Origin of the sequence: Polyangium jinanense (assembly GCF_028435265.1) — a bacterium.
GTDB classification, from domain to species: Bacteria; Myxococcota_A; Polyangia; order Polyangiales; family Polyangiaceae; genus Polyangium; species Polyangium jinanense.
On record NZ_JAGTJK010000042.1, the window covers coordinates 1 to 96,838 of the forward strand.

The 96,838-nt window shown below is 68.3% G+C and carries 75 protein-coding genes; 31 read left to right on the forward strand and 44 right to left on the reverse strand.

What is annotated here, in order from left to right; genetic code table 11:
- Nucleotides 1-257: 257 nt before the first annotated feature.
- Nucleotides 258-1,724 (reverse strand): ATP-binding response regulator, encoded by a 1,467-nt coding sequence (locus KEG38_RS41315; protein WP_272426058.1) that lies wholly within the window; start codon nt 1,722-1,724, stop codon nt 258-260.
- A 189-nt stretch (nt 1,725-1,913) separates the two neighbouring features.
- On the opposite strand from KEG38_RS41315, the gene KEG38_RS41320 reads away from it, so the two are divergent.
- The 7 genes from KEG38_RS41320 to cheB are packed head-to-tail and all read left to right on the forward strand — an operon-like array spanning nt 1,914 to nt 11,516.
- Nucleotides 1,914-2,303: a response regulator gene (locus KEG38_RS41320; protein WP_272426059.1), complete on the forward strand. Its 390-nt coding sequence runs from the start codon at nt 1,914-1,916 to the stop codon at nt 2,301-2,303.
- On the forward strand, nt 2,296-4,317 hold the full coding sequence (locus tag KEG38_RS41325) for a chemotaxis protein CheA (RefSeq protein WP_272426061.1): 2,022 nt from the start codon (nt 2,296-2,298) through the stop codon (nt 4,315-4,317). The genes KEG38_RS41320 and KEG38_RS41325 overlap by 8 nt, the downstream gene beginning before the upstream one ends.
- Nucleotides 4,314-4,778: a chemotaxis protein CheW gene (locus tag KEG38_RS41330; protein ID WP_272426063.1), complete on the forward strand. Its 465-nt coding sequence runs from the start codon at nt 4,314-4,316 to the stop codon at nt 4,776-4,778. The genes KEG38_RS41325 and KEG38_RS41330 overlap by 4 nt, the downstream gene beginning before the upstream one ends.
- The gene (locus tag KEG38_RS41335) at nt 4,762-7,296 is read left to right on the forward strand and encodes a methyl-accepting chemotaxis protein (protein ID WP_272426065.1); all 2,535 of its coding nucleotides are present in this window, start codon (nt 4,762-4,764) and stop codon (nt 7,294-7,296) included. The genes KEG38_RS41330 and KEG38_RS41335 overlap by 17 nt, the downstream gene beginning before the upstream one ends.
- The gene (locus KEG38_RS41340) at nt 7,293-9,653 is read left to right on the forward strand and encodes a HEAT repeat domain-containing protein (protein ID WP_272426067.1); all 2,361 of its coding nucleotides are present in this window, start codon (nt 7,293-7,295) and stop codon (nt 9,651-9,653) included. The genes KEG38_RS41335 and KEG38_RS41340 overlap by 4 nt, the downstream gene beginning before the upstream one ends.
- Nucleotides 9,650-10,480 (forward strand): CheR family methyltransferase, encoded by an 831-nt coding sequence (locus tag KEG38_RS41345; protein ID WP_272426069.1) that lies wholly within the window; start codon nt 9,650-9,652, stop codon nt 10,478-10,480. The genes KEG38_RS41340 and KEG38_RS41345 overlap by 4 nt, the downstream gene beginning before the upstream one ends.
- Before the next feature lie 10 nt (nt 10,481-10,490).
- The gene (gene cheB / locus KEG38_RS41350) at nt 10,491-11,516 is read left to right on the forward strand and encodes a chemotaxis-specific protein-glutamate methyltransferase CheB (protein WP_276074407.1); all 1,026 of its coding nucleotides are present in this window, start codon (nt 10,491-10,493) and stop codon (nt 11,514-11,516) included.
- Here cheB and KEG38_RS41355 read toward each other — a convergent pair.
- The 3 genes from KEG38_RS41355 to KEG38_RS41365 form a co-directional block, all read right to left on the reverse strand.
- Complete coding sequence (locus KEG38_RS41355) at nt 11,513-12,307, reverse strand: polysaccharide deacetylase family protein (protein WP_272426071.1); 795 nt, start codon at nt 12,305-12,307, stop codon at nt 11,513-11,515. The two genes, cheB and KEG38_RS41355, sit on opposite strands and share 4 nt — an antisense overlap.
- Nucleotides 12,304-13,428 carry a glycosyltransferase family 2 protein gene (locus KEG38_RS41360; RefSeq protein WP_272426072.1) on the reverse strand — a complete coding sequence of 375 codons (1,125 nt, stop codon included), beginning with the start codon at nt 13,426-13,428 and terminating at the stop codon, nt 12,304-12,306. Before KEG38_RS41360 ends, KEG38_RS41355 begins: the two co-directional genes overlap by 4 nt.
- A gap of 79 nt (nt 13,429-13,507) precedes the next feature.
- Nucleotides 13,508-15,007 (reverse strand): hypothetical protein, encoded by a 1,500-nt coding sequence (locus tag KEG38_RS41365; RefSeq protein ID WP_272426073.1) that lies wholly within the window; start codon nt 15,005-15,007, stop codon nt 13,508-13,510.
- Between the two features lie 79 nt (nt 15,008-15,086).
- On the opposite strand from KEG38_RS41365, the gene KEG38_RS41370 reads away from it, so the two are divergent.
- Nucleotides 15,087-15,839 (forward strand): hypothetical protein, encoded by a 753-nt coding sequence (locus KEG38_RS41370; RefSeq protein ID WP_272426075.1) that lies wholly within the window; start codon nt 15,087-15,089, stop codon nt 15,837-15,839.
- A 5-nt stretch (nt 15,840-15,844) separates the two neighbouring features.
- A complete protein-coding gene (locus KEG38_RS41375; protein ID WP_272426076.1) occupies nt 15,845-16,669 on the forward strand; it encodes a hypothetical protein in 825 nt (274 codons plus the stop codon).
- A 3-nt stretch (nt 16,670-16,672) separates the two neighbouring features.
- Here KEG38_RS41375 and KEG38_RS41380 read toward each other — a convergent pair whose 3' ends face one another.
- On the reverse strand, nt 16,673-18,349 hold the full coding sequence (locus tag KEG38_RS41380; RefSeq protein WP_272426078.1) for an FAD-dependent monooxygenase: 1,677 nt from the start codon (nt 18,347-18,349) through the stop codon (nt 16,673-16,675).
- An 89-nt stretch (nt 18,350-18,438) separates the two neighbouring features.
- Here KEG38_RS41380 and KEG38_RS41385 point away from each other — a divergent pair, with 89 nt between their 5' ends.
- The 3 genes from KEG38_RS41385 to KEG38_RS41395 all read left to right on the forward strand — a co-directional run bounded on the left by KEG38_RS41385 (nt 18,439) and on the right by KEG38_RS41395 (nt 25,088).
- Nucleotides 18,439-19,680 carry a hypothetical protein gene (locus tag KEG38_RS41385; protein WP_272426080.1) on the forward strand — a complete coding sequence of 414 codons (1,242 nt, stop codon included), beginning with the start codon at nt 18,439-18,441 and terminating at the stop codon, nt 19,678-19,680.
- Nucleotides 19,681-19,694: 14 nt separating this feature from the next.
- The gene (locus tag KEG38_RS41390; protein WP_272426081.1) at nt 19,695-21,371 is read left to right on the forward strand and encodes a hypothetical protein; all 1,677 of its coding nucleotides are present in this window, start codon (nt 19,695-19,697) and stop codon (nt 21,369-21,371) included.
- A 90-nt stretch (nt 21,372-21,461) separates the two neighbouring features.
- Entirely contained in the window at nt 21,462-25,088 is a 3,627-nt protein-coding gene (locus KEG38_RS41395; protein ID WP_272426083.1) for a hypothetical protein, read from the forward strand.
- Here KEG38_RS41395 and KEG38_RS41400 read toward each other — a convergent pair.
- Nucleotides 25,085-25,330 carry a hypothetical protein gene (locus tag KEG38_RS41400; RefSeq protein ID WP_272426085.1) on the reverse strand — a complete coding sequence of 82 codons (246 nt, stop codon included), beginning with the start codon at nt 25,328-25,330 and terminating at the stop codon, nt 25,085-25,087. The two genes, KEG38_RS41395 and KEG38_RS41400, sit on opposite strands and share 4 nt — an antisense overlap.
- Nucleotides 25,331-25,513: 183 nt before the next feature.
- Complete coding sequence (locus tag KEG38_RS41405) at nt 25,514-27,823, reverse strand: S46 family peptidase (protein ID WP_272426087.1); 2,310 nt, start codon at nt 27,821-27,823, stop codon at nt 25,514-25,516.
- Nucleotides 27,824-27,888: 65 nt separating this feature from the next.
- Here KEG38_RS41405 and KEG38_RS41410 point away from each other — a divergent pair, with 65 nt between their 5' ends.
- From KEG38_RS41410 to KEG38_RS41425, 4 genes are all read left to right on the forward strand, one after another.
- Nucleotides 27,889-28,572, forward strand: a complete 684-nt coding sequence (locus KEG38_RS41410) for a hypothetical protein (protein WP_272426088.1) — start codon at nt 27,889-27,891, stop codon at nt 28,570-28,572.
- Between the two features lie 294 nt (nt 28,573-28,866).
- Nucleotides 28,867-31,200: a DUF1588 domain-containing protein gene (locus tag KEG38_RS41415; RefSeq protein WP_272426090.1), complete on the forward strand. Its 2,334-nt coding sequence runs from the start codon at nt 28,867-28,869 to the stop codon at nt 31,198-31,200.
- Nucleotides 31,201-31,213: 13 nt separating this feature from the next.
- On the forward strand, nt 31,214-32,503 hold the full coding sequence (locus KEG38_RS41420) for a DUF1501 domain-containing protein (protein ID WP_272426093.1): 1,290 nt from the start codon (nt 31,214-31,216) through the stop codon (nt 32,501-32,503).
- Nucleotides 32,504-32,770: 267 nt separating this feature from the next.
- Entirely contained in the window at nt 32,771-34,777 is a 2,007-nt protein-coding gene (locus KEG38_RS41425; protein WP_272426095.1) for an FG-GAP-like repeat-containing protein, read from the forward strand.
- A gap of 348 nt (nt 34,778-35,125) precedes the next feature.
- Here the strand turns inward: KEG38_RS41425 and KEG38_RS41430 are convergent, their stop codons facing one another.
- The 8 genes from KEG38_RS41430 to KEG38_RS41465 form a co-directional block, all read right to left on the reverse strand.
- Complete coding sequence (locus tag KEG38_RS41430; protein ID WP_272426096.1) at nt 35,126-36,397, reverse strand: hypothetical protein; 1,272 nt, start codon at nt 36,395-36,397, stop codon at nt 35,126-35,128.
- A gap of 161 nt (nt 36,398-36,558) precedes the next feature.
- Nucleotides 36,559-36,945, reverse strand: a complete 387-nt coding sequence (locus KEG38_RS41435; protein WP_272426098.1) for a hypothetical protein — start codon at nt 36,943-36,945, stop codon at nt 36,559-36,561.
- Between the two features lie 550 nt (nt 36,946-37,495).
- Complete coding sequence (locus KEG38_RS41440; RefSeq protein WP_272426099.1) at nt 37,496-38,356, reverse strand: hypothetical protein; 861 nt, start codon at nt 38,354-38,356, stop codon at nt 37,496-37,498.
- A gap of 60 nt (nt 38,357-38,416) precedes the next feature.
- Nucleotides 38,417-39,295 carry a hypothetical protein gene (locus KEG38_RS41445; protein WP_272426101.1) on the reverse strand — a complete coding sequence of 293 codons (879 nt, stop codon included), beginning with the start codon at nt 39,293-39,295 and terminating at the stop codon, nt 38,417-38,419.
- 135 nt (nt 39,296-39,430) lie between these two features.
- Nucleotides 39,431-40,120: an RNA polymerase sigma factor gene (locus KEG38_RS41450; RefSeq protein ID WP_272426179.1), complete on the reverse strand. Its 690-nt coding sequence runs from the start codon at nt 40,118-40,120 to the stop codon at nt 39,431-39,433.
- 1,088 nt (nt 40,121-41,208) lie between these two features.
- The gene (locus KEG38_RS41455; RefSeq protein ID WP_272426103.1) at nt 41,209-42,765 is read right to left on the reverse strand and encodes a peptide MFS transporter; all 1,557 of its coding nucleotides are present in this window, start codon (nt 42,763-42,765) and stop codon (nt 41,209-41,211) included.
- A 48-nt stretch (nt 42,766-42,813) separates the two neighbouring features.
- Entirely contained in the window at nt 42,814-43,230 is a 417-nt protein-coding gene (locus KEG38_RS41460; protein WP_272426105.1) for an S-adenosylmethionine decarboxylase family protein, read from the reverse strand.
- 66 nt (nt 43,231-43,296) lie between these two features.
- A complete protein-coding gene (locus KEG38_RS41465) occupies nt 43,297-44,007 on the reverse strand; it encodes a hypothetical protein (protein WP_272426107.1) in 711 nt (236 codons plus the stop codon).
- A 235-nt stretch (nt 44,008-44,242) separates the two neighbouring features.
- On the opposite strand from KEG38_RS41465, the gene KEG38_RS41470 reads away from it, so the two are divergent.
- Nucleotides 44,243-45,010 (forward strand): glucose 1-dehydrogenase, encoded by a 768-nt coding sequence (locus KEG38_RS41470; protein WP_272426108.1) that lies wholly within the window; start codon nt 44,243-44,245, stop codon nt 45,008-45,010.
- 10 nt (nt 45,011-45,020) lie between these two features.
- A complete protein-coding gene (locus KEG38_RS41475; RefSeq protein ID WP_272426110.1) occupies nt 45,021-45,482 on the forward strand; it encodes a PaaI family thioesterase in 462 nt (153 codons plus the stop codon).
- On the opposite strand, the gene KEG38_RS41480 is transcribed toward KEG38_RS41475, so the two are convergent.
- A complete protein-coding gene (locus KEG38_RS41480; protein WP_272426112.1) occupies nt 45,415-47,931 on the reverse strand; it encodes a hybrid sensor histidine kinase/response regulator in 2,517 nt (838 codons plus the stop codon). The two genes, KEG38_RS41475 and KEG38_RS41480, sit on opposite strands and share 68 nt — an antisense overlap.
- A 167-nt stretch (nt 47,932-48,098) precedes the next feature.
- Between KEG38_RS41480 and KEG38_RS41485 the strand changes: the two genes are divergently transcribed.
- Both KEG38_RS41485 and KEG38_RS41490 read left to right on the forward strand, forming a co-directional pair.
- Nucleotides 48,099-48,407, forward strand: a complete 309-nt coding sequence (locus tag KEG38_RS41485; protein WP_272426114.1) for a MoaD/ThiS family protein — start codon at nt 48,099-48,101, stop codon at nt 48,405-48,407.
- A 6-nt stretch (nt 48,408-48,413) separates the two neighbouring features.
- Nucleotides 48,414-49,520, forward strand: a complete 1,107-nt coding sequence (locus tag KEG38_RS41490) for a WD40/YVTN/BNR-like repeat-containing protein (protein WP_272426116.1) — start codon at nt 48,414-48,416, stop codon at nt 49,518-49,520.
- 12 nt (nt 49,521-49,532) lie between these two features.
- Here the strand turns inward: KEG38_RS41490 and KEG38_RS41495 are convergent, their stop codons facing one another.
- Nucleotides 49,533-50,051, reverse strand: coding sequence for a hypothetical protein (locus KEG38_RS41495; RefSeq protein WP_272426117.1), 519 nt, complete (start codon nt 50,049-50,051; stop codon nt 49,533-49,535).
- Between the two features lie 66 nt (nt 50,052-50,117).
- Entirely contained in the window at nt 50,118-53,054 is a 2,937-nt protein-coding gene (locus KEG38_RS41500) for a 2-oxoglutarate dehydrogenase E1 component (RefSeq protein ID WP_272426119.1), read from the reverse strand.
- 205 nt (nt 53,055-53,259) lie between these two features.
- Between KEG38_RS41500 and KEG38_RS41505 the strand changes: the two genes are divergently transcribed.
- Nucleotides 53,260-54,876: a glucose-6-phosphate isomerase gene (locus KEG38_RS41505; protein WP_272426121.1), complete on the forward strand. Its 1,617-nt coding sequence runs from the start codon at nt 53,260-53,262 to the stop codon at nt 54,874-54,876.
- Nucleotides 54,877-54,940: 64 nt separating this feature from the next.
- Here the strand turns inward: KEG38_RS41505 and KEG38_RS41510 are convergent, their stop codons facing one another.
- From KEG38_RS41510 to KEG38_RS41540, 7 genes are all read right to left on the reverse strand, one after another.
- The gene (locus KEG38_RS41510; RefSeq protein ID WP_272426122.1) at nt 54,941-55,750 is read right to left on the reverse strand and encodes a hypothetical protein; all 810 of its coding nucleotides are present in this window, start codon (nt 55,748-55,750) and stop codon (nt 54,941-54,943) included.
- A gap of 32 nt (nt 55,751-55,782) precedes the next feature.
- Nucleotides 55,783-56,442 carry a hypothetical protein gene (locus KEG38_RS41515; RefSeq protein ID WP_272426123.1) on the reverse strand — a complete coding sequence of 220 codons (660 nt, stop codon included), beginning with the start codon at nt 56,440-56,442 and terminating at the stop codon, nt 55,783-55,785.
- Nucleotides 56,439-57,257: a hypothetical protein gene (locus KEG38_RS41520; protein ID WP_272426124.1), complete on the reverse strand. Its 819-nt coding sequence runs from the start codon at nt 57,255-57,257 to the stop codon at nt 56,439-56,441. The genes KEG38_RS41515 and KEG38_RS41520 overlap by 4 nt, the downstream gene beginning before the upstream one ends.
- 73 nt (nt 57,258-57,330) lie before the next feature.
- Nucleotides 57,331-58,635, reverse strand: a complete 1,305-nt coding sequence (locus tag KEG38_RS41525; RefSeq protein WP_272426125.1) for a S41 family peptidase — start codon at nt 58,633-58,635, stop codon at nt 57,331-57,333.
- Nucleotides 58,636-58,848: 213 nt separating this feature from the next.
- On the reverse strand, nt 58,849-59,001 hold the full coding sequence (locus tag KEG38_RS41530; RefSeq protein WP_272426127.1) for a hypothetical protein: 153 nt from the start codon (nt 58,999-59,001) through the stop codon (nt 58,849-58,851).
- 88 nt (nt 59,002-59,089) lie between these two features.
- Entirely contained in the window at nt 59,090-59,356 is a 267-nt protein-coding gene (locus KEG38_RS41535; protein ID WP_272426129.1) for a hypothetical protein, read from the reverse strand.
- A complete protein-coding gene (locus tag KEG38_RS41540) occupies nt 59,353-59,862 on the reverse strand; it encodes a hypothetical protein (protein ID WP_272426130.1) in 510 nt (169 codons plus the stop codon). The genes KEG38_RS41535 and KEG38_RS41540 overlap by 4 nt, the downstream gene beginning before the upstream one ends.
- A gap of 50 nt (nt 59,863-59,912) precedes the next feature.
- Between KEG38_RS41540 and KEG38_RS41545 the strand changes: the two genes are divergently transcribed.
- Nucleotides 59,913-61,544 carry a Ppx/GppA phosphatase family protein gene (locus KEG38_RS41545; protein WP_272426133.1) on the forward strand — a complete coding sequence of 544 codons (1,632 nt, stop codon included), beginning with the start codon at nt 59,913-59,915 and terminating at the stop codon, nt 61,542-61,544.
- A 149-nt stretch (nt 61,545-61,693) separates the two neighbouring features.
- On the opposite strand, the gene KEG38_RS41550 is transcribed toward KEG38_RS41545, so the two are convergent.
- The 11 genes from KEG38_RS41550 to KEG38_RS41600 all read right to left on the reverse strand — a co-directional run bounded on the left by KEG38_RS41550 (nt 61,694) and on the right by KEG38_RS41600 (nt 70,968).
- Nucleotides 61,694-62,197, reverse strand: coding sequence for a helix-turn-helix domain-containing protein (locus KEG38_RS41550; protein ID WP_272426134.1), 504 nt, complete (start codon nt 62,195-62,197; stop codon nt 61,694-61,696).
- A gap of 179 nt (nt 62,198-62,376) precedes the next feature.
- The gene (locus KEG38_RS41555; protein ID WP_272426181.1) at nt 62,377-62,709 is read right to left on the reverse strand and encodes a helix-turn-helix domain-containing protein; all 333 of its coding nucleotides are present in this window, start codon (nt 62,707-62,709) and stop codon (nt 62,377-62,379) included.
- A 453-nt stretch (nt 62,710-63,162) separates the two neighbouring features.
- The gene (locus KEG38_RS41560; protein ID WP_272426135.1) at nt 63,163-63,609 is read right to left on the reverse strand and encodes a helix-turn-helix domain-containing protein; all 447 of its coding nucleotides are present in this window, start codon (nt 63,607-63,609) and stop codon (nt 63,163-63,165) included.
- A 181-nt stretch (nt 63,610-63,790) separates the two neighbouring features.
- Entirely contained in the window at nt 63,791-64,840 is a 1,050-nt protein-coding gene (locus KEG38_RS41565; protein ID WP_272426137.1) for an alpha/beta fold hydrolase, read from the reverse strand.
- 39 nt (nt 64,841-64,879) lie between these two features.
- Nucleotides 64,880-66,655, reverse strand: coding sequence for a phosphoenolpyruvate--protein phosphotransferase (gene ptsP / locus KEG38_RS41570; RefSeq protein WP_272426138.1), 1,776 nt, complete (start codon nt 66,653-66,655; stop codon nt 64,880-64,882).
- Nucleotides 66,652-66,936 carry an HPr family phosphocarrier protein gene (locus KEG38_RS41575; protein ID WP_272426140.1) on the reverse strand — a complete coding sequence of 95 codons (285 nt, stop codon included), beginning with the start codon at nt 66,934-66,936 and terminating at the stop codon, nt 66,652-66,654. The genes ptsP and KEG38_RS41575 overlap by 4 nt, the downstream gene beginning before the upstream one ends.
- Complete coding sequence (rapZ, locus tag KEG38_RS41580; RefSeq protein ID WP_272426141.1) at nt 66,933-67,934, reverse strand: RNase adapter RapZ; 1,002 nt, start codon at nt 67,932-67,934, stop codon at nt 66,933-66,935. The genes KEG38_RS41575 and rapZ overlap by 4 nt, the downstream gene beginning before the upstream one ends.
- Entirely contained in the window at nt 67,931-68,950 is a 1,020-nt protein-coding gene (gene hprK / locus KEG38_RS41585; RefSeq protein WP_272426142.1) for an HPr(Ser) kinase/phosphatase, read from the reverse strand. Before hprK ends, rapZ begins: the two co-directional genes overlap by 4 nt.
- Nucleotides 68,947-69,426, reverse strand: coding sequence for a PTS sugar transporter subunit IIA (locus KEG38_RS41590; RefSeq protein WP_272426143.1), 480 nt, complete (start codon nt 69,424-69,426; stop codon nt 68,947-68,949). The genes hprK and KEG38_RS41590 overlap by 4 nt, the downstream gene beginning before the upstream one ends.
- A 199-nt stretch (nt 69,427-69,625) precedes the next feature.
- The gene (hpf, locus tag KEG38_RS41595) at nt 69,626-69,985 is read right to left on the reverse strand and encodes a ribosome hibernation-promoting factor, HPF/YfiA family (RefSeq protein WP_272426144.1); all 360 of its coding nucleotides are present in this window, start codon (nt 69,983-69,985) and stop codon (nt 69,626-69,628) included.
- 275 nt (nt 69,986-70,260) lie between these two features.
- Nucleotides 70,261-70,968 (reverse strand): ATP-binding cassette domain-containing protein, encoded by a 708-nt coding sequence (locus KEG38_RS41600; RefSeq protein WP_272426145.1) that lies wholly within the window; start codon nt 70,966-70,968, stop codon nt 70,261-70,263.
- A 48-nt stretch (nt 70,969-71,016) separates the two neighbouring features.
- On the opposite strand from KEG38_RS41600, the gene KEG38_RS41605 reads away from it, so the two are divergent.
- Complete coding sequence (locus tag KEG38_RS41605) at nt 71,017-72,549, forward strand: mechanosensitive ion channel family protein (protein WP_272426147.1); 1,533 nt, start codon at nt 71,017-71,019, stop codon at nt 72,547-72,549.
- An 18-nt stretch (nt 72,550-72,567) separates the two neighbouring features.
- Here KEG38_RS41605 and KEG38_RS41610 read toward each other — a convergent pair whose 3' ends face one another.
- Both KEG38_RS41610 and KEG38_RS41615 read right to left on the reverse strand, forming a co-directional pair.
- Nucleotides 72,568-74,217, reverse strand: a complete 1,650-nt coding sequence (locus tag KEG38_RS41610; RefSeq protein WP_272426149.1) for a CocE/NonD family hydrolase — start codon at nt 74,215-74,217, stop codon at nt 72,568-72,570.
- A 64-nt stretch (nt 74,218-74,281) separates the two neighbouring features.
- Entirely contained in the window at nt 74,282-76,291 is a 2,010-nt protein-coding gene (locus tag KEG38_RS41615; RefSeq protein ID WP_272426151.1) for a M23 family metallopeptidase, read from the reverse strand.
- 320 nt (nt 76,292-76,611) lie between these two features.
- On the opposite strand from KEG38_RS41615, the gene KEG38_RS41620 reads away from it, so the two are divergent.
- The 5 genes from KEG38_RS41620 (at nt 76,612) to KEG38_RS41640 (ending at nt 83,162) form a co-directional block, all read left to right on the forward strand.
- Nucleotides 76,612-76,755: a hypothetical protein gene (locus KEG38_RS41620; RefSeq protein WP_272426152.1), complete on the forward strand. Its 144-nt coding sequence runs from the start codon at nt 76,612-76,614 to the stop codon at nt 76,753-76,755.
- Between the two features lie 172 nt (nt 76,756-76,927).
- A complete protein-coding gene (locus KEG38_RS41625) occupies nt 76,928-78,355 on the forward strand; it encodes a DUF1254 domain-containing protein (RefSeq protein ID WP_272426154.1) in 1,428 nt (475 codons plus the stop codon).
- Between the two features lie 106 nt (nt 78,356-78,461).
- Entirely contained in the window at nt 78,462-80,801 is a 2,340-nt protein-coding gene (locus KEG38_RS41630; RefSeq protein WP_272426156.1) for a PAS domain S-box protein, read from the forward strand.
- A complete protein-coding gene (locus KEG38_RS41635; protein ID WP_272426157.1) occupies nt 80,798-81,250 on the forward strand; it encodes a response regulator in 453 nt (150 codons plus the stop codon). Before KEG38_RS41630 ends, KEG38_RS41635 begins: the two co-directional genes overlap by 4 nt.
- Nucleotides 81,251-81,254: 4 nt before the next feature.
- A complete protein-coding gene (locus tag KEG38_RS41640; RefSeq protein WP_272426159.1) occupies nt 81,255-83,162 on the forward strand; it encodes a hybrid sensor histidine kinase/response regulator in 1,908 nt (635 codons plus the stop codon).
- Here KEG38_RS41640 and KEG38_RS41645 read toward each other — a convergent pair whose 3' ends face one another.
- The 4 genes from KEG38_RS41645 to KEG38_RS41660 all read right to left on the reverse strand — a co-directional run bounded on the left by KEG38_RS41645 (nt 83,163) and on the right by KEG38_RS41660 (nt 91,802).
- Complete coding sequence (locus KEG38_RS41645; RefSeq protein ID WP_272426161.1) at nt 83,163-84,014, reverse strand: hypothetical protein; 852 nt, start codon at nt 84,012-84,014, stop codon at nt 83,163-83,165.
- Nucleotides 84,015-84,137: 123 nt separating this feature from the next.
- Nucleotides 84,138-86,063 (reverse strand): redoxin domain-containing protein, encoded by a 1,926-nt coding sequence (locus tag KEG38_RS41650; protein ID WP_272426163.1) that lies wholly within the window; start codon nt 86,061-86,063, stop codon nt 84,138-84,140.
- A 21-nt stretch (nt 86,064-86,084) separates the two neighbouring features.
- The gene (locus KEG38_RS41655; protein ID WP_272426165.1) at nt 86,085-86,882 is read right to left on the reverse strand and encodes a hypothetical protein; all 798 of its coding nucleotides are present in this window, start codon (nt 86,880-86,882) and stop codon (nt 86,085-86,087) included.
- Nucleotides 86,883-86,993: 111 nt separating this feature from the next.
- Nucleotides 86,994-91,802 carry an nSTAND1 domain-containing NTPase gene (locus tag KEG38_RS41660; RefSeq protein ID WP_272426167.1) on the reverse strand — a complete coding sequence of 1,603 codons (4,809 nt, stop codon included), beginning with the start codon at nt 91,800-91,802 and terminating at the stop codon, nt 86,994-86,996.
- Between KEG38_RS41660 and KEG38_RS41665 the strand changes: the two genes are divergently transcribed.
- Nucleotides 91,774-93,048, forward strand: coding sequence for a S41 family peptidase (locus KEG38_RS41665; RefSeq protein WP_272426169.1), 1,275 nt, complete (start codon nt 91,774-91,776; stop codon nt 93,046-93,048). The two genes, KEG38_RS41660 and KEG38_RS41665, sit on opposite strands and share 29 nt — an antisense overlap.
- Here KEG38_RS41665 and KEG38_RS41670 read toward each other — a convergent pair.
- On the reverse strand, nt 93,032-93,442 hold the full coding sequence (locus tag KEG38_RS41670; RefSeq protein ID WP_272426171.1) for a protease inhibitor I42 family protein: 411 nt from the start codon (nt 93,440-93,442) through the stop codon (nt 93,032-93,034). The genes KEG38_RS41665 and KEG38_RS41670 overlap by 17 nt on opposite strands.
- A gap of 527 nt (nt 93,443-93,969) precedes the next feature.
- On the opposite strand from KEG38_RS41670, the gene KEG38_RS41675 reads away from it, so the two are divergent.
- Nucleotides 93,970-94,674 carry a hypothetical protein gene (locus tag KEG38_RS41675; RefSeq protein ID WP_272426172.1) on the forward strand — a complete coding sequence of 235 codons (705 nt, stop codon included), beginning with the start codon at nt 93,970-93,972 and terminating at the stop codon, nt 94,672-94,674.
- Nucleotides 94,675-94,680: 6 nt separating this feature from the next.
- Here KEG38_RS41675 and KEG38_RS41680 read toward each other — a convergent pair whose 3' ends face one another.
- The gene (locus KEG38_RS41680) at nt 94,681-95,676 is read right to left on the reverse strand and encodes an alpha/beta fold hydrolase (protein ID WP_272426174.1); all 996 of its coding nucleotides are present in this window, start codon (nt 95,674-95,676) and stop codon (nt 94,681-94,683) included.
- A gap of 76 nt (nt 95,677-95,752) precedes the next feature.
- Here KEG38_RS41680 and KEG38_RS41685 point away from each other — a divergent pair, with 76 nt between their 5' ends.
- Entirely contained in the window at nt 95,753-96,679 is a 927-nt protein-coding gene (locus KEG38_RS41685; RefSeq protein WP_272426175.1) for a LysR family transcriptional regulator, read from the forward strand.
- The last annotated feature ends 159 nt before the right edge of the window (nt 96,680-96,838 follow it).

The following is a 96,838-nucleotide window of genomic DNA, read 5'->3' on the forward strand; positions in this document are numbered from 1 at the left end:
CCCTGGACTCGGGTAGGAAGAACTGCGCGATGCGCAGTTCTTCCACGAGCCGGTGGCAAGACCACAGGCAGCGTTGCCAGTTGAAATGGCAGCGCGGCGGTCTCGGTTGACAGGGGTCGTTCCTCGGCCTGTTCGATGAACTGCGCATCGCGCAGTTCATCGACCCTGGGTCCAGCGCTTGCGCTGGTCCGGGTCCAGGGGCGGATAGCCCCGGTGGGGCCTGGGGCGAAGCCCCAGCGCGGCGGCTCCCGATGCGATCACCCGGCGCGCGCGACGCGTGGAGCATGCGCGCCGTGCCCGCTGGCCTTCGGCAGGCGGAACCAGAACCGGCTCCCGCGGCCGAGGACGCTGTCGACGCCCACGGTGCCGCCGTGGGCCTCCACCACCTCGCGCACGATCATGAGCCCGAGGCCCGTGCCTGCCATGCCGGAGTTTGCCCGCCTGTAACGCTGGAACAGCTTTGAGATCTCGTTCGATGGGATGCCGCTGCCGGTGTCTTCCACGGCTGCTTCGACGTACGTATCCGTCTCTTCGAGCGTGGCTGTGATCGTGCCGCCGCGCGGGGTGAATTTGATGGCATTCGAGAGCAGGTTGGCGACGACCTGCCCGAGGCGCCGGCGATCGGCCAGCACTGCGGGCCTTTGCGCGCGGTGCATCTCGAAGGAGAGCTCGCCCGAGACGAGCAGCGGGCGCAGAACGTCGGCCACGGTGTCGACGAGCGACACGAGATCGACCTCTTCCTTGACGAGCTTGACGTGCCCGCCCTCGAGGCTTGCGAGGTCGAGGAAGTCGTTGATCATTCCCACGAGCGCGCGGATCGAGCCCTGCATCTTGTGCAGATCGACCACGGTCTCGCGCGGGAGGGGCCCGTGTTTGCCCATCAGGATGAGCTCGGAGCGCATCAGCATCGCGCTGAGTGGCGAGCGCAGGTCGTGCGCGATGATCGAATAAAAATCCAGCCGCCGCACCTCGGCCATCCGCCGGGTGGTCACGTTGCGCAGTGCGAGGATGGTCGAGCCTCCGCCGAGGTCGACGGGAAACACGCGGACCGTCGGCGCGTACACTTCGCCATCGATCGTGATGTCCGGCAGCGCGAATGCCTCCTCGCTCGTGGCGGCCGCGAAAAGCTCGGCGGAGAGCTCTGGCAAGAGATCGCAGATCGACTGGCCGACGAGCATCGAAGGCGACCAGCGATGGAGTGCCTTTTGCGCCTCCGGGTTCGCATACGTGATGCGCTGCTCTTCCCCCAGGACCAAAAGAGCGTCCGGAACGTTTGCCAATACCTGGCGCACCGTCGCCTCTGCCTTCTCGGCGCGCTCGAGCAACGTTATCGAGCGCACGAGCGCGTCCACCCGTGCCTCGAGTTCGCTCGTCGCATACGGCTTCGATAAGTAATCGTTGGCGCCGGCCGATAGCCCCTCGACCACCTGCTCGGTTTGCTGCCGGGCGGTGAGCAGCAGAATGCCCATGCGGGCGTGCGTACTGATCGCACGAACGAATCGACAAACTTCGATACCGGAAACACCTGGCATCACCCAATCGAGCACGAGCACGTCAGGCCGTGCCTGATGGCTCCCCAGCGCTTCCAGGACGGCCGTGCCGTCGGGAAAAACCTGAACGTCGTAATGATTTGCCAGGGCGCGGCGAGCGCGCTCGGCGTCGAGTGCGGAGTCATCGACGATCCAGACGATCCGCCTCTGGGGAACGCGGCTTGCAGCAGGCATGGTGATACAGCTTCGCTACACTGCGGCCGCCCCCCTGTCAATGTGCCGAGGCCGGATCCTGGCTTCTGGCGAACGCACGCACGCTGCAATGCGTCGCTATCATTGGACATCCAAAGATCACGCTCATTCTACGTGGGCGTGCTTGACGGGCTCGGGGAAGGGGGTTAATGGACGGACTTCGGGGGTCGCGTGACGGAAATACTTGTCGTAGACGACAGCAAAGTGATGCGTGAAATGATCGTCGCCTGCCTGCGCGCGGTCGAGGACTTCACTTTCACCCACGCCGCGAGTGGTCTCGAGGCCATCGAAAAGCTGGCGCTCAAGAGCTTCGATCTCGTCGTGCTCGACCTCAACATGCCCGACATCGGCGGTTTCGAGGTCATCGAGTTTGTCCGTGGCCAGGACAAACTAAAACGCCTGCCCATCCTCGTCGTGACCACCCGAGGCGACGAGGGATCCCGCTCGCGCGCCCTCGGCGCGGGCGCTTCGCAGTTCATGACGAAGCCTTTCACACCCGATGCAATCCTGGCGAACGTGCAATCCGTGCTCCGCCAGGATGCGGCGGGATTCCATGAGTAGCGCGTTCGACGCGAGCGAATTTTTGGCCGGGTATCTGGTCGAGGCCGAGGAGCACCTCTCCGCCTCGACGATGAACCTGCTCGCTGTCGAGGCCTCGCTGCGCAAAGGCGAGAACAATCCGCGGGCCGTGCGCGAGCTCTTTCGCTCGCTCCACACCGTCAAGGGCCTCTCCGCAATGGTGGGGGTCGAGCCCATCGTGGACATCGCCCACGCCATGGAGACAGTGCTGCGCCATGCCGATCGCGTGGCCGGGGCGCTGTCGGCGAAAGCGGTCGAGGCCCTGCTCGCGGGGCTACGCGCCATTGGCGAGCGGGTGCGGGCGCTGTCGGCGAACGCGCCCGTCGCGCCCGCGCCGCCGCAGTTGCTCGACGCGCTCGCGGCGCTGGAGATCGCGAAAAACGAGGCGCCCCTCGCGGTCGAGCTCGACCTCGAGCCCGGCGTGCTCGGCAAGCTCTCCGCCGCGGAAAAGGCCCAGCTCATTCAAGGCGTGGAGGGCGGGCGGCGCGCGCTGCGGGTCGATTTCGTGCCCTCGCCCGCCCGCGCGGCCGAGGGGATGACCATCACGACCGTCCGTGAGCGGATCGGCACGTTCGCAGAAATCGTGAAAGTCGTGCCGCTCTCGATTCCGACGAGTGACGCGGCGCCCGGCGGGCTCGCCTTCGCCTTGCTCGTACTCACGGACGTACGCGACGAGGAGCTCGCGGCGGCTGCAGGAACCACGCCGGAGCAAGTGCGGAAGGTGCTCCACCCCCGACCCGAAGGCGGGGCGGATCCGCTCGGCGAGCCGGAGGCGGCCGAGGAAGACGTCGGCGAGACCGAGGGGCGAAAGCGTGGGATCGTGCGTGTCGACGTGGCGCGCCTCGACGACGCGCTCGAGCGGCTCTCCGCGCTCGTGATCACCCGGTTTCGCCTGGCGCGCGCCGTGGAAGCGCTCGCCGCGCAGGGCGCGGCCGTGGGCGAGCTCGGCGACATCGTGAAGAGCTACGGCCGGCAGGTGCGTGATCTGCGCGGCGCGATCATGCGCGCCCGGATGGTGCCCGTCGCCGAGCTGCTCGACCGCGTGCCACTCATCGTACGAGGGCTGAGCCGCGCCACGAAGAAGCCGGTCCGCGTCGTGATCGACGCCGGCAAGGCCGAGCTCGACAAGGCGGTGGCGGAACGGATCTTCCCGGCGATCGTGCACCTCATCCGCAACGCGGTCGATCACGCGATCGAGCCGCCGGCCGAACGGCGTCATCTGGGCAAGCCCGAGGAGGGTCTCGTGCGGGTGACGTGCTTCGAGCGCTCCACGAACCAGCTCGAGCTCGCCATCCTCGACGACGGGCGCGGCATCGACCGTGAAACGGTCGCGCGCAAGGCATCCCGCCCCGTTCCCGCGGACGACGCGGGGCTGCTCGATCTCATCACGATGCCAGGGCTGACGACGCTCGAACAAGCGACGAAGACGAGCGGGCGGGGGCTCGGGATGGACATCGTGAAGCGCGCCGTGGTCGATCAGCTCGGCGGCGAGCTGTCGCTGCGCACGACGCCGGGCGCCGGCACGACGTTCACGCTGCGCATCCCGCTCACGATCACCATCGTCGACGCCTTCTCCTTCGTCTGCGGCGATCAGACGTTCGTGGCGCCCGTCGCGGCGATCGAGGAGATCGTCGAGGTCGCGCCGGAGGGGCTCGTGCGCGGGCCTTCGCGGCACACGCGCTTCGGCGAGGTGAGGTTTCTCGAGCGGCGCGGGGAGATCGTGCCCCTCGTGAACCTCGCGTCCGTCTTCGCGCTCGCCGCCGGGGACGAGCCGAAGGCGCTTCTCGTGCGGCGCAATGGTGCCCCGCTGGCGTTCGGGATCCAGCGGATGGTCGGGCAGCAGGAGGTCGTGATCCGGCCGCTCGAGGACCCGCTCGTCAAGGTGTCCGGCGTCTCCGGCTCGACCGATCTCGGCGACGGCCGGCCCACGCTGGTCCTCGACCTCGTGGCGCTCTCCGGGGCGCTTTCCCAGAACCGCACGGAGGTGGCCGTATGAGCGAGCTCTACGTCGTCTTCAAGGTCGAGGACTGCGAATACGTCCTGCAGGCCTCGGACGTCCTGCAGATGGAGTCCTTCGCAGGCGCGACGAAGGTGCCGGGGACGCCGCCGTACGTCGCGGGGCTGATCCACATCCGCGGCCGCGTCGTGCCGGTCGTCGATCTGCGCCTGCGCTTCGGATTGCCGAGGATCGAGCCGACCATGGATTCACGGGTGATCGTGGTCCAGAGCGGCGAACGCACGGTGGGGCTGCTCGTCGATAGCGCGCGCGAGATCATGAAGATCGCGCCGGAGGGGCTGCAAGCGCCGCCGTCGTGGATGGGGGGCGAGAGCTCCGGGTTCGTGAAGAGCGTGGCCCACGTCGAGCGCAGGCCGGGCGAGAAGCGTCTCGTGATGCTGGTCAATTTCCCGAAAATCATCGGTCAGGAAGGCATTTATGTCGATGAACGGAACGGCTGAGATCGACCTCGCACTCTCGAAGGCTGCGGAGGCGGAGCGCGAGCTGCGCCGGACGGCGACACAAGCGAGCGCGCTCGAACAAGCCGCGTCGCGTCTCGTGGCGGGGACCGAAGGGCGGGCGTCGTCGGGCCAGGAGCTCCGCGCCTCGCTGGACGAGCTCGCGGACGAGGTCGAGTCGACCGGCGTCGCCCTGCAGGCGCTCGCGCGCGGGCAGCAGCGCATCCGCGAGGACGCAGTCGAGGCGCTCCGGGGCCTCGAAGCCACGGCGACCGGGCTGCAACAGCTCGCGCCGAGCATCAGCGGCGTCCGGAGCGACACCGAAGCGCTCGCGGCCTCGGCGGAGGGGACGGCGGCAGGCACGGAAGAGATCGCCCGTTCGATCAAGGGCGTCGGCCAGAACGCCGAGGAGCTCGCGACCGCGAGCGAGGAGCTGCTCGCGACCTCGACGACGAACTCGAAGGACCTCGCCGATCTCGCCGAGCGGGGCGAGTCGAACGCGGCCTCGATGGAGGAGGTCGCGACGACCATCGAGCAGATGGCCAAGGGCATCGGGAGGCTCTCCACGGACGCCAAGGGCGTCGGCGAGCGGATTTTCGGGATGGCCACGGCCGTGACGAGCACGGGCGCGGCGCTCGAACGGGTGACGCGGGACGCCGCGGAGATGGCGAGCGCGGTCGAGGAGACGTCGGCCACGGCCGAGCAGATGGCGCGGTCGATCAAGAGCGTCGCCGACCACGCGAAGGGCCTCGAGGAGGCCGCGGCGGGGAACGCCAGCTCGATCACCGAGATCGCGGCGTCCGTGGAGCAGGTCGCGGCGACCGCCGAGAGGAACGCCGCGGCGATCGAGGCGAACGCGGCGGCCGCGGAAGAGCTCGCGCGCTCGGCGCAGTCGATGGCGCAAGGCGCCGAGCAGATCAACCAGCTCGCCGCGACGAGCGCCGCGGCGTCGGCGCAGGTCGAGGCCTCCACGCGGCGCATCGTCGGGATCGTCGAGAACGCGCGCAAAACCGCCGACCAGAGCGTGGCGACCGCGCGCGAAGGGGCGGCCACGGTGGGCAAGTCCATCGCGGGCCTCGGGAACATCCGCCAGGCGATGGTCGAGTCGTCGGGCGTGATGAAGGAGATGGGCCGCCGCGCCGAGGAAATCGGCGACATCGTGCAGACGATCAACATGATCGCGGATCGCACGAATCTCCTCTCGCTCAACGCGAGCATCGAAGCTGCGCGCGCGGGCGAGCACGGGCGGGGCTTCGCGGTCGTCGCCGAGGAAATCCGCGCGCTGTCCGATCGCGCGGCCGCGGCGAGCGCCGACATCGCCAAGATCGTCCGAGGCCTGCAGGTCACCGCGCGGGAAGCCGTGAGCGCGTCCGTGGAGGGCGTGAAGACGGCCGAGGACGCCTCGCGCCTCGCCGTCGACGCCGAGCGCGCGCTCGGGACGATCCTCGAAGGCGTGGAGGGGCTCGGCCGGTCGGTGCGTGAGGTCGAGCGGGCAAACAGCGATCAGGTCCAGGCCGTGACCTCGATGGCCCAGATCGCGGCGCGCGTGAACGAGGAGGGCAAGGTGATCGCGCGCGGGGCCGCCGAGCAGACGAGCGCCATCCAGTCGCTCGCGCAAGGCAGCAGCGAGATGCGCCGCATGGCCCGGCAGACGAAGGAGGCAACGGGCGAGCAGGCCCGCAGCCTGCGTGATGTCGTCCGCGCCAACACGCTCCTCACGCAGAGCGCCGAGAAGGTCTCGCGGGCGATGAGCGAGCAAGCCGCCGGGGCCGTGCAGCTCGCCAAGGCGGCCGTGCAAATGCGCGCGCTGACGCACCAGACGAGCGCGGCGATGGTCGAGCAGACGCGGGCGCTCACGAGCATAGGCGCGCTCGCGCAGGAGGTCACGAGCGCGGCGCAGCGGATGATCACGGGCCTCGGCGAGCAGGCGGCCGGCGCGGCCGAGGTGGCGCGGGCGGTGGACGACGCGCGCAAGCAGGCCGTGCAGGTCGCCCGCGTCGTGACCGAGCGCTCGCGCGCGGCCAAGCAGGTCGACGCGGCGTCGCGGCAGGTCGCCACGCTGGCGGCGGCGGTGAAGGCCGCGGCCGCCGAGCAGACCAAGGCCACCGCGGCCCTCGCGAAGGAGGGCGAGGCCGTGCGGCGCATCGCGAAGCAGGCCGCGCGCGCGGTCGCAGAGCAAGCAGAGACGGTCGCCATGCTGGCCACGACCGCGGCGCGGCAGACGACGTCCATGCAGACGATCACGAGCTCCTCCGCGGAGCAAGCGAGCGCCGCCGAGAAGCTCGCGAAGACGTTCGTCGACATGCGCGGGCGCACACGCGCCGCGGCCGGCGCGCTGCTCGTGCAGGCGCGGGATGCGCTCGCCGCGCGGGACACGCTGGGGCAGGTTGTCGATCAGGTGGCGCGCATCCGGGACGCGAGCGCCGGGCACGCGGACACCGTGGCGAGCCTGTGGTCGGCGCTCTCCAAACTACGGGCGCCCACGAATGGGACCGCCGGAGGAGCGGCATCGGAGTCATGAGCACGGCCCCAGGGAGCTTCACGTTCTCGGACGCGGAGAAGGAGCGCATCGAGGAGATCCGCATGCTCGAGGCGATGGGCGCTTCCGGTGTGCCGGAGCTCGTCGAGATGCTCGTCGACCCGAGCTGGACCGTGCGACGCAAGGTGGTCGCCGCGCTCGCCGCGATGGGCGACGTCGCGGTGGAGCCGCTCTGCGTCGCGCTGCGCGACAGGCGCGACAACGAGGCGCGTATCGCCGCCGCGGTCGACGCTCTCTCGGCCTCGGCCGGGAATGCCGACCCGGCGGTCCTCGCGCTCGCCGATGCCGACGCTCCCGCGGTCCTCGCCGACGCGGCGCAGATCCTCGGCCGTCGCAAGAGCATGCTCGCCCTGCCCAGGCTCGCCGAGCTCGTCTCGCATCCCGACGACAACGTGGCCGTCTCCTCGGTCGAGGCGCTCGGGCGCATCGGGGGCCGGCGCGTGGTGGAGTCGCTCGTGCGGGTCGTGACGGGCGGCAACTTCTTCCGCACGTTCCCGGCCATCGACGTGCTCGGCCGCAGCGGCGATCCACGCGCCGTCGAGCCGCTCGCCGACCTGCTCCTCGACATGCGGTACATGCTCGAGGCCGCGCGTGCGCTCGGCCGCACCGGCAATCGCGCCGCGGTCGCGCCGCTCGTACGCCTGCTCGCGCGTCCCGGCGACGCGATCGTCCGCTCCGTGGCCCTGGCGCTCGCGGAGCTGCGCGAGAGGCACGCCGAGCTCTACGGCGTGGTCGCGCCGATCGACGAGGCGCTGCGCCGCTCGGTGCCCGTGCCCGCGACCGTGCGGCGGTTCGTCCAGGGCCTGCGCGGCGCGAATCAGGCCGAACAGGTTGCGATCTGCGCGGTGCTGGCGGCGCTCGGGAGCGAAGCTGCGATCCCGGACCTGCGGCCGCTGCTCGATGGCCCGTCCGCCGTGGCGGCCGCGGCCGCCGGCGCGCTCCTTCAGCTCGGGCAAAGCTCGGACGCGCGTGTGCTCGACGCCCTGCGCGACGGCGATTCGCCTCGTCGCCTGCTCCTCCTGCCGCTCGTCACGAGCCGCGCTGCGATGGCGGAGGTAGTCCGCTGCCTCGGCGACGAGGACCCCGAGGTCCGGGCCGCGGCGTGCGACGCGCTCGGTCGCATCGGCGATCCCTCCGCGGTCCGCGTGCTCTTTCCTCTCCTCGCGGACCTGAACGGCCGCGTCGTGCATGCGGCGAGCTCGGCGATCCAGTCGCTCGGCAGCACCGACACCGAGGCGCTCGCGCTCGAGGCCGCGCGGAGCGAGCGCCCCGCCGTCCGCCGGGCTGCGCTGCGTATCCTCGGGTATTTCGGCTACGACGCGGCGCTGCCGGTGTTCCTCGATGCCCTCGGCGATCCCGACACGCGCGTCCGCGACGTCGCCATCGCCGGCCTGCCCTACCTCGACGCGCCCTCGGCCCTCGACGCCCTGTTCGCGCTGGCGACCGGTCCCGACCCGCGAACGCGCGCGGCGGCGGTACGTGCCCTCGGACAATCGACCGCGGAGGGCCGCGTCGTTGCCTGCCTCGTGGACGCGCTCGGCGACGCGGACGCGTGGGTCCGCTATTTCGCGTGCAAATCCCTCGGACGGCTGGGGGACGAGGCGTCGGCGCCACGGATCGCCGCGCTGCTCGACGACGAGGCGGGGCACGTGCGTGTGGGGGCGGTCGAGGCGCTCGCGTACCTGCGGGGCGAGGTCGCCGCGGCTGCGCTGCAAAAGGCGGCCGAGGAGCGGGATCCGGACGTCCAGCGCGCGGCTCTCATCGGCCTCGGCCTCATGGGACGGCCCGAGTTGGTTCCGCACCTCGTGGCCGGGATGGCCTCGCCCGACGTCGCGACCCGGATCGTGGCGGTCTCGGCGATCGCGGGCGTGCCTTCGCCCGAGGTCTTGCCTGCGCTCGTGCGGGCGGCGAGCGACGCAGACGAGAGCGTCGCCGCCACGGCCATGGGCATCCTCGCGCAGCGGCCCGGGGTCGAGGCGACGAGGGCGCTCGTCGGGCTCTACGCTGCGAATCCGGCGGCGCAACGCGCATTCGCCGCGCTCTGCGCGCCCTTGCCGGGCCGGATCGAGGGCATCCTGGAGTCGCTCGCGACGGCGGACGACGAGCTCGCCGCGCGGCTCGCTTCGGCCCTGGCGCGGATGCGCCGCGACAGCGCGAACGAGGCGCTCCTGGCGGCGCTTGGCCTGCCAAACCCCGCGGCGCGCAAGGCGGCGGCGACCACGCTCGCGGCGCTCGGCACGCGGCAGGCCCACGCTGCGCTCGAGCAGGCGGCTTCGGTGGATCCGGATCCCGAGGTCCGGCGGGTGTGCTCGCTCGTCGTGGCGCAATGGGGCGCATGAACGGATTGCCGATATCCCCCCAGGTCTTCGCCATCCTCGGCGCCTTGATCGAGGAAAAACTCGGCATCCATTACGGGCCCCTCGACAAGGACCTGCTCGGCGACAAGGTCGCCGTGCGGGCCGTCGAGGCGGGTTTCGATTCATTGCTCGATTATTACTATTATCTGCGTTACGATCCCTCGGGGCCGGTCGAGCTCGACGCGCTGGCCGACGTGCTCGTCGTCGGCGAGACCTATTTTTTTCGCGAGTTCGATCAACTCGAAGCCCTGGTGCGCGAGATCCTCGTCCCCCTCGCCGAGGCTTCCGGATCACGCAATGTCCGGGTCTGGTCGGCGGCTTGCGCGACCGGGGAGGAGCCATACAGCATGGCCATGCTCCTCGCCGAGCGTGGCCTGCTCGATCGGGTGGAGATCGTGGCGAGCGACGTCAGCACGCGCTCCCTCGCGGCGGCACGGGCGGGCGAATACGGCCCCCGCTCACTGCGCAGCCAGGTGAAGGTCCCGCCTTGCGCCTGGCGCTTCTTGCAGAAGAATGGCGAGCGCATCGTGGTGAGCGACCACATCCGCAATGCTGTCGATTTCCGACGCATCAACCTGCTCGACGGGGACGCCATCAAAACGCTCGGTCTCTTCGACGCCATCGTTTGTCGCAACGTACTCATTTATTTCCAGGACTCGACGGCGCGACGCGTGATCGACGCGCTCACCGGGGTCCTCGTGCCGAACGGCGCCCTGCTCGTGGGGGTATCGGAGTCGCTCTTGCGGCTCGGCACGGCGCTCCGGTGCGAGGAGCGAGGCGGAGCCTTCGTCTACCGGAAGGTGGGCTGAGGGCTCCGCCATGATGGAAAAGCCAATTCGGGTCCTCATCGTCGACGATTCGGCCTTCGCCCGCAAAGTCTTGCGGGAGGTCCTGGGCAAGCAGCCGGGCATCGAGGTGGTCGATATCGCGCGGGACGGCCTCGACGCGCTCGAGAAGATCGCCGAGCTTCACCCCGACGTCGTCGTGCTCGATCTGGTGATGCCGCACCTCGACGGCATTGGCGTATTACGTGCGCTCCCGACAACCGGCGCGCCCGCGGTCGTGGCGGTCAGCATTTCGGACGCGCAAAGCGAGCTCGGCAAGAAAGCGCTCGCGTATGGGGCGGTCGACCTCGTCCAGAAGCCCACCTCGCTCGCGACGGATCGGCTGTACGAGTTATCGAACGAACTCGTGGGTCGTGTCCTTGCAGCGGCCAAACACCAGCGATGCGCGGCATCGGACATCGAAACGCCGGCCGTGCAGCCGCGATTGCATCAGACGAGCCTCGTCGTCGTCGGGGCCTCGACGGGCGGCCCGCAAGCGCTCACGCGCCTGTTCACCTCGCTGCCGCGCGATTTTCCGGTGCCCGTCGTCGCGGCCCTGCACATCCCGCCGGGGTATACCGATGCGCTCGCGCGGCGGATGGACCAGGCGAGCGCGGTCTCGGTCAAGGAGGCTGCGGACGACCAGGAGCTTTCCCCCGGCCTCGTGGTTCTCGCGCGTGGAGGCACGCACATTAGGGTCGAGCGACGGGCGGGCCGCTCCTATGCGCGCATCGAGGAAGGCCACGTCGAGGCTTTGCACCGCCCCTCGGTGGATCTCCTGTTCCGGAGCGCGGCCGAGGGATTCGGCGCCGGCGCGCTGGGCGTCGTGCTGACGGGAATGGGCGACGACGGCCTCGCGGGAGCGCGTGCCATCCACGCGGCGGGCGGGAGGCTCCTCGTCGAGTCGGAATCGTCGTGCATCGTGTATGGTATGCCGCGGTGTGTTCGTGAAGCGGGTCTCGCCTGCGGGGAAGCGACGATCGACAAGATGGGCGAGCTCCTCGTGCGGCACGTCGCCTAACCCGCCCCGCCCGCCATTCGCTCGTACAGCGCGTGATAAAGCCCATTCCCCAGGGCCCGCCGCACCGCCGCCTTCGCCCCGCCGAGCACACGAGCCCGGAGGAGCCACGCCGGCGACGCGCTCGCGAGGGCCTCGAATTCGCGCGGTGACGTGCCCTGACGAACCGCGATCCGGCTGAGCACCACGCCCTCGGGCAAACGCCCCGACCTGTGCGCGCCGACGCGCGAAGAATGGAACACCCGGTAGCCCAGCAGAATCCCTGCCTCCACGTCACGCGGCCGAAATCGACCGCCGGGGAACGAGATTTGCTCCACGGCGCGGCCCACGTGATCCTCGATCGTCGCTTTGGAATCGTGAAGCTCCGCGCGCGCCTCCCCCTCCGGCAGATCGTCGAGAAATCGATGCGTCCGCCCGTGAGAGCCGATCGACATGCCGAGATCCGCCATCTCGCGCACATCGAACCAATCGCAAAACCCCGGACGTTTTACGATGAAATCGGACGTGACGAAAAACGCCGCCCGGAGCCCCCGCTGCAAGAGGCGCGGCAACGCGTGCCGGTGGCTGCTCACGTGGCCGTCGTCGAACGTGAGCACGATACGATCACTCGTATGGATCCCCCTCGGCAGTGCGGCAGGATCCGCCACCGGGAGCCCCTTTCGCGCGAGGATGTCGAGCTGCTCCTCGAACGCGTCCACAGAGACGGCATACGGCCGATCCGCCGGGTCGATCGCCAAAAACTCCCGTTCGCCCTCGTAGAGCGCGTGATACATCAGGACGACGAGTCGGCTCATGTCTTCTCCCACCGCGCGTCGATGCGGCCTTCGAGGTAGTTGCGCAGCGCCAGCACCGAGGCCCGGTTCAATTCGACGAACACCTCCGCGAAGCTCACGAGCCGGCTCCGGCGCAGCGTCGGGATGGCCGCGCCCGCGAAGGACAGCATGTAAAACGCGCCCTGCAGCGTCGCCGCCGCCTGGTAAAACGTCCCGGGGGCCAGCACGGACGACACGTACATCACACCGAGCGCATAAGGCACGAGCAGCCGGAACCATTTGTGCGAGACGAACTGTACCCAGAGCGGGTTCTGCCACGGCACGAACAACCAGCGGTGCCGCACGAACGACTGGAAATTGCCGGTGAGCGTGCGAATCTTCCGTTTTCGCTCCCCGGCCACGTCCTCCTGCAGCTCGTCGTACATCACGGCCTGCGGCTCGAAGACCACGCGGCGGCCGCGGCGCGCGAGGTGCATCGGTTGCTCGAAATCGTCGAGCAGCGTGCCCGGTTCCAGGGGCGTGTAGTCCTCGCGCCGGATCGCATACAACGCGCCGGTGACGCCCACCGTCGAGGCGAAGCGGCTCTCCGCCTTGCGGATCCATTTCTCGTATCGCCAGTAAAGCCCGATGTGCGCCGCGGCCCGCGTCCTCGGATCGACATGCACGAGCTCTCCGCTCACGGCCCCGACGCCGGGCTGCAGCAAGCGGGTCACGAGGTGCCGCAAAGCCCGCGGCTCGATCTGCTGGCGAACGTCCGCGAACACGACGATCGGGGTTTCCACGTGGGCCATCGCCACATTCAGCGCGTACGCCTTGCCCCGCCGCTCCGAATACCGCAGGAGCGTCACGTCGGGCTCGCGCCCGAGGATGGCCTCCGTCGCGTCCGTCGACCCATCCGAGACGAAAAGAAAATGCAGACGATCGGGCGGATAATCGAGCGCGCGGAGGTTTGCGAGCTTGGCCTTGATCCGCGCCGCCTCGTCATGGACCGCGATCACCACGGTGACGGCGGGCCATTCGCCCACGACGTCCGGATCGACGAGATCCTCGCGTCGAAATCGGGAAAGCGCCCAGATCCCGAGCGGATATCCGACGTAGGTGTACGCCACGAACGCAAATGCCAGCCAGAATAAGAAATCCATGGCCCGCGCCCCCGATCCGCACGTATCTCTAGCGTCCCGCGTAGGCAGGCGCACCTCGCTTTGAAGTCCAAATATCTGCTCAGCGAAGCTCGACGAGATCGCCGTCCGAAGGAGCGACCTCGACGATCCGCGCGCCCTCGGCGCCGCGTACCTCCACCTTCGTAACGGATTCACAGGCCCCGTCCGTGCACCGGCCGAGCGCGCATTTTCCCTGCTTGCACGGCCCCGCGCCCTTCGATGGGATCGTGATCCACAAAGGCGAGACGCCGAGCTTCTTGCCCCCGACGAATACATCCAATCCCGGCGGATCCGTCCGCAGCTCGATCACTGTTTTTCCGGCCGTGACATTGGGCCTCGGCCCCTTCGCCTTTACGAGCTCCGGCGGGGGCGGAGGTGGCGCGGGGATCGGCGGCGGCTCAGGAAGGACGGGCGGCGCGACGACCTCGATCCGGGACTCCGGGACGGGGGGCGGCGGCGGCGCCGTTTGTCCGAGGAGGTTTGCCCCGACGAGCGCGGCCGGCACCGAGACGCCCCCGAGCACGGCGCCGCCCACCCGCCACGGCGAGACGGGATACCGAGGCGCATGCACCCGCCGGTCCGTCCCGAAAACCCAGAACGTTCGCGTTTCCTTGCCCCAGCGATAACGCGCCTCGTACACAGGCACCGCGCGCACGACGAGCCGCTGACCGTGGAGTTTTTCGTTTTCCGGAAACACGTGCGAGGCAATAAGCGCGTTCGCCGCCACCTCGACGTCCGCGTTCACCCTCGTAAAGGCTCCGCGATACGGACCGGCCCCGCCCTCCCCGCCGCGCCCCGGCTCGATGCGAGCCTCTTCCTCGCTGTGGATCACGTCCCCGCCGGCGAGCCCCACGAGCTCGTCCGGCAGATCCGTCTTCTCGATTTGCCGCGAATTCGTGCGCGTCGACCAGCACACGTGCACACGCCGGAAATGACAGAGCCGTCCGAGCCCCGCGCAGGGGCCGCACGTAACCTTCCCGCTGCCGCCGCACGTCGCGCACGTCACGCGCCCGCTGCCCCAGCACCCCGAGCAGGTCGACGTGTACGTCTCGGTCCGCGTCGACGTATTGCCCTGCGCATCCGTCTCCGTGGTGGTGCGCGTCTCCGTGGTCCGGCCGTCGCCGCCGCAGTGCGAGCAGATCACGCGCCCGCCGCCGCTGCACGTGCTGCACGTGACGCGGCCGGCGCCGGTGCATCGATAGCACGTGCGCACCTCGTCGGTGTGCGGCACGCGCACGATGACGCGGTGCTCCTGCGTGAAAAGCGGCGGCATTTGAAGGAGGATCTCCCAGGGCCCCGGCGCCCGCCCGTTCGCGGGACCGTCGACGGGTCCGCCGGCGTACGGCTCGTGTGTCTCCTCCGGGACGCGCGTCTCCGTGTACGATTGAAACACCACGTCGAATGCGCCGCTGCGCTCGAACGAGGTCACGTCGAGCCGCGCCGCGAGCCCACGCCGCCCCCATGTCGTGGTGCGAACGTGTTGCTCCAGAAAGAGGCGCGCGTCTTCGAGCGTGAGCGCGCCGGGGGACGTGGGCGAGGTCGCGGCGGGAGCGTCGTTCATCGGACTCCGGGAGCCGAGTCTACCCGAGCCGCCTTGGCAACGCACCGACATCGCTGTAACGTCGACGCGCGCGCAAACGATGGCTTTCTGGATCCGGCAAGACCAATTCGACGTGCTGGAACGCGACGTCGGCATCGCGGAGCTCCAGCGGGACGTGATCCGCCGGCTCGGCGAACGCTCGCCCGGCTGCTTCGCCATCGTGCCGGAGCGCGCGATCGCCGCGGTGACGCGGCTCGGCGTGGAGCGCGCCGCGCGCCGTGGGCTCACCCGCGTGGGGCCGGTGCGGCTCTTCGTCGAGACGATGATCCTTTTTGGCTCTGCCTTCGACGACGACCCGCTCTTTCCCTGGGCCGAAGCCGTGCTCGCCGAGGCGCACCCGACGCAAGCCCAGAAGGCCGATCGCCTGCACGACGCCATGATGGAGTACCTCCGCGCCGTGCCCGGAATCGGCCAGGAGCGCACGCTCGCGGCGATGCGACGGTTCGAGCCGATCGCCACGCGCGCGCTCTCCATGGACGTCGCGCCCGAGGCGATGCGCGCGGTGATCCTGCAGGAGACGCGCGCGCTTTTCCCCGAGCGGCTCGACTACCTCGGGCCCGAAGGCGAGGCCAAGGCCGCCGACCAGTGGGCCTCGCTCGCGCAAGCCCACGGATGTCGCGGCGGCGCGGCCGTCGTCTACGCGCTCCTCGCATGCCTGCTCGGGCACGGCTTCGCGACCGATCCGCTCTTTGCCTGGGCGGACACGTTGCTCCGCGGGGGCGACATGCAGGCGATCGTGAGCGAGGCAGGGCTTTATTGCGAGCGGATCCTCCGCTTCATGCACAAGGAGTGATTGCGATGGGATTTCCGGGCGGAGGCACACCGGAGAAGGCCTCGTCGAGCGGAGAAGCGGACTCGAAGCAGGTCTCGTCGCCGGACGAGGGCAGCGCGGTCAAGCCGTGCCCCTGCGATCCGGAAAAGACGATGAGCCCGCAGATGAAGGCCGACATCGCCGCGGTCAACGCGAAGCTCGACACGGCCATCACGAACAACCAGAACAACTACGATTCGAAGGTCGCGTCCTACAAGAAGAAGGGCTGGCCGACCGAGGGCGATCCGAACCTCGAGAACATCAAGCGGCGCGGCGAGGAGCTCAAGCAACGCAAGAAGGAGCTGAACGACAAGATCAACGAGTGCGCCTGCCACGGCGACGGTCTCATGAACCTGGCGAACGTCGTGTACAACGAGGCGGGCTCGCACAGCATGAACGCGAAGACGGCCGTGGCCTACGCGTACATGAACCGCACGAAGGGCGTCCCACGCGCGCCGAACAATGCCGCCGAGATCTCGCATTACAAATCGATCGGGACGCGCGCCCAGGGCATGAACGACAGCAACGCCGGGCTCTTCGCGAAACAGATGACGGAGTCGATCGAGGCCGCCTGCCGCAGGCTCCGCGACAAGGATCCGGCGAAGAACGATCCGACGAACGGCTCGACGCACTGGGTGAGCCCCGACGCGCTGCCGAGCTCGGCCAACGGCTGCAGGAACGGCTACTTCGCGAACGAAGGTCGCTGCTTCCCCACCTGGACGGACAAACGCTGGGAGCCCGGCGTCAAGGAGACACTCGCCGAGGGCGTGCGCCGCGGCGAGTTCGTCTTCTACAACGGCGTCCGGTACTGAAATTCAAACGATGAGGCGGTCAAGCCACGCCGCGAGCTTTTCCTCGTCCGCCGGCTGGCTGCGATAGCCGACGTAACCGTCGGGTCGCACCATGTAAATGCACTCGGAGCGCGCTCCGAAGCGCCGGTGCAATTCGCCGTCCGGATCGAGCAGGACGGGCACGGCCGCGGGCAAGGCCGTGGGGACCTCGGACCCGGGGACGATGACATACGCACGCACGCGCTCGCCGAGCCGCGCACGCGCCGCGTTCACGACGCGCCCGAGCCGCTCGTAGCCCTCGTTCGTCGCGGCCGCGCCGTCGAAGCAAAGCAGCGTGTGCTCCGTGCCGCGAAGGAGGTTGTGCAGCGTGTCGCTTCCGACCGGCATGTCCGGCACACGCGCCCCCGGCGCGGGGCCGTCGCCGAAATGGATCCAGTCCGACAAACCCGGGCGCTCGTCCGCGCCGGTGACGCGGATGTTCCACAAGGACGATTGATCCTGCCCAACGATCGGGCTCTTCGGATAGGCGACCTCGATCTGCGACACGGTCCGCCCCGCGCGCTCTTTCACGAAGCCGAGGCTCGTCACGAAGTTCATGAGGTGGTTCCGGATCCCGATCGTGAGCGGACTCTTCAGCGCCAGCGCCGTCTGAAGCCCGCGCGTGCTCACGTCCGTGAAGCGCAACGTCTCCGCGGCGACGGGGCGCCGCTCGGCCTCGTACGAATCGAGAAGCGCGTCCTTCGCCACGCCGCGCGCCACGAGCGCGAGCTTCCAGGCGAGGTTGTACGCGTCCTGGATCCCCATGTTCATCCCCTGCCCGCCCGCCGGGCTGTGAATATGCGCCGCGTCACCGGCGAGGAACACGCGGCCGACGCGGTAATGCGGGACGATGCGGCAATGAATGCGGAAATCGATCATCCACGCGGGATCCCCGAGGGACGAACCCGCGGGGCCGCGCTCCTTCAGCAGCGCCTGAAACGACGAAAGCTCGACGGGGCGATCATCGTCGGGGTCGACGAACGTGAGCATGCGATACCGCCCCTCGCCCGGCAGCGGGAAGAAGCCGAGCATGCCGTTCGGGCCGAGAAAAATCGCGATCTCGTCCTCGTGCACCGCGACCGGGAGATCGACGCGGACGTCGGCCTGCATGATGCGCACGTCGTACGTCGAGCCCTCGAACGGCAGATCGAGCGTCTTGCGGACCGTGCTGTGCGAGCCGTCGCAGCCGAGCAGATACGGCACGCGCACCTCCTCGACCCACCCGTCCTCCGCGGCGAGCGCGGCCGTCACGCCGCCCTCGTCCTGCGAAAAACCCTGGAGCTTGACCTTGCGCTCGACCTTGATGCCGTGCACGCGTTCGAGGTGCTCGGCGAGCACGAGCTCGGTCTCGCGCTGCGACAGGCTCAGCAAATAGGGATACGGCGAGTCGATTCCGCCGATCTCGACCCGCGCGATACGCTCGAGCGCGGGCGTCATGACGCGCGCGCCCGCGACCTGCCGGCCGCGCTCGAGGATGGGGTCGACCACGCCCATGTCGTGAAAACATTCGAGGGTGCGAGCGTGGATGATTTGCGCTTTCGACCAGATCGAAGGGCCTTCGCCCTGGTCGATGATCCGGCACGCGAGACCGTGCCGCGAGAGCTCCGCCGCCATCACGAGCCCCACCGGGCCCGCCCCCACCACGAGCGCATCCAACGCCATCGCCGCTCCCTCCGTTCGCCGCGCCGAACGCCGCGGCCCTCCGGCATCATACTAGGAAATCGGCCTCTTCGAGGGGTAGGATTCACACGATGCAGGAACGGAAGGACTTCGGGGATGCCCTCGTGAAGGCCGCGCGCGCGCCGATCCAGGCCGCGAACGCGCGCCTCGGCGAGGGGGCGATCGGCGAGGGGATCGCCGCGCTCTCGAAGGCCGATCTGCTCGCCGGCCTGCGGCAGGGCATCGAGAACGCCGCGGCGGTCTTCAAGCTCCGAAACGTCGACGTCGAAGCGCTGCTGCCGTGGGATGCGCTCTTGCCCACGCTCGATCGCCTGGAGGCCGCCCAGATCGCCGCGCTGCGCGCCGTGCAACAGCACATGGCCACGGTGGGCGGGCCGCTCTCGGGCCCCACGCGAGGAGCGCCCTTCGACGCGCGAAAGCAGACCGGCGCCGAGGCGCTCTTCAAGGTCGCGAAGCGGTTCGCGGCCGATCCGAGGGTCTGCGGGCCCATCGAGCTCTTCGGCACGGAGGTCTCCGGGTGGGAGACGCTCGTCTCGCAGTGCGGCGATCGGCTCGAATCGAGCCCGCTGCACACGCGGTATGCGCGGCGGAAAATCCTCGTCCGCTCGGCGCTCGTGATCGTCATCCTCGGATCGTTCTCGGTCGCGGGGCGATCGGCCTACAAGACGAAGCAAATCGAGCACGCGCGCGCCCGCGTCGACGCCGCGCTTCGCGCCGAGGATCCGTGCGCGGTCGAGAAGCTCGCGCCCGAGGACATCACGCTCGCGACGCCGGAGCAGGTCACGGGCGAGAAATCGCGCCTCGAAGCCTGCGCGTCTGGGCGGGCCCGCGCTCGGTACGTCGCGGCTTGCGAGACGCTCGCGAAGAACTTCGATGCGGGCAAGCTCTCGGCGGACGATCTCGCGGTCGCCAAGGAGGCGGCGCCGCGCCTCGAACGCGCGCAGAAGCGCGAGCTCGGCGTCGAGGATCTGCTCGCGACGCCGAAGGACATGCCTTGCCAGGACAGCCCGTCGAAGGACCGGTTCTTCGGGACATACGCGGCGGCGGCGGCGGATTCGAAGAAGGTGTGGACCGAGGCGACACGCGTCTCCGACGACCTGCGCGACGCGCTCCGCGGCAAGGACGTTTCCACGAAGCCGTACCGGGACGAACTCACCCGGCGCGCCGAGCCAGCGGCGGCAAAGGCGATCCTGAGCGGAAAACCCGAGGACATGGAGCTCGGCCAGAAGCTCTGCGACTTCGCGGCGTCGTTCGGGATCGAGCGCGGGAAAAAATGCACGGGGCTCGCGGCGGTCCTGGCGAAGAAGCGGTGAGAGAGAGGCTTGCCTTGAACCTCGAACGATTCTGCCTGGCCCATCCGGGCGCTTTCTTGATTCCGGCCGAACACCTCGACGAGGGCTCCGTCTCGGCCGACGTGCGGACGCTGCTCCGCGAGGGGCGTGGTTTGTCGGAGGAGCAGATCGCTCTGTTCGAGCGCGGCTACCGGCTCTACCGCGAGCGCGCGGCCTCGCTGCACGCCCGCGCGCCGGGATCGTGGCTGCCGCCGCGCAAGGCGAACGTCCTCTTCATCACGGATCCCTCGCGCGTCCGGCCGTACAGCGCGCCTTTCCTCGGCGTCACGTGGACCCTGTACGCGTCGGACCTCGATCCCGCGCGCTCGCACGAGGAGTTCGTCTGTTATCAGATCTTCCACGTCGAGCGCCTCGCCTTCCTCAAGGCCCTGCGCGCGGCCGTCTGCTTCAATCTGAGTTACTTCCTCACGCGGACCGAGGACGAACTGCACGATTTCTCCCGCGCCGCCTCGCGCTCGACGCGGCCCGACGCTCCGGCCTTCGTGGCCCTCGCCCGCGCGCTGCACTGGATCCGGACGCTTTATCACCTCCCGCTGCGCGAGCCGCCCGCCGAAACGAGTGAGCCGCTCGGCCACGTCGACGGCGCGGATCTTTTGATCCCCAAGGGAACACGTCCGGACCTGCTCGCCCTCTTCGGCGCGTTCGACGCCGCGGCGCGCGAGATGGAAACGGCATTCCTCGCGGCGCAGGCACCTCGGGCAGCAGGACAAGAGGCGGTCGATTCCGTGTGCGTTTTCCTTTCGGAGGAGCGCCCGGACGTCCTCGTCGTGGAGCCGCCCGACCGTGTGGTGTATCGGCCGGAGGACGGGACAAACCTCGAGGAAGTCCGCAAAGCGCTCGCGCCCCTCGCCTCCGTGCGCGCGGCCGAGGGCTTGCGCGAGGATCTCCGGCTCGCGAGCGACAAGAGCCGCGCCGTGCTCGCGACGCTCCGGGATCCCGACGTGCTGTTTCGGACGAGCGCGGAGGTGGATCTCGAAGGCGGCGTGTACGTGCGGGCAGATCTGCGCCGCATCGTGTACGAGCTGCGCCAGCCCGGTTTCGATCCACTCCGCGAGGAAGGGCCGCCGTACCATCGGCAGCTCCTCGCGGCCCGCGTGGTCCACGAATGGGGCCACCTCGTGCACGAGGCCGGCCTCGTGCGTATCCCCGAGGCGCGAATGCCCGAATACGCCGAGGCCCTCGCGGCGCTCGAAACGAGCTGGGACGTGCTCGTCGCCGCCATGCCCGCGCGCCTCGAAGACGACGTGAAAAGCGAACTCGACGAGCTCGGCGCCGATCCTTCCCACCCCGGGCGCGCGCTCGCCCGGGTCATGCTCACGCGGATCGCCGATTACGCATCCAACGTGTTTTTCCGGAGCTACCTTCAGAGCGAGGAGCTCGAATCGTACGTCCGGACGAACGTGCGCCACCACCTGAACGAGGACCTCGGCCCGCTCGCGCAGCTCGCCAGGCACGCGGTGGAGGTGCAGTACCTCGGGCTCGCGTCGTTCCGGGACCCGATCCGTTACTTCCTGGATACGTCTTACTTCGAGGCGTACTTCGTCCGGACCGGGGTGTTTTCCGAAGAGCATGTGCGGGCGCTCTTCGCGGCGACGGCGCGGCTCTGCGCCTGCTACGAGCTCGACCACGCGGCGTTCGTCGACATGCCTTGATCCTCGGGCTGGCTGTCGCTCGCGAAAATGCAAATCGCATTCGCAAAGATAGGAGATCCAGACACGCCGTGATTTGGCTAGGGGTCGCGCATGCGCGCGTCCTCCCTTTCATCGATCGGAATCTTGTACCTCCTCGGCGCCACGGCGTGCGGAGAGCGGGGCGGTGCCCCCGAGGAGCGCCCTCGCGACGTGGAGGCGCGCCCGAGCCCCGCGACGGCCGAGATGCCGATCGCGCTCCGTGCAGCGGCCATCGCAGCGCGGCAGGCCGAGGCGGGGGAGGCGTATCGTTTCGCCCGGGCAGAGCCGAGGCGACCGTTCCGCGCGGACAATCCGGCGCAAGGGTTCGTCGCCGAAATGGATGCGGCATCCGTTCGGATCGAGCGCTCGACGGGCGGCGGTGAGGCATTTCAGGTCTCCATGGCCTTCGCGGGTTTCGGCTGCGAAGGCGACCTCCGCGCACCGGCTCCCGCCGAGCCCACGGCCACGGGCAACCGCACGGAATACCGGCGCGGGAACGTGACGGAATGGTACGTGAACGGCCCGCTCGGGATCGAGCAGGGCTTCGACGTCGCGAAGGCGCCGGGCTGCAAGGGCGGACTCTCGTTCGAGATGGCCGTGTCGGGCGGGCTCGCGGCGACGATCGCGAAAGGCGGCGAGGCGATCGATCTCGTCGATGACGAAGGCCTCGCGCGGCTTCGGTACGGCGAGCTGTACGTCGCCGACGCGACGGGCAAACCCGTGCCGTCTTCGCTCGGCGTGCGCGGCGGGCGCATCACGATCCATGTCGACGACGCGGGCGCCGCGTATCCGCTCCACGTCGATCCGCTCGTCGCCATTCCGCGCTTCCGGCTCGTCGCCTCCGATGCGCAGGCGTCGGACTATTTCGGCAGCGGCGTGGCGATCGACGGCGACACCGCCCTCATCGGCGCCGACGGGGACAGTTATGCCGGCGGCACGGACGCCGGATCGGCTTACGTGTTCATCCGCAATGGCCTCACGTGGACCCAGCAGGCGAAGCTCGTCGTGCCGGGCGCGGCCCAGAACGACTTCGTCGGCTCGTCTGTCGCGCTCGACGGCGACACGGCGCTCGTCGGGGCCCGGGGCGACGATACCGCGGCCGGCGCGGACGCGGGCGCGGCCTACGTCTTCGTCCGCAATGGCACGTCATGGTCGCTCCAGGCGCAGCTCGTCGCGTCCGACGCGGCGACGGGCGACGGGTTCGGCCTGTCGGTCGCGCTCGACGGCGACACGGCCGTCGTCGGCGCCGATCTCGACGACACCGCGACCGGCGTGGATTCGGGCTCGGCCTACGTCTTCGTCCGGAGCGGCACCACGTGGACGCAGCAGGCCCAGCTCCTGCCGAGCAGCGGGGTCGCGGGCGGGGTGTTCGGCCGGTCCGTCGCGGTCGAGGCCGACACGGCGCTCGTCGGCTCGCCGCACGGGACCGCGGCGGGCCGGGTGTACGCCTATGTCCGGACCGGCGCCACGTGGACGCAACAAGCCTCGATGGGCCCGTCGGACGGCGCGTCGGACGACCGGTTCGGCAGCGCGGTCGCCTTGAGCGGCGACGCGGCGCTCATCGGCTGCCCCTACGACAACGCGGCGTTCGGGCTCGACGTCGGAGCGGCGTACGTGTTCACGCGAAGCGTGAATACGTGGACCCAGCAAGCCAAGCTCGTGGCGGGCAACGCCGTGGAGAACATGATCTTCGGCAACGCCGTCGCAATCCGCGGCGACCGGGCCGTCGTCGGCGCGTACCGCGCCGCGCCCCTGGGCAACTCGGCCGTCGGCGCCGCGTACGTGTTCGTGCGTAGCGGCAATACCTGGTCGCAGCTCACGCAGATCGACGGGCCGAACGGCCTCGGGTTGTTCGGGTACAGCGTCTCGATGAGCGGCAATCACTTCCTCGTCGGGGCGGTCACCGAGTCCTTCGACGCGAAGGGGGACGCGGGCGCGGCGTATGTGTTCGAGCTCTTCGAAGCGCTCCCGAACGGCGCGGCCTGCAATGTCGCGGAGGAGTGCACGAGCGGCTTCTGCATCGACGGCGTGTGCTGCAACAGCGCCTGCGGATCCGGCGTCTCGACCGATTGCCAGGCGTGCAGCGTGGCCCAGGGCGCCGCGATGAACGGCACGTGTGGCCCTGCGGTGAGCGGAACCGTGTGCCGCGCGGCGAACGGCGGCTGTGACGTCGCGGAGACGTGCAATGGCTCCTCGACGAGCTGCCCGTCCAACAAATACATGGCCGCCGGAACGATCTGCCGCGGCGCGACGGGCGCCTGCGACGTGACGGAGATGTGCCCCGGGAACAGTGCGGCCTGCCCCGCCGACGTGATCGCCCCGGCGGGGACGTCGTGCCGCCCGTCCGAGGGCGCCTGCGACGAGGCCGAGTTCTGCACGGGGTCCGGCGTGGTTTGTCCCGACGACGTCTTCAAGCCGGCCGGCACGAGCTGTCGCGCCCAGGCGGGCGTCTGCGACGTGGCCGAGAGCTGTACCGGCGATGCGGCGGCTTGCCCGACGGACGCGCTCAAGCCGGCCGGCACGAGCTGCCGCGCCGCGGCGGGCGCCTGCGATGTGGCCGAGAGCTGTACTGGGAGCAGCGTCGCCTGCCCTGCCAATACGTACCTCCCGTCGGGCACCACCTGCCGCGCGCCTGTGGGCGCCTGTGACGTGGCCGAGGTTTGTCCCGGCAACGCAGCCGTTTGCCCGGGCGACACGTTCGTCGCCGCCGGGACCACCTGTCGCGCGCCTCTGGGCGCGTGCGACGTGGCCGAGGTTTGCCCCGGCAATACAGCCGCTTGCCCCAGCGACGTCCTCGTACCCGCCGGCACGACGTGCCGTCCGTCGGCGGGGGTCTGCGATATCGCCGAGGCGTGTACGGGCGCGAGCGGCGCGTGTCCCGGCGACGTCCTCCAGGGTCCCATGGTGGTGTGCCGACCCGCGGCCGGCCCTTGTGACGTCGCGGAATCGTGTGACGGCGCGAATGTCGCCTGTCCGCTCGATTTCGTGGCCGACGTCATGACGGTCTGCCGCCCTGCGGCCGGGCCCTGTGACGTGCCAGAGAAATGCGACGGGGTCGGCAAGGGCTGCACGGCGGACGTGATCGCCGACACGACGGTCACGTGCAGGCCGGCGGCGGATGTGTGTGACGTGCCGGAGAAATGCACGGGCGTGTCGACCACGTGCCCGCTCGACATGACGTTCCCTGACGGGACGGCGTGCAACAACGGGGTTTGCCTCGAAGGCGAATGCACGGACGGCACCGGAGGCGCGGGCGGCAATGGTGGCACAGGCGGTAGCGGCGGCGCAGGAGGCAGCGGCGGCGCAGGTGGCGGCGGTGGCGCGGGCGGTATGGGTGGCACAGGCGGCAGTGGCGGCGCTGGCGGTAGCGGCGGCGCTGGCGGTAGCGGCGGCGCTGGCGGTAGCGGCGGCGCTGGCGGCACCGGCGGCGCTGGCGGTAGCGGCGGCGCTGGCGGTAGCGGCGGCGCTGGCGGCACCGGCGGCGCTGGCGGTAGCGGCGGCGCGGGCGGTAGCGGTGGCGCGGGCGGCACCGGCGGCGCGGGCGGCACCGGCGGCTCCGATACCGTCGATCCCGCAGCAGACGACGCCTGCGGCTGCCGCATGGTCGGCGCACCTCCCACGCCCACGCCTCTCGCCCTGCTCTCGCTCCTCCTCACCGCGGCAGCGCGTCCCTTCCGGCGACGCCGCTCCCGGTCCTAACGAATCCGCTCCCGCAGATCCGGCCGCGTCCGCGGATCCTTGAAGGTCACGTTGCTTGTCGAATACGCGGTCGACACGCCGCCGAGAACGCTCGAAACGGGCAAGAGCAGGACGAGCCCGGTGAAACCCACCACCGAGAGCGCGGTCTGCGTGCCCTTCTCCTCGGCGAACGGCGTACCGATGGCGCCCGTCAGCATGAGGGCGCCGCCCGCGATGATTGTCGCGAGAAAAGGCTGTTGCACCGCAGCGAGAGCGGCGCGTCGGACTCGATGTGCACGAAGGCCTCGGCCGTTGGCGTGGGGCGCGGATCGGGCGCGTCTTCCCCGCGAACGATTGGGCTCCCGAGGAGAAACGCGAAGCCGAGGAGGAGGGAGGGCAAACGCATGGAGGCCCGGAGGCCTCCATTCTACATGGCGGCGAAAGAGTCAGTCGATCGAAGGCTTCACGCCGAGCTCTTGCAGGACGTTGTCCGCCCCCTCGACGTCCATCACCCAGAGCACGTACCGCAGGTCGACGTGGATCGTCCGCGTGATTTCCGGCAGGAAGATCACGTCCGAAGCCATCGCCTCGTAATTGCCGTCGAACGCGAGGCCCACGAGCTCGCCCTTTCCATTCAGCGTCGGCGAACCGGAGTTGCCGCCCGTGATGTCGAGGTCGCTCAGGAAATCCACCGGCACCTCGCCGAGCGCCGCGTCCGCGTAGGGCCCGAACTTCTTCGCCTTCGCCGCCGCGAGCAGCTTCGCGGGCGCCTCGAACGGATCCTTGCCCGTGTGCTTCTCGACCATCTGCGACACGGTCGTGAACGGCGTATAGACCGGCGCGTCCTTCGTCGGGCGATAGCCACGCACGCTGCCGTACGTCACGCGCAACGTACCGTTCGCGTCGGGCGCGATCTGCTGGCCCATCATCTTCTGCAGCGCCTCGAAATACTTCGGCCGGAGCAGCGCCATCGCGCCGTCGAACGATTTGCCCCGATCCTCGGAGGCCTTGTACACGGGGCGCAGGGCCACCGCGAGCTTGATGAGCGGGTCCTTGCTCTTCTTCAAATCGTCGAGCTTTGCCGTTTTGAGCAGCTCGAGCCGCGCCTTCTCGTCCTCGAGCTTCGTCCCCTCGTAAAGGCCCTTCACCGCCTTCTCGATCGACGCCGCGTCGAGCTTCTTGCCCGCGATCGTCGCGACGAACGCCGGCCGCTCCTTCTCGGGCAGCTTCGCGATCCGCTCGAGGGCGAGCTTCAACATCGCCTGGTCGATCACCCGGTCATACGAGACCGCGAGGCGCGCCATCTTTTGCTCGTGTCGCTTCCAGGTGCGCTCCTGGTACTCCGGATCGCGATCGGCGTCGGCCTTCGGGCGCTCCTCCGCCATCCGCACGATCGCCGTCGCCGCCTGGAACAGGCTCGCGCTCATCATCACGTCGCCGAGCGCCATGTCCTCCTCGCGCGTCTTCTTCCGCTCCGCGACGAGCGCCTCGATCTTCGCGATCACGTCGCCATAAGCGGCCTTGCGCTCCGCATCCCCGGAAATCCACGACGCGAGCTCGGCGTCCTTCTTCGCGCGCTCCGCGGCCACGCCGCCCTTGCCGAGGCCCTCGGCAAGGCCCTTGATCTTCGTGAGCGCGTTCGAGATGCCGCGCAGGAAGGGGTTCGCCTTGATCGCGATCTCCTCCTTTTGCTTGCTCACGGCCTCGAGCACCTTCACGCCCTCCTCGAAGGCCGCGATGCGGCGCGGATATCCCCATTCGAGCGCCTCTTTGATCTCGAACGAGGTGCGCAGCCGGTTCGTGGTGCCGGGATACCCCGCGACCATCACGAAGTCGTTCGGGGCGAGCGGCTTCTGCGCGAGGCGCAGGTAGTGCGCCGGCTTGTAGGGGACGTTCGTCTCCGCGTGATCCGCGGGCTTCTGATCCTTGCCCACGTAGGCGCGCAGGAACGAGAAGTCGCCGCCGTGGCGGGGCCAGCGCCAGTTGTCGATCTCGCCGCCGAAGTTGCCGACGCCCTCCGGCGGGGCATACACGAGGCGCACGTCGCGGATCTCGAGCTGCTCGACGAGCAGGTACTGCGCGCCACCGAAGTACGCCTTCAGCGAACAACGCACCTCGGGCCGATCCTTCTCACACGCCGCGACGAGGCTCTTCTCGCGCGCCTCGAGCTGATCGCTCCGCGCCCGATCATTCGGCAGCTTGTCGAGGCCGTCGCGGACCTCCTTCGTGACGTCCTTGAACGAGCGGGTCACGAAGATGCGGTTCGTGGGCCCGGCCCACTTCTCGTCGGCGCGCGTCTTCGCGAGGTAACCGTCGTTCGCCACGTTCTGCTTCGGCGTCGCGTTGTACTGCAGGATGCCGGTCACGCAGTGGTGGTTCGTGACGATGAGGCCATCGGGCGACACGAACGAAGCCGAGCAGCCGCCGAGGCTCACGACCGCGGCGAGCGGCGGCTGCATCGGATCGGTGAACGCCTTCGGATCGAGCTCGAGGCCCGCGCCCTTGAGCTTCGCTTCATGCTCGGCGAGCTGCGAGGGCACCCACATGCCACCGGGATTCTCGAAAGGCTTGCGCTCCGGTCCCTTCACCTCCGCCGCCTTCGTGCCCTCCTTCTGCCCTTCCTTTGCGCCGTCGGTCGACGACGAGGACGAGGCCGATTCAGCCGGAGGCGGGGGCTCGGCGCCGCAGCCGAGGCCGAGGCCGAGGGTGGAAACGAGCAGCGCCAGTGCAGAAAAAGAGTTCGTCGGGCGAGGCATGGCGAGCCCTGTAGCACCTTTCTTCTGTTGACGCAGTCCCGCGCAGGCGGCGATCCTCTCGGACCATGCGCACCCTGACAGCGATCCTTGCTTCCTCGTTTCTCCTTGTCGCGCTCCCCTTCGTCGGCTGTTCGGGAGGCGACTCCAATAACAATACTTCCGCGGCGAGCAACTTCTCCGGCGGCGGCGGCGGAGTCCAGAGCAACGGCTGCAACAACAACCAGCCGGATGGTTTCTGCAACTACCACGGCCAGAACCCCGAGACCTGCGCGTGCCCCGACTGCGTCGATCAGGCCGCGTGCGTCGGAACCTGCCAGGACAACGACACCTGCGACAACGGGGAGATGGGGACCGAAGATTGCACGTGCAACGATTGTTACTTCAAGGTCGCCAGTTGTCCCCCGGCAAACGTCGGCTGTGAAGACGACGGCGCGTGCTTGATCAACGAGGACTGCACCTGCGCCGATTGCACGAATACCGACCGGTGCACGACGAACTGCACGAACAACGGCTCGTGCGTCGAGTACCTCGAAGGTTGCTCCTGCAACGATTGCAAGCCGCTCGAGAAGTGCGGCGGCAGCGGCGCCACGTCGAGCACGAGCGCATCGTCGAGCACCGCAGCGAGCACCGCTGCCTCCACGGGCTCGGGCGGCGCCGGCGGGGCCGGCGGCGCGGGTGGAGCCGGTGGGGCCGGTGGAGCCGCGGGCGCCGGTGGGGCCGGCGGCGCGGGCGGCGCCGGCGGGGCCTGATTTCGCCAAAATCGAGAATACGCACGCAACCTTGCGTGATGTATCGAGCGTCGCGGACATGCCTTCGCGTTATGCTGCGAGGGGAAAAGTCCATTCCTTTTCCAAAATGGCCCCGAGGTAGGGAAGTAGGGCCTAGATTCCCACCATTCCAGCGGCGGCGGTCCTCGTGTAGAAGAGAGCTTCCGTTACGTATGACTTTCCAGACTCGTCCCGACGAGGCTGGAACCACCTACGAGGCCGCTCATGCCGCGAACGCGAAGACGACTCGGAAAGCATCTTGGCTCCATTGGTCTGGTGTCCCTGGCCGCGATCGGCGCGCTGGGGTTCACCGGCTGCATCGCTGGGGAGGACGATGGTCCGTGCGTTTCGGACCAGATGTTCTTCGCCGAGCAGGTCTGGGCTCCGATCCTTTCGAACAACTGCATCGCCTGCCATACCTCGAACGGGGTCGCGAAGGACTCGAGCCTCGTGCTTCGAGGCAGCAGCGAAGCAGGCTTTCTCGACACGAACTACGAGATCATGAAGAACGCTGCCGCCCTCCAGCAGGACGGCATGTCGCAACTGCTCGCCATGCCCACCGGCGGCACCGCCTCCCGCAAGCATCCGGGTGGCGTGGTCATCCAGCCGGGCAGCGACGAGTTCAAGGCGCTCGAGGAGCTCGTGAACCGCTTCAACGAGCCCTCGTCCTGCGAGACGAACCTCTCGGCGACGTTCACGGGCGTGCAGCTCGCGACGCCCGCCGAGACGCTGCGCAAGGCGTCGCTCTCCCTGGTCGGCCGACTGCCCACCGTGGAAGAGGAAGATGCCATCGAGGCCGGCGGCATCCGCGCGCTCGATCCGATCCTCGACAACATGATGACCGAGGAGACGTTCTACACGCGCCTGAAGGAGATCTACAACGACCAGTTCCTCACGGATCGCTACCTGGGGAACGAGGACGCGGTGCAGCTCCTCAACGACATCGATTATTACAACCCCTACTGGTACGACCAGTTCTTCGACGGCGCGAACGCCGAGCCGAAGGCGATGGAAGACGCCATCGGCAAATACGGCGCCTGGAACGCCGACGACCTCTACAACAAGCTGCGTTCCTGGACGAACCGCGGCGTGGCGCGCGAGCCGCTCGAGCTCGTGGCCCACGTGGTGCGCGAGAACCGGCCGTTCAGCGAAGTCCTGACGGCGAACTACATCATGGTGAACCCCTTCTCCGCGAAGGCGTTCATGCTCGGCGACGACCTGCCCTTCAAGAACGACGCCGACCCGAACGAGTTCATCGAGGCGCAGATCCCGAGCCTGCCGCACGCCGGCGTGCTCACGTCGCCGATGTTCCTGAACCGTTTCCCGACGACGGAGACGAACCGGAACCGGGCGCGCGCGCGCATGGTCTACCAGTTCTTCCTCGGCACCGACATCCTGAAGACCGGCCAGCAGCCGCTCGATCAGACGCTCATCACCGAGGTCAACCCGACCCTCAACGCGGCCGCTTGCCAGCAATGCCACGTGGAGATCGATCCGGTCGCCGGCGCGTTCCGGCACTGGAACGGGCGCGCGGCGTACGACCCGATGACGCCTCCGCTCGACGACATGCGTCCGCCGGGCTTCAAGGGCGAAAAGACGCCGTACGAGCAACTGCCGCAAGGCCTGCAGTGGCTCGCCCCGCGCGTCGCCGCTGACCCGCGCTTCGCCCTCTCGGCCGTGTACATTGTCTTCGAGGGCCTCACGGGGCAGAAGCCGCTCGTGGCGCCGCAAGATCGCAAGGCGAGCGACTTCTCGACCGAGTTCCAGGCCTACCTCGCCGAGTACACGGAGTTCAGCAAGATCGCGCGCGAGTTCGAGGCTTCGGGCTACGACCTCAAGGTCGTCGTGAAGCAGATCATCCACTCGCCCTACTTCCGCGCGAAGAACAGCGGCTCGCTCGACGCGGCCGGCAAGGCGCGGCTCGGCGAGGTCGGCATGGGCCGCCTCATCACGCCCGAGCAGCTCCACCGGAAGATCCAGGCCGTCCTCGGCTATCCGTGGCGTCCCCGCGCGTACGAGGACAACGGCGGCACGTACGACTACCTGCTCCGCGGCGATGCCTACCGCATGCTTTACGGCGGCATCGACTCGGCCGACGTGGTCAAGCGCGTCATCAGCCCGAACGGCATCATGGCGAACATCGGCGAGCGCATGGGGAACGAGATGTCCTGCATCGCGGTCCCGCGCGACATGTGGAAGCCGACGGAGGAGCGCACGCTCTTCCCGTACGTCGAGACGAGCTTCGAGCCGGAAGACAAGAATGGCTTCGCGGTCGAGCCCGCCGTCGCGGCCATCAAGAAGAACATCCAGTACCTCCACAAGCACATCCTCGGCGAGACGCTGCCCGACGGGCATCCCGAGATCGAGCGCACCTACAAGCTCTTCCTCGATACGTATCGCGAGGGCGTGAAGGGCATGAGCGACGCGTCGCAGCCCGAGGGCAAGTACTCGACGTGGCTGGCCGGGCCGTGCCGCGTGGAGAACGATTACTGGACGCGTACGCCGCTGCCTGAAGAGGATCGCCTGCGCGAGGATCCGAATTACGTCATCCGTTCGTGGATGACGGTCGTGACGTACATGCTGTCCGACTACCACTTCCTTTACGAGTGAGAGGCGAGCCCCCATGGACCGAAGAGATTTCCTCAAGATTGCATCGACGGCGGGGCTCGGCGTTGCCGCGAGCACCATTCCTTTCACCAGCGACGCCGGAGCTGCGCCCTATACGGGCAAGTTCTGGATCATGATCCACGCCGGCGGCGGCTGGGACGTCACGAGCCACTGCGACCCGAAGGGTTCGAAGGGGCCGGATGATGCCGATCCGATGAACCACTACCTCGCGGACGCGATCGGGACGGCGGTCGGGAGCAAGAGCAAGCTCCCGATGCGATACGCCCCGGATCCGGACGGCGCGAACAAGGCGTTCTTCGACAAGTACGTGAATGACCTGATGGTCCTGAACGGCGTCGATACGTCGACGAACAGCCACGACGTCGGCACGCGCGTGACGTGGGCGGGCACCTTGGCCGAAAACAAGGCCTCGTTCGCGGCGCTCACGGCCGCCGTCGCGGGCGGCTCGCTGCCAATGGCGTACATCTCGTACGGCGGTTACGACACGACGGCCGGCACCGTGGCGGTGACCCGGGTGGGCAACATCGACGCGATCCGTCGCATCGCCTACCCGAACATCATCGACCCGATGTACGACGAGAACAAGACGCCGTACTACACGGAGGAAACGGAGGCGCGTATTGCCGAGACGCGCTCTGCTCGCCACATGGCATACGCCGAGAAGCAGAACCTGCCGCGCATCCAGCAGTCGATGGGTATGCTGTTCACGGCGCGCTCGGGGCAAAACGAGCTCAAGAAGCTGACGGAGTACCTGCCCGCGCAGCTCGAGAACTCGAACCTCCGTCGTCAGGCGCAAATCGCGCTCGCCGCCTACCGCGCCGGCATTTGCGTCAGCGCGAACCTGGGCATCGGCGGGTTCGATACGCACGGCAACAACGACGACCAGCAGTTCGGTCGGCTGGCCGAGCTCTGGGACGGCATCGATTACCTCGTCGAAGAGGCGAAGGCGACGGGCGTCTGGGGCAACATGGTGATCGTCGTCGGGTCCGATTTCGGCCGGACGCCGGGGTACAACTCCGGCAATGGCAAGGACCACTGGTCGATCACCAGCATGCTGCTGATGGGCGCGGGTATCCCGGGCAACACGGTCATCGGCAAGACGACCGAGCGTCACAACCCGATGAACATCGACCCGAACACGCTCGAGCCGGTCGAGGGCGGCGGCGTCCGCCTGAAGCCCGGCCACGTGCACCGCGCGTTGCGCAGGCTCGCGGGGATCGATCAGAACGAGGTCGCGGCGCGCTTCCCGATCAAGGAGAAGGAAGAGCTGCCGCTGTTCGGCTGATCGTCGCCAGGGCGAATCGCTGAAATGAAGAAGGCCCCCTCGGTTCGTCCGAGGGGGCTTTTTTTGCGTCGACAGGCCGTTGGTTCGTGCTGCTCGCGCTTGCCGCATGGTTGCGACGACGGGCGCGATGCGCGTCGGGTTCGGCGTGACCACTGCCGTCGGATGCCGACGAAAGCACGAGGGGACGAAGTCGTTCATCGAATGTCGACCGCGCGCGTGCGCTTTCGGCTATAAGCGCGCTCCGATGATGCACTCCTCTTCATTTTCATGAACGTGACGACGTTGCGTGTGGTTGGGCGGGTTGGCTACTGGGCGCTCGTCTTCGGGGCGATGCTCGGCTCGACGGGGTGCGAGATCATCGCCCGAGTCGATCGCAGCCAGATCGACAACGGCCAGGGCGGCGTGAACGCGGTGTGCGGCGACGGTACCCTCGCCGCGCCGGAGACGTGCGACGACGGCAACGAGGCGAGCGGCGATGGCTGCTCCAGCGACTGCGCGGTCGAGAGCGGCTGGACCTGCTCCGAGCAGCCCAGCACGTGCACGAACGTCGACGACTGCACCCCGAACCCCTGCCAGAACGGCGGCACGTGCACCGACGGCGTCGACGGATACACCTGCCAGTGCGCGCCCGGCTTCACCGGGACCAACTGCGAGACCAACGTCGACGGCTGCACCCCGAACCCCTGCCAGAACGGCGGCACGTGCACCGACAGCGTCGACGGCTACACGTGCCAGTGTGCCCCCGGATTCACCGGGACCAACTGCGATATCAACATCGACGACTGCGCCCCCGACCCGTGCCAGAACGGCGGCACGTGCACCGACGGCATCAATGGCTACACGTGCCAATGCGCGCCCGGATTCGGCGGGACGAACTGCGAGACCAACGTCGACGACTGCGCCCCGAACCCCTGCCAGAACGGCGGGACGTGCACCGACGGCATCAATGGCTACACGTGCCAATGCGCGCCGACCTACGAGGGGACCCAATGCGAGGCCTGCGCCGGCACCCTCGCAGACTGCAATGGACTCACGTCCGACGGCTGCGAGACGAACCTCCAGAGCAACGCCGACCACTGCAACGCGTGCAACCTCGCGTGCTCGACGGGCGACATCTGCTCGAACGGCGCCTGCCAGGCTCCGCCCTCCGGCCAGGTCCCCGGCACACCAATCAGCGTCCCGGCCACGCACACCCCGCTGGCTCCGGCGGTCGCCGACGTAAACGGCGACGGCAAGCTCGACATCCTGGTGGCCAACGCCGAATCGGGCTCGACGATGAGCCCCTCCGGCTCGGTCTCCGTTTTCTACGGCAACGGCGACGCAACCGTCCAGGCAGAGGTCAATTATGCGGGCGCCACGCTCTCCAGCAACGCGGTGGTGGCGGCCGACGTGGACGGCGACGGGTGGCTCGACGCCGTCACCGTCGACGGCCAGACCAACCTGCCCGCCACCAACGGGAACATCAGCGTCTACCGCAACCTTGGCGCAAGCGCGCCCGGGACCTTCGGCGCGCTGACGAGCTTCACCACCGGCGCCCCAGGCTCGGTCCACCTCTGCGCGGGCGACTTCGACGGCAATGGGCTGGTCGACATCGCCACCACCAGCGTGGTCACGAACCAGGTGAGCGTGATCTTCGGCACCGGCGCCGGCAGCTTCGGCGCGCCCGTGCTCATCACCATCCCGTCCACCGGCGGCGTGCAGTCGACCATCGCCTGCCGTGACCTGAACGGCGACAACCACCCCGATATCGTGGTGACGAGCCCCAGCTCCGCGCGCCTCTCGATCCTCCTCAACCAGGGCGACGGTTCGTTCGCCGCACCGGTCTCCTACACCAACGCCCTCAACGGCCAGACCGCGGGCATCGCCTTCGGCGACGCCGACGGAGACGGCAAGCTCGACATCCTCGCGAACGGCGCGGCCGGCGCATACCTCTTCTTCTTCAAAGGGAATGGCGACGGCACCGTCGCTAACGGCGTGCAGTCCGCCACGGGAGCCGGCGCAGTCGCCAACTCGGCGCTGGGGGTCGTGGCCAGTGACTTCAACGGCGACGGCAAGCTCGACGCCTACATCCTGGCCACCGCAGCCACGGGCGGCGTCCGCCCAATGACCGGCAATGGCAACGGAGGCTTCACCGCGGGCGCCCTCGTCACGACAGGCACCTCGCCCGGCCTCAACGCCATTGCCGTCGCGGACCTGGATGGCGACGGGTATGACGATCTCATCCTGACCAACAGGGGCTCCGCCACCCTCACCGTGATCCCCAACGGGCTCTGAGAGACAGCCGTCGCCCCCGCTGCCGTCGCCGGCAGAGGGGGCACGGCCCGGCGGATTCGCCCGTCGCAGCGCCGGCCATCGCATTGCAGCATGCCGTCGACGATCGGCCAGCGTCATCCGTGCAGGCCAGGCGGAGGCGGAGGCGCGGGCGCGTGCGTTACCGGGTGGGGCAGAGCGCGAGGCGGATCCGGGCGAGGCGCAGGCGGGCGTAAGACCACCGCCCGAGAACTGGACCGACGCCGAGCGCTGGTTCTGGGAGCCGTGACAGCGGCTCACGCCATGCGCACGCACCCCGGGCTTGGGAGCGAGAAGCAGAACGGAAGGCGCGATCGATGCGCGCGTTCCCGCTCACGCCTCCTCTTCGCCCTTATCGGCTTTGGCACGTCCGGACTTCACTTGATCCCATGTCGTCCGGAAGAGTTCCCCTAGCCTTTCGAGGTCGTTGATTGAATCCATCGTAACGCTCGACCATTCAGCGTACGGCGTCGTTGCCACCGGAAGCGAACCGGCGATCGGGGTCGCCCGCTCGGGCGGCAGCGGCACCCAGATCGCAGGTCGCTTTCGGCCGCCAAAGAAGCGGCAAATGACCCAGCTACGACGATCAGCAATGTGAATCTTGAAATAGGAGGCCGTGTCCTCGTAAAGGATGGGGCGTGTCGGGCCGAGCATCCGCTGGACGATCGCGAATGCATCGAGCTCCTCCTGTGTCGTGTCGATCTTGCCCTTCTCCGCTTTGGCCTCTTCGGACTTCACCTCCGCGGTCCTGCTCTCCGTGATCCTCGGCTCCGTGCTCTTCGGCTCCGTGGTCTTCGGTTCTGTGGTCTTCGGTTCCGTGGTCTTCGGTTCCGTGGTCTTCAGCGCTTCGGCTTTGATGGCGACGCCCTTGGTGGCGGGCTCTTCGCTCGCCTGCGTCGCTGCTCGCTCACGAAGCATATTGGAGAGCACTCGCTGCTTTGCCCATTCGCTGATCGCATTTGTGAGAGCGGGTTTCCAGCCGTCCAAGACCGCAGCCGTGAGGTTTCGTGTCTCGATGTTCAAAACGGCCAGCCGAGTGAACTCCGGCGAGGGCTCAAGTAACCGGGTCAATTCGCCAATGAGCAAATTTCGCTGGCGAGTCCGCTGTGCGAACGTCCTGAGTAGGCTCGAATTGTATTCCGACTTTTCGAGGACCGTCAGGAGATCGAGAGGCGGTTCCTCGCCCAAGACGTCCCACGTCACGAACGGGTCCTTGTCCATGACGTTCTCGTTGACCAGGTCCGTATAAAACTTCCACTGGACGCCGTTGGTCAAAATCCCCAGTTTGACCTCCAGCGCCTTGGCGAAATAATCGGCCAACTGCTCGTCGTAACCGGCTAGCTTCTTTCCTACTTCCTTGGCCTCGACGAAGAAGAGGGGGTGCCCCCCATGCAAGAACGCCCAATCGATCGGCTTCGAGGATCGCTCCTTGCCGAAATCCACCTTGTACTCAGGGACGCATTGACGTGGATCGGTCAGATCGTACCCGAGCAGGGTAAAAAGAGGACCTATCAGGCTTTGCTTCGTCGCCTGCTCGTTGCCTTTCACATGGTCGGCCAGTTCCTTGACGCGGTTCACGTACGCTTCGATGGCTTCCTTCTTCATGCGTAGCCCCCTCACCCGGCATGCTACGCTCGCGCTCGAACGAGCGTCAATGTTCTTGTGATGAAGAGCCCATCCCCGGCGCACGTAGGCGTGTCACCAGCGGGGCCGGTCCAAGAGGCGCGCTCCCGCGCGCGGCGGAGGCGGAGGCGGAGGCGGTAGGGTCAGTTCAGATCGAAGTACACGTCGAAGGTGCGTTTGTCGCGCTGGGTTCGCACATAAAGCTCCTCGAACACCGCGTGCCCGGTTAGGCTCACGTAGGCGCGTGGAGCGGGCGGCGCCGTTACGACCTCGGCAGGAAGCAGGGGGGCGTCACATAGGAGCACCCCCTCGAAGTTGCTTTTCCATCCGATTGACTTCTTGAGGAGGATGCAAGTGCGCCCATCAGCGAGCCGCGCCACGTGCACCTGGGCATCCGTGCTCGCCCCGGCAAGATCGCCCGGGAGGGAAATCTCTTGCGTGGATTTGGGCGCGACGCTCTGCGCATGCACCCAATCGAGTACCCGCGCGTCCTGTGCGCTCCCCCCGCATCCCACACCAAAGAGGCTCATCAGCACCCCCAGGTAGGGCCCCCATTGTCGTTGCCGCCACGTGCGCATGCTCCTCCTGCTCTTGGTTGCTTCAAGCGTACCACTTCTAGACGGGTACGTGCGAAGCGCGCCAACGGGGGCGCTCCGTGGTCAGAGGGGGCGGGATCTTGTGGGTTTTGTAGGGTGCGGGGCCCCGGAATCCGAAGCAGAGGCGGAGGCGGAGGCGGAGGCGCGTGCGCGTGCGTGTGCGTGTGCGCGTGTGCGTGCGCAGGCGGATCAGGCGGGCGCGAGCATTGGCAGGTGCCGTCGGGCGAGGGAGAGGCGGGCGTAGGTAGAAATTGCTTGGGTGGATGTGTTCCTGCACTTTGCGATTCACTCTCAATGCGGCCCAACGCCACGGTCTGCCGCGGGCCGGGGCCGTCCAGCGAAGCGAACATGCCCGGCCCGTCGGCAGCAACGGCTTGTTGGGCAGTGCATGACGGTCCTGATGCTCATTGCGTTTGCGCATTGCCGCTCGATATGGGGAGCGGGCCGGAGCGAGTGGGCCGACGCGTGGGGCGGAGCGCGCACGTCATTGCGACACCCAGGAGCAATACTCGACGGGCGTGGGCGCTGGACCGCATCGGCCACCGAGGTTCGCGCCGAGCTTGAACACGTAGACCCTGCCGTCCTGAGACACCCAGCCCGCCTCCAGGTGATCCCAGACCCCACAGGACCCGCCGACGTCTCGAGTCGGCACAGCCGCTTCGCCCATCGTCCCCGGGAGCCCGTGCGCCACGAGCGGCAGCTTGGCGTCTCCGGAGCGCGTGCGCCGCAAGAGTTCGACCTTGTAGCCCTCGCCCACGAACTGGAACTCGACCGCATTGAAACGCAGCGCGTGCGGATCGACGGCGACACCGGAAGGGCCGCAGTCTTGGCCGCCGATCTCTCCCGGGATCAGCGATTGCCAGCGGCCCTTGTCCAAGGCTCGCTGCGCCTGCGGGCGACGGGTGGCCCGTGCCGAGTGTGCCCAGAGCGTGAACACGACCTGTTTGTTCGTTCGGACGTCGAGGAAGGCGAGGTGCAGGCTGGCTCCTTCCTCGATGGTCCATCGCTCGTCGAGAATGGCGATGGTTCGACCATCGTCGCTCATCGCCGGGAATCGCCTCGCGACCTCGGGTTCGACCATGGTCGTTCCATCCGGGCGCTGATCGAAGCGGAGCGTGACCGGCGTGAACGCCGCATCGGCCTTCGGCGCTCCCGCGTTACACTTTCCGTCGCTCGAGGGCGCCGCATGAGCGTCCCCGTCGGGCGGGCTCGGGGGAACGCTCGCTTTTGGCGAGGGGATGCTCGATGGCGAGGGGATGCTCGATGGCGACGGCGCGGCGCCGCGACACGCCGCGACTACCCCGATCGAGGTCGTGAACGCAGCCTTCATCCATCGAGAGATCATGGTGCAGTATACATAACGCCTCGGGCGATCTGGAATTCGCGACTGTTGCCGCAAAATTCATCAACGCCCCGGCACCGGCACGCACCTCGGCCCGCTGCACGGCACGTGCTCCGGGACGCAGCACGCTGCGCGCGAGGGGCCCAGCTCGACGTCCGTCACCCGCACTGTCAGGTCGGGCAGCGCGATCCTGCCCACCGCGGTCCACGCGCGCGTCTCGGCGCAGGCCGTGTGGCCCTCGGCCGGTGGGGGATCGATCGCGAGCTTGCGCGACAGCACGCCATCGATCGGGAGCGACACGGCGCCGTCGTGCGCCTCGGCCTCGATGCCCCACTCGGTCTCAATCAGCGCCGCGAGTTCCGGCGCTCGCAGATCGCCCCGTGCAATCCGCGCGAGCTCTCCGCGCGCCCACGCGTGCGCCGCGGTGCCGTCGCCCCACGCGCCCGTCGCCGCGGCGTCCACTCGGATCGACGGCGGCGCCGCGGCGAACGGCGTCACGCAGCCCGTGCAGCGCGTTCCATCGAGGCCCACTCCGTCCGTGCGTTCGAACGGGCCGACGATCCCGGTGATCGTCGCGTCGCTCGCCGGCTGCCACAAGAGCAGCGCGCCGCGATCGTCGCCGTCGCGCACCAGACGGATCGCCACCGCCGGACCCAGGACCGACCCCGTGATCGGCTGGCGATCGAGGCGGCCCACCATCGAGCCCGAGACCACCTCGTCCTCATGGTCGGGGAGCGCGCCGAGGTTGTTCCGCGCGTCGATCGTGCCGCGGTAGAGCACGGTGTCGTCCGCGTAGGCCCACCACATCCGGCGCCGCACCTGCTCGACGCCTGCCGCGTGCACCGACGCGAGCGCGGGATCGCTCGCGGGATCGACCGTCTCCCGTGGCACCGCGCGCGCGGTGCCGCACGCGCCGAGGATCACGCCGAGCGTTGCTGTCATCGTTCGCACGCCCGCAGCGTGCCATAGGGCCGAGCCGATCGCCCGCGCTGCGGAGGCGGAGGCGGAGGCGGACGTGTGCTTCGGGGTCGCGCGAGAGCATCGCATCTCCGGCGCGCGGTCGCGCGCGCGATCGTTCTACCTGCGCGTCCGACGGCCCCACGCTCGCGCCTTCAGGCACCTAGATGCCATGATGTAGGACAATCGGCCGGCCGATTGTGTCGATCTTACCGTCCGCGTTGCGGATAGTCGTCGGTGCAAGGGGCCCCGGAATCCGAAGCGGAGGCGGGGGGCGGAGGCGGAGGCGCGTGCGCGTGCGCGTGCGCGTGCGTTAGCGAGGCGGATCCGCGCGAAGCGCAGGCGGGCGTACGCGGTATCCAGGCGGATCCGGAGCGCGCGGGCAATCTGCGGCATCGAGCGGCCTTCGATTTCGTAGGCCCAGAGCACGGCCGCGAGCTTTTTCGTGAGCTTCTGGATGGCCGTCCGGGGCAGCCGCGCCGCGTCCATGGCCTGCGTCACGCGTGGGTGGAACGCAGGCTCCGGCAGCTCGCCCGGGAGCATCTCCCGGCAATGCCGCGCTTGCCTGCGATGGTTCGCCGCGACGTAAAAAGCGACCGTGCAGAGCCAGGAGCGCGCCTGTTCGCCCGATGTGAGGGTCACACGGCGGCGCCACGCGACGAGAAAGACCTCCTGCACGAGGTCCTCCGCCTCGCGCTCCTCGACGCGGCCATGCTTCAGCAGGACCGAACGGACGAAGCCACGGTATTCGCGGTAAAACCACGCGAAGGCGGCCTCCGGGGAGGGTACGGTGTAGGTTTCTTGGCGGATTCAGGGCAGACGTCTACGTTGCTCACAGCTTGTGAACTCCGGTGCTTCGGGGTTTGCAGGTGAGACGCCTGTCGGTGTTACCAGCACCGGCTGGCGTCGCTTGTTTTGCCTCATGAATTGGGGCGCGAGGCAATCGCGAATGAGGGATTGGTTCGTCGTGGTAGAACCCCACGATCCGCCCTGAATGGGGAGTGGGGTGTTGGAATGGGAGCCGCGATCCCGGGCTAAAATTCCCTCGCCCCTCTCCCGTCCCGCTGAGCATTGGTCTCATCTTGGGAGGCGCTGCGCTGGGGCTTTGCCCCAGGCCCCACCGGGGCAGCGCCCCGGCGCGCGACGTTCGTCATTCTGGAGAGAAAGCCTTCGCCCGCGCCTCCTCGGACAAATCCCGCGAGATGTCCGGTCCTGCCGCCGCCTTGCACGTGAGCCTTCTCACCACCTGATCTCGACCCAAAGGTGGCGTGCACGCATCTCCAAGTCGCGTGCACGCGTCTCCAAGTCGCGTGCACGCGTCGCCAAGTCACGCGGGCACGCCTTCCCCTCGTGCCCACGCATCTCCGCGTCGCGGGCACGCGCCTTCATGACATTCCCGAACGATCTCCACGTCATGCGCACGCGTCTCGACCTCACGCGCGCGCGCCTTTGCTCCCCGCCCACGCGTCATTTTCCTGCGCCCACGCGCCTCGGAGACGCGCCCACACGCCTCGCACCTCGCTCGCGCGCGACGCCTCCGCGCGCGGCGGGGACACGGGCGGCGCCTCGCCGGGGCGCCGCCCCGGACCCCGCGGGGGCTGTTCGCCCCTCGACCCGAACCAGGGCAAGCCCTGGACCATTTGGGGAAGAACTGCGCGATGCGCAGTTCTTCCCACAGGCCGGTGGCAAGACCACGGACGGCGTTGCCGATCGAAATGGCAGCGCGACTGTTTTGGTTGGCAGGAGCGTAGCTGCTCTTGCCTCGGCCTGTTCGATGAACTGCGCATCGCGCAGTTCATCGACCCGAGTCCAGCGCTTGCGCAGGCCCCGGGTCCAGGGGCGGATAGCCCCTGGTGGGGCCTGGGGCAACGCCCCAGCAAAGGCGCTACATGCGCGTGTCAGTGATTCCCCATCGCCTTGCGCAGCGGCTTGTTGAACGCCGCGATCGCGAGGCCGGCGGCGACGCCGAGGGCCATGAGCAGCAGGAAGAAGTTCGTCGGCGACCACTTCGTGTACAGGATGCCGATGTAGCCGCTCAGGATGTTGCCGAAGAAGCTCGACATGAACCACATGCCCATCATCATCGACACGAAGCGCACCGGCGACACCTTCGTCACGAGCGACAGCCCGATCGGCGACAGGTAAAGCTCGCCGATCGTGAGCAGCGCCGTGCAGACGAGCGGCCACATCACGCTGCCTTTGCCCCCGCCGATCATCTGCGCGCCCCCGACCATCACGATGAACGACAGGCCGAGGATGATGCAGCCAACGGCCATCTTCGTGACGCTCGACATCTCCTTGCCGCTCTTCGCTTGCGCCGCCCAGATGCGGTCCAGGATCGGCGCGAAGAGGAAGATGAAGAACGGGTTGAACGACTGGAACCAGGTCGAGGGGATCTGGAAGCCGAAGATCACGGGCCAGACGGTCTTCTCGTCGGCCCAGGTCTGCATCGTGTTGCCCTGCTGCTCGTAGACGGCCCAGAAGATGATGTTCAGCGCGCAGAGGATGACGAGCGCGCCCATGCGCTGCCCCTCGTTCTCCTCCTTCACCACGGCCTGGGCTTCGCCCTTGCTGTCCTCGCGCTTCTTCAGCGTGTCCGGCGCGAGCGTGCTCGGCCCGAAGAAGAACTGGATGAGCAGGCCGAGCACCATGCCGATGCCCGCCGCGAGGAAGCCGTACCGCCAGCCGTTGTTCTGGGCGAGGGTGCCGCAGACGAGGTTCGTCAGGAACGCACCCAGGTTGATGCCCATGTAGAAGATCGTGTACGCGCCGTCGCGGCGCTTGTCGTTGGGCGGATAGAGGTTGCCGACCTGGGTCGAGATGTTCGGCTTGAAGAAGCCGTTGCCGATGATGAGGAGCAGGAGGCCGAGGAAGAAGAGGTTCTCGGCGCCGAAGAGGACGAACTGCCCGAGCGCCATGAGCGCGCCGCCGAGATACACGGAGCGCTTCTGGCCGAGGTAACGGTCAGCCATGTAGCCGCCGAAGAGCGGCGTCAGGTAGACGAGGCCGGTGTACCAGCCGTAAATGGCCGAGGCGACTGGCTGCATCGAGCACGTCTGCTGCGCGACGGACTGCGCCATGTCCGCGGCCATCGGCGCGATGTTCCTCGTCGGATCCCCCTGGACGAGCAGCCCCACCTTCTCGTTCACACACTGCGTGAGCGTGGCGGGATCGACGTCGGGCAAGAACCCGCGGATGACGCTCCAGCCGAAGACATCACCCGGGTTGCCGGTCGCGTCGTACGCCTGGCCCTGGAATCGCTGGCGGTACGTGACGAACAGGTAGTTCACCAGGTACAGCTTCAAGAGGCCGCGCATGCCGTAGTAGGAGAACCGCTCCCACATCTCCGTGGTGAAGAGCACGAAGAGGCCGGCCGGATGGCCGAGGATCTCCTTCTTCGACTTGGGTCCCGACCACTGCTGCGCCGCGGGATCTTGCTGGACGTTGCTCGCCATCGGGACGCGGTTTTACGCGGCCTCTATGACGACCGCAAGGCCCGCGTGTCACCGGGCAACGCTGGAGATCACGCCACCATCGAGCACGCGCTCATCGAGCACGGCCAGTTTTCCCTCCGGGAACACGGCGCGGATCGCATCGAGCGCACGCTCGACACTCTCCTTCGTGCTGCACGAGGCGACGTCGACGAAGAGCCTGCCTTCCTCGGGCCACGTGTGCAGCGCGATGTGGCTCTCGCCGACGACGGCGCACGCGGTGACGCCCTGCGGCGAAAACGGAACGACGAGCGTGCCGAGGCCCGTGAAGGGGCCCGCCGCGACGGCGGCGTCGAGCGCGGCGCGAAGCGCGTCCGGGCTGTCGAGGGTGTCGCGGCGGCAATCCGTGAGGATCGCAAGGAGCACGAAGAGCTTCATCGGCGGCTTCGGCACATACCGCCGCCCGAGGCACATGGCCAGGCGCGACACGCGAAATGAAACGAGGGGGCAGGACCCAGGCCCGCCCCCTCACACGCGTGGTGACGCGTGCTGATTTTACCGGCGACCCACGATCGTCACCGGGCGAGCACGCTCTCCACCGGCGTCGAAGCGGCCCGTGACACCCGCGAAGACGAAGGCGTTCAGGCGCGGCGTGTCGACCGTCTGCGTCCCGACGCGGCCCTCGGGGTTGCGCCAGAGGAACATGCTGAGATCGCCGCCGAGCGTCGGGGCGAGCGCGACACTCTCGCTCACGCGGATGTCGACGCCGATCTTGGCCTTCGCGAGCTGGAAGCCGTGGATGAACACGTCGTTGTTCTGGCCCGTGGGTTGCTCCCACATCATGCGATACCCGGCGCCGACCGAGACCCAAGGGTCCAGGCGCGAGTAGGGGCTCATGTGGAAGGCGCCGTCGATGCCCGCGGTCGCGCCGCGCATCTCCGCGCCACGCGGGAGGTTTTGCATGCTGTAACTGCCGTTGATACCGACCGACGAATACGGATTCGCGCGGTAGTGGAGGCCGAGGCCCGCGCCGAGGCCCGCGCCTCCGAGGCCTGTCGCTTGCGTGCCCTGGGTCGCGGGCACGGACGGGCCGAAGCCCTGGTTGTAGCCCGAATCGACCTGGATCTCGACAGCGTTCAGCGGTGCGCCAATCTGGCCCGCGCGCTCCATTTCGGTCTCGCGCATCAACGTTTGCGCCGAGGCCGTGCTGGCGCTCGCCGCGGCGAGCGCGAACGTCGCGACCGCGATTCCCATCGTTCGTGTCATGGCTTCATTCCCCCTGGCTTCGGGCGCCGGAATCGAGCGCCGCCCGCGGCGAGGGGTGGAGCAGCGTACGTGCCAGGCGGGGACGAGCAGCATGTTCCCGTCGAAACGAGCGAGGCCCGCCATGGATGGCCGAACGAGCAGGCGCCTACTGCACACGAGCCGAGCTCGCTCGGGCGTGTGAAGCAAAAACCTTGCTTGGCAAGCCGGCGGGGATTCGCGAGGATGCCGCCGCAAGATGACGAGCTTCATCCACGTCGAAGGCAAGGTCGCGATCGTGACCGGAGGCAGCCGAGGGATCGGCGAGTCGATCGCCAAAGCGCTCGGGCAGAGCGGAGCGAAGGTGGCGATCGCGTCGAGAAAAAAGGAAGGGCTCGACGCCGCGGTCGAGCGGCTGCGCAAGGAGGGCGTGACCGTGGAGGCCTTCACCTGCCACACGGGCAAGGCCGACGATGTGCAGAAGCTCTTCCAGCAGGTGATCGCGACGTTCGGGAAGGTGGACGTCCTCGTCAACAACGCCGCGACGAACCCTCATTTCGGGCCGCTCATGACGGCGGACGACACGGCGTTCGACAAGACGATCGAGGTCAACCTGAAGGGGTACTTCTACACGTCGCGTGAGCTCGTCCGGCATCTCGTCGATCGCAACGCGCCTGGCGCGATCGTGAACGTGACGAGCGTGGCGGGGCTCTCGGCGGCGCCGTTGCAAGGCGTGTACGGGATGACCAAGGCCGCGGTCGTGTCGATGACGCAGACGATGGCGGTCGAGCTCGCGGCCTCTGGGATCCGCGTCAACGCGATCGCGCCGGGGCTCGTGGATACACGGTTCGCCGCGGCGATCGTGCACAACAAGGATCTCGTCGAGCGGGTCGTGGCGCGGACGCCGATCGGAAGGTACGGGCAGCCGGACGAGATCGCCGGGGCGGCGCTGTACCTCGCTTCGGATGCGGCATCGTTCCTCACGGGGCAGACGATCGTGGTCGATGGCGGCATGACCATCGCGTGAGGGAATGAAGATGGATCAGCAAAGCTTGCAGGACCGCTACGCGCCCCAGAGCTGTTGCTTCGGCTGCGGGCCGGCAAACGAGAAGGGGCTCCGGATCAAGAGCCACGTGGAAGGAGACGAGGTCGTCGCCACGTGGGTGCCCGAGCCGTACCACCAGGCGTTCCCGGGCATGCTCAACGGCGGGATCATCGGCGCGCTGCTCGATTGCCATTCGAACTGGACGGCGGCGCATCACCTGATGGAGCGAGGGGGCCTCGACAAACCCCCGTGCACGGTGACGGCCGATTTCCACGTAAAGCTTCGGCGGCCGACGCCGCTCGGGCCCGTGCATCTCAAGGCGCGCGTGGTCGAGGTGGCCGACGATCGATGCGCGATCGAGGCGACGCTCGAGGCCGGCGGGAAGGTCACGGCGACGTGCCGCGGGACGTTCGTCGCGGTGAAAGAGGGCCATCCCGCGTACCACCGCTGGTAGGCGCGACCGTCCCGAGGATCCGGGTGAGCTCGTCGAGCAGGCGATGCGGCTCGATGGGTTTTCCGACGTGGCCGTCGAAGCCCGCGCGCAAAGCTCGGGCGCGATCGGCGTCGCGGGTGAAGGCCGTGACGGCGACGACGGGGAGCGACGCGGCAAGCTCGTCGTTACGCACGGCGCGGACCAGGTGAAACCCGTCCTCCCCCGGCAAACCAAGCTCGCTCAGCACCACGGAGGGCCAGCCGGACTGGATGACGCGCAGCGCCTCCGCCGCGCTCGACGCCGTCCGGGTCTCGGCGCCCTCCTCGCCGAGCAGGCGTGAAAGGACCTCCCGCGCGCCTTGCTCGTCGTCCACGACGAGGACGTGGAGTCCTTCGAGGGAGGGGCCTTCCTCGCGTGTCGTAGGCGGCGTGGCAGGGTCCTCCGCCGCGAGCGGGAGCTCGACGAGGAACGTCGCGCCGCGGCCGATCCCCTCGCTCTCGGCTCGCACCGTGCCGCCGTGGAGCACCACGAGGTCCTTCACGATCGAGAGCCCAAGGCCGAGCCCGCCTTGCCGCCGCACCGACGACGCATCCGCCTGCCGGAATTTTTCGAAGACGTGCGGCAAGAGGTCGGGCCGGATGCCGAGGCCGTCGTCGCGCACGGTGAGCGTCACGGAGGAGCCCGCGCACACGAGCGAGACCTCCGTGGTGCCGCCGGGCGCGCTGAACTTGATGGCGTTGCTGAGGAGGTTGCACACGATCTGCTGCAAGCGCGCCGGGTCACCGAGCACCTGCACGGCCGTGAGCGCGTCTTTGCGCTCGAGCTTGATCTGACGCTCGTTCGCCATGGGGCGCATGGTCTCGAGGGCGACGTCGACCGCGCGAGAGAGGTCGCAGAGGGACGCGTCGAGCTTGAGCTTGCCGACGCGGATGCGCTCCGTGTCGAGCATATCGCCCATCAGGCGGCCGAGCAGGGCAGCGTTGCGCTCGATCACGTCGAGCGCCTTGCTCGTGCTCTGCTGCGAGAGCACGCCCCGGCGGAGCATGTCGGACCAGCCGAGGATGGCGTTGAGCGGCGCGCGGAGCTCGTGGGAGACGATGGCCAGAAAGTCGTCCTTGAGTCGGTTCGCTCGCTCGGCGTCGCGACGCGCGGCCCGCTCGCTGTCGAGCAGCGCGTCGCGCTCCTCTTCGAGCCGCTTGCGCTCGGTCACGTCGATCAGCGCGCCGTAGAGGGCCGCGGGTTTGCCTTCGCCGTCCCTGCGCACGTGCGCCATGAGCTCGATCCAGCGCACCTCCTGGCCGCCGCGCAGGATGCGGAACTGCGAGCGGCACGGCTCCTCGGCTTCGAAGGCGCAGCGCGTGGCGCGGTTGACCTCCGAGCGATCGTCCGGGTGCACGCACGATAAAAGAAGCCTCCGCTGGAAGACCGCGCTTTCGGGCAGGCCGAGCAGCTTGCGGGTCGTCGCCGAGCAGAAGGCCTGGCGTTCGAGGAGGTCGAACGAGAAGGTCCCGACGCCGCCGGCCTCGGTGGCGAGGCGGAGGTGTTCCTCGCTCTCGCGCAGGGCTTGCTGCGCGGCCTTGAAGTCGTGCACGTCGGCCGCGGCGCCGAACCATTTCGTGATGGCGCCCTTCTCGTTGCGGATCGGCCGCGCGCGGCAGCAGAACCATCGGTACGAGCCATCCTTGCCCCGCAAGCGGAACTCCACGGCGACGGGCTCGGCCTCGACGCGCGCCGTCATCACCTCGGTCCAGTGGGCGCGAACGGCGGGGATGTCGTCGGGGTGGATCCATTGCATCCAGGCGACGTCGTCCGGGCCGCACATGCCCGTGTACTCGTGCATGCGCTGGTTCATGTATTCGCCGCGGCCGTCGGCGAGCGCCGTGAAAAGGATCTCGGGCACGGTGTCGGCCATGGCGCGGAAGCGCTCCTCGCTTTCGCAGAGGGCCTGTTCGGCGCGCTTGCGGGCGTCGATGCTGATGACGCAGCCAATCAAGCGGACGGGCGTGCCCATCTCGTCGTGGATCAGCCGGGCGTGGTCCCAGACCCAGACCCAGTGGCCGTCGCGATGGCGGATGCGGTACTCCGCGTCGATGACGGGCTGATTCTTGCTGCGGATCGTGGTGCGGCCGGAGAAGCTCTTCAGGTCGTCGGTGTGGATGCGGCTGCGCCACCATCTGTCGGTGGTCGGGATCTCCTCGGGCCAGAAGCCGAGCATCTCGATGAGGCCGCTGGAGCGCCAGACGCGGTTCGTCGGGAAATCCCAGTCGTAGACCATGCCGCGGATGGCCTCGGTCGCCAGCCGGAAGCGCTCCTCACTCTCGCGCAAGGCGGCCACCCCCTGCCCCGCGTCGACGTCTCCTTCTTCTTCCAGCGCGCGAAATCCCCGTTCGGCCAGGAACAGTCCAGAGTCGTGTTTGCCTGGTTCTCGCCTTTCGCGATCGCCAGCGTGGTCGCGCGGGGGATTTCCCATGGTGCGATGTTCCACCCGCTCGGCGTCAAAAAGCAATCACACGTAAGTAGTATCTCAAGGGACGGATTTCATTCCGCGGAAGACGGAAGAGGCCGCCTCCGGGCAGGCAAGTCGGGCCGTGCCTGATGGAGGCGGCGGGAAATTCCTCCAAGAAGGAAAAGACGGCCTTGACAAACCCGCACCCCGTCCGCGACGCTGCTTGCTGCATGCCGCGCGTCACGTTCACCCAGCATATCGCGAGGCACGTGCCCTGCCCGGCGCGTGACGTCGAAGGGCGCACCGTCCGCGAGGCCCTCGACACGTATTTCGCCGCGGAGCCGGCCGTGCGGGGCTACGTCCTCGACGAGCAAGGCGTCGTGCGGAAGCACGTGGTGATCTTCGTCGACGGCAATCAGGCGACGGATCGGTCGAGCCTCGGGGACGCCGTGGGCGAGGGCTCGGTGATCTACGTAATGCAAGCGCTTTCCGGGGGTTAGAGGTCCATGTCGAGCAAGTTGTTCGTGGCGACACGCAAAGGGCTTTTCCGTCTCGATCGAAAGCCGTCGGGATGGTCGATCGCGGAGGTCTCGTTCCTCGGCGACAACGTTTCGATGCTGCTGCCGGATCGGCGAGACGGGTCGCTGTACGCGGCGCTCGCGCTGGGGCATTTCGGGGTGAAGCTGCGGCGGTCGCGGGACGCAGGCGCGACGTGGGAGGAGATCACGGCGCCGGCCTATCCGCCGCTGCCCGAGGGAGCCGAGCCGGAAAAGACGCCGGACGGACGAGAATGGCCGCAGCGGGCCGAGCTCTTGTGGAGCCTGGAAGCCGGCCGCGAGGATCAGCCGGGACATCTCTGGTGCGGGACGATCCCGGGGGGGCTGTTCCAATCGAAGGACCACGGGCAATCGTGGGAGCTCGTGCGCTCGCTCTGGGATCACCCGACCCGGAAAGGCTGGTTCGGCGGCGGCTACGACTGGCCGGGGATTCACTCGATCTGCGTGGATCGAGGCGGCGTGACGGTGGGCATTTCCTGCGGGGGCGTGTGGCGCTCGACGGACGACGGCGCGACGTGGGAGACGCGGACGAAGGGCATGTACGCCGAATACATGCCGCCCGAGCGCCGAGACGATCCGGGGATCCAGGATCCGCACCGGCTCGTGGCCTGCGCCGCGCAGCCCGACGCGCTCTGGACCCAGCACCACAACGGGCTTTTCCGCTCGACGGACGGAGGAAAGACGTGGCGCGAGGTGACGTCGGTGAAGCCGAGCAAATTCGGCTTCACGATGGCCGTGCACCCGCGGGACCCAGAGACGGCGTGGGTGGTGCCCGCAAAGAAGGACGAGCAGCGAATCCCGGTCGATGGGAAGGTGGTGGTGGCCCGGACGCGCGACGGCGGAGCGAGCTTCACGGTGCTCGACAAGGGTTTGCCGCAGACGAACGCGTTTGATCTGACGTACCGCCACGGGCTGGACGTGGACAGCACGGGGGACGTGCTGGCGTTCGGGACGACGACGGGATCCTTGTGGATCAGCGAGGACGGCGGAGATTCGTGGCAGACGATCTCGAATCACCTGCCGCCGGTGTATGCGGTGCGGTTCGGCGAGGTGTGAGCCCCTCGTCCCTCACGGGACGTAGTTCCAGGTACAGAAACCGTTCTTGCAGGCGAACCCGTTCGCGTTCGGACAATCGCAGGTGCCGACGATGATCTCCTCGCATTCGAGCGTTTGCCACTGCTCGAGCAGCTCGTAGAACCGCGTCGCGTCCGCGTCGAGGCGCGCGACGAGGTTGCGCGTGCAGCCGCAGCTCGTGCCCTTGAGCTCCTGGCCACACTGGACGTCGGCCGTGCAGCTCATGATCGCCTGCCGCTCTTTCGGGAGCTCCACTTCGAGCTCGGCGCACGTCAGCATCGCGGAGCCGCCGCCACCGCTCGTGCTGGAGTTGCCGCCCGTGCCGCCGCTGCCGCTCGTGCCGGCGCTGCCGCCCGTGCCGCCGCTGCCGCCCGTGCCGTCGCTACCGCCCGTGCCACCCGTGCCCGTGCTGGTCATATCGCCAGGCGAGGAGCCTCCGCCGCCCACGCCGGCCGAACAGCCGAGGAGGGAGACGACGAGAAGCGCTGAAACTCCGAAGAAGACGCGAACCATGAAAAAACCTCCGTGCGCACGGGGTGCGTGCACACGGAGGTTACCATGAGCCGCTCGCCCGAGAGGTCAGGCGAATGCTTCGTCCATGAGGCGCTTCTGCTCCAGATTGTGGCTCGCCTTCGAGCCGGTCGCGGGGCTCGCGCTCGGCTGACGACCCACGACGGAGAGCGGGAAGCGTCCGCCGAGGAACTGGGGCAGGACGGCGTTGATGTAATACCAGGAGCCGTAGTTGATCGGCTCTTCCTGGACCCACACGAGCTTCGTGCCGTCCTTGTAGTTCGCGAGCGCGTTCGTGAGCTCCTGGTTCAGCGGGAAGAGCTGCTCGAGCCGCACGATGGCCACGTCCCGAAGGCCGCGCTGCTCCCGCGTCACGGCGAGGTCGTAGTAGACCTTGCCCGAGCAGAGCAGGATCTTCTTCACGTCCGAGGGATCAACCGTGTCGTCGCCGATCACGCGCTGGAACCTGCCGTTCGCGAGGTCGTCGATCGTCGAGACGGGGCGCGGGCCCTTGGCCGTGGTGGCGACGCGGAGCAGGCTCTTCGGCGTGGCGATGACGAGCGGCTTGCGCCACGGGCGAAGGATCTGGCGGCGCAGCGCGTGGAAGAGCTGGGCCGGCGTCGTCAGGTTGCAGACCTGGATGTTGTCCTCGGCGCTGTTCTGCAGGAAGCGCTCGATGCGCGCGCTCGAGTGCTCCGGGCCCTGGCCCTCGTAGCCGTGCGGGAGGAAGAGGACGAGGCCCGTGAGCCTGTGCCACTTGTCCTCGCTCGACGTGATGAACTGGTCGACGATGACCTGCGCGCCGTTGAGGAAGTCGCCGAACTGCGCCTCCCAGATGACGAGCGCGTCGGGGTAGTCGAGCGCGTAGCCGAACTCGAAGCCGAGCACGCCCGCCTCGCTGAGGGGGCTGTTGTGGATGTCGAGGCGCGCCGGGCCCTCCGCGACGCGCGAGAGAGGCGAGAAGCTCGCGCCCGTCTCGATGTCGACGACGACCGCGTGGCGATGGCTGAACGTCCCGCGGCGCACGTCCTGGCCCGAGATGCGCACGGGCGTCTTCTCGGAGAGGAGCGTGGCGTACGCGAGCATCTCGCCCGTGCCCCAGTCGAAGGGCTCGCCCTTCACGAGGCGATCGTGGCGCGCCTTCAGGATGGGCATGACCTTCGGGTGCACCTTGAAGTCACCCGGCAGCTCGAGGAGGCGGCGCGAGATGTCGATGAGCTTGTCGGCGGATACGCCGGTCGGCACCTCGGGCGTGTCGGCGTCGCGGCCGCCGCGGTAGCTCGTCCAGACGCCGGCCATCGCGTACGTGACGGGAGCGAAGCCCTTCTGCTTGACCTCCTGCAGCGCGCCGTTGAGCGCCTCGCGACGGCGGACGAGGATCTCCTCGGCCTTCTCCTCGCTCACCTGGCCCATCTCGACCAGGCGCTTGACGTACATCTGCCGGACCGTCGGCTTCTTGTCGATGACGGCGTACATCCGCGGCTGCGTGTAGCGCGGCTCGTCGCCCTCGTTGTGGCCGTAGCGGCGGTAGCAGTACATGTCGATCACGACATCCATGCCGAAGCGCTGGCGCCACTCGGTCGCGAGGAGCGCGATCTGCGCGACGGCCTCGGGATCCTCGCCGTTCACGTGGAAGACGGGGACCTTCAGCATGCGCGTGATGTCCGACGCGTAACGCGTGGAGCGCGACTCGCTCGGGTTCGTCGTGAAGCCGACCTGGTTGTTCACGATCACGTGGATCGTGCCGCCGGTCCGGTAGCCTTCGAGGCCGCACATGTTGAGCGTCTCGGAGACGACGCCCTGGCCGATGAACGCAGCGTCGCCGTGGATGAGCAAGGGCATGACCTTGCGCGCTGCGTCGGGGGCGCCGAGGCGGTCCTGCTTGGCGCGCGCGCGGCCCTCGACCACGGGGTTCACGAACTCGAGGTGGCTCGGGTTGAACGTAAGCGTGAGGTGGACCTTGTGGCCCGACTCCGTGACGCGATCGGTGGAGTAGCCGAGGTGGTACTTCACGTCGCCCGCGCCGACGTAACGCTCGGGGTCCTTGTCCTCGAAGTGCGCGAAGATCTCGCGCGGGCTCTTTTCGAGGATGTTCGAGAGGACGTTGAGGCGGCCGCGGTGGGCCATGCCGAAGACGATCTCGTCGACGCCCTCGGCGCCGGAGCGCTCGATGATGAGGTCGAGCAGCGGGATCAGCGCCTCGCCGCCTTCGAGCGAGAAGCGCTTCGTGCCAGCCTCGTAGCTCCGGTGGATGAACTGCTCGAAGATCTCCGCGTCGGAGAGCTTCGTCAGGATGCGGAGCTGCTTGTCGCGACTGAGCTCGAGGCGGTTCTTCGTCGCCTCCATGCGCCGCTGCAGCCAGATGCGCTGGACCGGATCCTCGATGTGCGTGAACTCGACGCCGATCGAGCGGCAGTAGGTCTCTTCGAGGCGGTTGATGATCTCGCGCAGCGTCGAGATGGCCGGCAAGCCGGCGAGGTCGACCGTGGGGAACGGCTTGTCGAGGTCCGCTTCGCTGAGGTCGAAGTTGTCGAGATTGAGCTCGGGCGGCGCGGGCGGCGGGAGGCCGAGCGGGTCGATGTGCGCGAATTGGTGACCACGCACGCGGTAGGCGTTGACGAGCTGGTAGACACGGGCGCGGGTCGCCGCGGTCGACATCATCTCCTGCTCGGAGGAGATGAAATCGAAGCCCGGCACGCGCGGAGGCGGCGGGGGCGGCGGCGACGAGCGGCGTTGCCGGCGCGTCGGCTCCTGCGTGAACAGGCTCGCCTGCGCGGGCGCGGGGCCGCCGTTCGTGTAACGAGGCGGCTCGGGCGTCGTCACGGGCGCAGGCGCCGGCGGAGCGACCTGCACGGGCGCTCGAACCACCGGCGCGGCCGTCTGCGACGGGCCACGCTGTTTATCGAAGAAGGCCCTCCAGCTCGGGTCGACCTTCTCGGGATTCTCCTGGTACTGCGCGTAGAGCTCTTCGACGAACCCTGCGTTGACGCCGAAATCAAGCTGCATGGGTGGCATTGGGGCGGCAGGGAAATAACGCGGGATCGGTGTCGCCGCCAGCGCAGTTTTTTCGGATCCCGGGGTCGTGGAATCCCGAGACACCACCGGCAGGGCGGGCGCCCGAGCCCCAGGGTGCGCTACATACGTACGCACGACGAAGTGGGGAGGCCGGGGACGAGCCCGGCCCCGCGCCACGGACGGGGATTGTACGACGATGAACGACGGGCTCGACCGGTTTCGCGCGCACCTGTACTACGACGAGCGCCTCGGCTTCTGGCTGGACACGAGCCGGATCCGGTGGACAGAAGGCTTCCTCGACGCGCTCGAGCCGCGGCTTCAAGCGGCCTACGAGGCGATGGCGACGCTCGAACGCGGCGCTGTCGCAAACCCCGACGAGGGGCGCATGGTGGGGCACTACTGGCTCCGGGCGCCCGAGCTCGCGCCGGATCCCGCGATCCGCGACGCAATCACGTCCACGCTCGGCCGCGTGCTCTCGTTCGCGGAGGACGTGCACGCCGCGCGCATCCGCCCCGAGCGCGCAAGTCGCTTCCGCAACGTGCTGCTCATCGGCATCGGCGGCTCGGCGCTCGGACCCGAGTTCGTCTCCGCGGCGCTCACGTCACCCGCGGATCGCATGCGCGTCTGGTTCTTCGACAACACCGATCCCGATGGATTCGATCGGACCCTCGACGCGATCGGCGACGCGCTCCCCGAGACGCTCACAGTCGTCATCTCGAAGTCGGGCGGCACGAAGGAGACGCGCAACGGGATGCTCGAAGCCGAGGCGGCGTACGCGCGGCTCGGGCTCGATTTCGCGAAACACGCGGTGGTCGTGACGGGCGAGGGCAGCGAGCTCGACAAGCACGCGGTGGCGCGGGGGCTACTCGATCGGTTCCCGATGTGGGACTGGGTCGGCGGTCGGACGAGCGAGCTCAGCGCGGTGGGCCTTCTGCCGGCCGCGCTGCAAGGGCTCGACGTGGCGGACATGCTGCGCGGCGCGCGCGCGATGGACGAGGTGACGCGATCCCGCGTGACGAGGAAGAACCCGGCGGCGCAGCTCGCGGCGGCGTGGCTCTCGGCGACGGGCGGCGCGGGCAAGAAGGACATGGTGCTCTTGCCGTACAAGGACCGGCTCGAGCTCTTCAGCCGGTACGCGCAGCAGCTCGTGATGGAGTCGCTCGGCAAGCGGCTCGATCGGAACGGGCGCGAGGTGTGGCAGGGGATCAGCGTCTACGGCAACAAGGGCTCGACGGATCAACACGCGTACGTGCAGCAGCTCCGCGATGGGGTCGACAACTTCTTCGTGACGTTCATCGAGGTGCTGCTCGATCGCGCGCCGCAGCGAGGGGACCTCGACGTGGAGCCGGGCGTGACGTCGGGCGATTACCTCTCGGGGTTCTTGCAAGGCACGCGGCGCGCGCTCGATGAGCGAGGGCGCGATACGATCACGATCACGCTGGAGGCGCTCGACGCGGCGTCGCTCGGCGCGCTCATCGCGCTCTACGAGCGGACCGTGGGGATCTACGCGGAGCTCGTGGGCATCAACGCGTACCACCAGCCGGGCGTGGAGGCGGGGAAGAAGGCGGCGCAAGCGGTGATCGATCTCGAGCTTCGCGTGCTCGCGGCGCTGCGCGCGAAGGTGGGGACGGCGCTCTCGCTCGCGGAGGTCATGGCGGCAGCGGGCAGCGACGAGCCGGAGACGGTGTTCTGGATCCTGCGGCATCTGTCGGCGAACCCGCGGCGTGGTGTGCTCCGCGTGCGCGGCCAGGGTGCCGAAGCTGAGGCGGGATCGCCGCTCGACTGGATGTGGATGGTCGCCGCCGCCAAGTGAGGCGACGGGCAGTGGCGCTTGGGGGCGACGCTCGGACGACCGAGCGACGCCCCCACACCCCCGCTCAGAAGTGGAAACGCACGGCGGCGGAGCTGCCGCCCACGAGCAGCTCAGGCTTGCCCGGGAGCGCCTGCGCGCGCTCGAGGTACTTCTCGGGCACGAGGATGCCGGCGGCGATCATGGCCGCGCCGGTCATCTGCGTGAAGCCGTTGAGGAGCATGAAGAACGCGTAGAGGTCGTCGTCGGTGCTACGCGCGTTCGGGAATTCCTGCGCGCGCGAGTTCTCGATGCCGAGCGAGATGAACGGGCCGAAGACCGGGACGAGCAGCGGGCCGAACAGCTCGGAGTCGCGTTCGTTGTCGTCGAACGCGTAAGCGCCGCCGACGAGCGCGGACAGGCCGTACGGCACCGCGAAGGTGACGATGCCGCCGATGAGCAGGCTCCGGGTCGGCTGCACCTTCAGCTGGTAGCCCGGCAGGAGGATGTCGCCCTCTTCGTACTCGATGCGGCGAGGCAAGACGGGCAGGCTCGGGTCGTCCATCGGCGCCCACATCGGCGGGGGCTGCTGCGGCGACGGGCTGTCCCACGTCTCGTTACTGAGCCTCGGCTGCTTCTTCCGTTTCTTCGGCTTCGGCTGCTCCTCGGTCGACTCCGCGCCCTCCGTCGTCGGAGCCGGCGGCGGAGGCGGCAAGGGCGCGGCGCTCGTGGTCGAGGGCGGCGCAGGCGGAGGCGGCAGAGGCGCGGCAGCCGTGGACGACGGCGGAGGCGCGGCGGGGGCCGGCTGCGCGCTCGCGGGGAGCGTGGTTGCGAGGCTCAGCGAGAGCGCGGCGAGCGGCGCGAGGCCCGGGATCGACGTGCGCTTGCGATTGTCCATCGACGGAGTCCCTTTCATCGTCGATCCACGGCTCAGAAATGCCACCGGAGCGTCGCGGCCCGCGGGCCGACCATGACCTCGGGGCGCGGATCGAAGGCGGTGGGCGTGCGCGAGACGAACTTCTCGTCGGAGAGCATGCCCGCCACGAAGAGCGCGGCGCCCGTGGCCTGGCCGAGGCCGTCGAGCATGAGCATGAAGACGCCGACGCTCTCGGCGTCCGAGGTGCCGATCGCGACGAAGGGACCGATGACCGGGATGAAGAGCGACGTGTAATAACCGGAGGCGAGGCCCTCGTTGCCCGCGAAGGTGCCCGCGAAGAGGACCGACATCCCGTAGAGCGGCGCGAACGTCGCGATGCCCGCGGTCGCCATCTTGTAACGCGGCCTCGTCTCGATGCCGTAGCCGCGCGGGATCGGATCCCCTTCCTTGTACGGCAAACGCGAGGGCCCGAAGATCGGCGCCGGCGGATAGTACCCGGGCGGCGGATAACCCGGCGGCGCGGCCATCGGCTGTTGCGGCGCCGCGCCCATCGGCGGCGGAGGCTGCTGCGGCAGCGCGCCGGGGGTCGGCTGCTGCTGCTGCAACGCTCCGGGCGGCGGAGGCGGCGGCGCGTCCTGCGCCAGGGAGATATTTGCAGCACCAAGGATCGTCAGCACGGCGCCGACGCAAAGGATCGTTCGTCTCGTCGTCACATCGTCCCCACGAGGCCCAGGCCTGCGCCATGCGGGCCAAACCGGAGAGGCACCACGGTCACGGAGGCTTCGACCTCGGAGCGGACGAGCCGCTTCTCCTGGGCGACGAGGCCGGCGATGAACATCGCGATGCCGCCCGTTTGCGCGAGACCGTCGACCGCGAGCCAGAAGGTGCCCGGGCCCTCGGAGTCGAGCGTGCCCATCGCGACGAAGGGCCCGACGGCCGGGATGTAGAGCGGCCAGAGATCCGAGCTCCGCGAGACGCTGTCGCCGATCGAGGCGATCATCGCGGAGAAGAACCAGGGGACGCCGAACGTCACGGCGCCGCCGATGACGAGGCCCTTGCGAATGCGGCTGTCGACGCGGTAGCCCGGCGGGATCGGATCCCCTTCCTCATACGCGAGCGTCGTCGGGAGCGAAGCGCCAGGCGGGCCGTATCCATAGCTGTTCGGCCCGTACCCCGGCGGCGGCGCATACCCCGGCGGCGGCGCGTACCCCGGCGGCGGATACCCCGGCGGATACCCGGGCGGCGGCGCGTAGCCGGGCGGCGGATACCCAGGCGGATACCCTTGCGGATACCCGGGCGGCGGCGCGTACCCCGGCGGCGGCAGCGGCGCGCCCTGCGGCGTCGCGGGCGCATACCCAGGAGGAGGAGGCGGCGGCGCCGAGGTGTCCGGCGATCCAGCCGGCGGCGGAGGCGGCGGCGCAGGCGCCTGCGCCGCGGCGAGCTGCGAGGAGACGCCTACCGCGACGAAGAGCGCCGCCGCAAGCGCACGAGGAGCTCCCTTCGTTGTGTTCGCCGACGCCTTACGCATGCAGGTCCCTCCGCCTTCGCGCGTGACGCTCGCACGCGCGTAAAAAGGGAGAATACGTGAGGCACCAGGGAGGTCAACGCGGCTTTTTCGTTCCCGATCGGAGCGCCGCGGCCTCGGCGCGGAACTCGCGCGCGCGCCGATCGACGAGAGACGGCGCACGTGCGCGGGCCGCCGCCCACGCGGAGGCGGGCGCGAGCGAGGCCACGCGTCGCGCCTCGACGAGCACGTCGGGCCCAGCGAGATCGAGGTCGGGGACGAACCCACGCGTCTCGTCGTAGTCGCCGAGCGGATCCACGACGGCGCGCGTGCCGAGCGTGACTACAAGGCGCGAGCGCGGAAGCACGAACGACGCGACCTCACCGACCGCCATGCTGCCACGCGTGCGCTCGCCCGCGACGAGGAGCCCCGGGACTTGCCGCGCCAGCGCGACGAACATCTCGCACGCCGAGGCGCATCCGCGATCGACGAGGATCACGCCGCGGCCCGCGAGCGGCGCGGTCGCTGTGCCTTGCAGGATCTCGCCCTCACGAACGATCTCCACGCGTCCTTCGCCGCGCGCGGCGAGATCCTCGGCGAGCCGTTCGAGCCGCGTGATGTGGTCGAGGAACATCACGCGCGCGGCCGGCGGGACATCTCCACGCGCGAGGCGCCGCTTCGCCGCGTTCACGCGTCCGAGGGCCGCGGTCACGGACTGGACCTCGCGCGTGCCGAGCGCGAGGATCGGCCCCTGCGCGAGCGCGAGCAGGAAGCGCTCGGCGAAGGTGTAGTTTCCGCCGTGGTTGCCGCGCAGATCCACGACGAAGGCAGGCGCCTCGCGCAGGCGCGCGGCGAGCCGAGGCAACGTGGCGAGCGCCGCGGCCGCGGCCGTTTCGAACGTGCGCACCGCGAGGACCGGGACCTCGCCCTCGACGAGCTCCACGGGCGGCGCTGCACCGGACGGCGGCGCGGCGGGCGCCGGCAATGCTTGGAGCCGCAACGGCTTTTCGCCGCCATGACCGAAGGCGAGGTGCCCGTCGTCGGCGCGGAGCAGATCCCGCAAGAGGAACGCGAGCTCGAACGGCGACCAGGTCGCGCGGCTCTGGATCACGCGGCGCGCTTCGTCGATGCGCGCGCGCGGCGGCAGGGGCGCGTGGCCCTCGGGCGCGGCGTACGCGTCGGCGAAGACGTCGAGCGCGAAGTCGAGATCCGCCTCGGCGAGCGCGGCCGAGACGTGACGCGGCTCGGCGTCGAAGTCGCTCGGGCTCGCGGCGAGCGCGGCGAAGCTCGGAGAGAGGGCGGCGGAAGCGCGCGGATTCCGCTCGGGAGATCCCCAGGATCCGGCGCACCCGGTGAGGGTGAGCCCGAGGGCGAGGAGGCCTCCGTACAGCAAGGCGCGCATCAGCCGCGAGGGTGCAACGACGAGTCACCTCGTTGCAACGGCCTCGCGACGATGCGGTGGGGATGAAGACGGGAAGGGAACGTATTTCCTGCGGAGACGACGCGCGGCGCTCGAGCCGTGCGTCTGCGAGATCGCGCAGCGAGCTCGCCTCGGGGGGTGAATCGTCCGGGCTTTGCCCGGACGAGAGGGGGACGCGAGGCGTCCCCTTCGGGACTAAGCCTGTGCGGCGAGGGCCTTGTAGGCCTCGGCCCACTTCTTCCACTGCTTCAGGCGCGTACCGGGCTTGCGGTTCTTCGCCTTGGCGCGGCCTTCCTTGCGGGCGATCTTCTCGAGCAGGTGCTGGTGCTGGCGGCTGGGACGATGCATGCGCGCGATGCTGGTCCAAGCGCGCTTGCTTCGCAAGCCCATCGAGCAGGGCAGACGAAGGTGCGGCGCGCCCCGAATCGATCTGCCGTCAGCCGCCCCGGCTGCCCTTCTCGCCTTCGTCGGGCCCGAGACGTCCGTATGTGTGGATGGCGCCGATGATGAGGAAGAGCGCAAGCAGCGTCAGGACGGAGCCAATGTCGATGACGCTCGTATCGTTCGGGTCGCTCGGGCGCAGGCCCACGAGCCCGAGCCCGACGAGCAGCGCCGTGCTGCCCACGAGCAGAGCGCGCCGCGGACCGGCCGCGCGCTCGGACTCGCTCTGCACCAGGGTTCCGATCTTGTCGCCGAGGCTCACTTGAACTTCTTGGTCTTCGCGTACGTGATGAAGTCGCGCACGTCACGCGTCAGCGTGCGCTCGGCCGTGATCGTCGTGAGCTCGTGCGACTCGCCGGCGAGATCGTCGTAGCGATAGTTCGCCTGGTAGAGCAGCACGATGCGCACCTCGCCGTCGGCGCCGACGCGCTCGAGCCGAAGTTTTTCATCGGGACCGTTCGGCGGCTTGATCGCGTCGCCGAGCTTGTCCTGATCATCGTCGGAAATGTACGCGATCCCGAACTCGTGACCCTCGATGCTCACGTCGACGCGCAGGGCCTTGCCGCTCCGCATCTCGACCTCGCGGGCAGGCGCGGGTTGCACGCCTTCCTGGGCCACGGCGCGGCGGATGACCTCGATCGCGCGGCGCTCGTCGAGGGTCCTCGTGGGGTTCGGCGCGCGGACCGGCTCGGGTCCGCATCCGAGGGCGACCGTGCCGAGGACGGCGGTCGCGACAATCGGCAAGATGTTTCGCAAGACGGTAGCCATGAGCGCCATGAGAGTAGCCAACCAGGCCGCGCTCCGCTACTACCCCGGCCATGGCTCGCCTGGCGGCGATCGACATCGGGTCCAACGCCATCCGGCTTCGCGTGGTCGACGTGGACCCGCCCCTGCTCACGGACGACGGACCGCGGTTTTATCCCTTCCGAGACGTGCTCGTCGACCGCGCGCCGGTGCGGCTCGGGCACGACGTCTTCACCAAAGGCCGCCTCGAGAACGGCGTCATCGGCGCGGCCTGCGAGGCGCTGAAGCGCTTTCGCGCGGCCATGGACGCGGCGAAGGTCGAGCGCTACCGCGCCGTCGCCACGAGCGCCGCGCGCGAGGCGCAAAACGGTGACCTCTTCGTCGAGCGCGCCGAGCGCGAGAGCCGCGTGCACGTGGAGATCATCGAGGGCGTCGAGGAAGCGCGCCTCGTGCAGCTCGCCGTCGTCGAGCGCATCGCCATGGGGCCACGGCGCTCGCTGCTCGTCGACATCGGCGGCGGCTCGACGGAGCTCACGCTGCTCGAAGGCCGCCTCCCCGTCTACTCGCGCTCCTTGCCCGTCGGGACCGTCCGTCTGCTCGAAGCGTTCCTCGAAGGCCGCGGGCCGATCGACCTCGGCCACCGCAAGCTCCTCGAAGAGTACGTCGACCGCGTTTGCGCTGACGCCTTCCGCGAGATCGAGGACGCCTCCGACGGACCCGTCGACGTCGTCATCGGCACGGGCGGCAACATCGAGACGCTCGCCGACCTCTGCCCGATGCCGATCGCCTTCCCCGAGGGCCGCGCGATCGAGGTCCGCTCGATGCGAAGGTTGCTCGACGAGCTCTCCGCGAAGAGCGTGGACGAGCGCGTGACCGCTTACGGACTCCGGCCCGATCGCGCCGACACCATCGTCCCCGCGGCCACGGTGCTCTGCCGGGTCGCCGAAGCCTTCGGGCGAGAATCGATCACGGCGCCGGGCGTGGGGCTCAAGGAAGGCGTGCTCGTGGACCTCGCGCGCCAGCACTTCGTGCCGCGCGACTTCGGCGGCGAGGCGACCGCGGTGAGCGAGGCGTGCCTAAGGCTCGGGCGCCGCTACCACTTCGACGAGGCGCATGGCCTGCTCGTGGCGCGCTTCGCGACTCGCCTCTTCGACGAGCTCGCCATGCGCCACCGCATGAGCCCGCGCGACCGCATCCTCCTCCACGCGGCGGCGCTCCTGCACGACGTCGGCGACTTCGTGCGGTACGAGGGACACCACAAGCACAGCTACTACCTCATCGTGCACGCCGACCTGATGGGCCTGTCGCCCGCGGAGCGCGAGATCGTGGCCAACGTCGCGCGTTATCACCGCAAGAGCCCGCCGCAGCTCGACCACGAGAACTTCCGTACGCTCTCGCGCGAGGATCGGGCGAAGGTGAAAGCGATGGCCGCGATCCTGCGGGTTGCGGACGCGCTCGATCGGGAGCACCGGGCCAAGGTCGCCGGGGTCAACGGGCGCATCGAGGGCGATACGCTGGTGCTCGAGCTCTCGGGCACGGAGGACCGGTCGCTCGAAGAGTGGACCGTCGGGGCGAAGTGCGGGATGTTGAAGGACGCGCTCGGGCTCGACGTGCGTATCGTGGACGCGGCGACGGGTGCATCGCGGACGCCCACGTCGGTGCCGCCTGCCTCGCGAAAGACGCCGGTACCGACGCCGCGAAGCTAGTCGAAACGGGTCTTACGGGAAGAACCTCATTGGCATTTGGGGGCTACGCTCGGGAACCGAGCTACGCCCCCAAGCCTCCCCGAAGTTCGGGGGCTACGCTCGGGCGAGCCGCGGGTTTGGCATGCGGCTCGCCGAGGTTGTCCGGGCGTTCAGCGCTTGCGACGGCCCTTTGCGGCGGGCGCCGGCGTGGCAGCGACGGGTGTGGCGGCAGCGGCGGCCTTCGCGGGCGCGGCCTTTGTGGCGGCTTTCGCGGGCGCCTTCGCGGAGCTCGGCTTCGCGGCGGCGTTCTTCGTCGGCGTGGCCGTTTTCGGAGCGCGACCGTTCGGCCCAAAGACGAGCTTGCGCAGCGCGGCGGCGGCCTTGTCCGTGTCGCCGCCTTCGCTTGCGCGCACGTGCTCGACCACGGCGGCGAACGGCTCTTCCTCGGGGAACATGAGGAGCACGAAGGGCGGCACGCCGAGCGCCTTGGCAGCCGAGACCACGGTCCCGACCGTGATCAGGACGAGCCCGCGCTCCACGCTCGACATGTGCCCCTTGGACAGACCACTTTCATCGGCGAGGGCCGCGAGCGACATGCCGCGTTCCTGGCGAAGATCACGGATTCGGGCCCCCACCTTGGCGGCGACGGGCTCGGGAGTCGGACGACGGGGCATGTTTTTTCCACCTCGAACGTGCGCCCCGGCGTGCCGGAGACGCGGAGAAGATCAGGACAAAACGCGGCGGTTCGTCGTGGCCGTGTTCGCGTGGGACGAACTCTACCATGTCGTCCTCGCCCGGCACAACGTCCCCGTAGAACGCGCATGTCCCGACAACCCGCGCCCGCATTTTGGCCCTACCCCGGTCCCCTCCCCCGCCGGGGCGGCTTGCCGAAGAAGAGCGCCCGGAACCGTTCGGCCGCGCGGCCCAGGTCGCCGTCCTCCTCGCGGAGGAGGTTATCGAAGTACTGGGTAAAGGGTTCGTCCTCCTCCCGCATGCACAGGAGGAACGGCGGCACGCCGAGCGCCCCGGCCGCGGCGTAAATCGTGCTGACGCTCATGACGGCGAGGCCATTCTCGAGGTTGGAGATGTGACCCTTGGAGAGCCCGCTCGCCTTTGCGAATTGCGCGAGTGACATTTTTTTCTCACGCCGGAGCTCACGTATTCGAGCACCGATGCGGGCGGCCATCGGGTCCGGGATACGACGTGTAGGCACGGGTTTGCACCTCGGAAACCGTTTTTCCTGCCAAGCATGCGATCGACCATCGACCGCTCGCTGCCGTTTTCGAAAATCCGGTCGATTGACCCAATGGGATCAACCAAGCCAAACCCACTTACCACGTCGGGCGCCCTTTCCCAATGTTCGAACGCATTTTCGAACTTCGAAAATCGACGTGGAGGCCATTCATTTCCCGAGATGAAAATCGGGTTCGACACATGAAACACGCCGAGCCCACCACCGGACACGCCAAACCACGCGGGATTCCAGGGCAAACCCGTGCCGAGCCCCCACGCCCACGGTGCGCGTCGACGGTTGTCGGGCCAAGCGGGCCCTACGCGGGTCGGTCACACACAACACCACCCCCGCCGGCGGCGGGGAGGTCTCGGTACGACCCCGACATGATTCTCTTGACTTTTCGCTCTACTCGTGGAGCGAGCGTTTCGATGTGCGCCCGCGCTTCTTGCCGGGCATGCCGCTCGTGCGCTCCTCGATCACCGCGCTCACGCGCCGCATATCGCCGCCGTACGCCTGCCGGATCTCCTCCAGCACGGCCGAAAGCGGATCCTCGTCGGGAAAGGCGAGGAGCACGAACGGCGGCAGCTCGAGCGCTTTCGCCACCGCGACGACCGTGCCCATCGTCACGCGCACACGCCCTCGCTCCGCGCTCGACATCTGACTCGGCGTCAGACCTCCCGCCTCGCGCAAACTCGCGAGCGACAGACCTCGCTCGAGCCGGAGATCACGCATCCGCGCCCCGAGCTTGCCGGCGTACGGCTCCGGCCGCCCGCTCGTGATGCCCGCGCGCTCGCGAGCCGCCGCCCGCATCTTCGATCCCTGCGCCTGCGTTTCGCCTGACGTGCGCTTCATCGTGACCCGCGACAAACCTAACACGTTCTTCGGGGCCACGTGCAGGTGCGGATCGAAAAACCCAAACCGGTTCCACGCGAGGTTGGTCCGTCGCCCGGTTTTTCAGGCCCTAACCTCATTTTTTGACAGACGACCCGGAGACCCCCGAAAGAACCCGCCCCCCCTCGGGCCCGCCAGTCGGTCAGCCGAAGAAACGAACGAGCTCCGAGACGAACGTGTCGTGCGCCTCGATGTGCGGCGAATGTCCGACATTCGGCAGGATTTCTTCCCGGTAGCTGCCGCCGTTCTCCTTGTAGGCGTCGAGCACGGCGCGCGTCTGCGAGACCATGGGCTGCGCCGGGTAGACGTCGTCGCCCGGCCAACCGGGGATCGCGCCGAGCTTGCCAAGGAAGCCGAAGTCGAAGAGCGACGTGTCGCTGACGATCTGATCGCCGTCGCCACGGATCCAGAGGACGTCGTGCTTGGGCGGGATCTTCGCGAAGCCCGAGAGGTTCACGTACTTCGGCGCGAGCGCGTTGTTCACGCCGCGCGTGCCGGGCGCGACAGCGGGCCAGTTCGGGGAGGTGATCGTGTCGCCGGGGTAGTGATCGTCGTCGACCACCATCTTCAGGATCTCCGCGACGAAGAACTCCTCGCGGTCCTTCTCCACGCGGAACGGCGGCTTGAAGTAGTAGTCGTTCATCACCTTGCGCGGCGAGAACGCGCTCTCCTCCGAGGCGTCGCGCTCCTTCAACCGCCGCGCGAACTCGGGGTTCGCCGTGCCGCCGCCCGAGCCCGCGAAGTCCGCGAAACACGGCTCGCCGCTCGTGCCCTTCGTCCCGCCGAACCCGTACGGCGCCATCGGCGCCTCGAGGATGATCTTGTCGACGAGCTCCGGATGATCGATCGCGAGCTGCATCGCGACGCCGCCGCCCACCGACCAGCCGACGACGTGCACCTTGCCCTTGATCCCGAGCTCCGCGTGCTGGAGGAGCGCCGCGAGGTCGTCCGAGAAATCACGCAGGCCACGCGTGGCGTCGATGGGCGCGGGCTCGGAGTCGCCGTAGCCGCGAAGATCGGCCGCGATGGCGCGGAACTTCGCCGGGAGCGCGGCCATCGTCTGCTCGAAGAAACGAGCGGAGGAGCAGTTGCCGTGGATGAACAGGACGGGCACGCCGTCCGCGGGTCCGCTGACGAGCACGTGCGTGCGAAGGCGATGCGTCTGGATGTTGATCGAGGTGATGGCGGTCATGAGCTCCTCGGGTTTTTCAGGCCAGAGGAGAGGATGCCTTCAACGCTCGCCGGTGAGAAGATCATAGAGGCGAGGCGCGAACGCCTCGGCCACGCAGTGCTCGACCTCGTCGGAGGTGCCGAACCGTAAGGCCTCCCGCGCGACGGCCTCGGCCTCGACGAGCGTCACACGCCGGAGCGCCTCCTTGATCTCGGGAATCGCGGCCGCCTCCATCGAGAAGTCACGCATGCCGAGGCCCACGAGGAGGACCGCGGCGAGCGGATCACTCGCCATCGCGCCGCAGATCGAGACGGGACAAGCCCACCCCTCGCCCGCGCGCACCACGCTGCGGATGAGTCGCAGGATCGCAGGATCGAAGGAGGAAGCGAGGTAGGCGAGCGAGCGACTCGTGCGATCGACGGCGAGCGTGTACTGCACGAGGTCGTTCGTGCCGAGGCTCATGAAGCTCGCCTCCTGCGCGAAGAGATCGACGAGTACCGCGGCCGCCGGCACCTCGACCATGATCCCGAGCGGGATCTCGTCCGCGCAGGGCAAACCACGCGCCTTCACCTGCTCGATCGCCTTCTCCAAGAGGACGCGCACCTGCCGGAGCTCGGAGAGGCTGGCGATCATGGGGATCATGATCTTCACCTCGCCATACGCGCTCGCCCGGACCATCGCGCGCAGGTGCTCGAGAAAGACCTCGGGCTGCGAGAGCGCGAGGCGCACGGCGCGCAAACCGAGCATCGGGTTCATCTCGGGCGGGAGCTTGAGGCTCGAGATGAACTTGTCGCCGCCGATGTCGAACGTGCGCAGCGTGACGGGCATCGGACGCATCGTCTCCACGACGGCGCGGAAGATCTCGAATTGCTGATCCTCGGTCGGCGGGAGCGATCGATCGATGTAGAGGAACTCGGTGCGGTAGAGGCCGATGCCCTCGGCGCCGTGATCACGGGCAAGGATCGCCTCGGCCGGGAGCTCGACGTTCGCGCGCAGCGTGACGCGCACGCCGTCCTGCGTCGCCGCCTCGCGATCACGAGAGATCGAGAGCTCACGCGAGAGCGCGGTGTGCCGCTCGCCGCGGGCGCGCGCCTCTTCGAGCTCGCGCGGCTGCGGGCGCACGAGGACGCTGCCGCGCAGGCCGTCGACGACGACGAGGTCGCCGCTCGAGATCCGCGCGAGCGCGTCGGTCACGCCGACGACGGCAGGGATCTCCAGCGCGCGCGCCATGATCGCGGTGTGGCTCGTCCGCGTGCCGACCTCGGTCACGAAGCCGACGACGGGCTGGTTGATCATCGCCGCCGTGTCCGCGGGCGAGAGGTCGTGCGCGACGACGATCGAGGGGCCTTCGAGGCGGACGTGCTGCTGCTCGGGCACGGTCGTGCCGAAGGCGCGCAAGATGCGATCGCCGATGAAGAGCACGTCGTGGCTGCGCTCGCTCAGGTACGGATCGTCGAGCGCCGCGAGCCGCTTGGCGATCACGTCGGACGCCTCGGCGACGGCCCACTCCGCGGCGCGCTTCTCCTTCTGGATCTGGTGACGCACGGCCTCGGCGAGCACGGGGTCACCGGTCATGAGCACGTACGCTTCGAGGATGGAGGCCTCGGCGCTGCGCTCGGTGAGGCGCTGCGACATCTCGCGCAGGTCGCGCTGCGCGCGCGCGACGGCCTCCTCGAAGCGCGCGATCTCGGTGTCGATCTCCCCCGGGCCGATCGTGCGCCTTGGGCAAGGCGCGCGGCTCTTGCCGAAGACGACGACCTTGCCGATCGCGACGCCGGGCGAGCCCGCGATGCCGCGAAGCACCTCGGTCGGTTTCGAGGGAGGCTCCGTGTTCATTCGGGCTCTCCGAAGCGATCGGCGATGAGCTTTCCGATCGCCGCCACGACCTCTGCCGAGCCCTCGCCGCGCGCCTTCACCTCGAGCACGGTGCCGATGCCGCCGCAGAGCAGGAGCACGCCCATCACGCTCTTCGCGTTCGCCTCCTGCCCGTCGGGCCCCGCGACCGTGATCTCGCACGGGTACTTGCCGGCGAGCTGCACGAGCTTCGTGGCCGCTCGCGCGTGCAAGCCGCGCACGTTGACGATCGTGAACCGCCCCGTCGCGCTCGCGTTGCTCACGTCTTCCCCCCTCCGCCGTCGGGGGGACGCGGCGCCCCCTCCGCCCCTTCGGTGACGCCACGGTCTTGCGCAGATGGATCGGGCTCGGGCTGCGCGATGTGCTCCGCCCTGCCGACGTCACGATGCACGACCGAGATGGGTAGCTCCACCTTCCTTCGTAGATTGTCGGCCAAAACCTCGGCGAGCGCCACCGATCGATGGCGCCCTCCGGTGCAGCCGATGCCGATGGTCAGGTAGCTCTTCCCTTCCCGCTCGTATCGGGGGAGCGAGAACACGAGCAGCGACTCGATCTTTTCGAGAAGCTCGGACGCTTCGGGGCTCTGCAGGACGAAATCTCGCACCGCGGGGTGGCTCCCGGGCAGCCGCCGTAGCTCCGGGACGAAATGCGGGTTGTCGAGGAACCGCACGTCGAAGATCAGGTCCGCATCGACCGGGACGCCAAACTTGAATCCGAACGAGACGAAACGCGTGGACATGCGCGGCGCCTCGGCCTTGCCCGGTCCGAGGTGCGCGATGATCTGGCGACGCAGCTCGTGCACGCTGAGGCGCGTCGTGTCGAGATCGATCGTGGCGAGCGCGCGCAGCGGGGCGAGGCGCTCGCGCTCGAGGTGCACGCCGTCGAGCACGGCGAGTCCGCCGGCGCTGCCGGGCGCGCGCGACGCAGCCGCGGAGAGCGGGTGCGGCCTGCGCGTCTCGTTGAAGCGACGGAGTAGCGCCTCGTCGGTCGCGTCGAGGAAGAGGATGGCCATGTCGCGGCCCTCGGCGATGCGCGTGAGCGTGGGGCAAGCGCCGTCGAGGAAGGCCAAGGCGCGCACGTCGATGCCGAGGCCGATGCGGCGGATGCCGCCGGACTCGCAGACCTCGATCGTGGAGGGCACGAGGGACGTCGGGAGGTTGTCGACGCAGAAGTAGCCGAGGTCTTCCAGGGCATGGAGCGCGGTGGACTTGCCGGCCCCCGAGAGCCCGGTGACCACGACGACGCGGCTCTTGTCGCTCATCGATCTCGCCTCCCTCCGCTCATGAGCGCGCCTTCGAGGTTGCCGAAGAACTCGCGCGCGGCGTGGTGCCCCGCGTTCTTGAGCAGCTCGTTCCGCGCCGCGACCTCGATGATCGTCGACATGTCGCGCCCCGGCCGCACCGGGAGCACGAGCTCGCGCACCTTCACGCCGAGGATCGTGTGGTACCGGTCTTCGAGACCGAGCCGGTCATACTCGACGTCCTTCGACCACTCGACGAGCTTGATCACCACGTCGATGCGCTTGCGCTCGCGGATCGCCGTCACGCCGAAGAGGTCCTTCACGTTGAGGATGCCGAGCCCGCGCACCTCGAGGTGGTAGCGGAGCAGGTGCGCGGCCGCGCCGAAGACCATGCCCGGCGGGCGGTAGTCGCACTCGACGACGTCGTCGGCGACGAGGCGATGTCCCCGCATCACGAGGTCGAGCGCGCACTCGCTCTTGCCGATCGCGCTTGGGCCGGCGAGCAGCACGCCCACGCCGAAGACGTCGACGAGCACGCCGTGCAGGCGCACGCGCGGCGCGAGACGATCGTCGAGCAGCGCGTGCAGCGCCGTGATGGTCACGCTCGATCGCTCCGCCGAGCGGAGCAGCGGCGTCCCGGACGCCTCGGCCGCGGCCACGAGCTCCGGCACGGCGGGGAAGCCGCCCTCCGCCGGGGCTTCGACCTCGCCGCGCGAGGCACGCGTGACGATCACGCAGCAAAGATCACGCGCGAAAAAATCGCGGAGCTTCTTCGCGCGCTCTTCGCCTTCGAGCGTGTGCAGAAACGAGAGCTCGGTCTGTCCGAAGATCTGGATGCGCGACGCGGCGATGCCGTGGAAGTGCCCCACGAGCGCGAGGCCCGACTTCTGGATACGCGACGACTCGATGCTCCGATCGAGGCCCGCTTCGCCCGCGAGCAGCTCGAGCCCCACGCCGAGCCCGGGATCAGCGAGCAGCGCACGCACGCTCATCGAGGGGCGCGGGGCGGGCACGCTGCGCGGAACCTCTTCCGTCACGGGCCCCTGCCCTCCTCGGCGGCGATGATCGCGAACGCGTCGGCGCCATTCGGCGCGAGCAGCAGGCGCTTGCGAAACTCGTCATCGCGGAGCAGGCGCGACACGCGCGCCAAGGTCTTCAGGTGCTCGCCGGCGGCGCGCTTCGGGCCGACGACGGCGAAGAGGATGCTCACGGGCGCGCGATCGATCGCATCGAAGTCGATCGGATGCGGACAGAGCAGGACCGCGCCCACGTGCCGATCGAGCCCTTCGAGCCCGCCGTGGGGGATGGCCACGCCGCTGCCCACGCCGGTCGACTGGAGCTTTTCGCGTTCGACGAGCACGCGCTCGATCTCCGCGACCGGCGTGACGGGGATGAGGTTGCGGGCGAGCAGCTCGGCGATGCGGTGCAGCGCCTCGGGCTTGGAGCGGACGACGCCCTCGACCTCGTTGGCCACCGAGACGTGGTCCGCGCTCAGGATCTCGAGAACACCCATGATCGTGCCGGGGGGGTTGGGAGAGCGGGGCGTGCGCCGCCTGTTGCGCCGCGCGGCCGCCGGAGGGGCGCCCGCGCGACGCTCTGCTGCGCCGTCGAGTCGATCGTTGCCTGTTCCCCCCCGTGCCTCGGCGGAAGCACGGCCGAGCCCTACTACGGAAAGGCTCGCCTGGCGAGGGCGTACAGAGTGGAATTCGCCTTCAGTCGCGGGCGCGCCCCTCGGCTGCCTCGTGGGCCTCGGCCGCGAACTCGGCCGCGCTCGTCCCGCCGCGTTTCTTCGCCATGCTTGCCGTCTTGTCCGCTTCGATCTGGCGGTCCAGCTTGTCGATGACCTTGTCGATCGAGGCGTACATGTCCTGGCTGCGGACCGTGGCGTGGAACTGCTGGCTGCCCGAGGAGATTCTCACGTCCGCGATGTGTTCGAGGCCCTCGACGGACAACGTCACTTGCGCATTCATCGCTTGACGAAGGAACCTTTGCAGCTTGGCAATCTTGTCATGCGCGTACTGCTTCACCGCGTCCGTGCCCACCATGTGTCGGAACGTGATTGCGATGTTCATCGAAGGCTTTCCTTCCTTTCCTTCCGGGGCGAAGCGCCAGAGGTGCGCTCGTCACAAGCGCCACCGCTCATCGTACCACCGCAGGTCGAGCCAACGTGCGTGGATAAGATGCGCTTTGGGCGTCGCAACGATGCCGGCTCTCGGCCCATGGCCTTCGGCGTGACCACTACGTTTGCCGGGCCACGCCTCGTTTCCATCGAGCTACAGAGCCACCACATGTCCTCGACGAAACCCACGATGGCGCCCGGACAATCCCCGCGCGCAAGATTTCGCGGTCACGTCGCGGAATAACGAGAGTGCACGAGCGGGTGGGCTCGAAAACCCTCGGGAGAGGCTTCGAGCGCGATCTCTCCGTCGAGCAGGAGGACGGCGCGATCGCAGAGGCGCAGGGCCGCGTCGACGTGATGATCCGAGACGAGGACCGCAGCTCCGGCGTCGGCGAGGGCACGGAGCCTCTCAGCGACACGAGTCGCACCGAGCGGATCGACGGCCGCGAACGGCTCGTCACAAACGAGGACACGCGGCGCGGCCGTGAGCGCGCGTGTGATCTCCAGGCGCCTTCGCTCGCCGCCGGAGAGCCGCGCGGCCTGCATGTCGAGGAGACCGTCGAGGCCGAGCTCACGGGCGATCGCGAGTGTATCGGGCGCGCCGGGCGAGCGAGCGCGTCGGGTCAGGCCTTCGAAGACGGCGAGGTTGTCGCGGACCGAGAGATCGGGCAGCACGCTCGGCGTCTGCGGGACGTAGCCGAGGCCGCGGCGCGCGCGCTCGTACAGCGGGAGGCGCGTCACGTCTTCGCCGGCGAGGACGACCTTTCCTTCCCGCGGAACGAGCTCGCCGACGAGCACGCGGAACAGCGTAGTCTTGCCGGCGCCGCTCGGGCCGAAGACGGCGAGGACCTCGCCCGGCCGCGCTTCGAGCGAGGCGCGGTGGAGGAGGGTGCGACCCGAGAGGCGCACGGTGAGGGAGGAGGCGAGGAGCGACATCGAGCGCGGGCAGCAGCGAGCTTAGCGGCGAGCTGGTAGGGTGCGCCCGTGGCTTTCCTCTACGCGCTCTGGAAGGAAGCGCTCCTTGCGCACACGTTCTGGCTCCTCACGGCGCTCGTGATCGCGCTCGTGGCGAGCAGGTTCTCCGCGTCGACCGAGCCGCGGCTCCGGCCGCTCGGCTTCTTCCTCTCGATGCACTTGCTCTCGCTCCTCGGGGCGGCGGCGCTCGCGGTGGCGGGCTCTTCGTTCGTCGACGAGATCCGCATCCCGGCGGCGGTGTTCGGCGGCGTCGCCTTCGTGGGCGCGACGGCCGTGCTCCTCTTCCACGTCATTCTCCCGCGCCTCCGCTTGCACGCGCCGCGCATCGTGGAGGACGTGATGGTGGCCATCTTCTCGGTCGTCACGGCGGTAACGATCACGAGCCGCGCGGGCATCAACCTCTCGGGTCTCATCGCCACGAGCGCTGTGCTCACCGCGATCCTCGGCTTCTCGTTGCAGGACGTCATCGGCAACGTCGCCGGCGGCCTCGCGCTCCAGCTCGACAACTCCATCGAGGTCGGCGACCGCATCAAAGTGAACGACGTGAGCGGGCGCGTCGTGGAGATTCGCTGGCGATACACGGCGATCGAGACGGGCAACTGGGAGACGGTGCTCGTGCCGAACAACGTGCTCATGAAATCCCAGGTGACGGTCTTCGGACGCCGCCAGGGCAAACCCTCGTATCTGCGCCGCGTCATCCATTTCAACGTGGATTTCCGGTACCAGCCCTCGGACGTCATCGACGTGGTGCGGGACGCCGTGAAAAACGCCAAGATGCCGTTTGTCGCGGAGGACCCCGCGCCGAGCTGCGTGCTCCTCGACCTCGGCGAGTCCTACGGGCGTTATGCATTGCGGTACTGGCTGACCGACCTCGACGCGGACACGCCCACCGACTCCGACGTTCGCACGCGGATCTTCTTCGCGCTGGAGCGCGCGGGCATGCACCTCGCCATTCCCGCGGCGTCGGTCCTGGTCACCGAGGAGGCGAACCGCGCGGCGCAGAAACATGCGAAGCGCCTTTCGAGGCGCAAGCAACTGCTGGAAATGGTGCCGCTCTTCCAGACGCTCTCGGACGCGGAGCGGACCGAGCTCGCCGAGCAGCTCAAATACGCGCCGTTCACGCGCGGCGAGATCATCGCGCATCAGGGTGACGCCGAGCAGCATTGCGTGTATCTCATCGAGGACGGCACGGCCCTCGTGCGCATCTCCGAAAACGGTCGGCAGCTCCCGGTGAAGAAGCTCGGGCCCGGGAGTTTCTTCGGCGAGATGTCGCTGCTCACGGGCACGCCGCGGCTCGCGACGGTGGTCGCCGAGACCGACGTGGAATGCTTCCGGCTCGAAAAAGGACCGTTTCAACGCGTGATCGAAAAACGCCCCGAGCTCGCCCGGGAGCTCGCCGCCGTGCTCGCGCAGCGGGCCGAGGAGCTACGGGCCGCGCGGGAGGGCGTCGATGTGGCGAGCGATGCCGCGCCGTCCGTCGTGAAGGCGGAGCGGGATCTCTTCGTTCGAATCCGGAATTTCTTCGAGCTGGGAGCGTCGTAGACGCAGACGCGGGGTGCGTCAGCCGAGCACCGAGAGCACGATTGCCGAGGGGCGCTCGGGATCGTGATGCACCGTCTGGTCCGCGGGGATGAGCCGCGTCGCAGTGGCGAGCGGCTCGCCGCTGCCGGGATTGCGGGCGAAGCGCGGGTGCGCGCCGCTCGAGACCTGCACACGAATGCGGTGGCCGCGGCGGAAGCGGTGCGCGGTGGGCCAGAGCTCGATCGTGATGGCCAGCGTGCCGTCGGGCCGCGGCGCGGGGCGGCCGGGGACGAGGCGCTGGATGCCATCGCAAAGGTTCACGGATCGGCCGGAAGGATCGACATCACAAAGCCGGACGAAGAAATCGGTGTGCGGGAGGCTCGATTGCACGAAGAGCTCGGCGGACACGGGGCCGATCACCTCGACGTTCCGGTCGAGCGGGGGGGTCGTGTAGGTCAATACGTCGCGCCGCGCTTCGAGGGCGCGGTTGTCCTGGGGCCCGCTCTCGTCGTTGAGGAGCGCGCCGCCCACGGACGGGGTGGGGTCGGCGGGATCGTAGCGATAATGGTCGGGCGACGACGCCGCGGGGGGTTTGGGCGCGAGGCCGCGGTTCGGCTGGAGATGATAACGCTCCGTGCGGACGCCGGGCGGCGGCCAGGTCGGGTATTCGCGCCATTCGTCCGCGCCCATCACGTAAATGCGCACGGGCGCCTCGCGCAGGCGGCTGCGATCGCCGAGCATGTGCGCGCGGAACCAGGCGAGCGACTCGCGAATGCTCTCCTTGAAGAGGGGCCTCGACGTATGGGACCAGGGGCCGATGGTGAGGTACGGCTTCTGGCCCGCCGCGACGAGCGCGGCATAATCCTGAAGCTGCCAGGGCAGGAAGATATCGTAGAAGCCGCCGATGAAAAGCGCGGGCGCCGTCACCTCGGCCACGGTGTCGGTATGGTTCACCGGCGTCCACCATGGGTCGCCCGGAGCGTTGTGCTCGAGCCAGTCCTGGAAAAACCCGACCCGGTGACCGAGGACCATTCGATCCGCCTCGGAAAGCGGCAAGTGCACGAAGGCTCGTTCGAACGAGCGGCGTGAGGCGAACCGGGTGAGCATCTGCTCGTGGAGGGGTTTTTCCTGGATATGGACGAGCTGTGTCCAGCGCAGCATGGCATCCAGCGAGAAGGTCTCGCCGGGATATTTGAAATCGCGGAAATTGGAAAGCGTGATCTGGGGCGACATGGCCTTGAGCATGGAGCCCGCGTCGCGGGCGATCGCCCATTGCACGAAGCCGAGGTAGCTCGGGCCGAAGGTGGCGATCTCGCCCGAGAACCAGGGCTGCTCTTTCAGCCAGGCGAGGGTGGCGATGCCGTCGTCCTTCTCGGTGCGGAAGGGGTCGAGCACGCCGCCGGAACCAAAGGTGCCGCGGCAGCTCTGGATCAGGACCGAGAAGCCGCGCTCGGCGAAGGGCCGGCCAAGCATCACGCCGAGAGGGCCCGTGCGCCCGTAGGGGGAGCGGACGAGGATCAGCGGTCGCTTTTTGGCGTCGCGCGGAGCATGCCGATCGGCGAGGAGGACCGTGCCGTCGGGCATGGGCACCCGGAGATCACGCTCCACGACGATGTCGCGCGTCTCGGCGGGCGGGAGGTCGAGGAGCCATTCGAGGAGGTGGCTCGGGAGGGTCTTGAGGTCGATCACGTCTCTCATGGAGACGCAGGGCCGGGGAGAACGCAAGGCCTCTGCGTCGCCCGAGCACGAAACCTCAGAGTGCGGTGCTGTAATTCGTGATGTAGTGGATCAGCTCGACATTGCCGACCGAGTTGGTCACCGCGGCGACGAGGTGCTCGGAGCTCGGGGTCGCGCCGAGGGCGACGGCCGAGATCGCCCCGGCGTCCCGCGTGCCCGAGCGGCCGACGATGCCGTTCGCATCCACGCTGAACGACAGCACGCTCAGGATGCCGCCGGTCACCACGCCGACGGCCACATCGCGATCACCGACCTTGACCGACGAGAGGGCGGAGATCGGCCCGGCGTCCCACTCCGACAGGCGCGTGAGCGTGCCGAGGCTCGAGATCTGATAGACTTGCACCCACAGATCGTTGGTCGTCACCTCGCGCGCCGACACGACCGCGAATTCACGACCTGCGTTGCCGACGACCGAGATGTCGACATCGGATGCCGTGAGGGTTCCGCCTCCAGCTTTCGACGCGACCACGCTCCCGGCTTGGGAGACGGTCGAGCCATTGGTGCTGATCGACCAGGAGCGAACGACCACGGCGTTGTCCGAGACGCGGCGCTCGGCGGTGACGACCCCCTTGAATGTGCCGGTATCGCCGCCCAGCGCCTTGCCCGCCACCACGCGGGCGATGTCGACGTCACTGATCGCCGAGCTGGAGATCGCCGAGCCACGCAGGTCGACGCTCAGGTTCGTGAACGCCTGCGTCGCGCCGAAATTGGTCACCTGGAGATATCCGGTGCTCGTGTTCCTCTGGGCCACGGTCACGCCGTCGTGGTTCGGGGCGGTGGTCGCCTTGACGAGGGTAACGTCGGTGGAAGAGGTGTAGCCCAAGGTGCCCTCGACGAGGCTGTTGTTCAACCCGAAGGCGTAGGGAACGAGCTGCAGCTTGCCGTTGCCGTTGCGGATGGTGGCGACGAAGTCCTTCTCCGTCGGATTGATTGTCGCGGCGTCGACCGCCGTGGCCGTGCTCTTCTCCACGGTCGTGCCCAGCGTGAAGGTGTCGTCGGACTCAATCGTGTAGCCGACGGCCTCCAGGTTGTGATCGGCGTTGATGTAGACGGCGGCGCCCTGGACCGTGTCATAGAATGGATCGGTGGTGACCATGACGGACGAGCTGATGCCGACGCTCACGTCGATCGAATCGCGGCGGATCCCCTGCGGGTCACTCCACAAGAGGGTTTGGTGACCGGCCCCGAAGTACCAGCCCGAGCCGTCCATCTGCCACCACCCGTCATTGTCAGCATTCGACGAACTGTCCTTCCACTGCATCCAGCCCTCGTCGAACTCGAGCATCTCGGCCTGCCCGACACAGGGCTCACCCAGGCTGGTCTCGTCGTACGGCTTGACGTGCATGTGCAGGTGCGGCCACGCGGCCCGGCCGGTGTCACCGATCCGTCCGACCGGATCACCCTTGCGAATCGTCCTGGGGGTGGTGAGGACGCTCTCCGGGACAATCTTCGTCCAACCGTCCCCGAGCTCGGGGCAGGCGGGCGGGTTGGTGTAAATGTACATATCGGGATTCGGGCAGAGCGTCGTGCTGATGCTGTCCTGCTTCAAGTGGGCTAGCACGACGACCTTGTCGTCCTCCGTCCGGATGGCGACGAAGTTACCAGCATCCATACAGAGCTTTCCGGGGTCGCCACCTGGACAGTTGACCATGTCCCCGCTCAGGTCGTCATCCGGCATGCGCCGCCAGCAGGCGATCACCTCCCCATCCACGGGCGAGTAGATCGGCATGTCCCACGTCACGTGATCCGACGGCGTCGTGGTTCGAGTCGCCTGCCCGGGCGTCTTGGACTCCGTCCATGCGCCGAGCGACGAATCCCAGCGCTCCGCCCATATGTCGAGCTCGCAGTAAGGCCATTCCGGCGGACAGTTGCCGTGCGCTCTTTGCGTATACGTCATGAAGGTGTTTCCCGGGAGGCTGTCGCCGCGCCACGGCAACTTGATGCGGTAGGCCTGCGCCACCGAAGGCGACGCGAGCGCGAGCCCGAGACCAAGCAAGGAACAGAGATGCTTCAGCTTGCGGTTCATCAGCGAAACCTCAATGCAACGACAGTGAATGGAACGACTTTAGCGCCGGATTGGCGCAGGCCACGGCGGTGGGCAATCGCGAGCCCCTACTGCACCCTTCATACCAGCGCGAAACACGGGATGGATCTCCTCGGGAGCCGTACGTCCAGGAGGGCACTGTAACGTTTGCGTGACGCTCGCCCCCCTTCGATGTCATTGCATCGTGACAGCGTAACGATGGCGTGACAGTTCTCCCGAGAGGGGAACGACGACGTGGTCTCCGGCCAACATGCTGGGAGAGCAGGAGTTGGTCGGCACGAACCCCACGGTAGGCTTGCCAGGTGCAGTACGACGGCTCGGGCGTCCACGATTTCCGTCACGTCGACGAGGCGCTCCGCATCATGGACGCCGAGCTCCGCCGCTGGAACATCGGAGACGACTGGGGGCTCACGGTCGGCGGGATCGACTGCGCCTTTTTCGAGTAGGCGTCGGCTCCGGAGAACCCCCTCGGAGCGGGAGCCCAAGGGCGATCTTCCCGGAGTCCGGGGGATGCAAACTCCCCTGTAATTTCGCCCGAGCGACTCCGGCCACGCGATCATCCCCCAAATCGCCCCCTCGGTATGCGCGTTGCAAACCGTCGACGAGGAGGATGGACGCATGGCAACGTTGTTTACGCGATGTTTTCCCGTCGTCGCGCTGTCGTCGCTTCTCACGTCGTCTGCCGCGGTGGGTCTCGAGCCCGGGCTCGGAGAGGGTGGTGGGTCTCTGACCCCGGACCAGGTGTTCGCGCTGGGCAAGGAAGTTTATGTTTATGGCTACCCGCTGGTCACGATGGAAATGACCCGAAGGGTCATGACGAACGTCGCCGAGCCCATGCAAACACGTGCTCCGATGGGTCGGTTCGCGAATGTTCGCAGATACCCTGATGCGAGTTTCCAGGACGTCACTGCGCCCAACGCCGATACGCTCTACTCCGTGGCATGGCTGGATTTATCGAAAGAGCCCTACATCCTGAGCGTTCCCGAAATGGGGAATCGCTACTATCTGTTCCCGATGCTCGACGCCTGGACGAACGTGTTCGCGTCGCCGGGAAAGCGCACCGTGGGGGGCAAAGCACACGACTATGCGATCACGGGGCCCGGCTGGCACGGCGAGCTTCCCGCCGGCGTCACCGAGATCGAGGCACCGACGAACATCGTCTGGATCATCGGCCGCACCTACAGTACCGGCACGGAGAAAGACTTCGCGGCCGTGAACGCCCTCCAGAATCAGTACAAGCTCGTTCCGCTGAGCGCCTGGGGCACGGAGTACATCCCACCGCGAGGCCGTGTCGACCCCTCGATCGATATGACGACGGCGGTCCGGGACCAGGTCAACGCGCTCGAAGCCCAGTCCTTCTTGAAAATTCTCGCCGACGCGATGGCGAAAAACCCGCCGGCCGCCGCCGATGCTCCGATGGTGGAGAATCTGGCGAAACTCGGCATCGTCCCAGGACGTGTGTTCGACCCGCAGAGGTTCACCCCAGCAGAGCTCGAGGCCCTTTCCCGCGTGCCCGACGCCGCGCTCCGAGATATTCTGGCCCATGCCCCGAACGCCGGGTTGCAGGTCAACGGCTGGACGTTTTCTCTCAGGACCGGCACCTACGGTACCGATTACCTCCAACGCGCCTACGTCACCTATGTCGGGCTCGGTGCCAATCTTCCGCAAGACGCCGTCTACCCGCTCGCGAATGTCGACGCCGAAGGCCGGCCGCTTTCGGGCGACCACACGTACGTGCTGCACTTTCCGAGCGGCGAGCTGCCTCAGGCGAACGGATTCTGGTCGCTGACGATGTACAATGAGCGGTTCTTTTTCTACGACAATCCGCTGAATCGCTATACGCTCAGCCCGCGCAACGCTCTTCAGTACAATGACGATGGCTCGCTGGATCTCTACATCCAGCACGAATCGCCCGGCGAAGGCAAAGAGTCGAACTGGCTTCCGGCGCCATCGGGTCGTTTTTCGCTGATGTTGCGGCTCTATTGGCCGATGCAATCGGTGCTCGACCAAGCGTGGGTGCCGCCCGGCGTCCATCGCGTGCGATGACGACCCATGGCAATGACGGCTCCGCTCGGCCCGCTCGGCGGCGCAGAAGCAACTTCCAGCGGAAGGCTCCCTGAGGTCTTGCGCACGGGCTACGTACACCCATGAAATGTTGTACGACGCCCGAACGAGCTCGCCCGTGTGGTCGCCCCCGCAGGCGAGCGCGAGCCCGAAGCCGCCTCGTGAAGGGACCGGGAAGCGGTTCTTCGCGCGGTATGGTGTAGCCATCGCGGCCGTCGCCGCCGTGACGGCGATCCGGCTCGCGCTCGCCCCCTTGCTCGGGGAACATTCCCCATTCCTCATTTTTACCCTCGCCGTCATGGCTGCGGCCTGGTACGGCGGGCTGCGGGCGGCGCTCTTCGCCATGGTCCTGGCCGCCTTCTCCTCCACGTTCTTCATTTTGCGCCCCCAGTTCGAGCTCGAGCTCTCGACGGAGGTGGTGCGCGCGCAGCTCGCGCTCTTCCTGTTCACCGGCGGCGGCTTGAGTTATTTGACGGATTCGCTCCACCGCGCCCGGAACCGCGCCGAGGCCGCCGAGCGAAAGATGCATGCGAGCGAGGAGTGGCTGCGCGTCACGCTCCGGAGCATCGGTGACGGGGTCATCGCCACGGACGAGGTCGGGCTCGTTTGCTTCATGAACCCGTCCGCGGAAAAACTCACGGGGTGGAAAGCCGCGGACGCCATTGGTCGTCCGCTCCACAAGGTGTTCCACGTCGTGGGCGAGGCCGATCGAGAGCCCATGGAAGACCCGGTCGCGAAGGTCTTGCGGGACGGATCCGTCGTTGGGCTCGCCAATCACACGCTCCTCGTCGCCCGCGACGGCAGGGAATACCCCATTACGGATTCGGGGGCACCGATCCTGGACGACGCCGGGCGGATCCGCGGGGTCGTGCTCGTGTTCCAGGACGGGACGACCGAACGCGAGGCGGCGCGGCGGCTCGCGGCGAGCGAAGAAGAGTTCCGCGAAGCCTTCGAGCGGGCCGGGGTCGGCGAGGCGCAGGTGGACCTCGCGACCGGGCGATTTCTGCGCGTGAACCACATGCTCTGCGAAATCACCGGCTGCACGGCGGACGAGCTCGCAAACATGACGTTCCCCGAGCTCACGCACCCGGACAACCGGGCTGCGGATTGGGCGCGCTTTCAGGCGATTGTCCGCGGCGAGTGCGCCATGTTCGACAGCGATACGCGGTACGTCCGCAAGGACGGGCGGGAAATCCGCGTGCGCGTGACCGCCACCATCCTACGGAGCGAGGATGGTGAGCCGCAGCGGGCCATGGTCGTCTTCCAGGACGTGACCGAACGGGCCGAGGCCGAGGAGGCGCTCCAGCAACGAAAAGCGCTCCTACGGGCCGTCACCGATGCCACGAGCGACCTCATTTATGCAAAGGACGTCGCCGGTCGGCTCACGCTCGCGAACCCCTCCACGCTGCAGTTGCTCGGACGCACCGAGGAAGAGGCGATCGGGCGCCGCGACGTCGAATTCGCCCCGCAGGCCGAGCAGGGCCGCCGCATTGCGGAGCTCGATCGTTCCGTCCTTTCGACCGGTCGAGAAGTGACCGACGAAGAGGAATTCGGCCCGCCGGGCGCGGTCCGGACCTATTTGACGACGAAAGCGCCGCTCCGGGACGCGAGCGGGGCCGTCGTGGGCCTGGTCGGGGTCTCTCGTGACATCACGGCCCGAAAGCAATCGGAGGACGAGGTGCGAAGGCTCGCCGCCGAACTCGAGCGGCGTGTCGACGAGCGCACCCAGGCGCTCTCCGAGGCGAACGCGGAGCTCGAGGCATTTTCCTACACGATCGCCCACGATCTCCGGGCCCCTGTGCGCAACATGCATTCCCTCGCCGACGCCCTGCTCGAGGATTACGCGGAAGAGCTGCCCGCCGAGGCCCGCGACTACACGCAGCGTATCGTGGGGGCCGCGGTCCGGATGGACAACCTCATCAAGGATCTGCTCGCGTACGCTCGGCTCGCGCGGGAGGCGATTCGCCTCGAACCGCTCGACCTCGGCAGTGTCCTCACGGACGTCCTCGGGCAAATGCGGCCGGAGATTCACGAGCGCGGGGCCGAGGTGACCGTGGCGTGGCCGCTCGGCCGGGCGGTCGCGCATCGGACGACGCTCGGGCAGGTGGTGACGAACCTCCTCGGAAACGCGATCAAATTCGTGCAAGCGGACAAGAAGCCCGTGGCGCACGTGTACGCCGAGGACCGCGGCGATCGCGTGCGGCTCTGGGTCGAGGACAATGGCATCGGCGTCGACCCCGAGCATCGGGAGCGCATTTTCCGGGTCTTCGAGCGTCTCCACGCGCAAGAGGCCTACCCGGGCACCGGCATCGGCCTTGCCATCGTACGGAAAGGAGCCGAGCGAATGGGCGGATCGTGCGGGGTCGAGCCCAATCCGGCCGGGGGGAGCCGATTCTGGATCGAGCTGCCGAAGCAGGAGGGCGTATGAACATCGCGGACATCGGCGTGCTCGTCGTCGAGGACGACTCGACCGACGTGCTCATGATTCGCCGCGCCTTCAAGAAAGCCGAGCTCGTGAACCCGCTGCACATCGTGGACAACGGGGACAAGGCGGTGGATTACCTGTCCGGCCGGCCCCCGTACGACGATCGCGCGACGCACCCCTTGCCGGCTTTGATCCTGCTCGACCTCAAATTGCCACGGCGCTCGGGGCTGGAGGTCCTGGAATGGCTGCGGCAGCAGCCGGGGATCAAGCGGCTCCCGGTGGTCGTATTGACGTCGTCGATGGAGAGCACCGACGTGCGGAAGGCGTACGACCTCGGGTGCAATTCGTACCTGGTCAAACCCGTCAGCTTCGAGGGGCTGCTCGACGCGGTGAAGGCGCTCGGGGTCTACTGGCTCATGCTCAATCGACGGGCGGACACGGAGGTCGCCTGATCCCATGCGTTTTCTCGTCCTGGACGACAATCCGGACGACCGCCTCGTGGCGATCCGGCTCCTCTCGCACGAGTTTCCCGACGCCCAAGCGGACGAGGTCTTCGACAAGGCCGGCTTCGAACAGGCGCTCGCGCGGGACGGGTACGACGCCGTCGTGACCGATTACATGATGCGGTGGACAGACGGCATTCAGGTGTTGCAGCTCATCAAGCGCCACTGGCCCGATTGCCCGGTCGTCCTGTTCACCGGCAGCGGAAACGAAGAAGTGGCGGTCGAGGCCATGAAGTCCGGCGCCGACGATTACGTGGTGAAGAGCCCCCAGCGCATGGCCCGGCTGCCGCTCGCCGTCCGACACGCCATCGATCGGGCCACGGCCAAGCGGCGGCTGACGCAGGTCGAGACCCACCTCCAGCGACTCACGGACGCGCTCGACGTCGGCGTGTTTCGCGCCACCGCCGAGGGCGAGCTCCTCTTCTGCAACCCCGCGTTTTTGCGGATCATCGGCCAAAGCACGCTCGCGGAGGCGCGGGCGGGGAGCATCAAAGCGCTCCTTTCGCCGCCCGGACAAGCGGACAAGGTCCGCGATACCGAGAGCGGGCAGACCATGGCGAAGCGCGAAATGGAGGTGCGTCGGCCGGACGGGTCGCGGGTCTGGGCGCGGGTGAGCGAGCGCGTGGGCGAGGAGGACAGGCGGACAGTGGTGGACGGGCTCGTGGAGGACATCAGCGAGCGCAAGGCGCTGGAAGAGGGCCTCCGGGCGCGGACCGAGGAGCTCCAGGAAGCGGACCGGCGCAAGGACGAATTCCTCGCCATGCTCGCCCACGAGCTCCGCAATCCGCTGGCGCCGATCCTCAATGCGGCGACCATCGTGCGATACAAGACGGCCCCGCTCTCGGATGCCACGGTGCAAGAGGCATGCGTGATCATCGAGCGTCAGGTCATGACGTTGTCGCGGCTCGTCGACGACCTGCTCGACGTGTCCCGGGTGAGCCAGGGGAAGATCACGCTGCACCCCGAGATCATCGACCTCGGCAGGGCCGTGACGCAGGCCGTGGAAATGGTGCGTCCGCTCGTGGAATCGCGAAGGCAGGCGCTCGTGGTGCAATTGCCGCCCGCGCCGGTGCAGGTGCGCGCGGACCTCACCCGGCTGACGCAGGTCTTCGCGAACCTGCTCAACAACGCGGCCAAATTCACCCCGCAGGGAGGGCAACTCGGTATCACGGCCACGCGCGAAGGGGCCGAGGTGGTCGTGCGGATCACGGACACCGGCATGGGGATCGACGCGGCGCTCCTCCCGCGCATTTTCGACCTGTTCACGCAGGGCGACGTGTCCCTCGACCGGGCGCAAGGGGGGCTCGGGGTGGGGCTCACGCTCGTCAAGCGGCTCGTCGAAATGCACGGCGGCGCGGTGATGGCGGAGAGCGCGGGCCCGGGCAGAGGCAGCGCATTCACGGTCCGGCTGCCGGCGTCGAATGGGGAGGCTGCGGGCCACGATTCCGAATCGCGTGCGGTCGTCGAGGGGGCCAAGGGCCTGCGGGTGCTGGTGGTGGACGACAACCAGGATTCGGCGGAGACGGTTTCCCTGCTCCTGGAAATGCTGGGGCACGAGGTGGAGCGGGCTTATGATGGCCCCTCGGCGCTCGCTATGGCGCGGGGCTTCCGGCCGACCGTGGTCTTTCTGGATCTCGGCCTCCCGGGCATGGATGGATACGAGGTCGCGCGGCAGCTCCGCCGGGAATCCTGGGGAAAAGAGATCCGGCTCGTCGCGCTATCGGGGTATGGGCGGGACGAAGACCGGGAGCGATCACGCGCGGCCGGGTGTGATCTTCACCTGACGAAGCCGCCGAATTTCGAGGTCGTGCGGCAGCTCCTGGACGAACTCGGCCATGCGCGCGTGGGGCGTCCGGCTTGATCACCAGGGCCCGAGCGGCCCGGTCCGATCCCGCACGAGCCACGGCCAGGAGCCGCGGATCAGGGTGACCACGCGATCGTCGACGATATGGCCGATGTGCCCGGCGGTGATCATCTTCGCCTCGACGCCCGCACGTTTCAAAATGGCGAGCGCGGGCGGCGTCGCCGTTTCGCAGGCCGCCGTGGAGCAAACGAAGAGGACACGCTTGCCGCCGCCGCGCGCGAATCGCACGGCGCGGTCGTCCGTCCATGAGCTTTGCCCGCCCTCGCCGAGGACGACGACGGGGAAACGCGCCGGGTCGTCGGCGACGATGGGCACGCCGAGGAAGGCGCCGCGGGAAAACCCGCCGTAAATCATTGGCCCCTCGGCCACGTAGGGCCCGAAGCGTTCGCGGAGCGCTTTCAGGCCCGCGTCGATTTCACGCTCGAGCTCCTCCGACGTCGCGAATCCGAACAGCGGCTCCGGCCCAGAGCGGAGCGGAATGCCGTGGGGGCAGAGGATGAACGGGTATCCCTTCGTCACGCCGAGAAACTCGCCACAAGCCCATTCCGGGCGATCGCGGGACCCGTGCACGCCGATCAAGATGGGCCGCGGCGACGTCGTCCCGATGGGCGCCGCGATCACGGCCTCACGAAAACCTTCAAGCGGAAGGCGCACGAGCCAATCGCCGCCGAGCGGCGGAAGCGCAGGGGCCGAGGGAGCGGGCGCGCTCGATGCTGGCGGGGCCGGTTGCGCCGTGGGCGCGGCAGTAGGCGTCGACGAGGCATGGGGCGCTCGATCGCACGACACGAGCAGGAGCGTGGACGCGCCGAGCATGGCGCCTACCGCGAGGACGCGCGACCGGGCGAGCATCGGGGGGAGCGTAGCGCGCCTTCGGGCTCCGTGCAGGCGGGGGTCGGGAAGGAGACGTGCGACTTCTGGGATACGCGGCTCGGCTTCACGCCCTGACCGGGCGTGGCCGCGGCGGCGGGAGGGTCACTCTGCGAGGAGCTCTTCGATCACCGCGGCCATCGCGTCCGGATCGTATTCGTGGCTCGCGTACCGGACGGTCCCGTCTTTGCCGACGATCACATCGACCGGGAAAGGATTGGGCCCGACGAAGTTCGTCGTCACGGCTGCGTACGTGCTCGCGGGCTCCTCGATGCCGAGCGGGAACGAGACCCGGATGTTCTCGCAATAGGCCTGCACGTCGCCGATCTTGTCACTCGTCTCCCGCGGATTCAGGGCGACGATTTCGAGCCCCTTGTCCCGGTACGACTGCCAGAATCGCTCCTCCACGTCCGGGAGGTGATTCGCGCAGACCGGGCAGAACGTGGCGAAGTAGCTGAGCAAGAGCACCTTCCCGGCCGAAGCCTCTGACGTCCACGTCGTGCCGTCGAGCATGGTCGCCGTCGTGGCAGGCAGCGGGCTGCCAATGGTCACGCCCGGCGCATTGCCGACGAGATAAGCCTTTCGCACCGGGGCCGCGGGGTCGTCCGACACGATGTGCAGATACCCGACCTCCTCCTCGGCGGACGACGCGACATACGTCACCTCGAGCGAGAGCGTCTCCCCCGGCTCGATCCGGGCCTGCTTCGGCTCGACGCCGAAAGCGTCTCCGCTGATCCAGTTGTCGACGAGCGTGAGCGGCGCGGTGCCCTGGTTCGTGACCGGGATCTGGATCGTTTTCGCGGCGCCGGACGCGACCTTGCCGAAATCGAGGCGGGCTGCCGTCTCGGGCAGGCGAATGTTGGGGGCGAGGCGGTCCGGCTCGAGGCGGTACGAATACGGGTTTTCCCAGGCGCCGATGAAGACGTCCTGCCCCCGCGCGGCCACGCCGAACGTGCGCATCGTCGGCAGCTCGCGATCGGCGTCCTCGTAATCGAAGGGCCGCGGAATGCGGACGGCGGCGACGAAGCGCGGGGCCTCGGGCGTGGTCACGTCATAGACGCGCACGTCGTTCCACGCGGCCACGAAGATACGGCCCTCGGAAAACGCGACGCGGAGGGCCGTGCCGGGCATCTCCGCTCGGCCCACCACCTTCGGGCTCGCGAGGTCCGAAATGTCGACCACGGCGACGCCCGCGGAGCCGGCGGCCACATACGCGTGATTGCCGTCGACGACGACGCCGCGGGCCTGTCCGCCGATGGCGACACGGCCGAGCTCCACGGGCTTCGCCGGATCCGTGGCGTCGACCGTGGAGAACCCGCCGATGCCGTCGGCGACGAACACGTGATTGCCGCGCGCGGCGATGCCCCACGCATTCGTGAAGCCGCCGAGGCTCCCGACGCGCGTGAAGCCATTGGCCGCGTCGTAATCGTACACGCCGAGGCCATTCTCGTGCAGGCCGACGAAGATGTGGTGATTCGCGACGTCGACGCCCTCGTAGCTGACGCCGGGCTCCTGGAGGACCGGAAGCTGCACGGGCACCTCGGGATCGGTGATGTCCCAGCCGCTGAGGAAAGCCGGATTCCGGATGTTGCCGAGGTGGGTGGTGAAAACGAGGTTCTCGTCCCAGGCGAGGTGCTTGCAACCGGGCGTGCGTGTATCGCCGGGAATCGTGTGCTTGAGACCCTCGCCCGTCAGGGCCTCCATGTCGTTCGCGTGCTCGGCGTCGATCACGTTGAACGTGTAGCTGCAATTGAGGAGCAGGTTGTCCTCGCGGATACGCACCTCGTCGGTATGGCTACCGACCTCGGCCAGGTTCTGGAGCTGGACGAGCGGGCTCAAGTAATGCCCGGGTTCGAGCGCGGTCGGCACGCACTCTCGTCCGACCGCCTGCGTGCCCTCGCCGCATGTCAGGCCCGGGGTCTGGGACGGCGGCGGGGCGTCGGAGCAGCCGGCGAGGAGCAGAAGCGAAGAGGCGCCGAGGAGCGCGGCGTGGGTGCGGGAGATCGTTCGTATCAAGGAAGGAGTCGTCATATCGTGCCTTTCTGTGCCAGATCAGTCTCTTGATATCACGAGCCAAGTCAACTCGGTGATGCCCATCTGCGGCGCCGTCGCAACGCTCGTGCCATCGGCCTCGCCCGGGACCGGCTCCGAGAAGGCGCCGTCGATCTCGCTGATCGTTCGAAACTGAACTTTCGTCCCGGCGGGTAGATCCGACGGGGCTCGAATGGCAATGGGGGAAGAGCTCACGGCGGCGAAGGGGTGCAAGGCATACACGGCGACGAGCTCCTCGCCCTCGGGCACGACCCACGGGCAAGCTTGGGACGGCGGAATGCGCCGGGCGGCGATGTCGATGAGCGTATCGCCGAGGTAGGGCGTGAGATCGGCGACACGCAGGGTCAGCACGATGCCGTCGCCGGCCGTGAGGGTTTGCGGATCTTGCGCAGCGGGTCCGATGAGCGCCCCCTCCGGGAGGCTCGGGACGTGGAGGGAGCCCACGTCGATCAGCGACGAATCGACGATTCGCACGGGGCAAAGCGCGGCGGACTTGCGGGGCGTGGCCGTCGGGTCCGGCAGGGTCTTCAATGCGACCTCGGCCGTGGGCTCGATTGGGAAAAAGAATCTGCCGTCCGGCTCGGCATCGCCGAAGAGGCAAAGGGTCGCCATGCAGGCGAGGACTTTGCCGCCGCCGATGGGCTGATCCGCGTGGTCTTTCAGGATTCCCATGATGCCTGGTCCCACGGGTGCGGAGCCATCGGCGCCGGCGTCTTTTTCGGTATTGTTGCCGGGCGGCGGGTTTCCGCAGCCGGCGGCGAGGAGGGCAAGGAAAGCAAAAGAGACAATGTGGACCATGGTTTCACCGAAGCACCGCGGGGTCATCATCTCGCGGCCTTGGGAGGGTCGCATGCGCGACATGGACGTGCAAATCGGGTTCCGGCGCCTCGGGCCTTGGGGGACGATATGTTATGGCTTCTCCGGCCGGAGCCCGATGGGCAAGGACCCGTCGGGGGCAGCCGCGCGGGCCGCTTCGACGCGGCGCAGGCACGCCTCCTGGTGCGCGCGGGCCGTGGCTTCGGACACGCGCAAGAGCTCTCTCCTGCGCTCGATGGGCATGCAGTAGGTCGTCGCGGTCCACAGCTTCGGGTCATCGATGCCGCGGAGGGGCTCGAGGTCGGTCCAGATGCGCGCGGTCTTGTCGTCGGACGCGGTGACAATACGCTTGCCGTCGGGGCTCCACGCCGCGGAGCTGACTGCGAAATCGGAGCTGCGTAGGACCAGGGGCTCACCCGTGCCATCCGCGTTCCACACGCGCACGGTCTTATCATTCGACGCAGTGACAATGCGCTTGCCGTCTGGGCTCCATGCCGCGCACAAGACTCCATCCTCATGACCACGAAGCACGAGCGGCTCGCCCGTGCCATCGGCGTTCCATACCCGCACGGTCTTGTCCCACGACGCGGTGACGATGCGCTTGCCGTCCGGGCTCCACGCCGCGGATAAGACCTGAGCCTCATGACCACGAAGCACGAGCGGCTCGCCCATGCCAGTGGCATTCCACACCCGCGTCGTCCTATCCGATGACGCGGTGACGATGCGATTGCCGTCCGGGCTCCACGCGGCCGAATAGATGACATCGTCATGATCACGAAGGACCAACGGCTCGCCCGTGCCGTCGGTATTCCACACCCGCGCGGTCTTGTCGTACGACGTGGTCACAATGCGCTTGCCGTCCGGGCTCCACGCCGCGCACACGACCATGTCCTCGTGGCCACGAAGCACGAGGGGCGCGCTCGTACCATCCGCACTCCATACCCGCGCGGTCATGTCTCCGGATGCAGTGACGATGCGCTTGCCGTCGGAGCTCCATGCTCCCGAAAAGACGCGATCCTCATGACCACGAAAGACCAGGAGCTCACTCATGTCATGAGCATTCCAGACCCGTGCGGTTTTATCCAAGGACGCGGTGACAATGCGCTGACCGTCAGGGCTCCACGCCGCGGAAAAAACCCCATCCTCGTGACCATGAAGCGAAAACGTCCCACCCGTATCCTCGGCGTCCCATACGCGCGCGGTCTTGTCCCACGACGCGGTGACGATGTGCTTGCCGTCGGGGCTCCACGCCGCCGAAAGGACCATCAACCCGTGACCACGAAGGACCATGGGCTCACCCGTGCCATCAACATTCCACACACGCGCAGTTTTATCCCATGACGCGGTGAGAATGCGCTTGCCGTCGGGGCTCCACGCCGCTGAATAAACTCGATCTTCGTGACCACGAAGCACGAGGGGCTCGCCCGTGCCATCGGCATTCCATACCCGCGCGGTCTTGTCCTGTGACGCGGTGACGATGCGCTTGCCATCGGGGCTCCACGCCGCCGAATGGACCCAGGACGCATGACCATGAAGCACCACGGGCTCACCCCCGCCATTGGCATTCCACACGCGCGCGGTATTGTCCAGGGATGCGGTGACGACACGCTTGCCATCGGGGCTCCACGCCGCTGAATGGATCCCCTTCTTGTGATCACGGAACACCCAAAGCTCCCTCATGTCATCGGCGCTCCACACGCGCGCCGTCCCGTCCATGGACGCGGTGACGATGCGTTTGCCGTCGGGGCTCCACGCCGCCGAATAGATCCGGCGCTCGTGACCACGAAGCACGAGAGGCTCGCCTGTCCCATCTGCATTCCACACACGCGCAGTTTTGTCCCAGGACGCGCTGACAATGCGCCTGCCGTCGGGACTCCACGCCACCGATTGGACCGTATCCTCGTGACCACGAAGCACGAGAGGCTCGCCGGTGCCGTCGGCATTCCACACCCGCACCGTCTTGTCCAAAGACGCGGTAACGATGCGCTTGCCGTCGGGGCTATAGCTCGCACACGTGACCCAATCCGGATGGGTCAGCACCGCGCGAGCGACCCCGCTGTGCAAGGCCGAGCGCGCGAGCATGGACCACCCTCGCGGCACGCCTGGCGGCTCGATTTCGCGCAAAATCGTGAGCACGGTCGTAGGGTCGGCTTGCAGCTCACGAGCCGTGGCCATGCGGGTGGCGTTGCGCGCATCTCGGGCTTCGGCTTGCGCACGAGCCGCTTCCTGGTCGGCGCGGACCGCCAGATACGACACCATGAGCGCGACCGCGCTGAGCGTGGTGATGACGCCTATGGCGATCCGCAGGCGCAGCCGCCGTGCGCGCTCGGCGAAGGCCACGACAGCCAAGAGAAAGCGAACTTCGCGCTTACCGAGCCCATCATTCCAATTGTTGCCCCCTTCGGCACGACGGCGCTCGCGCCATTGCCGGGCGTCCTCGGCTGCGCGATCCCGCCAGAGCAGGCCTTCAGCTTGGCCACTCGCCTCCCATTGCTGTGCAGCGGTGCGTAATCGGGCCAAAAATTCCGCGTCGTGCTCGCTCTCGGCGAGCCATTGCCCGAGCTTCGCCCATCGGTCGATCAAGGATTCGTGGACCAGCTCTACAGTGGTTCCCTGGCGCTCGCCCCCTGTCTCGATGAGCAAGAGCCGCGCGCCGGCCAGGTGCTGAACCACGCGCGCGATTGCTTCGCGGGCGCTCCCCTCGCCGTCCTGGGCAAGCTCGCAGAGCTCGTCCAGGCTCACCACGGCGCGCGTGCGCTCGGGCGTCACCAGGCGGAGCAAGACAGCGCGCGCAAGCCGCTGCTCGTGCAATGACATGGCCGCGAGCACGGCATCCGCGTGGGCGGACAAGGCGCCGGCGACGCCGCCGATCTTTTCGTATCCCTCCTGCGTCAAGACCCGGCGCTCGCGATCCCGCGCCTCCCAGAGCTTCGCGGCCGTGAATTGCAAGAGCGGCAAGGGGCTCCGCGTGCTCTCCAGCGTGTGGAGCACATGCTCGACCATTTCCTCGGTCTGGAATCGATGACCGGAGGCCTCGATGGGCCGGGTCAACGCTTCGCGCAACCCCTCGCGCTCCATGGGTGGCAAAAACCAGAGCCCGCGGGTCACGTCGACCATGAAATGGCGCTCGTCGGCCATGCGATCGAGGAAATCCGAGCGAATGGCGAGCAGGACGCGCAGAGGTGACGAGGCGTCGTCGGCCGCGCCCGAAAGACAGGCGACGAACACGGCCCGCACCTCGGGGTCGACGCCGAGCGTATAGAGCTCCTCGAATTGATCGACGAAAAGCAGGATCCGGTGCCTGGGTCCCCCACGCCGACAGCGCGCGCGCAACCGAGCGCCCAGATACCCCGGCTGCGCGCGCAAGGTGGCGACGAGCCCGTCGTGATCGATGTTCTCGGCCGAGCCCGCCGTCTCGGCCACCTGCACGAGCACATCCACGAGCGAGGACAATGGCTCGCGACCCGGGCGCACGATGAATGCTTCCCAGCCGTCGCCCGAGCGCTTCAATGCAGGGATCACGCCCGCCCGCACGAAGGACGATTTGCCCGCCCCGGAGGGGCCGGCCACGCCGAGCAACGGCTGGTTGCGCAGCCACCTCGTCACGGCGGCGATCTCGCGATCGCGGCCGAAAAAACGCGCCGCATCCGCCTCCTGAAACGCGGCGAGGCCAGCGAACGGGCTCTCGTCCTCGCCCAGCGAGAGCCCCTTCCGGCCCGGCAAGAGCGCTTCGAGCTCGGCGAGGAGCTCTTTGGCCGAGCCGATGCGCTCGGCCCTGCGCTTCTTCAGGCAGCGGTCGACAATGGTGCCGAGTGGACCCACGTCCGGGCGCTTCTCGGCCATGCTGGGCATGGGGACATCGAGGTCCACGACCTCCGAGAGCCGCGCAAACGAGAATGGATCGAGCGGGTGCGCCCCCGTGAGCAGCTCGTAGAGGATGATACCCACGGCCCAGATGTCCGTGCGAGGATCGATGTCCCCGCCCAGCAATTGCTCGGGCGACATGTACGGGGGCGTCCCGAGGATCACCTTTTCTCGGGACTCTCGATCGCCCTCGGTGAGCGTGTGCGCGTCCGTGATCGTCGAGATGGCCTTGGCTTCGACCTGCTTCGCAATGCCGAAATCGAGCACCTTGATCGGCCCCGCGTCGTCGAGGAGGATGTTTTCCGGCTTGAGGTCCCGATGCACGATCCCGAACTGGTGCGCGCGGACCAGCGCGCGCACCACGGGGATCACGAGCTCGATGGCCTGGATCGGCGACATCGGTCCGGGGCCCTCGTGCTCGGCCATGAAGGCGCGCAGCGTGCGGCCTTCGATGTATTCGAGCACCATGTACGGATATCCGCAGAACTCGTCCACCTCGTGGATGACCACGATATTCTCGTGCTTGCAGCGAGCCGTGGCCCGCGCCTCGGCCAGAAAGCGCTCGGCCGTTTCTCCAGTGTATCTGTGGAGGAGCTTGATGGCGACCAGGCGGCCGAGCTTCGTATCGCGGGCCAGGAACACCGTCCCCATCCCGCCCCGACCGAGCTCGCGGATGAGCTCGTAATGCTTGATGGCGGCGCCGACGCCGACGGGTTTTGGGGGCGTGTGCCGCAGGATGGGTTTGGCGGGCGGCGCCACCAGCTGCAGCAAGGGAACCGTGCCACGAGCCGCGGGCGACCATTCCTGTGGTCGGTCGCGTTTCTTCATGCAGTCTCGACGCGGCGCGCGCCGCTCCCGGATCCGGACATGGAGCGTAAGGCCACGAGGGAGGGCGAACCAGGGATCGACCAGCGCTTTCCTCGGCTGTGCCGCGAAACCGTGCTCTCCCCCCGAGGTTTCCCCCGCGCCCGGTTGCACGAGAACGGACGCTCGGCTAGTTGGCCTCGGCATGCGCGTCTTTGCTGCCACGTTCGCCATGGCCCTCCTCACGACGCTTTCAGGTTGCGCCTCGGCGCCGCGTGGCGTCGCGGCGGATGTCGACCAGCTATTGGCGGAGATCGGCGAGAAGTACGGCTACTTCGGGGAGCAGTCGATCGACTGGGACGCCGTGCGCCGCCGGTATGCCGCGCGAGCGGACGGTGTCCACAGCAAAGCGGAACAGGTCGCCCTCTTCGAGGTCGTGCTCGACGAGCTGCACGACGCCCACGCGCATCTCGGCACCAATACGAAGCATTCGTTTCGCCTCGTGCCGAGCGGCGCGGATCTGTGGGCCGAGCTCGATGGCGCGCGCGCGATCGTCACGCAGGTCCGGCCGGGCAGCGCCGCGGCGCGGGCGGGCCTGCGGGCGGGCCAGGAGGTCCTTGCGATTGGCGGCGTCCCCGTCGCGCAGGCCATTGCGGAGCGGCTCGGGATGTCGAGCGCCGACCCCACGGCGCATGCCTGGGCGCTGCGTAGCCTCCTTTCGGGACGCCACGACGAAAAACGCCGGCTTCGTATCGTGACCGCCCAGGGTCCGCGCGATATCGACCTCGCCGCCCCCGAGGTCCCGTCCGGCAACGGACCGCTCGAGCATCGCCGGCTCGCGGGCGGCGTCGGTTATCTCCGGATTCACAATTCCCTCGGCGACGACGCGCTGGTCCCTGCGTTCGACGCCGCGCTCGCCGAGCTCGCCGATTGCCGCGCGCTCGTGCTGGACTTGCGCGACACCCCGAGCGGCGGCAACACGGCCATTGCCGAGGCGCTGCTCGGGCGCTTCGTGCGGGAGCCCCTGCCCTACCAGAAGCACGAATTGCCGGGCGTCGGCTGGCAGGGGCGGAGCCGGGTGTGGGTCCAGTATGTGCTGCCGCGTGGCCCTTTCACGTACGAAAAACCGCCCGCCGTGCTCGTCGATCACTGGACGGGGAGCATGGGCGAGGGAATGGCCATCGGGGTCGATGCCATGCGCCGGGGCGTGGTCGTCGGCACGCCCATGGCGGGGCTCAAGGGCGCCATCACGTCGTCCACCCTGAACCAAAGTGGGATTCGTTTTGCGATCCCGGTCGAGCGGCTCTTCCACATCGACGGCACCCCGCGGCATCGCTGGCTCCCGCCGGAGCGTGTCGATCTCGTCGGGCATGACGGGCCGGGCGAGGATGCGATCCTTTCGCGCGCGCTCGAGATTCTCGCGGCGCCGTCCCAGCGGGAGTCCGCGAGGGGGACGACTCGTTTCAGCGCCTCAGGGTGACATCGACCTGCCAGAGCGTGGCTCCCGCGACCCCGGGGTCGAACGGCCTCAGATAGAGCATTCGCAGCCACTCGCCCAGTTCGTGGCTCGCAGAGACCGCGGGAACGAAGTGGAATTCCTCGATGCCCGGGCAACCCACGGCGCCCCCCGGGCAACGACCCGGGACGTACCGGTGCTGGGTCAGCTTCATGATGGAGGTCGGCGAGAGGACCATGTGCCACGAGTAACCCGTGGAGGCGTTGGATTCCAGGCGCAAGATCACCTCGTCCCCCGACTGCACGGTCACCCTTTTGCCATTGTCTGCGTTAGACAAGACGATTTCGCGTGCCTGCGCGCTCGCCGGCATCATGCCGACCAGCGCAAGGATCGCCGAATACGAGTAGAGCTTCCTCATGGTCTCCTCCTCGGGGCCGTCGTCTTCGAGCGCGCATCGATCCGCGCCGCCACCCCTCCATGTCCATATGGGGCGGAGCGCAGCCACCGGGAGCGCTCTGCCAGACGAAATCACCCACCTCGACGAGCGTCGCCCCCCATGGTCCATCCTGATCAGCGCCCCCTGACGAGCGTCAACCCCCGCTGGCCATCGTGACCAGCGCCCCCTGACGCGCTTCAACCCCCGCTGGCCATCGTGACCAGCGCGCCCCCTGACGAGCGTCAACACCCTCTGATCATCGTGACCAGCGCCCCCTGACGAGCGTCAACCCCCTCCGACCATCGTGACCAGCGCCCCCTGACGCCGATCAACCGCCGCTGTCCATCGCGATCAGCGACCGCTGACGCCGATCAACCCCCGCTGACCACGCCGGCGTCGTCTTCCTGCTTCTCCGCGAATGAAATCTTCCGCCTGTCGTTCAACGGGCACCCGCTCGCGCAGGTTTTCCGAACACGCACATACCGGGCCTCCAGCCCAGGGAGAGCATCATGCGCAAGTACCGCCACAACGTCTCGTCGACCGTCCGTTTCGAGTATGGCGTCGAGCTCGCCGCCGGCCTCTCGCAATTCCCGGAGACCGCCGCCGCCGCGAACGATATCCGGACCGTCAACGACGCCCTCGGCGCCCAGCAAGACAAGCGCCGCGCCCTGCGTATCCCCGTCGTCGAGACCCGCGCCGCGCTCCGGTTCGCCGAATTCGGCGCCGAGCGCGTGATCCGCTCGTCCCTCCGCGCCGCGGAAATCGAGGACGGCGGCCGGCGTGGTCGTATCTGCGCGTGTCTCTTTCCGAAAGGCCTGCGCCCCGTCGTCATCCCCATGGGCAAACGCCAGGTCAAGCCCCTGAAGGAGCTCGTCGAGCGGCTGCAAAACGCAAAACTCGCGGGGATCGACGATTACCGCGCCGCCTGGTTGCCCAAGCTGAAGGCCGCCCTCTCGACCCTGGAAGCCGCCGTCGCCGCGCACCTCGAAGCGCTCACCGCGCACGACGAGGCCTTCAAGGTCGAACTCGCGCTCCGCGACGCCCACCACGACGCCGTCGACAAGGTGATCGGTATCGTCCGCGCCGCCTTCCCCCGGAATCGCGAGCTGCAGGACGTGATCTTCCCGGTCGTCGAGAAGAGTCGGAAGGGCGCGAGCGAGTCCGACGAGGAATTCGATCCCGAGCCGACGAGCGCCGCGCCCGCCCAGAGCTGATCCCGCCTACTTCTTCCCCACCCCCTCCCGCCCCCCATTCACCTCCCGCAAGAACCCAGCCAGCTCCGCATTGAACCGCTCGCGCGCCTCGTAAAACGGCGCGTGCCCCACGCCCTCGTACACCGACAGCCGCGCGCCACGAACGAGCGACGCCGTACGTGTCGCCATGGCAACCTTGGCGTGGCGATCCTCCGCTCCATGAATCACGAGCGCCGGGACCAACAGCGCGCGCAGCGATTCGTCCGCTCCGTCGAGCGGGATACGCCCGACCGCGCCCTGCACCTCGACGGGCACCATGGCGTTGTACATGAGCATCGTCTCGAACTCCGCGGGGGGCGGCGGGACGACGAAGCAATCCCGAAGGAATTGTCGCATGGCCCCGAGCCTCGTCGACAGGTCCTCCGACCAAAGCGGAGGCATCTCGCCGAGCAGCGCGCGATCGAAGCGCGTCACCGCGTCCACGAACACGATGCCGCCCAGCCCCGCGTCCCCATACGCCCGCAGGTAATCGAGGATCACCACACCCCCGAGCGACCATCCCACGACGACCGGCCGCCGGAGGCCCGCTCCCTCGATCACGGCCCGGAGCTCGTCCCCCCAGCGTCGGGCCTCCTCATAATACTTCGTCTCGATCGGTTTGTCCGATACGCCGTGGCCGCGCAGGTCGTACGTGACGAGCCGGAAATCCTTCGCGAGGCTGCTCTCGATCTGCGGAGCCCACGAGAGGTGGCTTTGCGAGAGACCGTGAATGAAGAGCACCTCGGGACCTTTCGGATTGCCCCATTCCTGCACCGCAATCGATAGCCCATCCGGCGTCTTCACGTGGACCTGCTTGGCAGGCGGCAAGCGCCCGTCCCCGGCGACGGCGTTCTCCGCCTTCGCGGCCACGACCGGGACGCTCGGCGCCGGAGGCCGCGCCTCGCCGCAGCCTGCCGCCATCGAGACCATCAAAAACGCGAGCGCCTCGGCCCACGGGCGCCGCATCTCCGTCGCATTCCTCATCGAGAGCATCTCCTCGCCGTGCGTCGAAGGCCTTGACGTAGGTCCACGGCCGCGCTGAATCCAACCGATACGGCGCATGACGATCATCGATCACACGCATCTGGCGAGGCTCGACCTCAACCTGCTCGTGGCCTTCGATGCTCTCCTGACGGAGCGCCACGTGACGCGGGCAGCGGCGCGCCTCGGGCTCAGCCAGTCGGCCATGAGCCACAACCTCGCGCGCCTGCGTGACCTCTTCGGCGACGAGCTCTTCGTGCGCACCGAGGGCGGCATGCAACCCACACCACGCGCGCAGGAGCTGTCGGCGCAGGTCCACAACGCGCTCGCCGGAATCCAGGCGACGCTGCAGGCGAGCGCACCCTTCGATCCCGCGCGCGACGAACGGCATTTCCGCATCGCCGTGTACGACGACATGGAGATCGCCCTCCTGCCGCCGCTGCTCGCGCACCTCGATGCGCTCGGCTCGAAGGTCCGGATCGAGATCCGCCCCTTCGTGCCGGCCGAGGTCCCCGACATGCTCGACGCCGCCGAGCTCGACCTCGCGATCGGCGTCTTCAGCGAGGGCCGCACGCACCACAAGCGCCGCGTGATCTGCACGGGCGATACGTACCTGTGCCTCTTCGATCCCCGCGGGCACGAGCCGTCCGCGCCCATGACGGCGGAGCGTTATGCGGACCTCCCGCACGTCCGCATCTCGTCACGCGCGGCGCTGGAGGACGGCATCGACGCCGCGCTGGCGAAGCAGCGGTTGAAGCGGCGCATCGCCCTGAGCACGCCGCACGCGGTGGGCGTCCCCTACTTGCTCCGCCGTCTCCACGCCGTGGCGACGCTGCGCCGGAGCGTGGCGCTCGCCGCGGCCGAGACGCTGGGGCTCTCGACGGCGGACGTCCCGATCACGCTCCCCAAGACCGCGATCTCAATGGTGTGGCATGCGTCGTACGACCACGATCCAGCGCACCAATGGCTGCACGAGGAGATCTTGCGAATCGCGCGCGAGCTCTGAGAGGGTGTTCCGCAGCGTTGCGCCGGGGTTTCACCCCGGACCCCGACCAGGGGTTGTCCACCCCTGGACCCGGACCAGGGCAAGCCCTGGACGCGGGGCGACAGCGCGCGATGCGCGCTGTCGACAGGGAAAACGTCACTACGAGGTACGGCAGCGCTG

Bases quoted from the DNA above. Each gene is read 5' to 3' on its own strand.
- KEG38_RS41315 (WP_272426058.1), bottom strand. From the start codon at position 1,724: ATGCCTGCTGCAAGCCGCGTTCCCCAGAGGCGGATCGTCTGGATCGTC.
- KEG38_RS41325 (WP_272426061.1), top strand. From the start codon at position 2,296: ATGAGTAGCGCGTTCGACGCGAGCGAATTTTTGGCCGGGTATCTGGTC.
- KEG38_RS41330 (WP_272426063.1), top strand. From the start codon at position 4,314: ATGAGCGAGCTCTACGTCGTCTTCAAGGTCGAGGACTGCGAATACGTC.
- KEG38_RS41335 (WP_272426065.1), top strand. From the start codon at position 4,762: ATGAACGGAACGGCTGAGATCGACCTCGCACTCTCGAAGGCTGCGGAG.
- KEG38_RS41340 (WP_272426067.1), top strand. From the start codon at position 7,293: ATGAGCACGGCCCCAGGGAGCTTCACGTTCTCGGACGCGGAGAAGGAG.
- KEG38_RS41345 (WP_272426069.1), top strand. From the start codon at position 9,650: ATGAACGGATTGCCGATATCCCCCCAGGTCTTCGCCATCCTCGGCGCC.
- cheB (WP_276074407.1), top strand. From the start codon at position 10,491: ATGATGGAAAAGCCAATTCGGGTCCTCATCGTCGACGATTCGGCCTTC.
- KEG38_RS41355 (WP_272426071.1), bottom strand. From the start codon at position 12,307: ATGAGCCGACTCGTCGTCCTGATGTATCACGCGCTCTACGAGGGCGAA.
- KEG38_RS41360 (WP_272426072.1), bottom strand. From the start codon at position 13,428: ATGGATTTCTTATTCTGGCTGGCATTTGCGTTCGTGGCGTACACCTAC.
- KEG38_RS41365 (WP_272426073.1), bottom strand. From the start codon at position 15,007: ATGAACGACGCTCCCGCCGCGACCTCGCCCACGTCCCCCGGCGCGCTC.
- KEG38_RS41370 (WP_272426075.1), top strand. From the start codon at position 15,087: ATGGCTTTCTGGATCCGGCAAGACCAATTCGACGTGCTGGAACGCGAC.
- KEG38_RS41375 (WP_272426076.1), top strand. From the start codon at position 15,845: ATGGGATTTCCGGGCGGAGGCACACCGGAGAAGGCCTCGTCGAGCGGA.
- KEG38_RS41380 (WP_272426078.1), bottom strand. From the start codon at position 18,349: ATGGCGTTGGATGCGCTCGTGGTGGGGGCGGGCCCGGTGGGGCTCGTG.
- KEG38_RS41385 (WP_272426080.1), top strand. From the start codon at position 18,439: ATGCAGGAACGGAAGGACTTCGGGGATGCCCTCGTGAAGGCCGCGCGC.
- KEG38_RS41395 (WP_272426083.1), top strand. From the start codon at position 21,462: ATGCGCGCGTCCTCCCTTTCATCGATCGGAATCTTGTACCTCCTCGGC.
- KEG38_RS41405 (WP_272426087.1), bottom strand. From the start codon at position 27,823: ATGCCTCGCCCGACGAACTCTTTTTCTGCACTGGCGCTGCTCGTTTCC.
- KEG38_RS41410 (WP_272426088.1), top strand. From the start codon at position 27,889: ATGCGCACCCTGACAGCGATCCTTGCTTCCTCGTTTCTCCTTGTCGCG.
- KEG38_RS41420 (WP_272426093.1), top strand. From the start codon at position 31,214: ATGGACCGAAGAGATTTCCTCAAGATTGCATCGACGGCGGGGCTCGGC.
- KEG38_RS41425 (WP_272426095.1), top strand. From the start codon at position 32,771: ATGAACGTGACGACGTTGCGTGTGGTTGGGCGGGTTGGCTACTGGGCG.
- KEG38_RS41430 (WP_272426096.1), bottom strand. From the start codon at position 36,397: ATGAAGAAGGAAGCCATCGAAGCGTACGTGAACCGCGTCAAGGAACTG.
- KEG38_RS41435 (WP_272426098.1), bottom strand. From the start codon at position 36,945: ATGAGCCTCTTTGGTGTGGGATGCGGGGGGAGCGCACAGGACGCGCGG.
- KEG38_RS41440 (WP_272426099.1), bottom strand. From the start codon at position 38,356: ATGATCTCTCGATGGATGAAGGCTGCGTTCACGACCTCGATCGGGGTA.
- KEG38_RS41445 (WP_272426101.1), bottom strand. From the start codon at position 39,295: ATGACAGCAACGCTCGGCGTGATCCTCGGCGCGTGCGGCACCGCGCGC.
- KEG38_RS41455 (WP_272426103.1), bottom strand. From the start codon at position 42,765: ATGGCGAGCAACGTCCAGCAAGATCCCGCGGCGCAGCAGTGGTCGGGA.
- KEG38_RS41465 (WP_272426107.1), bottom strand. From the start codon at position 44,007: ATGACACGAACGATGGGAATCGCGGTCGCGACGTTCGCGCTCGCCGCG.
- KEG38_RS41470 (WP_272426108.1), top strand. From the start codon at position 44,243: ATGACGAGCTTCATCCACGTCGAAGGCAAGGTCGCGATCGTGACCGGA.
- KEG38_RS41475 (WP_272426110.1), top strand. From the start codon at position 45,021: ATGGATCAGCAAAGCTTGCAGGACCGCTACGCGCCCCAGAGCTGTTGC.
- KEG38_RS41480 (WP_272426112.1), bottom strand. From the start codon at position 47,931: ATGGGAAATCCCCCGCGCGACCACGCTGGCGATCGCGAAAGGCGAGAA.
- KEG38_RS41490 (WP_272426116.1), top strand. From the start codon at position 48,414: ATGTCGAGCAAGTTGTTCGTGGCGACACGCAAAGGGCTTTTCCGTCTC.
- KEG38_RS41495 (WP_272426117.1), bottom strand. From the start codon at position 50,051: ATGGTTCGCGTCTTCTTCGGAGTTTCAGCGCTTCTCGTCGTCTCCCTC.
- KEG38_RS41500 (WP_272426119.1), bottom strand. From the start codon at position 53,054: ATGCAGCTTGATTTCGGCGTCAACGCAGGGTTCGTCGAAGAGCTCTAC.
- KEG38_RS41505 (WP_272426121.1), top strand. From the start codon at position 53,260: ATGAACGACGGGCTCGACCGGTTTCGCGCGCACCTGTACTACGACGAG.
- KEG38_RS41510 (WP_272426122.1), bottom strand. From the start codon at position 55,750: ATGGACAATCGCAAGCGCACGTCGATCCCGGGCCTCGCGCCGCTCGCC.
- KEG38_RS41520 (WP_272426124.1), bottom strand. From the start codon at position 57,257: ATGCGTAAGGCGTCGGCGAACACAACGAAGGGAGCTCCTCGTGCGCTT.
- KEG38_RS41525 (WP_272426125.1), bottom strand. From the start codon at position 58,635: ATGCGCGCCTTGCTGTACGGAGGCCTCCTCGCCCTCGGGCTCACCCTC.
- KEG38_RS41530 (WP_272426127.1), bottom strand. From the start codon at position 59,001: ATGCATCGTCCCAGCCGCCAGCACCAGCACCTGCTCGAGAAGATCGCC.
- KEG38_RS41540 (WP_272426130.1), bottom strand. From the start codon at position 59,862: ATGGCTACCGTCTTGCGAAACATCTTGCCGATTGTCGCGACCGCCGTC.
- KEG38_RS41545 (WP_272426133.1), top strand. From the start codon at position 59,913: ATGGCTCGCCTGGCGGCGATCGACATCGGGTCCAACGCCATCCGGCTT.
- KEG38_RS41550 (WP_272426134.1), bottom strand. From the start codon at position 62,197: ATGCCCCGTCGTCCGACTCCCGAGCCCGTCGCCGCCAAGGTGGGGGCC.
- KEG38_RS41555 (WP_272426181.1), bottom strand. From the start codon at position 62,709: ATGGCCGCCCGCATCGGTGCTCGAATACGTGAGCTCCGGCGTGAGAAA.
- KEG38_RS41560 (WP_272426135.1), bottom strand. From the start codon at position 63,609: ATGAAGCGCACGTCAGGCGAAACGCAGGCGCAGGGATCGAAGATGCGG.
- KEG38_RS41565 (WP_272426137.1), bottom strand. From the start codon at position 64,840: ATGACCGCCATCACCTCGATCAACATCCAGACGCATCGCCTTCGCACG.
- ptsP (WP_272426138.1), bottom strand. From the start codon at position 66,655: ATGAACACGGAGCCTCCCTCGAAACCGACCGAGGTGCTTCGCGGCATC.
- rapZ (WP_272426141.1), bottom strand. From the start codon at position 67,934: ATGAGCGACAAGAGCCGCGTCGTCGTGGTCACCGGGCTCTCGGGGGCC.
- KEG38_RS41590 (WP_272426143.1), bottom strand. From the start codon at position 69,426: ATGGGTGTTCTCGAGATCCTGAGCGCGGACCACGTCTCGGTGGCCAAC.
- hpf (WP_272426144.1), bottom strand. From the start codon at position 69,985: ATGAACATCGCAATCACGTTCCGACACATGGTGGGCACGGACGCGGTG.
- KEG38_RS41600 (WP_272426145.1), bottom strand. From the start codon at position 70,968: ATGTCGCTCCTCGCCTCCTCCCTCACCGTGCGCCTCTCGGGTCGCACC.
- KEG38_RS41615 (WP_272426151.1), bottom strand. From the start codon at position 76,291: ATGAACCGCAAGCTGAAGCATCTCTGTTCCTTGCTTGGTCTCGGGCTC.
- KEG38_RS41625 (WP_272426154.1), top strand. From the start codon at position 76,928: ATGGCAACGTTGTTTACGCGATGTTTTCCCGTCGTCGCGCTGTCGTCG.
- KEG38_RS41630 (WP_272426156.1), top strand. From the start codon at position 78,462: ATGTTGTACGACGCCCGAACGAGCTCGCCCGTGTGGTCGCCCCCGCAG.
- KEG38_RS41635 (WP_272426157.1), top strand. From the start codon at position 80,798: ATGAACATCGCGGACATCGGCGTGCTCGTCGTCGAGGACGACTCGACC.
- KEG38_RS41640 (WP_272426159.1), top strand. From the start codon at position 81,255: ATGCGTTTTCTCGTCCTGGACGACAATCCGGACGACCGCCTCGTGGCG.
- KEG38_RS41645 (WP_272426161.1), bottom strand. From the start codon at position 84,014: ATGCTCGCCCGGTCGCGCGTCCTCGCGGTAGGCGCCATGCTCGGCGCG.
- KEG38_RS41650 (WP_272426163.1), bottom strand. From the start codon at position 86,063: ATGACGACTCCTTCCTTGATACGAACGATCTCCCGCACCCACGCCGCG.
- KEG38_RS41655 (WP_272426165.1), bottom strand. From the start codon at position 86,882: ATGGTCCACATTGTCTCTTTTGCTTTCCTTGCCCTCCTCGCCGCCGGC.
- KEG38_RS41665 (WP_272426169.1), top strand. From the start codon at position 91,774: ATGCGCGTCTTTGCTGCCACGTTCGCCATGGCCCTCCTCACGACGCTT.
- KEG38_RS41660 (WP_272426167.1), bottom strand. From the start codon at position 91,802: ATGGCGAACGTGGCAGCAAAGACGCGCATGCCGAGGCCAACTAGCCGA.
- KEG38_RS41670 (WP_272426171.1), bottom strand. From the start codon at position 93,442: ATGAGGAAGCTCTACTCGTATTCGGCGATCCTTGCGCTGGTCGGCATG.
- KEG38_RS41675 (WP_272426172.1), top strand. From the start codon at position 93,970: ATGCGCAAGTACCGCCACAACGTCTCGTCGACCGTCCGTTTCGAGTAT.
- KEG38_RS41680 (WP_272426174.1), bottom strand. From the start codon at position 95,676: ATGAGGAATGCGACGGAGATGCGGCGCCCGTGGGCCGAGGCGCTCGCG.
- KEG38_RS41685 (WP_272426175.1), top strand. From the start codon at position 95,753: ATGACGATCATCGATCACACGCATCTGGCGAGGCTCGACCTCAACCTG.